Source organism: Paraburkholderia tropica (assembly GCF_900109265.1).
In the GTDB taxonomy this organism is placed as follows: Bacteria; Pseudomonadota; Gammaproteobacteria; order Burkholderiales; family Burkholderiaceae; genus Paraburkholderia; species Paraburkholderia tropica.
In genome coordinates this window covers 342,424-457,766 of record NZ_FNZM01000003.1, presented here as the reverse complement: position 1 = coordinate 457,766, position 115,343 = coordinate 342,424, and the positions used below count along the sequence as shown (strand labels likewise).

General features: G+C 65.7%; 107 protein-coding genes (2 of these 107 only partly in view). 55 read left to right on the top strand and 52 right to left on the bottom strand.

What is annotated here, in order from left to right:
- The 6 genes from BMY06_RS06560 to BMY06_RS06535 form a co-directional block, all read left to right on the top strand.
- Positions 1–213, top strand: partial view of an FUSC family protein gene (locus BMY06_RS06560; protein ID WP_074982124.1) — the 3' end only. The gene continues 2,016 nt to the left of window position 1, outside the view; 213 of the gene's 2,229 nt are visible here — the last part of the coding sequence; its start codon lies off the left edge, out of view; the stop codon is at positions 211–213.
- Positions 210–1,745, top strand: coding sequence for an efflux transporter outer membrane subunit (locus BMY06_RS06555; RefSeq protein ID WP_074982123.1), 1,536 nt, complete (start codon positions 210–212; stop codon positions 1,743–1,745). The genes BMY06_RS06560 and BMY06_RS06555 overlap by 4 nt, the downstream gene beginning before the upstream one ends.
- Entirely contained in the window at positions 1,729–1,929 is a 201-nt protein-coding gene (locus tag BMY06_RS06550; protein ID WP_065060751.1) for a DUF1656 domain-containing protein, read from the top strand. Before BMY06_RS06555 ends, BMY06_RS06550 begins: the two co-directional genes overlap by 17 nt.
- Positions 1,930–1,980: 51 nt before the next feature.
- Positions 1,981–2,940 carry an HlyD family secretion protein gene (locus BMY06_RS06545; protein ID WP_074982121.1) on the top strand — a complete coding sequence of 320 codons (960 nt, stop codon included), beginning with the start codon at positions 1,981–1,983 and terminating at the stop codon, positions 2,938–2,940.
- Between the two features lie 183 nt (positions 2,941–3,123).
- Positions 3,124–4,743: a cation:proton antiporter gene (locus BMY06_RS06540; protein ID WP_074982120.1), complete on the top strand. Its 1,620-nt coding sequence runs from the start codon at positions 3,124–3,126 to the stop codon at positions 4,741–4,743.
- Positions 4,744–4,907: 164 nt separating this feature from the next.
- Positions 4,908–6,041, top strand: a complete 1,134-nt coding sequence (locus tag BMY06_RS06535) for an NADH:flavin oxidoreductase/NADH oxidase (RefSeq protein ID WP_074982118.1) — start codon at positions 4,908–4,910, stop codon at positions 6,039–6,041.
- Positions 6,042–6,063: 22 nt separating this feature from the next.
- Here BMY06_RS06535 and BMY06_RS06530 read toward each other — a convergent pair whose 3' ends face one another.
- Entirely contained in the window at positions 6,064–7,110 is a 1,047-nt protein-coding gene (locus tag BMY06_RS06530) for a LacI family DNA-binding transcriptional regulator (protein ID WP_065060755.1), read from the bottom strand.
- 197 nt (positions 7,111–7,307) lie between these two features.
- On the opposite strand from BMY06_RS06530, the gene hisD reads away from it, so the two are divergent.
- Both hisD and BMY06_RS06520 read left to right on the top strand, forming a co-directional pair.
- Complete coding sequence (gene hisD / locus BMY06_RS06525; protein ID WP_074982117.1) at positions 7,308–8,621, top strand: histidinol dehydrogenase; 1,314 nt, start codon at positions 7,308–7,310, stop codon at positions 8,619–8,621.
- 239 nt (positions 8,622–8,860) lie between these two features.
- A complete protein-coding gene (locus BMY06_RS06520; protein WP_074982115.1) occupies positions 8,861–10,252 on the top strand; it encodes a GntP family permease in 1,392 nt (463 codons plus the stop codon).
- Positions 10,253–10,357: 105 nt separating this feature from the next.
- Here BMY06_RS06520 and flhC read toward each other — a convergent pair whose 3' ends face one another.
- Positions 10,358–10,981, bottom strand: coding sequence for a flagellar transcriptional regulator FlhC (gene flhC, locus BMY06_RS06515; RefSeq protein WP_390970464.1), 624 nt, complete (start codon positions 10,979–10,981; stop codon positions 10,358–10,360).
- A gap of 12 nt (positions 10,982–10,993) precedes the next feature.
- On the bottom strand, positions 10,994–11,311 hold the full coding sequence (flhD, locus tag BMY06_RS06510) for a flagellar transcriptional regulator FlhD (RefSeq protein WP_074982114.1): 318 nt from the start codon (positions 11,309–11,311) through the stop codon (positions 10,994–10,996).
- 438 nt (positions 11,312–11,749) lie between these two features.
- On the opposite strand from flhD, the gene BMY06_RS06505 reads away from it, so the two are divergent.
- Positions 11,750–12,277 (top strand): GNAT family N-acetyltransferase, encoded by a 528-nt coding sequence (locus tag BMY06_RS06505; RefSeq protein ID WP_080180808.1) that lies wholly within the window; start codon positions 11,750–11,752, stop codon positions 12,275–12,277.
- 8 nt (positions 12,278–12,285) lie between these two features.
- Here BMY06_RS06505 and BMY06_RS06500 read toward each other — a convergent pair whose 3' ends face one another.
- A complete protein-coding gene (locus BMY06_RS06500) occupies positions 12,286–13,101 on the bottom strand; it encodes an AraC family transcriptional regulator (RefSeq protein ID WP_080180807.1) in 816 nt (271 codons plus the stop codon).
- A gap of 255 nt (positions 13,102–13,356) precedes the next feature.
- Here BMY06_RS06500 and BMY06_RS06495 point away from each other — a divergent pair, with 255 nt between their 5' ends.
- From BMY06_RS06495 to BMY06_RS06465, 7 genes are all read left to right on the top strand, one after another.
- A complete protein-coding gene (locus tag BMY06_RS06495; protein ID WP_074982112.1) occupies positions 13,357–15,582 on the top strand; it encodes a TonB-dependent siderophore receptor in 2,226 nt (741 codons plus the stop codon).
- Positions 15,583–15,595: 13 nt separating this feature from the next.
- Positions 15,596–16,492 carry an ATP-binding cassette domain-containing protein gene (locus tag BMY06_RS06490; RefSeq protein WP_244144275.1) on the top strand — a complete coding sequence of 299 codons (897 nt, stop codon included), beginning with the start codon at positions 15,596–15,598 and terminating at the stop codon, positions 16,490–16,492.
- A gap of 1 nt (position 16,493) precedes the next feature.
- Positions 16,494–17,492 carry an ABC transporter substrate-binding protein gene (locus BMY06_RS06485; RefSeq protein ID WP_074982111.1) on the top strand — a complete coding sequence of 333 codons (999 nt, stop codon included), beginning with the start codon at positions 16,494–16,496 and terminating at the stop codon, positions 17,490–17,492.
- The gene (gene fhuB, locus BMY06_RS06480) at positions 17,489–19,537 is read left to right on the top strand and encodes a Fe(3+)-hydroxamate ABC transporter permease FhuB (protein ID WP_080180806.1); all 2,049 of its coding nucleotides are present in this window, start codon (positions 17,489–17,491) and stop codon (positions 19,535–19,537) included. Before BMY06_RS06485 ends, fhuB begins: the two co-directional genes overlap by 4 nt.
- Before the next feature lie 48 nt (positions 19,538–19,585).
- Positions 19,586–21,307, top strand: a complete 1,722-nt coding sequence (locus BMY06_RS06475; protein ID WP_074982109.1) for a cyclic peptide export ABC transporter — start codon at positions 19,586–19,588, stop codon at positions 21,305–21,307.
- Between the two features lie 48 nt (positions 21,308–21,355).
- Complete coding sequence (locus BMY06_RS06470) at positions 21,356–22,228, top strand: 4'-phosphopantetheinyl transferase family protein (RefSeq protein WP_074982107.1); 873 nt, start codon at positions 21,356–21,358, stop codon at positions 22,226–22,228.
- 283 nt (positions 22,229–22,511) lie between these two features.
- The gene (locus BMY06_RS06465; protein ID WP_065061006.1) at positions 22,512–22,805 is read left to right on the top strand and encodes a hypothetical protein; all 294 of its coding nucleotides are present in this window, start codon (positions 22,512–22,514) and stop codon (positions 22,803–22,805) included.
- Positions 22,806–22,904: 99 nt separating this feature from the next.
- On the opposite strand, the gene BMY06_RS06460 is transcribed toward BMY06_RS06465, so the two are convergent.
- From BMY06_RS06460 to BMY06_RS06450, 3 genes are all read right to left on the bottom strand, one after another.
- Positions 22,905–23,240 (bottom strand): ribbon-helix-helix domain-containing protein, encoded by a 336-nt coding sequence (locus tag BMY06_RS06460; protein ID WP_065060764.1) that lies wholly within the window; start codon positions 23,238–23,240, stop codon positions 22,905–22,907.
- Between the two features lie 133 nt (positions 23,241–23,373).
- Entirely contained in the window at positions 23,374–23,952 is a 579-nt protein-coding gene (locus tag BMY06_RS06455; RefSeq protein ID WP_074982106.1) for a DJ-1/PfpI family protein, read from the bottom strand.
- 176 nt (positions 23,953–24,128) lie between these two features.
- Complete coding sequence (locus BMY06_RS06450) at positions 24,129–24,629, bottom strand: HrpB1 family type III secretion system apparatus protein (RefSeq protein ID WP_074982104.1); 501 nt, start codon at positions 24,627–24,629, stop codon at positions 24,129–24,131.
- A gap of 245 nt (positions 24,630–24,874) precedes the next feature.
- Here BMY06_RS06450 and BMY06_RS06445 point away from each other — a divergent pair, with 245 nt between their 5' ends.
- The 3 genes from BMY06_RS06445 to BMY06_RS06435 all read left to right on the top strand — a co-directional run bounded on the left by BMY06_RS06445 (position 24,875) and on the right by BMY06_RS06435 (position 27,295).
- The gene (locus BMY06_RS06445; protein WP_074982103.1) at positions 24,875–25,486 is read left to right on the top strand and encodes a hypothetical protein; all 612 of its coding nucleotides are present in this window, start codon (positions 24,875–24,877) and stop codon (positions 25,484–25,486) included.
- Positions 25,487–25,666: 180 nt separating this feature from the next.
- Positions 25,667–26,194, top strand: a complete 528-nt coding sequence (locus BMY06_RS06440) for a DUF3455 domain-containing protein (RefSeq protein ID WP_161495604.1) — start codon at positions 25,667–25,669, stop codon at positions 26,192–26,194.
- Positions 26,195–26,203: 9 nt separating this feature from the next.
- The gene (locus BMY06_RS06435) at positions 26,204–27,295 is read left to right on the top strand and encodes an LLM class flavin-dependent oxidoreductase (RefSeq protein WP_074982101.1); all 1,092 of its coding nucleotides are present in this window, start codon (positions 26,204–26,206) and stop codon (positions 27,293–27,295) included.
- Between the two features lie 32 nt (positions 27,296–27,327).
- Here the strand turns inward: BMY06_RS06435 and BMY06_RS06430 are convergent, their stop codons facing one another.
- Genes BMY06_RS06430 through BMY06_RS06420 form a run of 3 tightly spaced genes read right to left on the bottom strand, consistent with a single transcriptional unit; the run spans position 27,328 to position 31,744 of the window.
- Entirely contained in the window at positions 27,328–28,719 is a 1,392-nt protein-coding gene (locus BMY06_RS06430) for a polysaccharide pyruvyl transferase family protein (protein WP_080180803.1), read from the bottom strand.
- Positions 28,716–30,638, bottom strand: coding sequence for a 2-succinyl-5-enolpyruvyl-6-hydroxy-3-cyclohexene-1-carboxylic-acid synthase (gene menD, locus BMY06_RS06425; protein WP_074982099.1), 1,923 nt, complete (start codon positions 30,636–30,638; stop codon positions 28,716–28,718). Before menD ends, BMY06_RS06430 begins: the two co-directional genes overlap by 4 nt.
- Positions 30,638–31,744, bottom strand: a complete 1,107-nt coding sequence (locus BMY06_RS06420; RefSeq protein ID WP_080180801.1) for an aromatic ring-hydroxylating oxygenase subunit alpha — start codon at positions 31,742–31,744, stop codon at positions 30,638–30,640. Before BMY06_RS06420 ends, menD begins: the two co-directional genes overlap by 1 nt.
- 605 nt (positions 31,745–32,349) lie before the next feature.
- Here BMY06_RS06420 and BMY06_RS06415 point away from each other — a divergent pair.
- Complete coding sequence (locus BMY06_RS06415; RefSeq protein ID WP_080180851.1) at positions 32,350–33,435, top strand: response regulator transcription factor; 1,086 nt, start codon at positions 32,350–32,352, stop codon at positions 33,433–33,435.
- A gap of 21 nt (positions 33,436–33,456) precedes the next feature.
- On the opposite strand, the gene sctC is transcribed toward BMY06_RS06415, so the two are convergent.
- From sctC to BMY06_RS06365, 10 genes are all read right to left on the bottom strand, one after another.
- Entirely contained in the window at positions 33,457–35,244 is a 1,788-nt protein-coding gene (gene sctC, locus BMY06_RS06410) for a type III secretion system outer membrane ring subunit SctC (protein WP_074982095.1), read from the bottom strand.
- Positions 35,245–35,304: 60 nt separating this feature from the next.
- Positions 35,305–36,756 (bottom strand): helix-turn-helix transcriptional regulator, encoded by a 1,452-nt coding sequence (locus tag BMY06_RS06405; protein ID WP_065060775.1) that lies wholly within the window; start codon positions 36,754–36,756, stop codon positions 35,305–35,307.
- An 80-nt stretch (positions 36,757–36,836) separates the two neighbouring features.
- Positions 36,837–37,760: a type III secretion system export apparatus subunit SctT gene (gene sctT, locus BMY06_RS06400; RefSeq protein ID WP_080180800.1), complete on the bottom strand. Its 924-nt coding sequence runs from the start codon at positions 37,758–37,760 to the stop codon at positions 36,837–36,839.
- Positions 37,757–38,320 (bottom strand): type III secretion protein SctO, encoded by a 564-nt coding sequence (locus BMY06_RS06395; protein WP_161495603.1) that lies wholly within the window; start codon positions 38,318–38,320, stop codon positions 37,757–37,759. Before BMY06_RS06395 ends, sctT begins: the two co-directional genes overlap by 4 nt.
- A gap of 8 nt (positions 38,321–38,328) precedes the next feature.
- On the bottom strand, positions 38,329–39,681 hold the full coding sequence (sctN, locus tag BMY06_RS06390) for a type III secretion system ATPase SctN (protein WP_074982093.1): 1,353 nt from the start codon (positions 39,679–39,681) through the stop codon (positions 38,329–38,331).
- The gene (gene sctL, locus BMY06_RS06385) at positions 39,678–40,508 is read right to left on the bottom strand and encodes a type III secretion system stator protein SctL (protein ID WP_065060778.1); all 831 of its coding nucleotides are present in this window, start codon (positions 40,506–40,508) and stop codon (positions 39,678–39,680) included. Before sctL ends, sctN begins: the two co-directional genes overlap by 4 nt.
- Positions 40,493–41,269, bottom strand: a complete 777-nt coding sequence (locus tag BMY06_RS06380) for a type III secretion protein HrpB4 (protein ID WP_074982092.1) — start codon at positions 41,267–41,269, stop codon at positions 40,493–40,495. The genes sctL and BMY06_RS06380 overlap by 16 nt, the downstream gene beginning before the upstream one ends.
- Positions 41,262–42,161: a type III secretion system inner membrane ring lipoprotein SctJ gene (sctJ, locus tag BMY06_RS06375; RefSeq protein WP_080180849.1), complete on the bottom strand. Its 900-nt coding sequence runs from the start codon at positions 42,159–42,161 to the stop codon at positions 41,262–41,264. Before sctJ ends, BMY06_RS06380 begins: the two co-directional genes overlap by 8 nt.
- 47 nt (positions 42,162–42,208) lie before the next feature.
- Positions 42,209–42,619: a type III secretion protein HrpB2 gene (locus BMY06_RS06370; protein WP_074982090.1), complete on the bottom strand. Its 411-nt coding sequence runs from the start codon at positions 42,617–42,619 to the stop codon at positions 42,209–42,211.
- Positions 42,620–42,660: 41 nt separating this feature from the next.
- The gene (locus BMY06_RS06365) at positions 42,661–43,263 is read right to left on the bottom strand and encodes an HrpB1 family type III secretion system apparatus protein (RefSeq protein WP_074982089.1); all 603 of its coding nucleotides are present in this window, start codon (positions 43,261–43,263) and stop codon (positions 42,661–42,663) included.
- Between the two features lie 350 nt (positions 43,264–43,613).
- On the opposite strand from BMY06_RS06365, the gene sctU reads away from it, so the two are divergent.
- From sctU to BMY06_RS06315, 11 genes are all read left to right on the top strand, one after another.
- Positions 43,614–44,702: a type III secretion system export apparatus subunit SctU gene (sctU, locus tag BMY06_RS06360; protein WP_074982087.1), complete on the top strand. Its 1,089-nt coding sequence runs from the start codon at positions 43,614–43,616 to the stop codon at positions 44,700–44,702.
- 50 nt (positions 44,703–44,752) lie between these two features.
- Positions 44,753–46,843 carry a type III secretion system export apparatus subunit SctV gene (sctV, locus tag BMY06_RS06355; RefSeq protein WP_065060783.1) on the top strand — a complete coding sequence of 697 codons (2,091 nt, stop codon included), beginning with the start codon at positions 44,753–44,755 and terminating at the stop codon, positions 46,841–46,843.
- A gap of 10 nt (positions 46,844–46,853) precedes the next feature.
- Complete coding sequence (sctP, locus tag BMY06_RS06350; protein ID WP_074982085.1) at positions 46,854–47,540, top strand: type III secretion system protein SctP; 687 nt, start codon at positions 46,854–46,856, stop codon at positions 47,538–47,540.
- A gap of 12 nt (positions 47,541–47,552) precedes the next feature.
- Positions 47,553–48,920 (top strand): type III secretion system cytoplasmic ring protein SctQ, encoded by a 1,368-nt coding sequence (sctQ, locus tag BMY06_RS06345; RefSeq protein ID WP_074982083.1) that lies wholly within the window; start codon positions 47,553–47,555, stop codon positions 48,918–48,920.
- On the top strand, positions 48,904–49,554 hold the full coding sequence (sctR, locus tag BMY06_RS06340; RefSeq protein WP_065060785.1) for a type III secretion system export apparatus subunit SctR: 651 nt from the start codon (positions 48,904–48,906) through the stop codon (positions 49,552–49,554). Before sctQ ends, sctR begins: the two co-directional genes overlap by 17 nt.
- Positions 49,555–49,583: 29 nt before the next feature.
- Complete coding sequence (sctS, locus tag BMY06_RS06335) at positions 49,584–49,847, top strand: type III secretion system export apparatus subunit SctS (RefSeq protein WP_065061009.1); 264 nt, start codon at positions 49,584–49,586, stop codon at positions 49,845–49,847.
- Positions 49,848–49,863: 16 nt separating this feature from the next.
- Positions 49,864–50,859: a hypothetical protein gene (locus BMY06_RS06330; protein WP_074982082.1), complete on the top strand. Its 996-nt coding sequence runs from the start codon at positions 49,864–49,866 to the stop codon at positions 50,857–50,859.
- Positions 50,860–51,002: 143 nt separating this feature from the next.
- Positions 51,003–52,256, top strand: coding sequence for an HrpD5 family protein (hrpD5, locus tag BMY06_RS06325; protein WP_074982080.1), 1,254 nt, complete (start codon positions 51,003–51,005; stop codon positions 52,254–52,256).
- A gap of 36 nt (positions 52,257–52,292) precedes the next feature.
- Entirely contained in the window at positions 52,293–52,541 is a 249-nt protein-coding gene (locus BMY06_RS06320; protein WP_065060788.1) for a type III secretion protein, read from the top strand.
- Between the two features lie 166 nt (positions 52,542–52,707).
- Positions 52,708–52,875, top strand: a complete 168-nt coding sequence (locus BMY06_RS39520; RefSeq protein WP_156773769.1) for a hypothetical protein — start codon at positions 52,708–52,710, stop codon at positions 52,873–52,875.
- A gap of 91 nt (positions 52,876–52,966) precedes the next feature.
- Positions 52,967–53,422, top strand: a complete 456-nt coding sequence (locus BMY06_RS06315; protein ID WP_065060789.1) for a CesT family type III secretion system chaperone — start codon at positions 52,967–52,969, stop codon at positions 53,420–53,422.
- A 105-nt stretch (positions 53,423–53,527) separates the two neighbouring features.
- On the opposite strand, the gene BMY06_RS06310 is transcribed toward BMY06_RS06315, so the two are convergent.
- Positions 53,528–54,070: a hypothetical protein gene (locus BMY06_RS06310; RefSeq protein ID WP_065060790.1), complete on the bottom strand. Its 543-nt coding sequence runs from the start codon at positions 54,068–54,070 to the stop codon at positions 53,528–53,530.
- A 498-nt stretch (positions 54,071–54,568) separates the two neighbouring features.
- Between BMY06_RS06310 and BMY06_RS06305 the strand changes: the two genes are divergently transcribed.
- The 3 genes from BMY06_RS06305 to BMY06_RS06295 all read left to right on the top strand — a co-directional run bounded on the left by BMY06_RS06305 (position 54,569) and on the right by BMY06_RS06295 (position 62,485).
- Positions 54,569–55,192 carry a GNAT family N-acetyltransferase gene (locus BMY06_RS06305; protein WP_074982079.1) on the top strand — a complete coding sequence of 208 codons (624 nt, stop codon included), beginning with the start codon at positions 54,569–54,571 and terminating at the stop codon, positions 55,190–55,192.
- 185 nt (positions 55,193–55,377) lie between these two features.
- Entirely contained in the window at positions 55,378–59,019 is a 3,642-nt protein-coding gene (locus BMY06_RS40095) for an ATP-binding protein (protein ID WP_074982078.1), read from the top strand.
- A 91-nt stretch (positions 59,020–59,110) separates the two neighbouring features.
- Entirely contained in the window at positions 59,111–62,485 is a 3,375-nt protein-coding gene (locus BMY06_RS06295) for a hypothetical protein (protein ID WP_074982076.1), read from the top strand.
- Positions 62,486–62,514: 29 nt separating this feature from the next.
- Here BMY06_RS06295 and BMY06_RS06290 read toward each other — a convergent pair whose 3' ends face one another.
- Together BMY06_RS06290 and BMY06_RS06285 are read right to left on the bottom strand one after the other, a co-directional pair.
- Positions 62,515–65,805, bottom strand: a complete 3,291-nt coding sequence (locus BMY06_RS06290; RefSeq protein WP_074982074.1) for a hypothetical protein — start codon at positions 65,803–65,805, stop codon at positions 62,515–62,517.
- A 178-nt stretch (positions 65,806–65,983) separates the two neighbouring features.
- Positions 65,984–66,442 (bottom strand): hypothetical protein, encoded by a 459-nt coding sequence (locus BMY06_RS06285; protein WP_124263116.1) that lies wholly within the window; start codon positions 66,440–66,442, stop codon positions 65,984–65,986.
- A gap of 192 nt (positions 66,443–66,634) precedes the next feature.
- On the opposite strand from BMY06_RS06285, the gene BMY06_RS06280 reads away from it, so the two are divergent.
- On the top strand, positions 66,635–67,375 hold the full coding sequence (locus BMY06_RS06280) for a hypothetical protein (protein WP_074982224.1): 741 nt from the start codon (positions 66,635–66,637) through the stop codon (positions 67,373–67,375).
- Between the two features lie 99 nt (positions 67,376–67,474).
- On the opposite strand, the gene BMY06_RS06275 is transcribed toward BMY06_RS06280, so the two are convergent.
- The gene (locus BMY06_RS06275; RefSeq protein WP_074982070.1) at positions 67,475–67,798 is read right to left on the bottom strand and encodes a hypothetical protein; all 324 of its coding nucleotides are present in this window, start codon (positions 67,796–67,798) and stop codon (positions 67,475–67,477) included.
- Positions 67,799–68,066: 268 nt separating this feature from the next.
- Here BMY06_RS06275 and BMY06_RS06270 point away from each other — a divergent pair, with 268 nt between their 5' ends.
- From BMY06_RS06270 to BMY06_RS06245, 6 genes are all read left to right on the top strand, one after another.
- Entirely contained in the window at positions 68,067–69,149 is a 1,083-nt protein-coding gene (locus BMY06_RS06270; RefSeq protein ID WP_065060799.1) for an ABC transporter ATP-binding protein, read from the top strand.
- Positions 69,139–70,065, top strand: coding sequence for a carbohydrate ABC transporter permease (locus BMY06_RS06265; RefSeq protein WP_074982069.1), 927 nt, complete (start codon positions 69,139–69,141; stop codon positions 70,063–70,065). The genes BMY06_RS06270 and BMY06_RS06265 overlap by 11 nt, the downstream gene beginning before the upstream one ends.
- Positions 70,062–70,925 carry a carbohydrate ABC transporter permease gene (locus BMY06_RS06260; RefSeq protein WP_065060801.1) on the top strand — a complete coding sequence of 288 codons (864 nt, stop codon included), beginning with the start codon at positions 70,062–70,064 and terminating at the stop codon, positions 70,923–70,925. Before BMY06_RS06265 ends, BMY06_RS06260 begins: the two co-directional genes overlap by 4 nt.
- A gap of 144 nt (positions 70,926–71,069) precedes the next feature.
- The gene (locus BMY06_RS06255) at positions 71,070–72,401 is read left to right on the top strand and encodes an extracellular solute-binding protein (RefSeq protein WP_074982067.1); all 1,332 of its coding nucleotides are present in this window, start codon (positions 71,070–71,072) and stop codon (positions 72,399–72,401) included.
- Between the two features lie 99 nt (positions 72,402–72,500).
- A complete protein-coding gene (gene arfA / locus BMY06_RS06250) occupies positions 72,501–74,012 on the top strand; it encodes an arabinosylfuranosidase ArfA (protein ID WP_065060803.1) in 1,512 nt (503 codons plus the stop codon).
- 17 nt (positions 74,013–74,029) lie between these two features.
- Positions 74,030–74,803, top strand: coding sequence for a FadR/GntR family transcriptional regulator (locus BMY06_RS06245; protein ID WP_231957588.1), 774 nt, complete (start codon positions 74,030–74,032; stop codon positions 74,801–74,803).
- Positions 74,804–74,914: 111 nt separating this feature from the next.
- Here the strand turns inward: BMY06_RS06245 and BMY06_RS06240 are convergent, their stop codons facing one another.
- Positions 74,915–75,097 (bottom strand): helix-turn-helix domain-containing protein, encoded by a 183-nt coding sequence (locus BMY06_RS06240; protein ID WP_065060805.1) that lies wholly within the window; start codon positions 75,095–75,097, stop codon positions 74,915–74,917.
- Positions 75,098–75,463: 366 nt separating this feature from the next.
- On the opposite strand from BMY06_RS06240, the gene BMY06_RS06235 reads away from it, so the two are divergent.
- A complete protein-coding gene (locus BMY06_RS06235; RefSeq protein WP_065060806.1) occupies positions 75,464–75,778 on the top strand; it encodes a DUF4148 domain-containing protein in 315 nt (104 codons plus the stop codon).
- Between the two features lie 49 nt (positions 75,779–75,827).
- Here BMY06_RS06235 and BMY06_RS06230 read toward each other — a convergent pair whose 3' ends face one another.
- Positions 75,828–77,513, bottom strand: coding sequence for an MFS transporter (locus BMY06_RS06230; protein ID WP_074982066.1), 1,686 nt, complete (start codon positions 77,511–77,513; stop codon positions 75,828–75,830).
- Between the two features lie 175 nt (positions 77,514–77,688).
- Here BMY06_RS06230 and BMY06_RS06225 point away from each other — a divergent pair, with 175 nt between their 5' ends.
- On the top strand, positions 77,689–78,120 hold the full coding sequence (locus tag BMY06_RS06225) for a hypothetical protein (RefSeq protein ID WP_074982222.1): 432 nt from the start codon (positions 77,689–77,691) through the stop codon (positions 78,118–78,120).
- Positions 78,062–78,478, top strand: a complete 417-nt coding sequence (locus BMY06_RS40630) for a GNAT family N-acetyltransferase (RefSeq protein WP_409372487.1) — start codon at positions 78,062–78,064, stop codon at positions 78,476–78,478. Before BMY06_RS06225 ends, BMY06_RS40630 begins: the two co-directional genes overlap by 59 nt.
- On the opposite strand, the gene BMY06_RS06215 is transcribed toward BMY06_RS40630, so the two are convergent.
- The gene (locus BMY06_RS06215) at positions 78,386–79,261 is read right to left on the bottom strand and encodes a LysR family transcriptional regulator (RefSeq protein ID WP_074982063.1); all 876 of its coding nucleotides are present in this window, start codon (positions 79,259–79,261) and stop codon (positions 78,386–78,388) included. The two genes, BMY06_RS40630 and BMY06_RS06215, sit on opposite strands and share 93 nt — an antisense overlap.
- A gap of 117 nt (positions 79,262–79,378) precedes the next feature.
- Here BMY06_RS06215 and BMY06_RS06210 point away from each other — a divergent pair, with 117 nt between their 5' ends.
- A complete protein-coding gene (locus tag BMY06_RS06210) occupies positions 79,379–79,990 on the top strand; it encodes an NIPSNAP family protein (RefSeq protein WP_065060810.1) in 612 nt (203 codons plus the stop codon).
- A gap of 5 nt (positions 79,991–79,995) precedes the next feature.
- Here the strand turns inward: BMY06_RS06210 and alaE are convergent, their stop codons facing one another.
- Together alaE and BMY06_RS06200 are read right to left on the bottom strand one after the other, a co-directional pair.
- A complete protein-coding gene (gene alaE / locus BMY06_RS06205; protein WP_065060811.1) occupies positions 79,996–80,460 on the bottom strand; it encodes an L-alanine exporter AlaE in 465 nt (154 codons plus the stop codon).
- A gap of 192 nt (positions 80,461–80,652) precedes the next feature.
- Entirely contained in the window at positions 80,653–81,117 is a 465-nt protein-coding gene (locus BMY06_RS06200; protein WP_065060812.1) for a GNAT family N-acetyltransferase, read from the bottom strand.
- A gap of 116 nt (positions 81,118–81,233) precedes the next feature.
- Between BMY06_RS06200 and BMY06_RS06195 the strand changes: the two genes are divergently transcribed.
- Positions 81,234–82,100: an MFS transporter gene (locus BMY06_RS06195; RefSeq protein WP_244144274.1), complete on the top strand. Its 867-nt coding sequence runs from the start codon at positions 81,234–81,236 to the stop codon at positions 82,098–82,100.
- 22 nt (positions 82,101–82,122) lie between these two features.
- Here the strand turns inward: BMY06_RS06195 and BMY06_RS06190 are convergent, their stop codons facing one another.
- On the bottom strand, positions 82,123–82,407 hold the full coding sequence (locus BMY06_RS06190) for a DUF1330 domain-containing protein (RefSeq protein WP_065060814.1): 285 nt from the start codon (positions 82,405–82,407) through the stop codon (positions 82,123–82,125).
- A gap of 185 nt (positions 82,408–82,592) precedes the next feature.
- Between BMY06_RS06190 and BMY06_RS06185 the strand changes: the two genes are divergently transcribed.
- From BMY06_RS06185 to BMY06_RS06150, 8 genes are all read left to right on the top strand, one after another.
- Positions 82,593–83,195 (top strand): amino acid synthesis family protein, encoded by a 603-nt coding sequence (locus tag BMY06_RS06185; RefSeq protein WP_065060815.1) that lies wholly within the window; start codon positions 82,593–82,595, stop codon positions 83,193–83,195.
- Entirely contained in the window at positions 83,164–83,982 is an 819-nt protein-coding gene (locus BMY06_RS06180) for an alpha/beta fold hydrolase (RefSeq protein ID WP_074982061.1), read from the top strand. Before BMY06_RS06185 ends, BMY06_RS06180 begins: the two co-directional genes overlap by 32 nt.
- 1 nt (position 83,983) lies before the next feature.
- On the top strand, positions 83,984–84,907 hold the full coding sequence (locus BMY06_RS06175) for a flavin reductase (RefSeq protein ID WP_074982060.1): 924 nt from the start codon (positions 83,984–83,986) through the stop codon (positions 84,905–84,907).
- Positions 84,908–84,918: 11 nt separating this feature from the next.
- Positions 84,919–85,956, top strand: coding sequence for an LLM class flavin-dependent oxidoreductase (locus BMY06_RS06170; protein ID WP_074982058.1), 1,038 nt, complete (start codon positions 84,919–84,921; stop codon positions 85,954–85,956).
- Between the two features lie 12 nt (positions 85,957–85,968).
- Positions 85,969–87,438, top strand: coding sequence for an aldehyde dehydrogenase (locus tag BMY06_RS06165; protein ID WP_074982056.1), 1,470 nt, complete (start codon positions 85,969–85,971; stop codon positions 87,436–87,438).
- Between the two features lie 112 nt (positions 87,439–87,550).
- Positions 87,551–88,966 carry a purine-cytosine permease family protein gene (locus BMY06_RS06160; RefSeq protein ID WP_231957591.1) on the top strand — a complete coding sequence of 472 codons (1,416 nt, stop codon included), beginning with the start codon at positions 87,551–87,553 and terminating at the stop codon, positions 88,964–88,966.
- Positions 88,967–89,275: 309 nt separating this feature from the next.
- On the top strand, positions 89,276–89,740 hold the full coding sequence (locus tag BMY06_RS38495) for a hypothetical protein (protein ID WP_065060819.1): 465 nt from the start codon (positions 89,276–89,278) through the stop codon (positions 89,738–89,740).
- Positions 89,737–90,591 (top strand): DUF2145 domain-containing protein, encoded by an 855-nt coding sequence (locus BMY06_RS06150; protein WP_074982055.1) that lies wholly within the window; start codon positions 89,737–89,739, stop codon positions 90,589–90,591. The genes BMY06_RS38495 and BMY06_RS06150 overlap by 4 nt, the downstream gene beginning before the upstream one ends.
- Before the next feature lie 72 nt (positions 90,592–90,663).
- Here BMY06_RS06150 and BMY06_RS06145 read toward each other — a convergent pair whose 3' ends face one another.
- The 9 genes from BMY06_RS06145 to BMY06_RS06105 form a co-directional block, all read right to left on the bottom strand.
- On the bottom strand, positions 90,664–91,824 hold the full coding sequence (locus BMY06_RS06145) for a porin (protein WP_074982053.1): 1,161 nt from the start codon (positions 91,822–91,824) through the stop codon (positions 90,664–90,666).
- Between the two features lie 157 nt (positions 91,825–91,981).
- Positions 91,982–92,689: a GntR family transcriptional regulator gene (locus tag BMY06_RS06140; RefSeq protein ID WP_074982051.1), complete on the bottom strand. Its 708-nt coding sequence runs from the start codon at positions 92,687–92,689 to the stop codon at positions 91,982–91,984.
- A 12-nt stretch (positions 92,690–92,701) separates the two neighbouring features.
- Complete coding sequence (locus BMY06_RS06135; protein WP_074982050.1) at positions 92,702–93,799, bottom strand: ABC transporter ATP-binding protein; 1,098 nt, start codon at positions 93,797–93,799, stop codon at positions 92,702–92,704.
- Positions 93,800–93,830: 31 nt separating this feature from the next.
- Entirely contained in the window at positions 93,831–94,625 is a 795-nt protein-coding gene (locus tag BMY06_RS06130; RefSeq protein WP_065060824.1) for an ABC transporter permease, read from the bottom strand.
- A gap of 1 nt (position 94,626) precedes the next feature.
- Positions 94,627–95,508 (bottom strand): ABC transporter permease, encoded by an 882-nt coding sequence (locus BMY06_RS06125; protein WP_074982048.1) that lies wholly within the window; start codon positions 95,506–95,508, stop codon positions 94,627–94,629.
- A 62-nt stretch (positions 95,509–95,570) separates the two neighbouring features.
- Complete coding sequence (locus tag BMY06_RS06120) at positions 95,571–96,602, bottom strand: ABC transporter substrate-binding protein (RefSeq protein WP_065061012.1); 1,032 nt, start codon at positions 96,600–96,602, stop codon at positions 95,571–95,573.
- Between the two features lie 183 nt (positions 96,603–96,785).
- Entirely contained in the window at positions 96,786–97,742 is a 957-nt protein-coding gene (locus tag BMY06_RS06115; RefSeq protein ID WP_074982046.1) for a flavin reductase family protein, read from the bottom strand.
- Between the two features lie 435 nt (positions 97,743–98,177).
- Positions 98,178–98,861 carry a GntR family transcriptional regulator gene (locus tag BMY06_RS06110; protein ID WP_065060826.1) on the bottom strand — a complete coding sequence of 228 codons (684 nt, stop codon included), beginning with the start codon at positions 98,859–98,861 and terminating at the stop codon, positions 98,178–98,180.
- A 436-nt stretch (positions 98,862–99,297) separates the two neighbouring features.
- Positions 99,298–100,539: an NAD(P)/FAD-dependent oxidoreductase gene (locus BMY06_RS06105; RefSeq protein WP_074982219.1), complete on the bottom strand. Its 1,242-nt coding sequence runs from the start codon at positions 100,537–100,539 to the stop codon at positions 99,298–99,300.
- A gap of 171 nt (positions 100,540–100,710) precedes the next feature.
- Between BMY06_RS06105 and BMY06_RS06100 the strand changes: the two genes are divergently transcribed.
- Positions 100,711–101,460, top strand: coding sequence for a class I SAM-dependent methyltransferase (locus BMY06_RS06100; protein ID WP_074982045.1), 750 nt, complete (start codon positions 100,711–100,713; stop codon positions 101,458–101,460).
- A gap of 75 nt (positions 101,461–101,535) precedes the next feature.
- Here BMY06_RS06100 and BMY06_RS06095 read toward each other — a convergent pair whose 3' ends face one another.
- The 13 genes in view from BMY06_RS06095 to BMY06_RS06035 are tightly spaced (at most 57 nt apart) and all read right to left on the bottom strand, a layout consistent with a single transcriptional unit that may run on beyond the window.
- Complete coding sequence (locus BMY06_RS06095; protein ID WP_074982043.1) at positions 101,536–101,976, bottom strand: excinuclease ABC subunit A; 441 nt, start codon at positions 101,974–101,976, stop codon at positions 101,536–101,538.
- A gap of 18 nt (positions 101,977–101,994) precedes the next feature.
- The gene (locus BMY06_RS06090; RefSeq protein WP_065061014.1) at positions 101,995–102,453 is read right to left on the bottom strand and encodes a signal peptidase; all 459 of its coding nucleotides are present in this window, start codon (positions 102,451–102,453) and stop codon (positions 101,995–101,997) included.
- 57 nt (positions 102,454–102,510) lie between these two features.
- Positions 102,511–103,755 (bottom strand): beta-ketoacyl synthase N-terminal-like domain-containing protein, encoded by a 1,245-nt coding sequence (locus tag BMY06_RS06085; RefSeq protein WP_074982041.1) that lies wholly within the window; start codon positions 103,753–103,755, stop codon positions 102,511–102,513.
- 2 nt (positions 103,756–103,757) lie between these two features.
- Positions 103,758–104,984, bottom strand: a complete 1,227-nt coding sequence (locus BMY06_RS06080) for a beta-ketoacyl-ACP synthase (RefSeq protein WP_065060830.1) — start codon at positions 104,982–104,984, stop codon at positions 103,758–103,760.
- On the bottom strand, positions 104,984–105,733 hold the full coding sequence (locus BMY06_RS06075) for a 3-ketoacyl-ACP reductase FabG2 (protein WP_065060831.1): 750 nt from the start codon (positions 105,731–105,733) through the stop codon (positions 104,984–104,986). The genes BMY06_RS06080 and BMY06_RS06075 overlap by 1 nt, the downstream gene beginning before the upstream one ends.
- Entirely contained in the window at positions 105,730–106,221 is a 492-nt protein-coding gene (locus tag BMY06_RS06070; RefSeq protein WP_074982039.1) for a hotdog family protein, read from the bottom strand. Before BMY06_RS06070 ends, BMY06_RS06075 begins: the two co-directional genes overlap by 4 nt.
- Positions 106,218–107,444: a beta-ketoacyl-[acyl-carrier-protein] synthase family protein gene (locus BMY06_RS06065; RefSeq protein ID WP_065060832.1), complete on the bottom strand. Its 1,227-nt coding sequence runs from the start codon at positions 107,442–107,444 to the stop codon at positions 106,218–106,220. Before BMY06_RS06065 ends, BMY06_RS06070 begins: the two co-directional genes overlap by 4 nt.
- The gene (locus BMY06_RS06060) at positions 107,444–109,882 is read right to left on the bottom strand and encodes an MMPL family transporter (RefSeq protein ID WP_074982037.1); all 2,439 of its coding nucleotides are present in this window, start codon (positions 109,880–109,882) and stop codon (positions 107,444–107,446) included. The genes BMY06_RS06065 and BMY06_RS06060 overlap by 1 nt, the downstream gene beginning before the upstream one ends.
- Positions 109,882–110,574 carry an outer membrane lipoprotein carrier protein LolA gene (locus BMY06_RS06055; RefSeq protein WP_074982035.1) on the bottom strand — a complete coding sequence of 231 codons (693 nt, stop codon included), beginning with the start codon at positions 110,572–110,574 and terminating at the stop codon, positions 109,882–109,884. The genes BMY06_RS06060 and BMY06_RS06055 overlap by 1 nt, the downstream gene beginning before the upstream one ends.
- Entirely contained in the window at positions 110,562–110,996 is a 435-nt protein-coding gene (locus BMY06_RS06050) for an acyl-CoA thioesterase (RefSeq protein ID WP_124263115.1), read from the bottom strand. Before BMY06_RS06050 ends, BMY06_RS06055 begins: the two co-directional genes overlap by 13 nt.
- The gene (locus BMY06_RS06045; protein WP_074982034.1) at positions 110,993–112,606 is read right to left on the bottom strand and encodes an HAL/PAL/TAL family ammonia-lyase; all 1,614 of its coding nucleotides are present in this window, start codon (positions 112,604–112,606) and stop codon (positions 110,993–110,995) included. The genes BMY06_RS06050 and BMY06_RS06045 overlap by 4 nt, the downstream gene beginning before the upstream one ends.
- Positions 112,593–114,335, bottom strand: coding sequence for a glycosyltransferase family 2 protein (locus BMY06_RS06040; RefSeq protein WP_074982032.1), 1,743 nt, complete (start codon positions 114,333–114,335; stop codon positions 112,593–112,595). Before BMY06_RS06040 ends, BMY06_RS06045 begins: the two co-directional genes overlap by 14 nt.
- Positions 114,332–115,343, bottom strand: partial view of an AMP-binding protein gene (locus BMY06_RS06035; RefSeq protein ID WP_074982217.1) — the 3' portion only. Its footprint extends 797 nt past the window's final position; only the last 1,012 of its 1,809 coding nucleotides appear in the window; its start codon lies beyond the right edge, outside the window — the gene reads right to left on this strand; the stop codon is at positions 114,332–114,334. The genes BMY06_RS06040 and BMY06_RS06035 overlap by 4 nt, the downstream gene beginning before the upstream one ends.

Below are 115,343 nucleotides of genomic sequence, written 5' to 3'. Positions count from 1 at the left end.
CTGTTCGATACGCCCACACCCGAACGCGCCGACCGCGCGCTGGCCGCCGCGCGCGCCGCGCTCGACGCGCTGCCGCCTGGCATCGAGCCCGCCGCCGACGCACCCGCCGGTCCCGACTCCCTCGTTCGCTGCCGCATGCACGCCCTGCTCCAGTTCACCGAACTCGCCCTGCGCGACGACCCGCTCGCGATCCGCACGGAGCGTGCAGCATGAGCGCGTACGTTCTTCGTCGACCGCAGCGAGCGCAGTGGGTTCGCATGTTGCCCGTGGTGGCCGCCATCGCAACCGCCTGCCTGCTGAGCGGCTGCATCGACAGCGGCGGCATCCACCGGCAAGCGTCGATGCTCGACGCCGCGTCGCTCGATCCAGGCGCGGCCTTGCGCGCGACGCAAGCCGACGCGCAATGGCCGCGCGGCGACTGGTGGCGACAATGGCACGACGCGCAGCTCGACCGCGTGGTCGCCGACGCCACGGCGGGCAATCCCGACCTCCAGGCCTTCGCGGCGCGCGTGGACGCCGCGCGCTTCCAGACCGAAATAGCGGGCGCGAGCGCGTTGCCGCAAGCGAGCGTCGACGGCGAATTCGAGCGCCGCCGCTACGCGCGCTACACCACGCCCGCGCCGCCCGGCGGCACGACGGTCTGGAGCAACAGCGTCGGCGCGACGCTCACTTACGACCTCGATCTGTGGGGCAAGCAGCGCGCGATCCGCACGGGCGCACTCGACAGCCTGCATGCGAGCGCCGCCGACGCGCGTTTCGCCGAAGTCGAATTGCAGACCGGCGTGGTGCGCGCCTACGTGCAACTCTCGCTCGATTACGCGCTCGCCGACGCCTACGCCGCGATCCAGCAGCAGCAGCGGCGCACCTTCGACATCGCCACGCAGCGCTGGCACGCGGGCATCGGCAGCCGTCTCGAAGCCGCTCAGGCGCAGACGCAGCTCTCGACCAGCGCGACGCGACTGCAACGCGCCCAGCAGCAGATCGCGCTCGATCGCCTCGCGATTGCCGCGCTCGCGGGCCAGGGCCCCGGTTACGGCGACGCGCTCGCGCGACCGACGCTCGCGCTGAGCGTGCCGCTCGCGCTGCCGCTCGCCTTGCCCGCGGAACTCGTCGGCCATCGCGCGGACGTGGTCGCGGCGCGCTGGCGCGTGCTCGCGGCGGAGCAAGGTATCGACGCCGCGCATGCCGACTTCTATCCCGACATCGACCTGCTCGCGACCGCCTCGCTCGGCTCGGCGGCGACCTTCGGCGGCTTCTTCAACTTCATCAACAGCGACGGCGTCGGGCATGGCGTGGGCGCGGCGATCTCGCTGCCGATCTTCGACGGTGGACGCCGACGCGGCCAGTACGGCGTGGCCGTTTCCTCGCGCGATGCCGCCGTGGACGCCTATAACCGCACGGTCGTCGACGCGATGCGCGACGTCGCCGTGCAGGCCGTTTCGCTGCGCGCGCTCGAGGCCCAGCAGGCCAGCACCGAAGCAACGCTCGACGCCGCGCGCACCGCCTGGCGGCTCGCCGACGAAGGCTATCGCGGCGGCATCAGCGAATTCCTCAACGTGCTGGCCGCGCAGAACGCGCAGTTGCTGCAGGAGCAGAACCTCGCGCAAGTGCAGGCGCAGCGGCTCGACGCCTGGGCGCAACTGATGCGCGCGCTCGGCGGCGGCTACGGCGCCGAATCGCCGGTAGCCGATGCGACATCCACGACATCCGCGAAACAGGGAGCGCCCGATGCCACGCGAAATTGAATGGTTTTCGCTGCTCGTGCCGGGTCTGCTGCCGATCCTCGCGGGCTGCGTGCTGCTGTTCGTGATCGTCGATCTCGCGTGCGCGCGCATCGGCGTCTATCGCCATGTCTGGCATCCGGGGCTCTTTCGCGTCGCGCTGTTCGCCGCGCTGTTCAGCGGCGTCGCGCTCCTGTTGCGGCAATGACCGCACGCATGAAAACGCCCCCCATCACCCCCATCCCATGACGACTTCCCGATGACAACGCGAACCCTCCTGCGCGCCGCCACCACCCTCGTGCTGCTGGCCGTGTCCATCGCGCTCGTGCGTGCGCTCTGGCTCGACTACATGGACTCGCCCTGGACGCGCGACGGCCGCGTGCGCGCCCAGGTCGTGCGCATCTCGACCGACGTGTCGGGCCTCGTCAGCGACGTGCGCGTGCGCGACAACCAGTACGTGCACAAGGGCGACGTGCTGTACGTGCTCGATCCGGCGCGCTTCCAGTACGCGATCGCGCAGGCCGACGCGGACCTCCTGCGCGCCCAGGCGCAACTCGCCGAAACGAAAGCGCGCATGACGGCGGCGCAAACCGAACTCGCGATGAAGCGCGCCCAGGCCGCGCGCCGCGCGCGTCTGGCCGGCGACGCGATCTCCGAGGAAAGCCGCACCGACGCCGACTCGCTCGCGCGTCAATCCGAAGCGACGTACGCAGGCGCGGTCGCGGCGTTCGCCTCGGCGCAGGCGCTGGTGAAAGCGGCGGAAGTCGCGCAGCGCACCGCCACGCTCAATCTCGCGCGCAGCGAAGCGCACGCACCCGCCGACGGCTACATCACCAATCTCGATCTCTATCCGGGCGACTTCGCGAGCGCGGGCGTCGCGCGCATGGCGCTCGTCGACGCGCATTCGTTCTGGGTCTACGGCTACTTCGAAGAGACAAAGCTGCCCGCCGTGCGCGTGGGCGATCGCGCGCGCGTGCGGCTGCTCTCGGGCGGCGAGCCGATCGAAGGCCATGTGGAGAGCCTCGCCAGCGGTATCGCCGATCGCGACAATCCGACCAGCAGCGGCGACCTGCTCGCCGACGTCAATCCGATCTTCACGTGGGTGCGGCTCGCGCAACGCGTGCCGGTGCGCATACACCTCGACCGCGTGCCCGCCGGCATCAAGCTCGCGATGGGCATGACCTGCACGGTGAGCCTCACGCCTTCCGCGCGCCCGTGATGGCCTGAAACATCGCGCGCGCCGGCGCTTAAGCGCATCGCGCGCAAAACCGCTTTATCCTTTCATCGTCCATTCAATTCGCCGACGCGCACCGGTACGCGCGGCGGCCCCGCAAGGAAACCCGATGATCGCGATTTCGCTTCCCTCCCGCGCCCGCGCGCCGCTCGTCGAGGCCGCGCGCGCATGAGCAACGTCGAGCTTTTTCATTACCTGCTGCTGTTGATCTGCGGCGCGGGCGCGCTCACCTGGCTCGCCGAACGCCTGACGATACCGCCCGCCGTCGTGCTGCTGTTCGGCGGCTGCGTGGTCGCGGTGGCAGGCAAGCGCGTGCCGGACATGGACCCCGACCTGCTGCTCGCGGCCGTGCTGCCGCCGCTGCTGATGTCGAGTTCGTTCTACACGGCGTGGAAGGAGTTTCGCGGCGAGCTGGGCACGATCGTCTCGCTCGTGCTCGGCGCGGTGACGTTCACGACCGTCGCGGTCGCCTTCGCCGTGCATGCGTTCAATCCCGCCTTGCCGTGGGCCGCGTGCTTCACGCTCGGCGCGATCGTCTCGCCGCCCGACGCGGTCGCCGCGAAAGCGATCCTGCAACGCAATCCGCTGCCCGCGCGCCTCGTCGCCGTGCTCGAAGGCGAGAGCCTCGTCAACGACGCCTCGGGCCTGCTGATCTACCAGATCGCGGTGTCGGCGGCGCTGGCCGCGACCACGATCACCGTCGCGCAGGGCGCGGGCCTGTTCTTCACGCTGATCCTGCTCGGCATCGCGGTCGGTCTCGTCTGCGGCCAGGCGATGTGCTGGGTGCTCGCGCGCCTCGTCGATCCGATGCTCGGCATCGTGCTGAGCTTCGCGATGGCGTGGGCGAGCTATGGCGTCGCCGAAGCCGTCGGCGGCTCGGGCGTGCTTTCGGTCGTCACCTGCGGACTCGTGCTCGGCATCCGCCAGCATCGCGTGTTCAGCGCCGACATGCGCATCAAGGCCAAGGCGACGTGGGAAGCGATCGTGTTCATGCTCGACGCGCTCGTGTTCGTGCTGATCGGCCTCGCGCTGCACGGCATTCTCGCGCGCGTGAATCACGAAAGCGCGGTCGTGATCGAAGGCCTGCGCGTGGCGCTGCCCGCAACCGCCGCCGCTATCGTCGCGCGGCTCGTGTGGGTGTTCGTTGCGATCTGGCTGCCGGGACGCTTGCGCGCATCCGGTGCAAACCACGCGCAAAACGCGAACGGCGCGGGCAACGTCAACCGCCGCGCCTGGTCCTTCGCCGAAGCCGCCGTGATGGGCTGGGCGGGCATGCGCGGCGTGGTCAGCCTCGCCGCGGCGCTGGCCTTGCCCGGCAATTTCCCGGGGCGCGACGTGATCGTGTTCAGCACCTTCCTGCTGATCATCGCCACGCTGGTCGTGCAAGGCGGCAGTCTCGCGCTGCTGATCCGTCTGCTGAAGCTGCGTCCGCCCGCGCGCCACACGATGTCCGAGCACGAAACGCGCGCGCGCACGTTCGGCGCGTCGCTCAAGGCGCTCGACGCAATCGGCCAGCGCGCCGACGCCATCGAGCCCGCGATGCTCGAACGCCTGCAGGCGGAGTACCGCGTGCGCGTCAGCGCGAACGAGAACGCGCACACCGCGGGCGAGGAGCGCATCGCGCATCGCGAGCGCTTCCTGCGCGTCGAACTCGAACTCGTGGGCGTGTCGCGCCAGACGCTGCTGGGCCTGCATCGCGCGGGCAAGGTCGACGACGCCGTGCTCCATCGCATCGAATCCGAACTCGATCTCGAAGAGTTGCGCCTGTTGCGCCTGCTGGAGCCGTGACGGATCGCACGACGATCCACGTCGGGCGCGCCATACGTTGCGTGACACGCAACGCCACGTTCCGCTTTGTGCCGATTCTCCGCGCGGCGCGCGCCGCGTAAAGTCTCGTCAACGGTTTCGCGACGGCGCGAAGCCGGGCACACCACTCACGCAAAGGGATCGTCATGTCCAGCCAGCTGTTCTCCCCCGTCGATATCGGCCCGGTTCGCCTGCGCAACCGCATCGCCATCGCGCCGATGTGCCAGTACAGCGCCGCGCACGGCCAGGCGAACAACTGGCACCTCATGAACCTCATGCAGTTCGGCATCGCCGACGCCGGCCTCGTCATGCTCGAAGCCACCGCCATCGAACCGCGCGCACGCATCACGCACGGCTGCCTCGGTCTCTACGACGACGACACCGAAGCCGCGCTGCGCCGTGTGATCGACGCGGCGCGCGCGGTCGCGCCGCAAGGCACGCGCTGGGGCATTCAACTCGGTCACGCCGGACGCAAGGCGTCGGCGCAGCGTCCGTGGGAAGGCCGCGGCGCGCTCGGCGCAAACGAAAATCCCTGGGATACCGAAGCACCGTCGGCGATGCCTTTCGCCGATGGCTGGCACACGCCGCGCGCCATGCAGGCCGACGATCTCGCCCGCGTGCGCGATCGTTTCGTCGAAGCGGCGCGGCGCGCCGTGCGCCTCGGTTTCGATGTCGTCGAAATTCACGCGGCGCACGGTTATCTGCTGCATCAGTTTCTTTCGCCGCTCGCGAACCGGCGCGACGACGCGTATGGCGGCAGCCTGGAAAACCGCATGCGCTTTCCGCTGGAGATTGCGGAAGCCGTCAAGGCGGCCCTGCCCGCGCACATCGCGCTCGGCTTTCGCATCACCGGCACGGACTGGCTGCCCGGCGGCATCACGGTCGAGGAAGCGGCGGCGTTCGCCACCGAATTGAAGGCGCGCGACGTGAACTACGTGTGCGTGACCACGGGCGGCGTGGCGCATGCGTCGATCAAGGCCGTGCCCGGTTATCAGGTCGCGCTCGCGGAGCACGTGAAGAAAGCCAGCGGCATCGTCACGCGCGCGGTCGGCATGATCGTCGAACCCGAGCACGCGGAAGCCATCATTGCGGACGGCCAGGCCGATCTCGTCGCGATCGGACGCGCGTTTCTCGACGACCCGCGCTGGGCCTGGCACGCGGCCGAGCGCCTCGGCGCGGTCGACGCGATTCAGTATCCGCCACAGTACGAACGCGCGGGCGCGCCGCACTGGCGCGGCGCGGCGTTGCTGCGCCCGCATGAAGCGGCGGCCGTGGCTTGACGCGACGGCCATCGCACGCCGCTCATTCCAGCGGCCCCGTCGACTCGCGCCTGAGCAGTTGAATCGGCAGCACGTCGCGCGTGGGCGCGCCCATGCCGCCCGCGCGAATGCGCTCGACGATGCGCCGCGCCGCCGTGCGCGCCATCGCTTCGACCGGCTGCCGGATCGACGTCAGGCCGACGAGCGGCGAACCCGCCATCGGCATGTCGTCGAAACCGATGATCGACAGTTGCTCCGGCACCGCGATGCCGCTGCGGCTTGCCGCTTCGAGCACGCCCAGCGCGATCGTGTCGTTGCCCGCGACGATCGCCGTCACCGGCTCGGCCTCGCCCAGCAGCGCCATCGTGCTCGAATAGCCCGCCTCGGTCGTGTAGTCGCCCCACACGATCGACAGCGCGTCCGCCTCCACGCCCGCGCCCTTGAGCCATTCGAGCGCGCCGCGCGCGCGGTCGCGGCTCGTGGACGTGTTCTTCGGCCCCATCACCAGACCGATGCGCCGATGCCCGAGCTGATACAGATGCTCGGCCGCGACCGCGCCCGCATGCACGTTGTCGATCTCGACGGTATCGACCGCCACGTCGTCCACCGAACGCACCACCAGCACGAGCGGAATGCCGCGCCGCTGCATTTCGGCGACGACGGGCGAATCGAGCGTTGCCGTCGCGAACACGAGGCCGTCGAGATATCCGTCGATCAACGGGCGGAACGCGAGCAGGTTTCCGGCGTCGTTCATCGGGTCGATCATCAGCGTGATCTGGTAGCCGAACTCCTGCAACGCGTCGTGCAGATGCGTGAGCAGCACGGTCATGAAGCGGTTGTGCAGCGCGCCGACCACCACGCCGATCAGCCGCGTCTCCGACTTGCGCGCGCGCCGCCCCTGCGTGGGAATGCGATAGCCGAGTTCGGCGGCGACGGCCTGCACGGCCTCGCGCGTCTGCGTGCTGATGGCGGGATGACCGGCGAGCGAGCGCGACACCGTCGACACCGACACGCCGAGCCGCGCGGCCACGTCGTCGAGCTTGACCTTCGCGGTTTTCGGCCTGCCGCTTTTGTTTGCATTTTTTTGCATGAGTTCGTCCTGAATCTTGCGGTCATGACAGCCTTGCATAAGGCTATCGCAGCGGACATCCCAGGGTAAGTCGGGACTATTTGCACTGCATTTGCATAAAGGCTTGCGCTAAATTTGCGTCCAATCGTAACGCAAAGCCGACGCAAAGAGCAGTGCAACGGCGGCGCGAACGGGTCCCCGCTCTCTCAGGAACAACCATGGCAATCCACTACTTGAAGCACGGCCGCACCGCCGAAGAATCGTCGCAAGACGCCGCCAAGGTCCGCGACACGGTCACGGGCATCCTCGCCGACGTCACCGCGCGCGGCGACGAAGCCGTGCGCGAGCTGTCCGCGAAATTCGACAACTGGTCGCCCGAGCGCTTCCGCCTGTCCGGCGACGAGATCGCCGCCGCCGTGCGTTCGCTCTCGCAAGGCCAGCTCGACGACATCAAGTTCGCTCAGGCGCAGGTGCGCAACTTCGCGCAGGCGCAGCGCGAATCGATCCGCGATATCGAAGTCGAAACACTGCCGGGCGTGGTGCTCGGCCACAAGAACATGCCGGTCGACAGCGTCGCGTGCTACGTGCCGGGCGGCAAGTTTCCGCTCGTCGCGTCGGCGCATATGGGCGTGGTGACGGCCAAGGTCGCGGGCGTGCCGCGCATCATCACGGCATCGCCGCCCGTGCAGGGCCGCCCGAATCCGGCCGTGGTCGCGGCCATGCATCTCGGCGGCGCGGACGAGATCTACACCTTCGGCGGCGTGCAGGCGATTGCCGCGATGGCGCTCGGCACGCAGAGCATCGATCCGGTCTCGATGGTCGTCGGTCCGGGCAATGCGTTCGTCGCCGAAGCGAAGCGCCAGTTGTTCGGCCGTATCGGCATCGACCTGATCGCCGGGCCGTCCGAAACCCTCGTGATCGCCGACGACAGCGTGGACGCCGAACTCTGCGCGACCGACCTGCTCGGCCAGGCCGAACACGGTTTCAACACGCCCGCGATCCTGCTGACGAACTCGATGCAGCTCGCGCAGGACACCATCGCCGAAGTCGAACGCATTCTCAAGATTCTGCCGACGGCCAACACGGCGGGCGTGTCGTGGCGCGATTACGGCGCGGTGATCGTCGCGGACAGCTACGAGGAAATGGTGCAGGAAGCCGACCGCATCGCCTCGGAACACGTGCAGGTGATGACGCGCGATCCGGACTACTTCCTCAACAACATGAAGAACTACGGCGCGCTGTTCCTCGGCGCGCGCACCAACGTCGCGTTCGGCGACAAGGTGATCGGCACGAATCACACGCTGCCGACGGGCAAGGCCGCGCGTTACACGGGCGGGCTGTGGGTCGGCAAGTTCATCAAGACCTGCACGTATCAGAAGGTGCTCACCGACGAGGCCAGCGCGCTGATCGGCTCGTACTGCTCGCGTCTGTGCGCGATCGAAGGGATGATCGCGCACGGCGAACAGGCGAACATTCGCGTGCGCCGTTACGGCCAGCAGGATGTGCCTTACGGCTCGGCTGTGCCGGCATAACACCGCGACGCATCGAAGCGTCGCAGCATCGCAGCGTTCGGCGGCGGGGCTTGCGCCTCGCCTTCAGGAGACCGCCGGTTTCATCGGCGCGGCCGCTGCGCCGCGCCGTGAACACGCACACCACGAAGGTCGAAACGGAAACGGGATCGCGCGATCCCGCGTTCCCGTGTTTCCGGGCGCGCGTCGATTTACACGCCGGCCACGCCACTCGACCGGCACGACAACAACAAGGAAATTCGATGAGCGTCATCATTGCGCTGGCCGCATTGTGCTTTCTCATGCTGGCAGCGTATCGCGGCTACAGCGTGATTCTGTTTGCCCCCGTCGCCGCGCTCGGCGCGGTGCTGCTGACCGATCCCGCCATGGTCGCGCCCGTGTTTACCGGCCTCTTCATGGACAAGATGGTCGGCTTCATCAAGCTCTACTTCCCCGTGTTTCTGCTCGGCGCGATCTTCGGCAAGCTGGTCGAACTGTCGGGCGCGTCGCGCTCGATCGTCGCCGCCGTGATCGGCCTGCTCGGACGCGACCGCGCGATTCCGGTCATCGTGATCGTCTGCGCGCTGCTCACGTATGGCGGCGTCTCGCTGTTCGTCGTGGTGTTCGCCGTCTATCCGTTCGCCGCCGAAATGTTCCGCCAGAGCGGCATTCCCAAGCGGCTGATGCCCGCGACCATCGCGCTCGGCGCCTTCACGTTCACGATGGACGCGATGCCCGGCACGCCGCAAATCCAGAACATCATTCCGACGACGTTCTTCAAGACCACCTCGTGGGCCGCGCCGTGGCTCGGCCTGATCGGCTCGGCGTTCATCTTCTTCGCGGGCGTCGTCTATCTCGAAGTGCAGAGCCGCCGCGCGCAACGCAAGGGCGAAGGCTACGGCACGAATCTGCGTAACGAGCCCGTCACCGCCGACGACGTGAAGCTGCCGCATCCGCTCGTCGCCATCCTGCCGCTCGTGATCGTCGGCGTGGTGAATCTGGTGCTGACGCGCCTGATTCCGCAGTGGTATCCGGCCACCTACACGTTCAGCCTGCCGGGCATGAACGCGCCGATCAGCATCGAGATCGCCAAGATCAACGCGATCTGGGCCGTGCTCGGCGCGCTGTGCAGCGGCATTTTCGTGGTGTTGCTGTCCGGCTTCGCGTCGATTCGCGGCACCTTCGCGGACGGCTCGAAAGCCGCCGTCGGCGGCGCGATGCTCGCGACCATGAACACCGCATCGGAATATGGTTTCGGCGCCGTGATCGCGGCGCTGCCGGGCTTTCTGGTGGTCGCGCACGCATTGCAGTCGATTTCGAATCCGCTCATCAACGAAGCGGTGACGATCAATCTGCTCTCCGGTATCACCGGCTCGTCGTCGGGCGGTATGAGCATTGCGCTCGCCGCGATGGCGGATCGCTTCATCGCCTCCGCGCATGCTTCGGGCATTCCGCTGGAAGTGCTGCATCGCGTGGCGTCGATGGCGGCGGGCGGCATGGACACGCTGCCGCATAACGGCGCGGTCATCACACTGCTCGCCGTCACGGGACTTACGCACCGCGAAGCCTATCGCGACATCTTCTTCATGACGGGCATTAAGGTCGCGGCGTCGTTTCTCGTGATCGCCGTGTTCCTCACCACCGGACTAGTTTAATACGCTGAATACGACGTCGATTCGCAAAGCCATAGCACAACGCCAGCGCATTTCGCGCTGGCGTTGTGCATTGCGGATGTCGATATCAAGCCCTATCAAGCGATATCAAGCCGCCACGGCTGCCGCCTCGTTCACGGCGACCACGCTCGTTTCTTCGTCGATCACCGCGGCGATCGCCTCTTCCACCGCACGCGCCGCCTTCCTCGTCTTGCCCGCGCGCGAAGGCGGCTGGCACGCGCCGCACACGACGCCCTTCTGCAAGTCGTGCTTGTGCGCCACGAACTTGCCGGTGCAGCGGCAACACGGCGTCAATTGCAGCATCTCGGCTTCGAAGAAACGTACCAGCGTCCACGCGCGCGTGAGATCGAGCACGGGTTCGCCTTCGGTGCGTTTGCAATGTTCGAGATAGAGCCGATACCCTTTTGTGAGCGCATCGAGATGCGAACAACTGGCCTCGCGCCTGAGAAACAGATAGGTGTTGAAGAACAGCGAAGCGTGAATATTCGGCAGCCACGGCATGTACCAGTCGGCCGAAAACGGCAGCATGCCTTTGGGCGGCGACACGCCCCGCACTTCGCGATACAGGCGGATCAGCCGGTCGCGCGACAGGCTCAGCTCGCTTTCCAGCACCTGCATGCGCGCGCCGAGTTCGATCAGCGCGACGGCACGAAAGACCTCTTGTGCGTCCTCGGTGACGCTCCGGCGGGATATCGTATTCGTGGTGGGCATGATGGGCAGCGCTTAGACCAGCAGTTCGACCGGGTGTCCGGCCATCAGAATCGCCGCGTGCGTCGAGACGATGTCGGCGTGCTTCGACGGCTGCACGAGCGCCGAGAGCAGCATCTGATCGTTGAAGCGGAACGCGCACAATAAATGATCCGACGTGGCGAGCTTCACGACCTGCGCGAGAGACAGTCCCGCCAGCAGATCGGCGACCTCCGCCGACAAGCCCAGCCGGAACATGCCCACCGCGCGGTCCTCGCGCAACATGCGCTGCGCCAGCACGAGATAGGAGAGATTGACGTCGCGAATGCTTTCCTGGATGTCGAGTGTATTCATGGTTTCTGGCCTCGATCATTGTCTATGAATGGCCACGCCAAACGCCTGAATGGCTTCATCGGAAAACTTCGCGTTGATGCGGTCTTATGCGGTCCGGATGCAGGCCGATGAATCAAGCGCGGTGAATGTTTGCATTTCCAGATTAGTCCGCGTCTTCAGGTGCGGTCAATATTCACACGAATGAATTTAATCAATCGCCCGTCATCGATTGGTGAAGAGTCGTTATCGCGCCGACGGTGATTCGGGCATGGAACTTTCTTCCTCGCTCGATGTGTCGGCATTTAAGTCTTCATGTGTTGAAGTGACCGGTCATTTGTACTGCGCTTTTGATTGCGAATGATGCGCCGCGCTAAGATGGCGCATCGACTGAACGCTTGAGCGCTATGCCGGACGACTCCGGCTAAAGAGACGCTACAGAGACCACCAAAGACCCGAGCCATGAAAACCCACCGGCCACCGATTCAAAACGCAATTCGCGCGAGCGACTCGCTGGTATTCGAATTGATTCGCATGCCCGAGGGTCCGCTTGACCGCGCCGCGTTATTCGCGCTTTATCAATCGGCGCTGCATGCACATATCGACCGGGCTTTCGGCTGGGACGACGCATTTCAGCAAGCGCGCTTCGATAGGTCGTATCACGATGCCGATATCGAATTGATCGTTCAGGGACAGGAAACTCAAGGGCGGGAAATCGCGGGCTATCTCGCGCTGACAAGCGATACAGACGCGCTTCATCTCTCGTTGCTGATCCTGAAGCCGGCGTTTCGCAATCGCGGCATTGGCGGCGCGATCATGCGAACCCTCATGTCACGGGCGACGCAATCGAATCGGCCATTGATGCTGTCGTGCTTCCTGTGCAATCACGCCGCCATGCGCTTTTACGAGGCGCTCGGTTTTCAGCCCGTGGAGCGCGACGCGCATTTCGTCACGTACCGCTTTGCCGCGAGTGACAGCGACGCTGCCTGAGCGGCCGCTCAGACCTTGCTCAAGCTCTGCCGGAACTGCTGCGGCGTGCTGCCGAACGCGCGCCGGAACATCACCGCGAACGTGCGCACATCGGCGTAACCGAGCGCCTGCGCAACATCGCCGGGCGCGTGGCCGACCGAGAGCCTCGACAGCGCGTCTTCCAGACGCAGCCGCTCGCGCCATTGCACGAAGCTCATCCCGGTTTCCTGGCGAAACAGCCGCGCGAGCGTGCGCACGCTCGCGCCGGTACGCTCGGCCCATTGTTCGAGCGTGTCGGCGTTCGCGGCATCGGCAATCAGGCTGTCGCAGATCGTGCGCAGTCGCGGGTTCTCCGGCAGCGCGAGGCGCACCTCGTCGTCGGCCGCGGTGGGCGCGCCCGCGAGGCGCTCCGCCAGCAGATGCAGGATCAGCGGCACGATCAGGGCCGCCCGCTGCTCGATGGCTTCCGCATCGCTGCCCTCACCCGTCGCGCACATCGACAGAATGCTCGCGCGCAGCAGATCGTCGAGCGCGATCATCCGGCAATCGCTGCCGAGCGGCGGCAGCGCCTCCGGGTCGATATAGAGCGTGCGCAGCGCGGTCTGGCCGACCATGTGCAATTCGTGCTCGATTTGCGTTCCGATCAGCAAGGCCATGCCCGGCTTGAGCGTCCACAATCCGCCCGGCGTGATGACGCGCACGATGCCGCCCGCCGCATAGATGAGCTGCGCGCGATGATGAATGTGGGCAATTTCGTGGGCGCCGTCTGCGTAGCCAATCGCTTGCGCGATCACCTTTTTGGCAGCGGCACTCTGTCCGAAGGTCTGGAGCCGAGGTACGGCCATGTCTTATTCGATGACAAATATGGGGCGTGAGACGTCTGATGCGCCAAAAATGTCCTTTTTGACGACAAAGTTGTCCTGACGTAAGTCAGTGCCTCCGATTATAGTGCGTCTGGGCCCGCTTTCGCGCCGCCTTGACCTGCCGTACTCCCCACGGTTTTGCCCATCGAGCGCCACCAAGAGCACGCATTATCGCCTTTCAGTTTGTAATTACGAATCACTCTCATTCACATTCATCCAACGCAGCGAGTCAATCACATGAAAACCGGGGTACGCGTTTCAAGCGCGTTGAGCAATGCCTTGCTGTTCTGCCTGTTGAGCGGCTTCCACGCCGCCCAGGCGCAAACCGCGACGACGACCAGCAGCACCACGAATAACAACACCACCACCACCGGAACGACCGGCACGGACGGGCAGTTGCCCACCGTCAAGGTGACGAGCAACCGCGGCAACCACGCCACCGGCACGGCGGACGGCTATGTGGCCGTCACCTCGGTATCGGCGACCAAGACCGATACGCCGCTGATCGAAACGCCGCAGTCGGTCTCGGTAGTGACGAGCGACCAGATGACCGCGCAAGGCGCGCAGACCGTGGCCGAAGCGCTGCGCTACACCGCCAGCGTGACCTCGGAGATTCGCGGCGCCTCGGCCTCGGGCGCGCCCTATCTCTTCAGCCGCGGCTTCTACCTCGAACAGTTCCTCGACGGCGCGCGCATTCCGAGCGACGTCAGCTTCGGCTACGCGATCCCCAACTTCGACCCGTACGGTCTCGAACGCATCGACGTGCTGCATGGTCCCGCCTCGGTGCTCTACGGCCAGGCCAACCCCGGCGGCGTGGCCAATCTCGTCAGCAAGCAGCCGACCACCACGCCGATCCACGAAGTGTTCTTCACGACCGGCAGCCACAATCGCGTGCAGGCGGGCTTCGACCTGGGCGGCGCGCTGACCTCGGACGGCAAGCTCTCGTATCGACTGACCGGCACCGGCCTCGACTCGACCACGCAGGTCAACGGCACGCGCCAGAAACGCATCTACATCGCGCCCGCCGTGACGTGGAAGCCCGACCAGAACACCACGCTCACGGTGCTCGCGAAGTATCAGCGCGATCCGGACGTGGGCTATTACAACTTCGTGCCCGCCGTCGGCACGGTGCTGTTCAATCCCGCCGGCAAGATTTCGTCGCATACCAATGTCGGCGATCCGGATTTCGATCATCACTCGCGCACGCAGCTCTCGCTGGGCTATCAGTTCGAGCATCGCTTCAACGAAACCTGGACGGTGCGCCAGAACACGCACTACACCTATGTGAAGGACGACTTCACCAACGTGTTCCCGTACGGCTACGCCTCGGGCTCGAACACGATGCTGAACCGCTACACGTTCTACAACCGCGAAAGCGCGAAGGTCTTCACGATCGACAACCAGGCGCAGGCGAAATTCTCGACCGGCCCGGTCTCGCATACGGTGCTGGCCGGCTTCGACTTCCAGCGCGTGGTTTACGGCGAAGACGTGGGCGCGAACTTCGCGGCGTCCTCGCTCGACGTGTTCGATCCGGTCTACGGCAACAACACGATGCCGTCCGAGACCTCGTACGATCACATCCGCCAGAAGCAGCTCGGCGTGTACGCGCAGGACCAGATGGCGTTCGGCAAGTGGCGTTTCCTGATCGGCGCGCGTGAAGACTGGGTCGACGCCGACGACAACAACCCCGTCACCGCGACCTACGAGGCGCAATCCGCGCGCGCGTTCACGTGGCGCACCGGTCTCGTCTATCTGTTCGACAACGGCATCGCGCCCTACGCGAGCTTCTCGAAGTCGTTCGATCCGCAGGTCGGCGAACTGTATGGCGGCGGCATGGCCAAGCCCACCACGGCGCAGCAATACGAAGTGGGCGTGAAGTATCAGCCGACGGGTTACAACAGCTTCGTCACCGCGTCGCTCTTCAACCTGACCGAGCACAACGTGCTGACCGCCGACCTCGATCACTCGGGCTACTACACGCAGGCGGGCGAAGTGCGCGCGCGCGGGCTCGAACTCGAAGGCCACGCGAGCCTCACGAACGATCTGAACCTGATTCTCTCGTACACGTATCTGAACGACGTGACGACCGAGTCCAACGACACGGCGACCACCATCAGCGGCACCACCACGTCGCTGCAAGGCAAGAGCGTGTGGGGCATTCCGCGCCATACGGCGTCGGCGTGGCTCGACTACACGCTGCACGGCGGCCCGCTGCGCGGCCTCGGCTTCGGCGGCGGCGTGCGCTACATGGGCGCGACCTACGACGAGAGCAACACGATCCACGTGGGCGCCGTCACCGTGTTCGATGCGACGGTTCACTACGACACCGGCAAGCACTGGCTGTTCTCGGTGAACGCGAAAAACCTGTTCAACCGCGAGTACGTGGCATCGTGCTTCAGCTCGACGACCTGCACCTACGCCGACGGCCTCGAAGTGCTCGCGTCCGCGCGTTATCGCTGGTAAGGCAAGGAGGCGCGTGTTGACCGACATGGCATCGACTGAATCGACTCAATCCTCCGAATCGTCCGACGCGCACGCAGCCCGCGACGCCCGCACCCACGCTCGCGCGGTGCGGGCGTCGGCGTCGGCGGCGTCGCCCGCGCCGCTGTTCGAACTCGAAGGCGCCGCCTTCGAGGCGGACGGGCGCGTCCTGCTGCACCCGCTCGACCTCGTTTTGCCCGCCGGCCGCATGACCGCGCTGATCGGTCATAACGGCTCGGGCAAGAGCACGCTGATCAAGCTGCTCGCGCGCCAGCAGGCGTGCACGCGCGGGACGCTGCGTCTGCGCGGCACGGCGCTGGGCGACTGGCCCGCGCGCGAATTCGCGCGGCAGGTCGCGTATCTGCCGCAGAATCCGCCCGCCGCGACCGACATGACCGTGCGCGAGCTGGTCGCGCTGGGCCGCTATCCGTGGCACGGCGCGCTCGGCCGCCTGAGCGCCGACGATCACGCGCATATCGACGCGGCGCTGCGCCTCACCGACACCGCGCGTTTCGCCTCGCAGCTCGCCGATCACCTCTCGGGCGGCGAGCGTCAGCGCGTCTGGCTCGCGATGCTGGTGGCGCAGGCCGCGCCCTGTCTGCTGCTCGACGAGCCGACTTCCGCGCTCGACATCGCGCATCAGATCGAGGTGCTGCGCCTGCTGCGCACGCTGACCGACGAGCGCGCGCTCACGGTCGTGATCGTGCTGCACGACGTCAATCTCGCGGCGCGTTTCTGCGACGACATGATCGCGCTGCACAGCGGCCGCCTGCTTCAGTGCGGCACGCCCGACGAAATGATGGACGCCCGCGTGCTCGAATCGATCTATGGCATTCCGATGGATATCTTGCCGCATCCTCATAGCGGAAGCCGGCTTGCGGTCGCGCGCTGACATGCAGCGACGCACCTTGCTGCGGCGCGCCGCGCTGCTTCCGCTTCTGTGCCTCGACATGCCGCGCGCGTTCGCGGCTTCCGGCGCTTCTGCTGCTTCTGGCGCTTCTGCTGCGTCATCGGTGCCCGCGCGCGCGCCGCGCGTCGTCGTGCTCGATTGGGGTCTCGTCGAAACGCTGCTCGCGATGGGCGTCATGCCCGCGGGCGTCGCCGAGATCGACAGCTACAACGCGAGCGTGGTCGCGCCCGCCGTGCCGCGCGGCGTGACCGACGTGGGCCTGCGCCTCGCGCCGAGCCTCGAACTGCTCCAGCAGATCGCGCCGGACCTCATCCTCATCAATTCGAGCCAGGAATCGCAGCGCGAGATGCTCGAACGCATCGCGCCCGTGCGCGCGTTCGCGGTCTATACCGATGCGGGCTCGCCGTATCACCGTTCGTGCGAGGTGACCTTGCAGCTCGGCAAGCTATGCAAGCGCGAAGCGGCGGCGCAGGCGCTGATCGACGGCACGCAGCACGCCATCGACACGGCGCGCGCTCGACTCGACCATGCGCGTACGAGCGCGCACGACGCACTCGGCCCCGCCGATCCGCTCTATCTGATTCGCTTCTTCGATGGCCGCCACGTGGGCGTCTACGGCGCACGCAGCCTGTTTCAGGACGTGATGGACGCGCTCGCGCTGCGCAACGCGTGGCGCGGCCCGACCGATTACTGGGGCATCGGCGTGGCCGGTCTCGAACAACTGGCCGGCGCGCCCGACGCGGGCCTGCTCTATTTCGACCCGCTGCCCGCGGGCGTGGACCGCCAGCTCGCGAGCAATCGCCTGTGGCGCGCCCTGCCGCCCGTCGCGGGGGGACGCGTGGCCGCGCTGCCGCCGTTCTGGGGCTTCGGCATGCTGCCCTCGGCGGCGCGCTTTGCCGATGCGCTCGCCGACGCACTTACCGCTGCACTCGCCACCGCGCCCCACGAACCGTCCGCCCTGCGCGACCCGCAACACACATGAATACTGCCCGTCTCGCTCCGCCGCGCCTGCTTCGCTGGCTTCCGCACGGCTGCCTCGCCGCCTTGCTGACGGCCGCGCTGCTGGCCACGGCGCTCGCGCTGAGCCTCGCGAATCTCGGCGCGCTGCTGCCCGCCGCGCAATGGGCGCACGCGCTGCGCGCGCCGCTCGGCATCCAGCAGATCGTCGTGCACGACAGCTGGCTGCCGCGTCTCGTCGTGAGCTGGCTGTGCGGCGCGATCCTCGGCCTCGCGGGCACGATCTTCCAGCAGGTGCTGCGCAATCCGCTCGCCGAACCGATGACGCTCGGCGTATCGGCAGGCGCGCAACTCGCGCTCACGATCGCGACGCTCGCCGCGCCCGCGCTCGCCGGCGCGGCCGGTTCGTGGATCGCGCTCGGCGGCGCGTTCGGCGCCGCGCTGCTGGTGTTCGGCCTCGCGTGGCGCAGCGGTCTCGCGCCCGTGCCGGTCGCCGTCGCGGGCATGGTCGTCACGCTCTATTGCGGCTCGATCGGCGTGGCGCTGCAAATGTTCTACGCGCCGTATCTGCGCGGCCTCTTCATCTGGGGCGGCGGCTCGCTCGTGCAGCAGGACTGGCGCGCGGCGACGATGCTCGCCACGCGTCTCGCGATCGGCGGCGCGGCCGCGTTCCTGCTGCTGCGTCCGATGACGCTGTTCGGTCTCGCCGATGCCAACGCGCACAGCCTCGGCCTGTCGCTGCGCCGCATGCGTCTGCTGGCGCTCGCGCTGGCCGTGATGCTGAGCGCGGCGGTGGTGAGCGCGGTGGGCGTGATCGGCTTCATCGGTCTGGCCGCGCCGCCGCTCGCGCGCATGGCGGGCGCCCGTCGGCTCGGGCAGCGTCTCGTGGCTGCTCCGCTGTGCGGCGCGCTGATTCTCTGGGTCGCCGATCAAGCGGTGCAGCGCTTTTCCGGCGTCATGGGCGACCTGCTGCCGACCGGCGCGGCGACCGCGCTCTACGGCGCGCCCGTCATGCTGATCCTGCTCGCGCGCATGCAGCGCGGCGCGCGGCTCGTCGCGCCGCCGTCGGCTTCGCTGGCCGGACACGGTCGGTCCGCTTCCGCTACCGCGCTGCGCTGGCGTTTCGCGGCGCTGATGCTGGCGCTGCTCGGCGCACTCGCGCTGAGCCTCGTCTTCGCGCGCGGGCCGCAAGGCTGGCACCTGAGCGGATGGAGCGAGCTGGCGCACGTCACGATCTGGCGCGCGCCGCGCGCGCTCGCAGCGCTGGCCGCCGGCGCGATGCTCGCCATCGCGGGCACGCTGATGCAGCGCCTGACCGGCAATCCGCTCGCCAGTCCCGAACTGCTCGGCGTGAGCGCGGGCGCGGCGCTCGGCCTCGTCGCGCTGGTGACGGGCCTGAGCGGCTTGAGCGGCTTTATCGCCGCGAATCACGCCACCCGCTTCGCGGCGACGAGCCTCGGCGCGCTGGCCGCGCTGCTCGCGATCCTCGCGTTCTCGCACCGCTCGCGCTACGCGCCCGAGCGCGTGATGCTCGCGGGCGTGGCGATCGGCGCGCTGTTTCAGGCCGTGGTGGCCGTGTCGATCGCCGGCGGCGGCGAGCAGGCGGCGGCGCTGCTGCAATGGCTTTCGGGTTCCACCTACACGATCACGCCCGCCGACGCCGCCCTCGCGCTCGCGCTGTGCGTGGCGCTCTGCGCGTGTCTGCCGTTCACGCAGCGCTGGCTGCAGATCCTGCCGCTCGGCGACGCGCCCGCGCGCGCACTCGGCGTGCCGATGCGCGGCGCGCGTCTCGCGCTGCTCGCCCTGATCGCGCTCCTGACGGCGGCGGCCACGCTGATCGTCGGGCCGCTGTCGTTCGCGGGGCTGATCGCGCCGCATCTCGCGCGCCTCTTCGGCGCGCGGCGTCCGCTCGCGCAACTGGCGCTCGCCGCGCCCACGGGCGCGCTGACGCTCGTGATCGCCGACTGGCTGGGCCGCACGCTGCTGATGCCGCGCGAACTGCCCGCCGGGCTGGTGGCGACGCTGATCGGCGCGCCGTATCTCATGGTGCTGCTCGGCCGCCGCCGCTGAACGACACGCGACTCGACACACGAATTACCGATATTTCTGGGGAACCCGATGTTTGTGCAACTGCTAAAACTGCTTCGCCGCCTGTGGCCGATCACCGTGCTGGCCACGCTGATGGGCGCGGCCAGCGGCGTCGCCACCGCCGCCCTGCTGGCCGTCACCAACCGCACGCTGCAAAGCGGCCATGCGCTGCCCGCGCTGCTCTGGAGCTTCGCGGGCCTGTGCGCAATTGCGCTGATCGGCGAAGTGGTGTCCGACATCGGCAACAACATCGTCGGGCAGCGCGTGATCGCGATGTTGCGCAAGGATCTCAGCGAGCGCATTCTCGCGGCGCCCATCGGCCAGATCGAGCAGTTCCGCAGCCATCGCCTCGTCACCGCGCTCAATCAGGACATCGATACGATCAGCGGCTTCTCGTTCCTGTTTTCGAGCCTCGCGATCGCAACCGCGACGATCATTGGCTGCCTCGGCTATCTGCTGGTGCTCTCGCCCGTCATGCTGCTGGTCGCGCTCGTCGCGATCGCGCTCGGCTCGGTCGTGCAGACGCTCGCGCGGCGCGCGGGCATCGCGCGCTTCGGTCTCGCGCGCGCCGCGGAAGACCGCTTGCAGAAGCACTATCGCTCGATCACCGAAGGCGCCAAGGAGCTGCGCCTGAACGGCCCGCGCCGCCGCTTCGTCTACGAGCACGAACTGAGCGGCACGATCGACGACATCCGGCGACTGCGCGTGCGCGCGGCAAATGTGTTCGTCTCCGCGAATGCGTTCGGCTCGCTGCTGTTCTTCATCGTGGTCGGCCTGATGCTCGCGTTTCAGAACGGCGTGGCGGGCGCGGATCGCGCGGTCACGACCGGCTTCGTGCTCGTGCTGCTCTACATGAAAGGGCCGATCCAGGAGATCGTCGGCGCGTTGCCGGTGATCGGCCGCGCGCAGGTCGCGTTCCAGCGTATCGCCGATTTGCAGGCGCGTTTTTCGACGCGCGAGCCCGCACTCGTGGCCGCGGAAAATACGCAAACGGCAGCGAAGGCGACGACGAGCACCATCGACTGGGAAAACTTCACGACGATCTCGCTCGATCACGTGCATTACCGCTTCGCCGCGCCTCCCGCCGCCGACAAGGACGTCGCCGGCAACGACGCGGCGAACCACGCCCCCGGCGGCTTCGAACTCGGTCCCGTCGATCTCACGATCGCGCGCGGCGAAACGCTCTTTATCGTCGGCGAAAACGGCTGCGGCAAGACCACGCTGATCAAGCTGCTGCTCGGCCTCTACCGGCCCGACGCGGGACGTTTGTGCGTGGACGGCCAGCCCGTCGACGACCGCGATCTCGACGCGTATCGCCAGCGCTTTTCCGCGCTGTTCTCCGACTACTACCTGTTCGACACGCTGATTCCCGGCGAAGCGCGCCTCGGCGCCGACGCGCAGCGTTACCTCGAACGTCTGGAGATCGCGCACAAGGTGCAGGTGCGCGACGGCGCGTTTACGACCACCGACCTCTCGACGGGCCAGCGCAAGCGCCTCGCGCTCGTGCATGCGTATCTCGAACAGCGCCCGGTGATGGTGCTCGACGAATGGGCCGCCGATCAGGACCCAACGTTCCGCCGCATCTTTTACACCGAGATCCTTCCGGACCTGAAGCGTCAGGGCAAGACGCTGATCGTGATCTCGCACGACGACCGCTACTTCGACGCCTCGGACCGCTATATCCGCATGGAGAACGGCCGCATCGTCGAGGAAGTGCGGCCGCAGCGCGCCGCGCGCACCGGCACGCTTTGAAGTTCGCGCCCAAGACCTGAACCGACCCTCGCGTGGAGGCCATACCGCATGTCAACCATCGTCACGCAACCGGATTCGACACGACGCTACGGCGCGCGCAGCACCCGCAACACCCGCGCCGCTTCGCTCACGCCGCTGTTCACGCCACATCGGCTCACGCGCAGTTTCCCCGCGCCGCTCGTTATGCCAGGCGCGGGCGTGCTGCATGTGTGGCGCTTTCGCGCGAGCTGGCTGCCCGTCGCGATTCACGAAAGCGAGCATTGGCTCTCGGACGCCGAGCGCAACCGCGCGCGCCTGCATCCGAACGCCGCGCAGCGCCATCGTTATGTCGCGAGCCGCATCATGCTGCGCTGGATCGGCGCGAATCTCTGCGGGCTCGCGCCGCGCGATGTTTCGATCGTCGACGAATACGGCGAGCATCGCGGCGCGCGGCTCAAGGTCGGCGATGAGCATCTGAATGTCGATATCGCGTTCGCGGGCATCTGGGTGCTGATAGCGATCGGGCAGGCCACGCTCGGACTCGGCGTCGCGATGCCGCGACCGGGCGGCGAAACGCAGCAGGCCGCGAGTCAGCATCCGCAGCGACGCGCGAGCGCAAACGTGTGGGACACGCTGCGCAACAGCGTACGGCGTACGCAGGACGAAGCACGTCAGCGCCATGCCGCGCGTTTCGCGAGTATGTCGGCGGCGATGCAGCGCACGGACATGGCGGCGTCCGGCGCGTCGCTGCGCATCGACAGATCGGACCCGCTCGATTCACTCGATGCACTCGACAAGCACGGCCCCGCCCTCTGGCTCGATCTCGACGATGCAGGGCGCTGGCATGTGATCGATCTGCCGATGCCCGGCGAGATTCACGGCGCGATTTCGCTGGCGCAGCGCATCGAGCAGATTCACGCGGTCGGCTGGTTCGGGCCGTAATTGAATGAAATTGAATGAGCGCGGCGCAATCGATCGATGCGCGCGCAAAGACCCTGTACGCAATAGTGCTTTCGATCGGTCATCAAAAATCGAAATTCACCATTGCGTACAACGTGCTTCATTATCAGCGGCGCCTTTCCTAAACTTGGCAAGACATGGCGCGGACTCGAATTCGCGCCGTCGATACACGACATGGCGTTTTATCTGCGCTACCGCGCATGACGAAAACCTCGTTTTGCGTCGTTTATGTCGAAAATTCAGTCCAATAATGGAGGAGCAAATCATGAAGCCCATTACCAGCACGCTGTTCGCAGCCGCTGCCGCCACTGCTTTGTTGATGTCGGGCGCGGCATTCGCGCAAAACAACACGCTCGCGACGCCGAGCGTGAAGTCGCCGGTCGCGCCGCCCGCAAGCGGCTATGGCACGCCGGGCCTCGCCAATTCCGATAGCGGCGCCGGTACGTCGAATGCGAATCAGGCGAATGGCGCGAATTCGAACGCGACGTCGATCGCGCCGGCTTACGGCACGAACAACACGCTCGCAACGCCTTCCACGAAGTCGCCTTCGGGTCAGTAAGCCGCGCAATCAATCGCAATGGATTGACGCCGTCGCCATATAAAAAACCGCTGCCTTCGCGGGCAGCGGTCTTTTTATTGCAAGCGGCTTCAGGCGACGCTAACCCGCGCGGACGACTTTCGGCTGAAACGCCTTGAGACGCGAGCCATCGCCCGCGGCTTCTTCGCGCGGCGCGAGCGTCGAAAGATAGCGCAGACAGCACACGCGCAGAAACGACGCGAAATTAAACGGCTCGTCGCCGCGCAGCGCGTGCAATTCGTCGTAAAGCTTGACGGCGAATTGACTCGTGGTGAGTTGCTCGCGATGCGCGATTTCCTGCAGCACATCCCAGAACAGATTTTCGAGTCGCACGGTGGTCACCACGCCGTGGATGCGTAGCGCGCGCGTGCGCGGTTCATAAAGAATGGGATCCGCGTTGATATAGATTTCGCACATTTGGACCGCTCCTGTTTCTGCTGTCGGGTTCGCGCCGGAGCACTGGCGCCCTGCGCACCACGCATTACATTGCGTAATAGTCTCAAATCCTGCACCGCCAGGCTAGCCATTCCTGCACGCGTGCGCCGCAACCTTAAAGCGTAATACGCGTGCCGAGCAGCGCGAGGAATTGCGCGAGCCAGTTTGCGTGCGAGGTCCACGCGGGCGCGGTCACGAAGTTGGCGTCGGTGATCGCGTCGGGCCAGTCGAGCGCCACATACTGGCCGCCCGCGAGCTTGACCTCGGGCGCGCAAGCCGGATACGCCGAAATCCGCCGCCCTTCGATCACGCCCGCCGCCGCGAACAGTTGCGCGCCGTGGCACACCGCGGCGATCGGCTTGTTCGTTTCGGCGAAATGACGAACCCAGGCAATCACGGTTTCGTTGAGCCGCAGATATTCGGGCGCACGGCCGCCGGGCACGAGCAAGGCATCGAATTTCGCCGGATCGATCGACGCGAAATCGGCATTCAGCGTGAAATTGTGGCCGCGCTTTTCCGTGTAGGTCTGATCGCCTTCGAAGTCGTGAATCGCCGTGCGGATGACGTCGCCCACGCGCTTGTCGGGCGCGACCACCGACACCGAATGACCGACCGCCGCGAGCGCCTGAAACGGCACCATCAATTCGTAATCTTCCACGAAGTCGCCGGCGAGAATGAGAATGCGCTTGGACATGTTCCGTTTCCTGTCTGTGATGCGGTGATGAGCGGGAATGCGGAAAACACTGTAGCAAGCGTGGAAGCGCGGCGGGTAATAGAGGGTTAAATGCGAGAGGGTTAAATGCGAGAGGGTGAAATGCGAGAGCGTTAAACGCGCGCGGACTTTTCGACGCAGGGCGGCGGCAGTCGTCGTTAATAGAGCGTCTTCGTGCCGGAGATCGGCAGGACCGTGCGTCCGCCCACCTGAGGCGCGCTGCCGGGGCGCGCGCCCACGCCCTGCACGGTCGCCGCGCCACGCACGAAGGTGAGGAGAATGGTCTCCGCGCGCGGGTTCGGCTCGCCGCGCGTCAAGGTTGCAGCGTAGCGCTGCCAGTCGGGGTCGTCGAGCTTGAAGAGGCAGCCCGCCATCAGCGCGAGCGAAGTCGGATTCAAGGTCTGCGCGGCTTCGAGCCGCTTGAGCAGACGCACCGCGCCAATCCAGTCGGCGTAGCGGATATGCAGACGCACCGCCGCGAGACACACCGGCGGCCATTCCTCACAGAGCACGTCGATGCACGCGAGCAGATCTTCCAGCTCATCGCGCGAGGCGCAGGACAAACCCAGGTCGAATATCTTCAGCAAGAGCGCGGTGACATGCGCCGGGCATCGCCGGTATGAGGCATCGGTAATATCGGCCGCAATCCGATCCAGCATGACGTTAAGGCACTCCGTCGAATTCATGGCAAAAAGCGCCGATCGTCGCGACGCAAACCGCTTGTGGATCGATTGTGAATCGATCCACAGCGCATCGGCACGCGAAACTTCGCAAACTCATACATCGATTCCGCTGCCGACCCGGCGTGCAAACCGGGGCCCTATATCGTCGGGAGAGTCAAGGCGGTGCCATTCCGCCTGCCTGCCCTGCATCGTCAGGCTCATTGCACTTTCGCGGAGGTCAGATGAACGATTTCACCGTGGGCACCACCGTGCCCCAAAGCACCGGACAAAGCACCGACAGCCTGATCAACTCGCAGTTGCAGACCACGCAGCAACTCGAACAGGAGATCGAGCAACTCCTCATGGAGATCACGCAGGAAGAGAACTCCGGTTCGGATTCAGGCTCGGGCAGCGGCACGAACACGGGCACCAACACGGGGACGAACACCGGCACGACCACGCCCACCACGCAGACCACGCAGACCACGCCCACGACCGACAATCTCACGCAGATGGGCAGCGCGGCGCAGCAGCAAGGCGCGCAAACTGGCATGCAGAATTTCCAGAAGAGCGACCCGACCGACTTCAACGCGTTCATGAGCGCGCTGCAATCGGGCGACGGCAACAAGGCCACGCACATCCTCGCGGACGCCGTGCGTTCCGGCAAGCTCGATCAGAGCGACGCCGCCGCCATCGGCAGCGATCTGCAGCAGACCGCGAACGAAAACGGCGGCGGCAAGATCAACGGCAGCGCACGCGACGATCTCGCCAATGCACTCGGTCAGGACGTGCTCGCGAAGGGCGAAACGCGCGATCAATACGCCATGCAGCAGATGATGGGCCTCAAGGCATAGCGCCGTCGAACGCCCGCCTTCATGGATCTGGACGCCTCTTTTCGACGCCCGATGAAAGTACCTCGCTCCTCCCTTCCGTCTCGTGGTGATCGCGCGCTACTGTCGGCCTGCGCGCTTCTCGCCCTTCTCGCGATGAGCGGCTGTGCGACGTCTGCGCAACCGCCTACCGCGAACGATTCGTTGCCCGCCGATCTGCGCGCCTCCCCGAACGAAGTCCTCAAGGAAGTGCTCACGGCGAACGGCGACCAGACCTATGTCTGCCGCCGCACGCCGTCGGCGGTAGCGGGCGGCTCGCAGTTGCTGTGGGCCGAGCAAGGCTCCGAAGCCACGCTGGTCGCCGCCGACAAGCAAAGCGCAGGCACCGTCGTGCCCGGCCCGCACTTCATCGCCTACGACGGCAGCTATGTGATCGGCACGCCGCTCGCCGAACATCAGATCGGCGCGAACACGCTCACGTGGGTGCGCTACAAGGCGAAGTTCGACGCCGCGCGCCGTCCAGGCGAAGGACGTTTCGCCGATGTCACGTCGATCCAGCGCATCGATACCAAAGGCGGTCTGCCGCCTCAGCCCGATTGCACGGTCGAAGGCGTGCGTCTGCTGGTGCCGTATGCGGCGACGTATATGATCTATCGCGAGCAAAGCGCCGCACCGCTGACCACTTCATCGGCCACTTCAACGGCCACTTCAACGGCCAACCCGGTCGACTAGGCGGCGCGCGTGCAAACCGGCCTCTTTCTCACCATGCCCGCACCGCAACCGCAGGCGGCGGCCACGCTCTACGCGCGCGCCATCGACATGGCGGAAGCTGCCGATCAACTCGGCTTCTCGCACTTCTGGCTCGCGGAGCATCACTTCACGAACTACTCGGCCTCGTCGCGGCCCTTGCAACTGCTCGCACATATCGCGGCCCGCACGCGCCGTCTGCGTCTGGGGCCCGCGATCATCCCCGTGCCGCTGCATCATCCGCTGATCGTGGCCGAAGAACTCGCCACGCTCGACGTGCTCTCGCAAGGACGCGCCGAAATCGGTCTCGGCTACGGCTACCAGGCCTATCAGTACGAGCGCTTCGGCGTCCGTCGCGAGCGCACCGCCGGGCGCGATGAAGAAGCGATCGACGTGTTGCTGCGCGCTCTGCGCGAGCCCGTATTCGATTTCGACGGCGAGCACTTCGCGATTCCCCGCACGCAACTGGTTCCGCAGCCGCTGCAGCCACGCATGCCCGCGTGGCTCGTCGTCAATTCGAGCCGCCGCGAATCGGTCGCGCGAGCGCTAGCGCGGGGCGCCAATCTCTTCACCGGCGTGCTCGAACCAATCTCGCGCCTCACCGACATGCGCACGCACTATCCCGATCTGTTCGCGCCGTGGCCTGCGACGCGCGTCGGCACGCAGCGGCCCGTCTATGTCGCACAAAGCGAGGCCGAAGCGAGCGAGGCCATCGAGCACGCACGCTGGAACGGGCGCGCGACGCTGCGTTTGCGTCATGGCGAAGGCAACGTGATCGACGGCGTCGTGCCCGATGCCGCGTTTCCCGACGAACCGACGGAGCGCGTGTTGCGCGACGACTTTCTGGTGATTGGCACGGCCGACGAATGCATCCACCAGCTGCGCCGCATTCGCCGCGGGCTCGGCTGCGATTACTTCAGCGCGAGCTTCTGGTTCGGCGCACTGCAACACGCGCAAGTCATAACGTCGATCCGCCGTTTCGCCGCCGACGTGCTGCCCGTGCTAGTGGAAGATACGCAACGCGAGCGCGCGGCCGCGCAAACGGCGGCGGAGCGCGATGCGTGGAAGCCCGCGCTCGCGTGGTGACGCCAAGGTGACGCCAGGGTTGCGTCAATCGATCAAACGCGCTGGCCGGCGGCCTCGACAATCGCCATGAGACGTCGGCCCATCGCATCCAGTTTCGCGCGCTGCTGCTGCGCGTAGTGCCTTTGCTTCGCGCGCAAACGCTCGCGCACGCCGGCATGCTCCAGTGAATCGATTGCGTCGATGCAGCGTTGCAGCGCGTCGTCGGCATCGCAGTGCGCCAGCCAGCTTTCGCAATCGGCTTCGGCCAGCAAGCGGTCGATACGCGTATCCATCGAAAGCCCGAACACCGGCACGCCGTGCGATAGCGCGAGCACGCTCGCGTGATAACGCGTCGTCACTACGCACTGCGCGTGCGCGACGGCACTCGCAACCTCATCCAGCACGCGCTCGCCGCGCACCACGCACGCTGCGTCGAACGGCAGACGCGCCGCCAGATCGAGACACGCCGCGCGATCCACCTGCTCCATCCCCACGATCACCGGCGTATAGCCACGCGCGCGCAACGCGGTGGCGACCGCAGCAAACCGCGCGAGATACGCCTCGTAGGCACGCTCCCGTTCACCATCCCACGTATGAAAATGCAGCAAGCCGTATCGATGCGGCGAGGTCTCGCCACGCGCGTCGAGCGCACGGGCACGCTCAGCATCCGCGCGAACGGGCCACCAGAACGGATTGGTCGGACACAACGCAGCGACGCGCGCGGAAGGCGAGGCGTGCGGTCCAGGCGAGGCAGCTGGCGCGCGCCACGTCCACGCGGTATCCGCGCCCGCGATCGTCTCGACGCCCAGCTCGCGCAACTGCACGCGGGCCTGCGCGTTACGGCAGATCACGTGTCCGGCGCGCGCGGCATGATGCGCGACGAAACGTGTGAGCGGCTCGCTCATCGCACCGCTATCGACGCCATACGACACGGCGGGCAAACCATACGCGTGCGCCAGTGCGATGCCGCCAATCAGAATCCCCGACAACGAATCCGAGAACTTCGACGTATAGGTCGAACCCTCCACATTGACGACGAGATCCGCTTCACGGATCGCCGCGTCCAGCGCGTCCGGCACATAGGGCAAGGTGGGCGCGAGACGGGGCGTTTGCGCCAGCACCGCATGATCGAACACATCGCCGAGCGCGAACAGCGTGAGCACAGGTTCGCGCGGCGCGAAGATCCGCCGCAACTGTGCGATCGTTTCGATGGTGCGCAAGTCCGCGCCGGTATTGCCCGCGCCGTGATAACCGAGCAACAGCACGCGCGGCCTGGCGGCGTTTGCAGCGGCACACGCGCGATCTGAACCAAGATAGCGCGCCGCGTCGATGCGCGCCTGCATGTCGTCGAGAAAGACCGTGTCGGGCGCGGCAGCGCTCGCGTAGCGATGCAACGCGCGATACGAATTGCGAACGGGGTCGTCGAATTGCGGCCAATCCATCATGCGCCTCCCACTGCACGAACCAGTTGCTGCATCTGCGCCGCGCCCGAATGGGCGTCGACGGCCAGCTCCACGAGCGTCACGCCCGCGTGCATGCGCGCGGCGTTCAACGCGGCGTCGAGCGCGTCCCGATTATCGACACGCCGATACGCGAGTCCAAAACCCTGCGCCAGCGCCGCGAATCGCAGCGCGTACGGATTGCGGATCGCGCGGCGAAAACCCGGCTCGCGCGCGACGGGCAGAAAATCGAAAATCGCCCCGCCGCCGTTATCGACGATACAGATACACCCTGGCGACTCAATGCGCTGCGCCAGAGCCAGCGCGCCAAGATCGTGAACGAAGGCCTGATCGCCAATAACTAGCAGACCCGCGTCGCGGCGCGCCAGCGCTTCGCCGAGAAACGTCGCAATCGTGCCGTCGATCCCGCTCACGCCACGATTCGTGTAGAACACCTGATTATTGTTTCGGACGTCGCAACCGATATCGGCGTGACGCACCGCCATCGAATTGCCCACGTGGACGAAGTCAAAACCCGGCGCATCGAGCACGCGATGCACGGCCGCGACTTCGCCCCACGCGAGCGAACGCACGCACGCGCGCCGCTCACGCGCCGAATATGCCGCCACGCTCGCCCAACGCTCGCGCCAGCGCCACGCGACGGCCTGGCCGGTGCGCGTCGTGGCCTGCGCCGCGTTCGACAACGCGCACGCGAGCGCTTCGAGCGTAGCGCGATTCGGCGCAACCAGCACGTCTCGCGGATCAAGACCCGGGTGCAGGTAATCGCAGGCAATGCGCGACGGCGCGACACGCAGCGTGGGCGCGTCGCCATGTTGCTCGAACCACGCATGCAACGCGGGAAGCACGGGCGCAAGGCCGAAGCGAATCACCAGATCGGGACGCGCATCGGCAAGACGCGCCGTGCCGAACACGTCGAAAGCGTTGACGATCAGCGCGCCGGGTTCGCCGCGCGCTGCCGCTTCAGGACTCAATGCGCCGGGTTGAGCGCGCAAACCACTCGCGGCATCGGCGACGACGGGAAAACCCGTCACGCTGGCAAGCGCGAGAATCGCGTCGAGCGGCACGGCGGGCTCCGCACCCACGACGATCAGGCCCGCCATTCCAGCGACTCCAGCAGGCGATTGCGAAGCATGGCGCTTGCGCGCTCGCGCCAACACGCGCGCTACGGCTGATTCGATTTCATGCGCGCCGTTATCGGCATCTTGTGCGAAGCCGCTGTCGTGCCACGGTTGCATGGCCACCGCCCACGTCTGCGTAGAAACGCCCGACACTTCCATCGCATCGTAGACGCCTGCGAGCGGCACGTTCAGATGCACGGGCCCACGCGTGCGGCGGTGCGGCGACGGCAACGCATCGGCGCGTGGCGTGTCGGTCGCATCATCGCCCTGCCCAAGCATCGCGCGCAACACCTGCGCCACGTTCGCGCGCATCGCGTGCACGGCTTCGGGCGTATCGCGCGGATCGTCGAGGTCGACCTGCGCGCGCACGAACGCGCGCGTCGCGCCGCAATGATCGGCCATCTGCCCGAACGATGCGCCACGCAAGCTACGCGGACGATCACAGGTGATCGCCACGAGCGCAATATCGCAGGCCTCGGCTTCGATCAGCGCGGGCAGTGCATTCGCAATTGCGGACCCCGACGTCGTCACCAGCGCAACGGGTTCGCCGCTCGCTTTCGCGAGACCCAGCGCGACGAACGCACCGCTGCGCTCATCGCTGCTCACCATCTCCACCGCGATGCGCGCGTGACGGTCGAGCGCGAGGCACATCGCGCTCGCGCGGCCGCCAGGGCACAGCACTGCGCGGCGCACGCCCGCCGCCTCCAGCGCGGCCACAATCGCGTCGACCCACGCGGCGTTGAGCGAGGGCTCGGGCGCGTGCTGCGTTTCAGGCACACTCGCCATCACGCCACCTCGAACGACGATCGGATCGCGATCGTGCGCGCACCGTCGTGGTGGTTCGCGTCGCGCGGATCGTGTCCCGCGCGCTCGGCCACGATCATCGACTCCATGACGCGGCGCGCGCGTATCGCGCCGCGATCGATCGGCAGCAAGGCGGGTTGCGCGGCCCAGAAATCCGCCTCGCCAATGCATGCCTGCTGCGCTTCGAGCATCGGCAAGTCCTCCAGTTCGAAGGGCTTCATCAAGCCCTCCACCGCATAGCGCACGAGCGCGCGGCCCTCGTCGCCCATCGCTTTCGGCAAACCGAACGCGAAGAAATAGTGCGTCGTACAGGCCGTTTCCGGCGTGAGCCAATGCGCCGATGGCGCGATGCGTCCGGCCTCGCGCGGCTGGCCCGCGCCGGTCACGCCCACCACGATCGTGAGCAGACCCGGCGGCGTCCATTTGACGTCCATCCAGCGATCCACGCAGGTCCCCGCCGCAATGCCGAATCCGTCCGCCACGAAGGGCTGCAGGATCTCCCCGAACACCGCGCGGCGCACCCACACGGTCTCGCCGAAACTGCCCGACTGCACGTCGCCGCTAGCGATCGCCTCGCTGCCCAGCGTATCGGGATGCAGAAACTGGAAATGGCTGAGGTCGAGCAGATTGTCGGCGCTGAGCTGATAATGCGCGCGCGTTTTCAGGTAGCCATGATGCGTGTGGTTCTGCGCGGGATCGACGAAATCGAACGCGGGCAGCAACGCGATATCGGCGCGCGCGGCTTCGCCAGGCCAGAACCAGACTGCGCCAAAGCGCTCCACGACCGGATACGCGCGGACGTGTGCCTGCGCGGGCACGCGGCCGTCGCCGTGCGGATTGTGCACGCAGCGCCCCGCGCCGTCGAAACGCAGACCGTGGTACGGACATTCGAGCACGCCGCCGACCACGCGTCCGCGCGACAGCGGCGCGAAGCGATGCGCGCAACGGTCGTCGAGCGCATGCGCCGCGCCCTCGCTATCGCGATACAACACAACGGGACGATCGAGCAGCGTGCGCGCCAGCGGCGTCGCTCCGTTCAATTCATCGCTGAATGCGGCCACATACCAGGCGTTTAATAGAAACGACATCAAAGCTCCCATCCACGGTCTATTGCAGGTCTTTGCGCGACATGGCGCAAAGCACAAAAAAAGCTTTAAAGGCCGCAGCCGGTCATTCAAACCGGCTTGCATCGCGGCTGAACGGCTTTTGCGAGGCGATGGCGCGACGTGCACGCGGCTTTTTGCCGATCGAGTGTAAAGCGCGTTTTTCGCAGCCAGTTTCAATAAAGCTCATTCGGGTGCGAAGCGGCCCCACGCGATGCGTAGACGCAACCCTCAAAAAGTCTGAACTTCCCTTTCCGATCTGAAAGATTCCGCTAAGCCTTATCCATCAATCCTTTATGCGCATCGCCCGTCAGGATTACCGCTCCATTCACGCAAAGGCGCAATAAATACCGACTTGTTCGATGAAAAGGATTTCATGTGCCGGCCCAAGCAATTAGCCACTTTCGCCAGGCAAACGTTTGATTGCCGTCCTGGACGGGGTTTTATTCCTCATCCGACGAGAAATTTCTGCGAAACAATTCCTTACAACCCTGATTTATGAACAACCGTAGTTTTCGCCATACGCGGTTCAAAGCCGCATCCATGAAATAACAAATGCGGCGCTTGAAGCCTCGCTATTGGAGAGCAAGTTGAAATTCGCTGTTTTGACTAACGACCGAAGGCTGTTCAATCTGATCTGCCTGTGCTTTCTCGACGAATTGATCGAATGCAGCTGCTTCAGCGACGACGTCGCGCTCACGCGCGCCATCTATCGCGAGGACTATCAGGCGATCATCGTGGATGCCGCCACCGGGGTCGATCCGAACCGCGCCGTGTTCGCGCGGCGGGCCTGCTACGACGATCGACGCGCCCCGCTGATCGTGGTCGGCGCGTTCGACGGGCGCGCGGACATCGAACAGGCCTTCGATGCGGGCGCCGACGACGTGGTGCGCTCGCCCATCGACCGCAGCGAACTGGCCGTGCGCACGCATCTCGCGCGCCGCCGTTTCGAAGCGGCTTCCAGCGCGCGCGCCGACGGCGAGATTCGCTTCGGACCGTACCGGCTCGACCGGCGCGCGGGCACCGTGCAACTCAACGGCCGCCCGATTCGCCTGACCGTGCGCGAATTCGCGATCGCGTGGCTGCTGTTCTCGCGCACCGGCGAATACGTGAGCCGCCGTACCATTGCGGGCGCGATCTGGAGCAGCACGGAAGACATCGTCGGGCGCACGCTCGAACAACACATTTACAAGCTGCGCAAAAAGCTCGAACTCAATGGCGAGGCCGGCGTGCAGTTGCGCACGATGTACGCGCACGGCTATCGCATCGAGATGGGCGACGAGCAGGAGGACTGCGTGCCCGCCGACGCGAAGCAGACGACGCCCACGCCGCCCGCGCCCGCCCTCTCTCTCACCTTGCCCGAGCACGACAACGCGCCCGTCGCGCGCCCGACGCGCGTGCTCGACGTCCATCACAGCAGCAGCGAAGCGGCCCGCCAGGCGCAACCGTGGGCCGTGGAAGCCACCGACTGCGCGCCGGGCTATCAGGCCAGTTTCAACGCCGATTTCACGGCAGGCTACAGTGCCACGCGCACGCCCGATTGCGTCATGCCATACAGCGGCACAGCGCGGACCGATAACCTCGCCGCCCACGCCGCGAACGAGCGCGAAGCGAACTGCGCGCCCGCGTTGCCGCCGCGCGCGGCACGGCTCGCCAATACACGGCGACGCAATTGAGCGAACTCGGCGCGCCATGCCTCAGAGATCCAGCACGCGCGGCGTGAGCAGGAACACGCGCTCCATGTGCGAATGCGTGTCGCTGTTGTTGCGGAACAGCGCACCGATGATCGGAATCTTCGACAGCCCCGGCACGCTCGTCACGCCGTTCGAGAGGTTGTCGGTGCTGTAGCCCGCGATCAGCAGACTCTCGCCCTGCCCGACCACGGCCTGCGTATTGATCTCGCTGCTCGTGATGACGGGAATGCTGTCGACCTGCTGCCCGGTAAGCTGACCGTCCTCGATATGGACGTTCATCTTGATGCGCACCTGGCCGTTCTCGTCCACGACCATCGGCAGCACGCGCAGCGAAACGCCCGTGGAAATGCTGTAAAGATCCGCCGACGTATAACCCGACACGCGCACGAAGAAGCGCGTCTTGTTGTCCATCACGGCTTCGACGTTGTCGAGCGTGGCGACCTTCGGCGTCGCGTCGATTTTCGCCTTCGAGTCCTCCGCCGACGCATTGATGCGCGCGAGCAGATACCGCCCCGCATCGCCGAGCACTGCGGTCAGCGACGCGCCCACGGGCGTCGCCTGCACGACGGTCGTGCCGTCTGCGAGCGTGGTCGTGCCGAAGTTCGGATTGATATTGCCGTCATAGCCGTTCTGCTGATAGGTGCCCGTGCCGGTCTGGAAATCCAGATGGCTGTTGTGCGCGCGCCAGTCGATGCCGATCTGTTGCAGCAGGTTGTCGTCGATCTCGACGATATGCGCCTCGATCTCGATCAGCTTGGGCCGCGTATCGAGTTGCCCGATCAGCGACGCGTACTGGTCGATGCGCTGCGGCAGATCGCGAATCAGCACAGTGTTGGTGGTCGGATCGGGTTGAATCACGGGCAAGGTCAGATCGCCGCCGCTCGGCGATGTCCCTTGTCCGCTGCTGCCTGGCGCATTGGCGTAGCCCACGTTGCCCGCTGCGCCCTGGCCCGGCGCAGGCGTGCCGCTGATGAGACCGCCGAGACTCGCATCCGCGCCTTGTGGCATGTTCTGCGGCAAGGGCGGATTGAGCGAGCCGCCGCCCGACGTGCCGCCGCCCACATCGGCCATTTGCGGCACGCGCTGCATGTTCGGCGACATCGCATTCTGCGAGCCGTTCGCGCCGCCGCCTTCCTTCTGCTTCGCGTGATACATGTTCGAGAGCACCGTGGCCACGCCGGGCACCGTGATAGTGTTGCCGTCGATCTGCACCTTGTGATCGGCGGCCCACGCATTTTTGAGCTTGAATACGCGGATCACCGAACCGGTGCGCCGTCCCGCACTATCGTCCAGACGTCGCGCCACTTCGGCCACCATCTGCACATATTGCGGCGGCCCGTTCACGATCGCCGTGTCGCCGGCTTCGTCGTAGACGACGGGAAAGCGCCGGTCCTCGATGCCGAGCGACTGCAGCGCGCCACGCAAATCGCCCGGCGCGGCGTGATCGAGTTTGATGACCTGATGCGTGACATCGTTTGCATTACTGATCGACAGTACGCTGCCGTCGTAGAACCACACAAAGCCGAACGTCGAAGCGAGCGTGTCGAGAAAGCGTTGCGGCGACATATCGAAGCGGCCCGTCACGGTGCCCGCGACGTTGTTGGCAATCGACGCCGCCACGCCCTGGCTCGCGGTGAAGTCGCGCAGCACGTCCTTGAGGTCCTTGCCTTCGACGGCGACATGGACCGTCGAACTGCGCCAGCGCACCGGCGCGGCGCTGGCCGTGTCGAATGGCGCGAGCGCCAGCGTCGCCGCGAGCCACGCGGCGCAAAACAGCGTTTTCGATTTCATGGAGTCGATCGTGATAATTGAACGAAGGTGCAAGCGAAGATGCGGATAAAACCGGCGGCGTCAGCGTTCGAGCGTTTCCGAAGGCGCTTCGTGAAACTGCTTGCGATAGCCGTTGACGAGCGTCGAGCGGTTCTGCACGCCCCATTTGTTCGCGGCCACCAGCACGCCGCGATCGGCGGCATACGCGCGCTCGGTCAGCTCGGCGCGAATGCGCTCCATACGTTGACGGCGGATCAGCTCGCTCGGCGAAAGACCGAGAAAATTCTTGAAGGCGCTTTGCAGCGCGCGTTCGGTCACGCCAATTTCCGCGGCGATCTCGCGCACCGAAAGGTCGGGCCGGTCCAGGTTGTCGAGCACATACGAATACGCGCGCCGATAACGCGCGGGCAAGCGCGCACCCACATCGTCGAGTTGCGGACCGGGCTTCGACATGCGGCTCGCGAGCGGCATTTGCAGACTCGCATCCTCGCGCAGACACTGCATCGCCACCAGCGCGTAACGGCTGTACAAGGTCAGCGACTCCTGCGCGCGACCCTGCGCCTGACGCGTTTTGGCCGCGCAATACAGGTATTCGATGTGACGATGGCCAATCGCGCCCGCACGCACGAGCGGATGCAGCGGCTCCAGCATCGCGTGCGCGTAATGCGGCTGCGCGCCCGCGAGCGCAGCCAGCGCAATCTCCAGCCTCAAGGTGCGCTGATAATCACCGACGCCCTGCTCGCGCGCCCAGTTCAAATGATGCTGCAGGCCGCCAATCGCATTGCGGTCGGCCAGCGCGGCCAGTTGCAAATGACGCAGATACTCGATGCGCGCGCGCAAAAGCGGCACCCGCACGGCACGCAAGACATCTTCCTGCGTGCGCGCCGTCACGCCCGCCGCACCCGATTGCCAATAAACGTGATCGCTCAATTCACTCGCGCAGCGCAGGGCCGTCTGCACTTCCAGATCGAAGCGCACCGTGGTGGCGAGATCGTGCCAATGGCCGTGCGGATCGTCGATATCTTCATCAAGACGATGGACGAACTCGTCGAGCGCCTGCAAGGCCTCGCCGGTTCGCCCCAACTCATGCAGCGCGCAGACGATGCCGAAGCGCGCCTCCGCCGCGCGCGCCGGCTCGATGCCGGGTTCGTCGACCACGCGCGCGAAACACGAAAGCGCGGTGCCGATCCGATGCCGGAACAGCGCCTGCCACGCCGCATTGCGGCACGACGAGGCGCGTATGTCACGCTTCGAACTCCGAATCAGTTTTAGCGAGCGCCGATAGGCTTCCTCGGCTTCCACTTCCACGCCCAACAGCAGTTGCAGATCCGCGTGCAACTGAAGGCCATGCAACGCCTGTTCGCCCATGCCGGCCGCATTCGTTTCGTCGATCCAGCGGCTTGTCAGATGCGAAGCGGCCAGCAGCTTGCCCTCGCGCAGCGCGAAGCCGAAACGTTCGGCCTGATTTCCCGACACGACCGGCTCCGGCGTGGCGAGTGAAGAAACCAGCGGGAAATACAGCATCGAAAACATAATCGACTCCTTGGTTGCACGGCACGCTGGCTGACACGGCGTGCATGAACTCAATGTACCGGAGCGATTTAGTCAGAACTTCAATTAATCTGATTTTCAGGTTCTATTTGAGAACTGTTGAGATTCGAAGCGGGATTTGTTGAGGATGCGCCCGAAGCGGGCGCGGCCTTTCGATTCACCGTTTTCCCGCTTTCCGCGTCGCCATTTGTCATCGTGCGCAAATCCTCGGCGAATCCGCGCAAGGTAATCTGCTCTTTCACCTGATCGACGAAAATGCCCGCAAAAAGCGCGAGCATCAGCACGGTGACGGCGCCCTTCACGGGCTGGCTCAACGTCATGAGATCGAGCTTCGACGCCGATTTCGCCGCAAAGCCAAAGGCAAAATCGATCAGCAGCAAAATGAACATCATCGGCGCGGCGAGCTTCGCGATCGTCTGCATCAGCGTATCGGTCTGGTGCAGCACGAACGATTCGAGAATATTGCCTGCCACCGGCGTCGACGACGTCAACGGCCACCAGTGATACGACTCATACAGCGTGCCGAGCAAAAACGTCATGCCGCCCAGCGCCCAGAACGACACCGATGCAATCTGCGCGAGCAGCGTGGCCGTGGGCGTCGATTGCTCCTGGCGCATCGGATTCGTAATCTGCACGTTGTTATAGCCGGTCAGATCGTCGATATAGGTGCCCGCGCCTTCGGCCACCCAGAACACGATCGACGCCGCGTAGCCGAGCACCACGCCGATCATCGCCTCGCGCAAGCCGATTTCGAACAGCTTCACGCCATGCAGTTCCTGAATGAACGAGACAGGCTGCCCATACGCCACCCACGAACTGAACAGCACGACCACGGCGTTGCGCACGACGCCCTGCATCACGCCGTCCGCGGTGGGCGGAAACATGAACATGATGATGAAAAGCCGCAGCGAACACACGCCCAGCAACGTGATATAGCCGACGATCAGCGTGCCGAGTTGCGGCAGCGCGGAAACAATATCGTTCATGCGGCCACGCCCCGCTCGCGAAAGCGCCGCGCGAGTGCGGCTTCCTCGGCCTCTTCGTCGGCGGCGTCGCTGGCCGCTTCGTCCTGCTTGCGGCGAATCTGCGTGATGCGCTCTCCACACAGGTCGATGCGGCCCAGGTTCTGCTCGATCTCGCGGCGCGTTTGCGTCATCGCGTCTTCGCTCTCACGCACCCGTTCTTGCGCTTGCGCGAGCGCGGCGTCGAGCACGCGCAGCTTGTCGGCGACCACGTCGATATAGCGGCGGCACGCGGTCAGCGCGTCGGGCGCGAACGCTTGCGCGCCCGTCATCATCGATTCGATGCGGTGTTCGTAGAAGCGCAACACCTCGGCTTCGCGCGCGACTTCCTGCGCCTTCGCCTCGCGCGCGCGTTCGCGTTCGGCCAGCGCGTTGCGATGCGCGGCGAGCGTTGCGCGCAAGGTGTCGTCCAGACGGCGGCGGCGTGCGAGCGAACGCTCCAGCGCCATCACGCGGCGGCCCGCGCCGCTTCTCGTGCTGCTACTCGTGCCGCTTCTCGTGCCGACGCTTGTCTTTGCGTTCATGCTTGCGCTCATCCGCCGGCCTCCGCGAGCGCATAGAGCTGCGCTTCGGTGTCGCCCGGCGGCGCGTATTCGTCGGTGCGCTGCGAGAGAAACGCCTTGATCGCAGGCGCTTTCGCGATGGCTTCGTCGGCGAGCGCATTGCCGCCCGGTTGATATTCGCCGATCTGCAACAGCATCTCCACCTCGCGATGCTGCGCCATCAATTCGCGGATGCGCGCCGATGCGCCCACGAACGAACCGGGCACCACTTGCGGCATCACGCGCGACAGACTCGCGAGCACGTCGATGGCGGGATACTGATTCTTCGCCGCAATCTCGCGCGAGAGAATCATGTGGCCGTCGAGAATGCCGCGCACTTCTTCGGCAATCGGATCGCTACCGCTTTCGTCTTCGGCGAGCACAGTGTAGAGCGCGGTGATCGAGCCCGTCGCGCCCATGCCCGCGCGTTCGAGCAGACGCGGCAGCTCCGCGAAGATCGACGGCGGAAAGCCGCGCCGCGCAGGCGGTTCGCCCGCCGCGAGTCCGATCTCGCGTCCGGCACGCGCGAAACGCGTGAGCGAATCCATCATCAGCAGCACGCGCTGGCCGCGGTCGCGAAAGTATTCGGCGATCGCGGTCGCCACATAGGCCGCTTTGGCGCGCTCCATCGACGAACGGTCCGACGTCGCGCACACGACCACCGAACGCGCCATGCCTTCGGGGCCGAGAATCAGTTCGACGAATTCGCGCACTTCGCGCCCGCGCTCGCCGATCAGCGCGATCACATTCACGTCGCACGACGCGCCGCGCGCGAACATGCCGAGCAGCGTGCTCTTGCCGACGCCGGCGGGCGCGAAGATGCCCATGCGCTGACCTTCGGCGAGCGTCATCATCGCGTCGACCACGCGCACGCCGGTGGGCAGCGGCGCGTCGATCATGCGGCGGCTCATGGGGTCGGGCGGCGACGCGAAGATCGGCCGCATTTCATCGGATTCGATGGGCGGACCGCCGTCCACGGGCTCGCCGAGACTGTCGATCACGCGCCCGAGCAGCATGTCGCCGACCTTCACGGCGAGCGGCCGCGCGAGCCCGATCACGCGCGTCGAGCGCGAGATGTGTTCGAGTCGCGCGAATGGCGAGAGCAGCGCCACGTCGCGCGTGAAGCCGATCACTTCCGCGTGCTGCAGCAGCTCGCCATTGGGCGCACGCAACTCGCACAGTTCGCCGAGCGAGAGGTCGAGGCCGCCGACCTTGATGAGCGTGCCAATCACTTCAAGCACCTTGCCCGTGCGCGCCACGGCGGGCGCGGCGAGAATCTCGCGCTCGATGTCGTCGGTCAGGCGTTCGAGGTCCACGCTGTGTGCCGTCCACGACGCGCTCATATGGCCTCCGTCGCGGACGCTTCGCCTGCGCTTGCGTTATCGAACGCGTCAGGTGCATCTTGCGCCTCGGCCGACGTATGCGCCGAGCGCTTGAGCGCGCGCGACACCGCGCTGCGCATCGCGCGCAACTGCATGTCGAGGCTTGCGTCGACGGTGCCGAAGTCGGTTTCGCAGACGCAACTGCCGGGGTCGAGCTGCTTGTCCGCAATCACCGACATCGGGATCGCCTGGCCCAGATCGCGCCAACGCGCAGCGAGCCGGTCGAAGGCCGCTTTCGCGCCGTCGAAATCGCCGGGACAGACGGCCACGCGCAGATACGTCGCGCCGTCGACGATACGATCGACGGTCGCGAGCGCGCGCTCGAACAGCGCTTCGTGCGACTCCACGCGCACGATCTGCTCGACCGCCGTGGCGACGATATTCGCGAGGCGTTCGCGCATGCTCGACTGCAACCGGTTCTGCGCGTCGGCGGCTTGTGCGAGGCGCTCCATCCAGTCCGCGAGCGCGCGCTCGCAGCCATCGCGATAGCCCTGCTCGCTCGCCTCGGCATAGTCGCGCTGCGCGTTCGCGACGATGTCGGCCGCTTCGTCCCGCGCGTGGTCGATCAGCGTTTGCGCCTGCGCGCGCGCCTCGTCGAGCAACGCGGCGCGTTCCTCGACGAGCGCGGCGCGCGCGGCGTCGAGCGAGAGCAGTTCGCCGAAGGTGTCGCGGCGCACGATGTCCGACGCCGCGCCGAGGCGCAGCGCAAGGTCGTTCGTCGTGCCGCCTGCGAGCGACGCGCCGGGTTCGAACACCGCGTCGCGCGCGCGCTTCAGCCAGATAGCCATGAGTACTCCGGTAACAGATCGGGAAGCCGCGCGAACAGACGCGCGCTGCCGGGCGCGTCGATGTCGGCGGGCGTCTGCGCGAGCCACGGCACCGGCGGCAACGCGCGCGGCAGCGCGAGACGCAGCAGCGTGAACGGCACGCAACGCGTCGGCGACACGGATGACGCGAGATCGCGCAACAGCAGCGCGCAGCCTTCGATCGCGAGCCTCGCCGCATCCAGCGCCGCGAGCGGCGGCATGCCCGCGCGCGCGATCAGTCGCGCGGTGTCGGGCGGCTCGCCCGCATGCGCGTCCTGCGTCAGACGATCGACGCTCACGCCCACCCAATCGGAAAGCTGCTGACGCGTGCGCTTGTCGATCAACCGGCGCACTTCCGCGCGGCGAAACAGCAGCGCGCGCATACGCAGCACCTGCACGCCGCGCTCGGCGGGCAGCGCGTCGAGCCAAGCCGCATTGGCGTGCGCACCGGCTTGGGCCGCGCCTTGCGTCAGGTCGGCAAAATCCGGCGGCACCACGCCCGCGGCACGCACCAGCGCGCGCGAACACGCCACGCGCGCCGCGATGCTGGCCGCCTGCATCGCCACGCGCACGTGTTCGAGTTGGTCCGCGTCGAGCTTGAGCAGCGCGGCGGTCCACGACGGATCGGCCCAGTCGATGGTCGTATCGACGTTGCGCTGCCAGGCGTTCAGCACCGTCGCCGCGCGCCGGAACGGCAGCGTCTGCGCGGCTGCGCCGGGCCGCTCGCGCGCGAGATCACGCACCGCGCGCCTGGCCCGGCTTGCGCACGCGGGCGAGCAGATTCCGCACGATGGCGCCCGGTTGCGTCGAGCTTGCACCACCGGTTTCGGCGGCCGCATCGCCATGAGCTTCGCCGCGCGTCTGCGCGCCGGTCAGCATGCGCCGCGCGAGCATCAGCAACAGGCCGGCGACGACGATCGCCACGCCCGCGAGCGCTCCCGGCAGCCAGCCCGGCATGCCCGAAGGCGACGCGGATTCGATCTGCACCGGATCGGCGGGGACCGCCGTCACGCTCACCTGGTCATACGTGAGCCCTTCGACGCTGTGCATCACGAGCGTCTTGATCTGCGGCACGAGCGCGCTGACATCGGAGTCGCGCCGATACTTGATGAACACCGCCGCCGACGACGGCTTGATCGTCTGTGCGAGCGGATCGTTGTTCGGCAGCACGATCTGCACGCGCGCGTCGATCACGCCGTCGATCTTCGAGAGCGTGGAGGACAGTTCCTGCGACATGCCGTAGATGAAGCGCACGCGCTCCTCGGTCGGCGTGGAAACGAGACCGTCCTTCTTGAAGAGATCGCCGAGATCGTCATAGCGCTTGTGCGGCAGGCCGCGCGCGCGCAGCACTTCCATCGCGCGCGCGAGCTGGCCGTCGTCGACGTCGAGCGACCAGGTCTTGCCGCCGTCGTTGCTGTCCTTGTGCGCATCGACGCCGCGTTCGAGCAGCGCCACGAGCATCTCGTTGACGTCCTGCTCGGACAGATTGCCGTACAGCTCCTTCTTGCAGCCCGCGAGCAGCGCGCACAGCGCGAACGCGCTCGCGAGCGCCGCTCGCCGGAGGCGCCGCGCATGGAGATTCGAGGTCACAGGGACTCCGTGAGGAGGGCCGCAAACGGCGGCGGATTGCGGCATGAAACGGGGTTTAACGCGGCGATCGGCGAGTAGCCAGCGCCTCGCGATCACTGATTCTTCATCAGCGTTTCGATGGCCGATTTCGACGAATCGACCACACCCATCTTCGCTTCGAGATCGAGCTGCGTGCTGGCGAGTTCGAGCGTCATGCGGATCGTGCCCGCGCTCATCTCGTTCATCGACAGCGTGGGCGCTTGCTGGGCGAGTTGCAGCGCGTCGTTGACGGTCTGCTGCAACTCGGCGTCCTGCGCGGCGACGAGCTTCGACGCCACCGCCGTGCCGTCGCTTTCCGGCGCGGCGGGCGCGCTCATGGGCGACTGCTGCATCATCGACTGGAACTTGTCGGCGAGCGCCTGCGGGGTGCCGCCCGCGCCGCCCGTTGACGACGCGCCGTCCGCCATCTGTTCGAGCGAGGCCTGCATGGCCTGACTAGCCTGACTGGTCGGATCTATGCTCATCTGCTGCTCCGTGGAACTGGGCTGCCGCGCACGCGGACGAATCAGGCGCGCAGGAAAGACGTTTCGAACGCGGGCGCTTGTGCGGATGTTTGCGACGCAGATTGCGATGTCGATTGCGACGCCGCTGCGTGCGCAGGCTCCGCATCGATTTCATCGCTGAACGTCGCGAGTTCGTCCACGGACGCGGGCGTGACGAACTGCCCGCCCGAGCGCTTCGTGCGAATCGCGTTGATGAGGTCGTCGCGCGCCTCCAGCGCACGCACCAGATGCTGCGTATCGCGCGAGGGATTCAGCGCCATCGCCTGCGCGGCTTCCTGCTTCCAGTCGGGATCGCCCTTCGCGGAGAGGCAGAACGCCAGCAGCGCGCGCGCATAACCGAAGCGCGGCGCGTTCTCGCCGACCTGACGCAGCACGTGAATCGCATCGTCCCAGTGACCGCGCACCATGTGCAGAATGCCTTCGAGCGTGTCGATTTCAGTGACGCGCGGACGCAGCACGCGCAGCGCGTCGAGCACGAGTTCGATGTCGTAGGGATCGGCCTGGACTTTCGGGAAGTCGCCGAGCAGCGCGGTCGAAACGGTTTCGATCAGGCCGCCGACCACGTCGGGGCTGCAGTTCAGATATTCCGGCGTGCTCGCGGACATGGCGTGTTGCTCCTGGTTGGGCGGGCGTGCCGTGAGGCGCGGCCCGGGTCGGGAAACATGGGCGCCGTGCGGCCGGCGCTCGATGTGGGCACATTAGCAACGGGTTGCGGGCAGGCCCGCGCGGCAGGCGAAGATGGGACCGGGGATGCGAAGCGGCTGGATGGCGGGGCGTGGCTGCTGCGATCAGCGGATCGACTTCGAGCGACATACCGCCATTCATCGTTGACGAAAACGGCGCGCCCGATTCGCACCACGCGCAACGCCTTCGCACCGCGTGCCGCGTCTGGCGAGCGCCAAGGCTATCGTCACCCCACCCGCGCCCTGGCGCCGAATCACGATCCTGCCGCCGTATGAGCGAAGAAAAGACCGAACAACCCACCGCGAAAAAACTCAAGGACGCGCGCAAGGAAGGCCAGGTCTCGCGCAGCAGCGACCTCACCGACGCCATTTCGATGGCGGCCGTCGTCGTGCTGCTCGCGGCCAGCGCGAGCCAGCTCAGCGACATCTTCCGCGCGGTGATGACGCTCGCGCTCGACTTCGTGCACGGCGATCACTCGATCGTGAACATGCAGACCCAGCTCTACACGATCGGCGGCCTCGCGCTCAAGGCGAGCGTGCCGATTGCGTGCGCGGCGGCACTGGCGGCGGTCGCGGCGGGCATCGGCCAGGTCGGCCTGCAGATCGCGACCAAGCCGGTCACGCCGAACCTCAACGCCGTCAGCCCGGGCTCGGGTCTCAAGCGCATCTTCTCGATCCGCACCGTGATCGAGTCCGTAAAAATGGTGGTGAAAGCGGCCATCATCTTCGCCGTGATGTGGATGACGATCAAGTGGCTCTTTCCGCTCATCGTCGGTTCGCTGTATCAACCGCTGCCGGGCCTCACGCGCATGTTCTGGGACATGCTGCTCAAGTTGCTGATGGTCGCGTCCGCCGTGTTCGTGCTGATCGGCGCCGCCGACGTCAAGCTTCAGCAATTCATGTTTCTCAAGAAGATGAAGATGTCGAAGGACGAGGTCAAACGCGAGCACAAGAATCAGGAAGGCGATCCGCGTATCAAGGGCGAGCGCCGACGCCTCGCGCGCGAGATTCTGAACTCGCCGCCGCCGACCGCGAAGGTCGGGCTCGCGAACATGATGGTCGTGAATCCCACGCACTACGCCGTGGCTGTGCGCTACGCGCCCGCCGAACATCCGCTGCCGCGCGTGATCGCCAAGGGCATGGACGACCAGGCCATGTTGCTGCGCCGCGCCGCGCATGAAAGCGGCGTGCCGATCGTCGGCAATCCGCCCGTCGCGCGCGCGCTCTACAAGATCGGCGTGGACGAGCCCATTCCCGAGGAACTGTTCGAAACCGTCGCCGCCATCCTGCGCTGGGTGGACGCCATCGGCGCGCGCAAGGACGCGCCCGCGTCCGATCGCGACGCCACGCCACTGCACTGATCCGCTGCACTGATCCCGAGTCAAAACGCCGCCCGGAGCCCGCCGCCATCATGTTCAAATCGCTCAGACTGCCCGCCGGTGGCGAAGTCGGCATCGTCGCGCTGATCGTCGCGATCATCTCGCTGATGATCCTGCCGCTGCCGCCCGCCGTGATCGACGTGCTGCTCGGCGTGAACATCACGATCAGCGTGACGCTGCTGATGGTGACGATCTATATTCCCGATGCGGTGTCGCTCTCCGCGTTTCCCTCGCTGCTGCTGTTCACCACGCTCTATCGTCTCTCGCTGAATATCGCGTCGACGAAATCGATTCTGCTGCACGCGGAAGCCGGTCATATCATCGAGAGCTTCGGCGAACTGGTGGTGGGCGGCAATCTGGTGGTCGGGCTCGTGGTGTTCGTCATCATCACGACGGTGCAGTTCATCGTGATCGCGAAGGGCTCGGAGCGCGTGGCGGAAGTGGGCGCGCGCTTCACGCTCGACGCGCTGCCCGGCAAGCAGATGAGCATCGACGCCGATCTGCGCGCGAACCTGCTGACCGCCGAAGAAGCGAAGCGCAAGCGCGCGACGCTCGCTGTCGAAAGCCAGTTGCACGGCGGCATGGACGGCGCGATGAAGTTCGTCAAGGGCGACGCCATCGCCGGGCTCATCATCACGATGATCAACATCGTCGCGGGCATTGCGGTGGGCGTCGCGTATCACGGCATGAGCGCGGGCGAAGCAGCGAACCGCTTTTCGGTACTCTCGGTCGGCGACGCAATGGTCTCGCAGATTCCTTCGCTGCTGCTCTCGGTCGCGGCCGGCGTGATGATCACGCGCGTGGCCGACGAGCGCCAGACGAAGCAAAGCTCGCTCGGCGACGAGATCGGGCGGCAGCTCGGTTCGAGTTCGCGCGCGCTCTATTTCGCCGCAGTGCTGCTGCTCGGCTTCGCCGCCGTGCCCGGTTTTCCCGCGGCGCTCTTCGTGCTGCTCGCGGGCACGCTCGCCTTCACGGCGTGGCGGCTCTCGCGCAAGGAGCCGCAAAAACAGGAGCACGAGCGCGAGGCGCTGCATGCGATGCAGCGTTCGGGTTCGAAGGTGGACGTGCCCGCCATCCTGTCGCGGCCGCCGCAATTCACCTGCCCGCTGGGCGTGCGTATCGCGCCCGATCTCGTCGCGCGGCTCGCCATGCCCGCGCTCGACAAATCGTTCGAAGCGGAACGCGCGCGCTTGCAGGAAGAACTGGGCTTGCCGTTTCCGGGCATCACGATGTGGTCGTATGCGGCGCTGCCCGCCTCCACCTGCGAGATCCTCGTGCACGACGTGCCGCAACTCACGCTGCAACTGCCCGCCGGACGCGTGATGCTGCCCGCGCTCGCCCAGCCCGCCGCCGATGCTTCGCCCGAAGACGCCAACGCCTGGGCCGCGCTCATCGAACGCTGCGAACCCGGCCCGCCGATCGACGCGAGCGGCACGCCCACGCACTGGCTCGAAGAGCGCGCCGTGCCCGCGAAGACGCCGGTATGGCGCGCGGAGCAAGTCATCGCACACGCGTCGGTTGCGCTGCTGCGCCGCCACGCGCCGCTTTTTCTGGGCATTCAGGAAGTGCAGTGGATGCTCGACCAGCTTGCCGCCGATTACCCCGGCCTCGTTTCCGAGGCGCAAAAAGCGCTGCCGCCGCAACGCATGGCCGACGTGTTGCGCCGTCTGCTCGAGGAACAGATCTCGATCCGCAATGTCCGCTCGATCATGGAAAGCCTCATCACCTGGGGGCCCAAAGAGAAGGACATGCTGATGTTGACCGAGTACGTGCGCGGCGATCTCTCGCGCTTCATCGCGCATCGCGCCACGCGCGGCGCGCGCACGCTCTGCGCGGTGCTGTTCGACATGCCGGTCGAGCAGCACATCCGCCAGGCGATCAAGCAAACGCCCACCGGCAATTTCCTCGCGCTGCCGCCCGACGAAGCCACGCTGCTGATCGACCGCATTCAGTCGTTCGTCGGCACCGCGCCGCGCGACGGCGTGGCGCTCGTCACGTCGATGGATATTCGCCGCTACGTGCGCCGCATGATCGAGGCGCGGCTCGGCTGGCTCGCCGTGTACTCGTATCAGGAACTCGGCGAGCACGTCGAATTGCAGCCGCTCGGCCGCGTGTCGATCTGAGGCGCGCGACGTGACGTATATCGGCTCGCGCCATCTGCGCATCATTCCGGGCTCGGCGGATTCCAGCGACGCTCCGCACGACGCGAGCGCCGACGACTTCGACTACGCCGCGCTGCTCAAAGGCCGCCGCGCGTGGCGGCGTCCCGCGCGCGAGGCGCGCATGCGCGAAGCGGCATCGCAAGACGACAGCGCCGACGCAACGCGAGCAGCGCACGACGATGACGAGGACAATAACGCCCCCGCCGCGCCCACGCCCTTCGCCCACGCCGACGACTCCGCGCCCCACGGCGACACGCCCGATCGCGACGCCGACGCCGGCCTGACGAAGCAACGCAACGCGCTCGGCTCGCACATCGCGCACGCGGCGGCGCCCGCCGTCTCCGCCGTGCTGGTGCGTCAGCAGCGCATGGTCGCGCTGCTCGCGGCGCTCGCGCGCCACATCGGCGCGTTCTGCGGCGACCCCGCGGTGGCCGAAGCGGGCAACTGGGAAGTCGAGTTGCCGATCGATCCCGCCGTGCTGCCGCACACCACGCTCTACCTCTCGCTTTCGCGTTTCCGGCTGCAGCTTCGTTTCGATACGCAGGCGCCGGAGTCCAGGCAATTACTCTTGGAGCACAGCGGTTTGCTCGAACGCGAACTGGACGCGATATTGCGCGCCTGGGGCGAACCCCGCGATATCGAACTCACATTCTGGTGACCTCACCGACGCATGAACGCGCCCTTCGCGGTACCCGCCACCGTCGATCTGACCGAAACCGGCTCGCCTCCGTCACGCACCCGTGCGTATGCACAGATCGAGGCGGCGCAGGTCGGCCCGCTGCCGTTGCCCGCGCTGAACCGCGCGGCCGCCCGCACCTCGCGCACGATCGGCGACGCGCGTTTCGCGCCGTTCGCGCGCGCGCAGCTCGGCGCGCAAACGATCGATGTGCGTGTGATCGATACCAATCGAACGCAGGCGCACGCGGCGGATTTCGCCGATCCCGCCATCGTCGAGATTGCATTGAGCGCGCGCGACAGCGCTGAATTCAAACCGGCTTCGTTGCGAATCGCACTGGATTTGCAGGCCTATCCTGCGCTCGCGATTGTTGCGGTTGTTGCGATTGATGCGGTTGTTGCGAACGGCGCGCGCGACGACACGCCAGGCGCACACGGCGATGCCGCCGAACACGCGCTACGCGACGCCGTGGCCGGCGTACTGCTCGAACCGATGCTCACCCGCATCGGCGAAGTGCTGGCGTGCGATGCCCGCCTCGTATCGGTACGGCGCGCAACGTTGCAGGCGGACGTGCAGATCGCCCTGTCCTTCACGACGCCGATCGACACCGCAACCCCCACGCTACACACGCTGCGCATCGCGGCGTGCTCGCGCGCGCTCGATCTGATCGACGCCCGCCTGCGCGCGCCGGACACCCACCCGACATCCGGCGCACCGATACCCGACTTTCCCGCGCTCGCCTTACCCGGCAGCCTGATCGTCGGCATGAAACCGCTCGACGTGCAGACGCTGCGCTCGCTCGACGTCGGCGACGTGCTGCTGCGCGCGCTGTTTCCCTCGTGGACGGCAGCCACACTCGCGGCACTCGCAGCATCCGACACGCCGCAGCAGCTCGAAAGCCAACTCTACGACGAAGACGATGCGCCCGACGCGCCGCCCGCATCCTCCGCGCGTCCGCGCGCGCTGGCCGCGTGGGGTACGCCGGGGCTCGCGCGCCTGATCGCCGAAATTGCATTCGACGGGCCAGCGCCCGTCATCCTCAAGGAGCCGAACATGTCCGAAGAGCTTGACCCGGCGAACGCCGACGCCGGTCTCGCCGTCGATCAACCCGACAATCCGATCCACATCGGCGAGCTCGAACTGCCGGTGCAATTCGAAATCGACACCGTCGCGCTGCCGCTCGCGCAGCTTTCCACGCTCGGTCCGGGCTATGTGGTCGAGTTGCCCGTGCCGGTCGCCGACGCGCGTCTGCGGCTCGTCGCGCACGGCCAGACCATCGGCTACGGCGAACTCGTCACTGTCGGCGAACACCTGGGAATCCGAATCATCCGCATGGCGCACCGGCATGGTCCAGTTCAGTGATATCACGGGGCTGCTGCTCGTCGTCGTCACGATCAGCCTGCTCCCGTTCGTGGCGATGGTGGTGACGTCCTACGCGAAGATCGTCGTGGTGCTCGGCCTGTTGCGCAACGCACTCGGCGTGCAGCAGGTGCCGCCGAACATGGTGCTCAACGGCATCGCCGTGCTCGTGTCGATCTACGTGATGGCGCCGATCGGCATGGAAGCGGCCAAATCGCTCGAAGGCCAGCAGCTCGCCTCGCAGCCCTCGCAGGCGCTGATCCAGGCGTTCGGCGCCGCGCGCGAACCGTTCCGCGCGTTTCTGATCAAGCACGCGAAGGAGCGCGAAAAGCGCTTCTTCCTGCGCTCGGCGAGCGTCGTGTGGCCCAGGGAAGAAGCGCAATCGCTCAAGGAAAACGACCTGATCGTGCTCGCGCCCGCCTTCACGCTGAGCGAGCTGACCGACGCGTTCAAGATCGGCTTTCTGCTTTACATCGCCTTCATCGTGGTCGATCTCATCATCGCCAACGTGCTGCTTGCGATGGGTCTGAACCAGGTCACGCCGACCAACGTGGCGATCCCGTTCAAGCTGCTGCTGTTCGTGGTGATGGACGGCTGGTCGACGCTCATACACGGCCTCGTGATGACTTATCGCTGATGCCGCGCACGCAGTTTGCCGGAGAGATTATGGATACCGATACGCTGGTTCGTTTCACCACGCAGGGCATGTTGCTGTGCCTGACCGTCTCGCTGCCGCCCGTGATTGTCGCGGCGGTCGTGGGGCTGGGCGTGTCGTTTCTGCAGGCGATCACGTCGATGCAGGATCAGACGCTGTCGCACGCGGTCAAGCTCATCGCGGTGACGGTCACGATCGTCGTGGCGGCGCCGCTCTCGTGCGCGGCCGTGCTGCATTTCGCCAACGAAATCCTGCAGGCCGCCGTGCCGCTCTGATCCGCATGGAGCCACGATGAGCCGCATCTCGCACAATCCCGCGCACGACGCGGCGAGCGCCGGCGCGCAACGCGCCACCGACGCGCAGCAGCGCAGCGCCAACGCCCAGAACGCGCGTAACAGCGCGCAGTTCGCCGCGCTCTATCGCGGCGAAACCACCTTCACGTACGGCAGCGCGCCGCAATCGGGGCCGACGGTGAGTTCGCAGCGCGCGCGGCGCATGGCCGACTCGCTCGCGCGCAAGCGTCGCGCAGAAAAGCGTCAGCAGCGCAATCTGCGGCGCGGCGGAGGCGATGACGAAGGCGCGGGCGAACGCGGCGGCGCGCATGGCGAACGGCTGCGCGTCACGCGTGACGGCGGCCAGCGCGGCGGCGGCGGCGGTCAATCGCAGGACGAGCGCGACGGCGATCACGACGCGTTGGCACTGCCTTCGGTCAAGCCGCGTCTCGCCGCGGCCATCCCGCCGCCCTCGGGACGGCTCGAAGCGATCGCCGCGCGTTTCGGTCCGGGCGAGGAAAGCGCACGCGCCGCCGCCGTGCGCGACGCGTGGGAAAGCGATCTGCTCGCGCTCCACAAACAGGTCGCGGCCAATCCGCAAACGGACGTCGGCGCGCTCGTGCATCAGCTCAAGATCGACTGGTTGCAGGTCGAGCAGCAGATCGGCGCGATGCCGCGCGGCGGCGGCATCGCGGCGCTGCGCGAGCGCGGTGGCACGCAGGCGGATCGTGCCGGACATTCCGCGGGCACGCGGCCGTTGCTGCCCGAACGCGCGCGCCATTTCAATCTGCTCGTCGGCCTGCTGTGGAAAGACACGGACCTGCCTCACACGCGCGCACGCGGGGCGCGCGCGCTCGGTGCGCTGAACGCGCTGCGCAACGGCGTGCTGGGGCGCGCGGCCGCGGCACACGAACCGCAGGAGACGGCGCAAAACGCAAGCACTGACACAAGCGGCAACACCGCGCTGCCCGGCGCGTCGTCGATCTCCGCGTTCACGCGCGGCAGGGCGCGATGAACGTCGCTTCGCATCGCACGCGGCGCCTTCGCGTCGCGTCGGTGAGAAAGCTTGCGGACCGCCTAAATTAGCAACGATCCGGCCCGTCTTGCGCAGCCCGCGCGGACGGGCGGCCATCCCTCGAATCAGACGGTGCAAGCACGATGAAACTCCTGCGCATACTGACGGGCGTGCATGCAGGTGCGCAGCTTCAGCTCGCGCCAGGCACGCACCGCATCGGCGCCGACGACGACGCCGATATCCAGTTGAGCGACTGGCGCGGCACGAGCGCGCTGCTGCATGTCGATGCAACGGGCGTCGTCAGCGCGCAGCGTGAAAGCGGCGCGAGCGTCAGCGAGGAATCCGCACGCGACGACGCCGAAGTGGAAGCCGTTAAAGCGGCAAGCGAAGCGCCGCCGGAAACGGTGCTGCTGGTCGATTTCGTACCGATGCAGTTCGACGAGATCGTGCTGTGCGTCGGCGCCGCCGACGCCGCGTGGCCCTCGGACCTCGACCTGCTTTCGATGTTGCTCACGCGGCCCGCCGAGGCGAAGTTCGCGGCCGCGCGCCGCAAGCAGCGCCGCTACATGGGCGCGGTCGCCGCCGTCTTCGTGCTGGGGCTCGTGGTGGCCGCCGCCTCGCTCGTCACGACCACGCAGATGAGCCGCGCCGCCGCGCCCGACAACGCCGGCGAGCGTGCGCAGCGCGTCAACGCGGCGCTGGCCTCCGCACAGGTGCGCGGACTCACGGCGCGCGCGCTCGGCAATACGGTGGTCGTGAGCGGCATGGTCGCGACTTCCGCCGACGACGACGCCGTGCGCGCGCTGCTCGATCGCGTCGCGCCAGGCGGTCTGTCGCGCAACTACGACGTGGCGCAGAACGACGCGCGCAGTATCGAGGACTCGCTCGGCATTGCGGGCGCGCATGTGCGTTACGACGGCGACGGCAATTTCGCCGTCACGGGCACGGTGACCAGCAAGTCGGATCTGAGTGCGGCGCTCGAACGCGTGCGTGCCGACCTCGATTCGAACGTGAAGCATATTGCCGTCGATGTGGCGGAGTCGGGCGGATTCGGTTCGAACGCATCGAGTACCGCGTCGTACTCCGAAATGATTTCTTCCGACGACGTGCGCTACGCGCAAACGCCGGATGGCGTGAAGCACATTTATGCCGTCGACGTCCCCGATGCGAGCGCGGCGGATGCAGCGGCAACGCCCGCTTCGTCGGCGACCGCAACGGCATCGGAACCAACCAGCACGCAGGCGGCGCGTCCGCAAACTTCGTCGGTCGATGTCGCCACGGCCAGCCGCAGCGCGGAACACGTCGCGCAGCAAGTGACGCCAGGCGCGCCGCAATACGTGGCGTTACCCGATCCGTCGACGTTGCCCGGCGCCGCCACGTCCGCGCAAGCCCACTGAATCACACGTCAACACACTGGCAAACAGGAGAGCGACATGTACCAGCACCTCGAACCCTATGGCAGCGAGTTCAACGATCTGCAAAAGACGCTCGCCGATCCGGCGGCCGCTCCGCGCGTGGACGCGATCCGCGCCGCGCTCGAAGCCACCGCGCAGCAGATCAGCGAGACCCAGGTCGTCAATGAAGTCGACCGCAACAATCTCGCCAAGCTCTATCGCGGCTTTATCGCCGCGTCGCGCGTGATCGCGCGTCTGCAGGAAAAGCAGGCGCTCGCGCGCGGCTGATATCGATACGCGTCATACGTCTATTGCCGGCGCGGCGCTCGCCGCCGCGCCGGTCACCGGGCCAGTTCGCAAGCAGGCGCGTTCGCGTGCGCGCTTGCGAGGCGGCAATATCAGGCAGGGCCACGCCCTTTTTCAAGTTGTTCAATCGCAGTCAACGGAGGTCGATATGTCCGTAGGTTCGGCAGGTTCCATGATGCAAGGTCTCACCCAGGAAATGGACCAGATGACCATGATGTCCGCCCAGATGCAGGTGGAACAGAGCATGTACGCATCCGTTTCGAACGTCGCCAAGAGCGGCGCGAGCAATGTGAAGGACGCATCGCGCGGCGGCTAAACGCCCTGCGTGTGGCGCGCTGCTCTGTCCACGCCTGCGTGGCGGGCGGCGCGCCCTTCGCCACGTCACCCTTCTTTTTCCCGCGAGGACGATGAGCAGCGAACGCTATGCCAGCCTGGTCGCGGACCTGTGCGCGACGGTCGGTCTCGCCGACGTCGATCAGGTGCTGCGCACGCGCACGATCGAGGTGGAAGGCTTCGACGTGCGGCTCGATTTTTTCGAGCGCGATCTCGACGCGATGTACGCGAATTTTCACTTCGGCACCGTGACGGCCGGGCGCACGCTCGTGGTGTTCCGGCTGATGCTCGAAGCCAATCTGCTGATTTACGCGCAGGACCAGGCGCAACTCGGCATCGACAGCGACACGGGCGGCATCGTGCTCGTGCTGCGTCTGCCATTTGAAACCGGCCTCGACGGCGAAGCGCTCGCCGACCTGCTCGCGCATTACGCCGATCATGGCCGCTACTGGCGGCAGAATATCGTCGAATCGAGCGATGAGATGTTCGAGGGCATCGCCTCGGGCGAGCTGTTCTGGCTCAGGGCGTAAGTGCGCGTCGTGCGCACTTCATCTGCGCACTTCATCTGCGCACTGCGAATCGAACAGGATACCGAATTAAACAAGCGCGCCGCGCCGCGCCGCGACGCGCTTCAATCAAACCGGACGCGACGCTTCTTCGACGTTGTGCGCGCCGTTCTTGATGGTTTCGGCGATCGCCATTTCCGCCGACTGGATCGCCTGCATCACGCCGCCCGCGATCTGCATGCCCGCGCCCAGCACACCCGCCCCGCCGCTGACCAGCGGCGCCGCATCCTGCAACAAACTCGACGCCTTGCCGAACGCCGACTGCTGCGGCGCGAACGCCGGCGGCTGGCCATGCTGCACCGGCGCGACGGGCGCGCCATGCTGTCCGTTGGCGGCGGTGGCTGTGGGCGTCTGCGTGTGCGACGAACTCGCGTTGCCGGTCTGCGCGGTGTCGGGCTTCGCGGCGAACGACGCGCGCTTGCCTTTGCCCGCCGCCGCCTGGCCGCCCGTTTGCGCGCCGCTATTGAGCGCGGACAGCGTGGCGAGTTTCCCGTCTTCGGTTTGCGGCTGGGGCGTGCCCGGAAGTTTCGCGGGCGCGCCCGCTTCGTGCGCGGGCGTGGTATCCGGCAGCGGCGTGGTGCCGTGCGTACGGCCGATGGTGGGTGCATTCATCGCTGGGCGTCCTCCTCGATGCGATCGGTCGCGGGGCGACACGGCTGCACGTCACGCGCGCGAGCAAGCGCGGCGAGGCCCGCAGCCGGACGGATACGCTCGACCTTACAACGCTCGCACGCGCATCGCTGGCTCGGCGCGAACGCGTGTCGCGCGATGCGAAGCGCGCGACGCAAAGCGCGCGAAGCAAAGCGCAGCGATGCGGGCGATCGGCGCGGATCACAAGGTGCTTTGCTGCGCGCGCCGCGACGCTCCGGATCGCCGGATCGCCGGATCGCCGGATCTTCGCCACTTCGCGCCGTCGCGCGCGGCTTCGCGGAGCGGTCGCGCGCGCTGCCGCGATGCGCTCACACTCGCCCGGTGACTGACACGCCATCGCACTTCGGCCCATCCGATAGAACACGCGACGGCGCCCGCTTAGTCCACGACGAATCCACGACGAATCCACGACAAATTCACGACAAACTCACGACAGACCGGCACCGGGAGGCCCGCACCATGCGTTTCATTCCACTCGACCGCATCAACGCGCCGACGCTGCTCGTGCGCCCACTCACGCGCGCCGACGCGCCCGCGCTCTTCGACCAGATGCTCGGCGACGCCGACACCATGCGCGATCTGCCGCTCGCGCGCCACACGCGTCTCGACGATACGGCGGCCTTCATCGACGAAGCCTTGCGCGGCTGGCAGGACGGCACGCTGATCCGCTACGTGCTCGAATGCCAGCAGACGCAGCGGCTCACGGCGCTCATCGAACTGAAGCCTGCGCTGCCGCGCGTGGAGATCGGCGTGATGATCAGCCGCGACGGCGGCGCGCGACGGCGGCGCGCGGGCGTGCTCGCGCTTCAGCAACTGATCGACTGGCTCATGGAGCAACCCGGCGTCTACCGCGTGTTTGCCTGCTGCGCCGTCGACGGGCTCGCGCACAGCGCGATGGAGCGCCTCGGCTTCGTGCGCGAAGCGACGCTCGCGAACTACGAACCGCGCCCGAATCGCGGACTGCTCGCCGCCGACAGCTATCTCTACGCGCTCACGCGCGCCGCGCCCGTGCCGCCGCCCGCGCCCAATTCGGGCGTGGAATGGCTGCGCTCGACCATGCGCTGGGAACTGGCGGAAGCGTGAGCGCGGCGCGCGCCATCCGGCATGCACGCACCGGCGCCGCCGGAATGAGCAAAATTGCACTCGCGAGGCATTTGTTCACAAATGCAGCGATAATGCAAACGTCTGACGAATAATGCAGCGTTTCAGCATGCGTTCCGCCATGGCGCAGCGCCACCGCGCTGCGAATTTTTCCCGAGACGCTTGCGATGTCCCTACCCCGGCTGACCGGTCAGGTCCTGGCCTTTTCCCGTTTCTGGCTCGCGCGCGACGCCGGTCTGCTGATCGCCGACGGCGCCGCGATCGACCTCGCCGCGCGCCCGTTCGCCGTGCTCGTGGCGCTGCTCGACGCCGATGGCCGCGTGGTGTCGGCGGCGGAACTGCGCGAGCTGGTCTGGAACGGCGCGCCCGTCGACGCCAACACCGTGCAGGCGCAGATTTCCGCGATCCGCCGCGCGCTCGACGAGGAGCGCGATCTGATCGTGACCGTGCCGGGGCGCGGCTATCGCTTCAGCGGCACGATCCGGCTGCTGGAGGCACGTGCGGCGGCTTCGGGTGGCGAGTCTCCGTCGGCATCGGCATCGGCCTTCACGCGTAGCGATGATGCTGCGCAAGGCAACGCGCCCACGGCATCGACCGGCGCGGCCAGCGAATCCCGCGACGACACCGGCCGCGCCAACCCCGACAGCCACGCCCCGGCCCCCCTCCCAGGTCATGAATTCGACCGGGCCTTCGCGCGCGCCGTCGAAGCCGACTTTGGCGCGCCGGGCGAGCGCATCGTCGATCAGACCGCACCGCGCGCCGCCGCGCCACGCGCCAAGCGGCTCTCGGCGACACGTCCCGCCGCGCCTGCCGTCGCCGCTACATCAGCCCACGCCGGCAGCCAACCGGGCGTCGCCCAGACGGCGTTGCCGGGCCACCACGAAGTGGATTTGCCCGCACCGTTGTCCGGGGCCGACACGGCCTCAGGGTCGGCATCGATGCCTGCATCGACGTCTGCGTTCGCCGCGTTCGGGCCGGCCGGCGTCGAGGCGGCGCTACGCGCCCAGTGCGGCGCGCCGCTCACGCCGTTCACGGGACGCCATGCGGAGCTATCCGAGTTGCTGGCCGTCGTGCCCGAGCGGCGCGTCGTCACGCTCACGGGCGCATCGGGAATCGGCAAGACGCGCCTCGCCGCCGAAGCGGCCAGCCGTCTGGGCTCGCATTTCCCCGATGGCGTGTTCTGGGCCGATCTCGCCTCGCTCTCGCAGCCCGAGCGCATCGCCCACGCGACCGGCGCGGCGCTCGGTCTCGCACCCGTGCCCGACTACGGTTCGCCCGCGGCGCTCGCAGCCCGCATCGGCGCGCGCCGCGTGCTGATTGTGATCGATCATTGCGACGGACTGGGCGAGGCCGCCGAGCTGACCATCGAAGCGCTGGTGGCCGGCGCGAGCGGACTGCACGTGCTCGTCACGGCGCAGACGCCGCTGTTCATCAGCGGGGAACTGCCGGTCGCCATCGCGCCGTTGCGCACGCCGCCTCATGGCACAGGCGTGCGCGAGACCGGCGCGGGCGCGCCGCTCGCCAGCCACGATGCGCTGCCCTTGCTGCTGGCGAAGCTCGGGCAACGGCTTGGTCAGTTGGCCGCTTATTCGCCAGTTCAATCGCGCACACAGCGCCCCACGCCTGCGATGCACGATCCGCAGACGCATCTGAGCGCGCTTCATGCCGCCGCTCAGGTGACGCAGACCGCATCGCCGAATGATTCGGTCTACCTGGCATTGATGGCGGCGACACGCGTGTGTCAGCGCGTCGACGGCTTGCCGCTCGCGCTCGAACTGGCCGCGTCGGCCATCGCCGCGCGCACGCACGCATGTGCCTGCACACCCGCCGTCAACACCGACCCAGACCCAGACGCCAGCGCCAGCGCCGATGCCGCGCCACCGCTCTACGCCACGCTCGCCGCCTGCGCGCACGAACTCGACGCGCTCGTGACGCGCCGCGCGGGCGCGAGCCGCATCGCCTTGCCTCACGCGGAGATCGTGCGCGTGGTGCTGGAATGGTCGAGCGCCGCGCTCGACGAAACGGCGTCTGTCGCGCTGCGGCGTCTCGCGATATTCGCGGGCGCTTTTTCGCGCGCGGCGGCGCTCGAGTTACTGGGCGCGTTCGCGCTCCCCGACAACGACAAGCTCAATCTCGACGAGAACGCCGAAAGCAAGCCCGCCACGCTCGAACACGCGCTGCGCACACTCGCCCATCTCGGTTTCATCAACGAAGCCGATGAAACCCCGGCGGCCAATTCCGTCGTCGCAACAGATTGCGCCCGCCTGCGCCTGCCGCCCGCGGTGCGGCGCTTCGCGCTCGAAGCGCTCGATCGTCATCGCGAAAGCCATGAGGCGAGCGCGCATCACGCGAACCATCTCGCCCGCATGCTCGCGCGGCGTGTGGCACTGCCCGTGCGCGAGCGAGGCAACGTGTCCGGCAACCCGTGCGGCAACCCCGGCGTCAACACGCAGATGCTGCGCCACGACATCGACAATCTGCGCGCCGCGCTCGACTGGGCGCTCGCGGCCAACAAGGTCGAACTGTGCGCGGAACTGCTCGATCAGGGCGCGCCGCTGTGGCCCGCGCTCGCGCTGACCGACGAGTACGTGGGCTGGATCCGCGCGGCGCTGGCGCGTGCCCAGGCCGCGCCCGTGCGTCTGATCCGCGACGAAATGCGCCTGCACGCCGCGCTCGCGCGCGCGTTGCCGCCCACTCACGCGAGCGCCGCCGAGATCGACGCGAACTGGTCCCGCGCCTACGCGCTCGCGACCGAATGCGCGGATACGCCGTATCGGCTCTACACGTTGTTCCGGCTCGTGATGAACGCGATCGATGCGGGCGACGTGACGCGCGCCGCGCCGCTCGTCACCGAATTCGGCGAGATCGCGGCGATTGCGCGGCATCCGGCGGCGCTCGTCAACGCGCACTGTCTCGAAGGCCTCGTGCACGCCTGGCACGGCGAATTCGAGTCCGCCATCGAGAAGCTCGCGCCGCTCGTCGATCATTACACGCCCGGCCGCCTCGCCTGCGCGGACGCCACGCCGGGGCAGGCGATCGCCGCGCTCAGCAAGCCCGCGTCGGGCGCGCTCACGCTCGCCGGGATCGACCACGAGACGCTGCTCGACGCCGAAGCGATGGCGCGCGGCTTCGGCCTCGCGCTGCCGCTGGTGGCGAGCGCCGTGCTCGCGGTCGCGCGCTGGTTCGTCGGCGTGCCGTTGAGCGGCGCGCTCGACGTCTCCGACGACGACCCCGACCTGGCCGCACGCGGCGCCGCGTTCGCCATCGCCTGCGCGCTCGCCGTGCTCGACGGCGACACCGCGCGCGCCCAGTCGTGCTCGGCCGCGCTAATCGCCTGCGCGCGCGCGGGCGGACCGCGCCGCTGGCTGCGCGCAGGCCTCGACGTGCAACTCTGGCTCGACGCGCTCGCGGGCGACCGCGACGCCGCGCGCAGGCTGCTCGACGGCGTCGCGCGGCGGCTGGGCCGCGACCGCGTCTATCTGATCGATATCGCGTTCGTCGCGTCGCTGTTGCCGCGTCCACCGCTCGCCGACGATGCAGCGCTGGCCACGGCGCTCGGCGCCGCCGTGCGCATGGCGCTGCTGCGCGCCGAACGCGTCGGCGAACTCTGGCACGCGGCGGAGATGCAACGGATCGAGGCGGCGCTGCGCCTCGCGGCCGGCGAGTCCACGCAAAGCGTGCGCGCGCGGCTCGACGCGGCGCTCGCGCAGGCGCGGCGCTGCCATGCGCAGCGGGTCGCGCTGCGCATCACGGTCGACATCGAAACGCTCGACGTGCCGCGCGCGAGCGAACAGGTTCGGATTCGCTGACGGCGCTTCGCGTCGTGCTTCGGGGTGTCACAGTCGGTGCCTAACGTGGGTTGCATCGCGTCCCGCCGCCTGCCCACCGCACGCCCGACTCATGTCCGATCTCCACGCCCTCCCGCCGCCCCAGACGAACGCGACGCACGAAGCCGCCGGGCACGAGACCGCCGCGCTGACCGAGGCGCAACGTCAGGCGCAACGTCAGGCCCAACAGCAGGCGCAGGCGGAGCCGCAAGCCCAGCCGCAAGCACTCACCGAAGACTCGACGCTGGGCCGCTTCGCTCATGCGCTGTCGCGCACCGGTCAGCGTCTGCGCGCGGCGAAATTCGATATCAGCACGGCCGCCCGGCAGCGCAGTTCGCACGGCAAGCCGTTCGCGCCGACCGATTTCAAGGCCGAGGGCCAGCGCCTGCCCGAGCGGCCGGTGACGGCCTCGACCGTCGCCGCCACGCCGCTCGAAAACGGCGCGAAGACGGGCCGCGCGGCGCTGGCGAAAACGGCGGCGTCGGGCGCGCAGGCGTCCGCGCAAACGGCCCACCCTGTCGCCGCCACCGCCGCCGACCAGGGCGCGGGCCACGCGCTCGCGGACGCGATGGACGGCGGCCATGCGCTGCTCAGCTACGTGGCGCAGCGTCTGCCCGGCCCGCGCGACGACGCCCAGGCCTCCGCGCGGCTTTCGCAGCGGCTGCACACGCTCGGCGCGCCCGCCGACGCCCCCGCCGCCACGCGCGGCGCGCTGCTCGCGCAGGCGCTGCACGGCGCGCACGTCGGCGACGCGCGGCAAGCGAACGACGTGCTCGACGCGCTCGGCGGACTCGACTTCACGCGCATGCAGTCGAGCGCGCCCGTCACGCCCGCGCAGAACCGCGCGTGGCATGTCGCAACGCTGCTCTCGCGCAGCGACGCGGGCTTCGAAGCGCTCGAACACTTGCGCGCGCAAGCGGGCGCCGCCGCGCCCGACGCTTCACAGGAAGCCGCGCAGCCGCCCACGCAGACAGCGTCGCAGCGCCTCGCCCAACGCATGATGCTGCAAACCGCCGACACGCTCGAACCCGCGATGAACGCCGCCACGCACGATGTCTCGCCCGCCGCCGTCGCCGCGCGCCACGCGCCCGCGCCCGGCGCATCGCTGAAGGACACGCCGCTCGCCTGGCGCGCGTACAACGCGGCATCGACGTTCTCGCGCTACGGCCGCCAGGCGCTCACCGACGACCAAAAAGGCGCGTTCTTCGCGTGGCGGCAGAACTTCCGCGAGGACGGTCCCGGCACCGAACTGTCGCGCGCCCGCGAGCGTCTGAACAAGTTCTCGGGCAAGACCATCGACCGCGCGGGCGACAGCCGCTGGAAAAGCTTTCTGCCGCGCCTGTTCGGCAAGCAGCGCTCGCCGCTCTCGGCGCTGCGTTACGGCACCCAGGGCGTGCCGCGCAAGACCGTCGCCGACGAGCGGAAGGCGCTCAAGGAAGCGATGCAAGGCGCGCTGCCGCCGCTCGTCGAGCGCCCCGAGATGCGCCCCGCCGCCGCGCTCGCGCACGCGCGGCCCGAACGTTCGATCGCCGAACTGGCGGCGCTGCACGTCTGGCTCGAAAGCGGCGGCTTCGCCAACGGCCGCCCGAACGCCGAGCAGCTCAGCGCCATCGCGCAACGCGCCGAAACCATGGCCACGGAACTGACGCCGCGCGACGTGCCCTCGCCCGCCACGCTCGCGCGCGTGCGCGACGTCGCCCACCGCTGGGCCGCCGCCACGCCGCACGAACTCGCCCGCAGCGCGCCGTTCAAATCGATCGCACGCGGCCCGTTCGATCTCGAACGCCTCGCGTCGTGGGGCAAGGTCGCGCAGGTGCCCGCCGACTCGCCGTTCTGGGCGCAACTCGACGACCTGAAGCAGAAAGCCACGCCCGACGTCTCGACCGCCACGCCCGCCGATCCCAGGAGCGCCGACGATCTGCGCCAGTCGCTCAAGGACGTCGCCAACGGGTTGCAGTCGAGTTCGCGTCTGCGTCTGACCGATGGCGCGCGCCTCGGCGTGAGCACGCGCGGCCTGAGCGCGAACATCGGCAAGGTGCTGCATGCGGGCGCGGTGCCCGTCGCGCCGCGCGTCGATCTGCGCGCGTCGAAATCCCGCGAGGCCGTGGTCGAACTGAGCCGCGGCACGCAGGGCGTCGAGATGTTCCTCGGCACCACGAAAACCTCGGTGCGCCATGCGGGCGCGGGCGTGCTGGTGGGTTATGACTTCGACGTCGGCCTCACGCAGATGCGCGCGGGCCTGACCACGCAAGCGGTGCTGCATTCGCGCGAACTCTCGGAGCCGAGCGGCGTTTCGCTGCGCGTGGCGCGGCGCGTGAAAGACGACGGCACCGGTTACGACGACAACGCGATGCGCGAGAAACTCAGCGGCATCATCGATCATGTGTTCGACGAAACCACGCACGCGCACGCACCGGATTCGGGCGGTTCGCAAGGCACCTGGAACCGGCTCGCGCAGCGTTATTTCGACGACCCCGATGTGTCGGTGAGCTGGACCGACACCGTCGCGCGCACGGTCAAGCGCGGCGCGTCCGCCGACGTCGGCGTATCGGTCAAGCTGCCCGGCCCGGCTTCGTTCGCGCGCGTGGGCGCGACGGCCGGCGTCGGCTACGAACGCACCGCGAAACAGACGCTCGACTCGAAGGAAACCAGCGGACGCATGCAGATCGAGCAGCATCGCGTGGGCGCGGGCTCGCGATTGCTGGGACGCTTCGGCGCGAGCGTGAGCGCCACCGAAAACGTCGGCAAGGTGGGCGTCGGCTTCGCGTCGCTCGACGCGCCCTCGGGCACGCTGACTTTCGCCGACGACAGCCATCTCGCGAAGATCCAGCTCGTGCGCGAAGACGGCAAGCTGATGCACCGCGCCTGTCTGTTCGACACCGAGTATTCGAGCGCGCACACCTACACGCAGGCGATCGACGCGAGCCGCGAGCAATGGATCGATCTGTTTGCCGAACAGATTGCCGATGAGCAGCACACGCGGCGTCAAGCCGATCCCGACGTGCAGCTACGACCGCCGCGCGAACTCGCGGCCGAACGGCTCGATCAGCATCTGGGCGACGTGAAGGCCAATCGCCGGCCCAATCAGACTTACTTCCACCGCTATCGTTTGCGTCGCGACGCCGCGTCCCGGCTCGATACGGTCGCGGCCGTCAAATTGCAGTTGCCCGCAGACGCGCACGCGGAGCACGCGCAACTCGACGCGAAGTCGGCACGCATTCTCCAGGACCCGGCATCATGGATGCCTGCCGAATTGAAGGTGAAAGAGCGCACCACCGTCACGCTCGGCCCCGGCCTGAATTTCATGGTGCAGATGAACACGCAGACGAGCGCGACCGGCGACCGCGAACTGTTCGCGCAGACCGTTCCGTTCGGCTTGCTCGAACGAGTCGATCAGCGCGCGCGGCCGGACCCGAACGCGCCCGCGAATCAAACAGGCAACGGATGACGCTGACGCACGCAACGGCGGCGTCCGCGTCACGCGCGCGCGGACAATGCACTCAGTTCGCGCTGGGCCGTGACCGAGCGCACCGTCTGCGCGGCGAACACGTACGACAGCCCCTTGGTGCGTTGCGCCTGATTCGACTCGTAGCTGTAGAGCACGTGATTGGTCCAGCTCGACGGCGCTTCGAGCACGCGCGCGATCTCGCCGCGAATGCGCAGCATCTCCTGCTGCTCGGACTGCGTCGGCTCGTGCCCGCGCTCCTCGTACATGCGCAGCGCGCCGCGATAGGCGTTGATCTCGCGCGCCGCGCCCGGCACCATGCGCTGGCGCTCGCCGTGATACTGGTTGCTGCGCGTGGCGTTGAGCTTCACGCGTGTCTGATACGTGCTCAGCTCGTTCTGGTTGCCCTCCATCGACGTAACCCACGCGTCGTTGCGGCTGTCGATGTATTGCAGATAATCGCCCACGCGCGTGAACTCCGTGTCGCGATAGGTGCGCTCGGGCACGATCTCGCCGTGCTCCTCGTAAAGACGCAACGTCGAGCCCTTGCCCGATTGCAGCACCGTGGTGCCGATGCCATAAACCGGCACGCTCGAAAACGACAGCGAGTTGAACGGCCCCGGTCCGGACACGGGCACGGGCGGCGGGCTCGCCACCACAGCGGCGCTCGCGTTCGCCGCGAAGTTAAGACTGTTCGACGACTTGTTGACGGTGCGCGCACCGCTCTCGTCGGTCGCGTGCGCGACGCTGCGATTGCCGGTCACTTCGCCGCTCACGAACGCGCCCACCTTCACGTTCGCCGAGGTCACGTAGCGCACGCCGCCCGTGCCGGAGAGCGAGGCGTAATCGGTATGCGCCTTGTTCTCGACCCAACCGATCGAGAGATCCGGGTCCGCGAAATATTCGTGCGCCATGCCGTTCCACATCTCGTCCTTGTTTTGCGGCATCGTGCCGCCGGGCCCCGAACCGCCGATCGTGCGCACGGCGTCGCCGAGCTTGCCGCGCCAGGCGTTGTCGTCATTCGGATGATTCGTCTGCGAGTACGGCGCGCGGATCACCACGCCGCGCGGGCTGCTCTTGTCGCGCCCGCCCACGAGCGAGGGCGCCACGCTCGCCAGCACCTTGCCGCCCGCGAGACTCCAACCGATGAATCCCGACGCGCCGAGGTGCGCGGACTTACGCGTATCGGTGCCGATGAACACTTCGCCGTGGTGCGAGGTCGAGCCCACTTCGAGCACCGCATGACGGCCTTTCAGATAACGCACGTCCGGCGCGACCGAGGCGCTCGGCGCACCGACGAGGCCCAGCGCCGTGGCGAGGTTTTCGGAAATATTCGCATCGAGCCCATAGACGCCGCCGCTCGACATCTGCACGCTCCACGTCTTCGGAATGGTGTCGATCAGATTGCACAGCGCGCCCACATTGCCTTGCGGCGTCTGCGGCGTTTCGATCGGGTCCTGGCGAATCGCCTTCATGCGGTCGAGGTTCTCGCGCAGCGAGCGTCCGCTGCCGGGGACCGCCGCGCCCATGTTCATGCCGGCGCCGGTCGCCCACTCATCGAGCGTCTGCGCGTTCAGTTTCTTCGCGCCGCGCATCTTCGAAAGCGACTGGAAAGTCGGATTGCTGCGCACCGTTTCCTTGTCGATATGCAGCGCCTGCGCGACGTCGCGCGCCATCTGAGCGCGCTGGAAGCGGCCGAGTTTCATGTCGTCGTGAAGCCAGCCCTTGGTGCCGATCGAATTCTTCCACTGGATCAATGCGGCGGCGCGGACCGCCTGCTCCAGCACGGGATCGTTCGGCTGCATGTTTTGCGTGGGCGCGGCGCTGGCGACATTCCCGTTCAGATGATTGACCACCGCATCGATCGAATGCAGCGTGCTGAAATCTTCCTCCGGATGATCCATCACGCCGCCCGCCGTGCCGAGACCGAGCGCGCCGATCGGATTTTTCTCGTGGCCGAACGCCTGCTTCACGCCCTGCTTGACGTCGTGCGTCATGGCCTGCTTGAAGCGCTGCGTCTGACGATTGAGCCAGGAGCCGGTGCGCGGCGCGGTGGTGTTGCGCTGCGCGTGTTTGACGAGCGAGTACATACGCCCCTGGATCTTGCCGACGTCGGCTTCGGCAATGCCGTTGCGATGCGCAAGATAGGCCGAGCGCAATGCGATGGGCGGTTGCGCGTGCGTGTCGTCGACGAGCGCGCGCGCGCAGAGAAACGCCTTGGCGTTCTGCGTCTGTCCGGCCAGTGCTTCGGATACCGTAGCATTGGCAACTGGTGCGTTCGGCAAATTCAGACGCTCGGCGGCGGGCAACATCGCATTGGCGGCGTGCCCAAGTTCGTCGAGCGAAGCGGGTGGCGCGGGCGGCGCTGCACCGTTTGCAGCGGCGTTACGCGGCCACGCGGCGAGCAGCGCATCGGCGGCGCGCCAGGTCTGCCAGTCGGCTTCGTCGTGAATCTTGTGGTCACGCGCATCGACGCCGCCCTGCCCCGGACCGTTGCGCGGATTGATCGCCGGTCCCTGATCGACATCGCGTAACGCGCCGAACGCCGCGTGCGAACGCGCCATCGCGCAGCGCGCCGCGAAGCCGTCCTGCTGCGCCTGCGGAGCGCCCGGCGTGCCTTGCAGATTCGCGAGCGCCGCGCGGGCGCGCGCGACGTCGCCGCCGCTCGCCTCGGCAAGCGCATGGCCCAGATAGCGCGCCTTCGCGAGCGGCGGCTCGCCGCGCGCGTTCTGCGGGATCGCGGCACGCACGTCCTGAATCAGTTGCGTGCGCTCCTGGCGCGCCTGCGCCGTGGCATGGGCGGGCAGCGGGAACAGCGTTTCGAGCTTGCGATCGAACGCATCGTCCTGCCGCAATTCCAGGTGCGCGCTCGATGCCGTCTCACGCGCGTTTTTGCCGAGCGCCGTGTTCACGTTGGTGGGGTGTTGCGACGCAACGCCAAGTGGCGTTTTGGCGTTCGGCTTCGGCGTGCGGATCTGGTCGGCCGCCACCTCGACTTGCGGCGCAGGCCGCGAGGCACTGACGCTGCTCGACGCCGCGAACGGCGTGAGGTTCTGTCGAATGCCGCCGCCGCTGAGATTCTTGCGCAACGCGGACGTGGGCGGCATCGCCTCGCCATTCGCGGGCGGCGTTGCATTCGGCAACTCGTTTTTCAGCGACTTCAGGCCGCCGAGCACGCTGTCCGGCGCACGCCGATCGGGCAGCGGATCGCTATTCGTCAGGGGCTGGCTCGCCTGCGGCGCCGGTGGCTGCGGGGCTTGCTGCTGGGCGGCGGAACCGCCGCCCAGCAATGATCGAATGTTGAAGTTGAACGGATTCCCCACAGGCGCTCTCCCGTCGATAGTCGGTTGTCGTCGATGGCTTTACGACGACGATCGTCCATCTTTGGCGGCGAAAAGCCGGGGCGCGCAGGCGAATGCGAACTCACGAAGCGTCACGCGAAGCAAGCCACGCCGGCTTGCTCACTTGTTGCGTTGTGCATGACGTGAATCGGCCGACGATTCACTGCACCGGCACGCGCGACTGCTGCCCTTCGCAATACGCGAGGTACTTCGTATAGGCGTCCTGCGGCGAGACTTTCGCATAGCGGCCATAAAGCCCGTCGACAAACTGGCTCATTTCCGCGAGTGCATATTGCTGACGCCCGATGGGCATGGCGCCCGCTACGCGATACGCCTTCTGCATTTCCTGCTCGCGCGTGATGCCCGCGTCGCGGTCTTGCGCGACGAGTTGCGCGTTATGCGCGCGTGCCTGGCAAATCGACGCGACGGGATTGGTCGTCGTTTGCGCGTGCGCGGCAGTAGACAACGTGCAAGCGATGAACGCGGCGGCGCTCAGCCGTGCCTTGAAACCGTGTGGGGAAGTCAATGTCGGCTCGTCGTGAATCGAGGCGCGCGCCGCAGCCCGCGCGAGGGTCGTCGGATTGAACGCCGAGCGCGGCAACATGCGCGGTCGACGCAAGAGCGCTCCATCATAGTCGAGTTTTTTCCGTCGCGATGCGCGAGTGGGAAATCGTGTTCGCGTATGCGAAGCGGTATGTCAATCCAACGCCCATGGCGAAAGGCGATGCATCGCGAATCGAATGCGCAGGGATCGGCGAATCCCGTAACGGATTCACGTATCATCGGGCGCTTTCCATCGCCTCCAACCACGATGAGCCTGTTCAGCACGCTCTTCCGCAAGAAACGTCCGGCTGACACTATCGACGCCACGTCGGCAGCCGCCAGGCAAGACATGCAGGACACGCCGAAGCAGGAAAGCGGCGGCGAGATCGCGCCCGAACTCGCGCATGCGTTGGCGGCGTTCAAGGCCGGTCGCTACGACGACGCCATCGCGTCAGCCACGCCACACACCGGGCGTTTCGCCGACGCGAGCCGCTTGTGCGCACTCAGTTATTCGCAATCGCACCGTTATCCGCAAGCGTTCTCACACTGGCTCGCGCTATTCGAGCACGAACCCACGGCGCACAACGCCGTGCAACTCGCGACGACCTCCGTCATGTGCGGCGAAGTCGAACGCGGAGAAGCGTGGCTGACGAAGTCGATGCAGGTGAATCAGGAAACGCACGAGCAGTCCGATGTGTCGGCGCGGACGAACTTTCTTTCGGCGCTGGTTCAGCGCCGCTATCTGAGCGAAGCGCTACCGCATATCACGTGGATGCGCGATGCCTACGCACATCTGCACATCACCGATTCCACGTTCCTGTACATGCGCGGCGTGCCGTTCTTCGAGACTTTTCTGGAAAAGAGTCTGCCCATTCTCGAAGGCAGTCTTTCGCGTGAAGACGTCGTGAACTGGTATCGCGAACTCAAGGGCAAACTCGACGAAAGCGGCGAAGCCCAGCTTGCTGACTGGATCGGAAAACTGCAAACCGAATTGCGCGCGAAACCGTAATTCGAGCGGAATGACGTGGGAAAATAAAAAGCCGCTAACCGAAAGGCTAGCGGCTTTTTTTACACAGACAGTTTTATCAATTCCAATGCGTCGTCTTAATTAATTTCCCACAGGCGACTTCACGCTCGGCGTAGCCAGCGTGTTGTTGGTCTTCGGCGCGGGGGTGGCGGTCGTGGCGCCGTTATTCATGCCCGGTTGCTGACCCATGTTCGAGCCAGGCGCGCTCATGCCGCTGTCCGAATTGGTCGCGCCCGGCATGCCGTAACCGCTCGTCGTGTCGTTCATCTGATTCGTTGCCGGATTGGCCGTCGCGCCATGACTCGACGAACCGCTGCTCATGCCGCCGCTCGTTTGTGCAAACGCGCCGCCGGACAGTGCCAGTGCCGCAACGGCTGCCAATAAAGTGCCAGTGCCCTTTTTCATGATCCGTTCCTCCGTGAGTTGGACAGGAAGATCGGCGCACGCAAACGCGCAGGCTCGATCATGACTTGCATTGCGCAATCACCGTGCCGCGCGATTTTTATTAGCGCTTCGAATTGAATATTCGTATCGCATCGAATGATTCTTTGCTCATTATTTGGGATTACGGATGATCAGTGTTTACACGAATGGGTCACGTACTCGTTCTTTTCATAATATCAACGCACTAAATCGACAAGCGACGATACGAGACAACCACCCAGGAGGCACCGTGACGGGCATCCGGCTGAGCGGCGTAACGAAGCGGTACGGAGACACCGAGGTCATTACCGGCCTCGACCTCGACATTCACTCCGGTGAATTCCTTGTTTTCCTCGGCCCGTCCGGCTGCGGGAAATCCACCTTGCTACGCATGATCGCCGGGCTCGAAACCGTGAGCGACGGTCAGATCAGCATTGGCGAGCGGCGCGTGAACGAGCAGCCGCCCGGCAAGCGCGGCGTGGCGATGGTGTTTCAGCATTACGCGCTCTATCCGCACATGACCGTCTACGACAATATGGCGTTCGGTCTGCGCAATACGGGCGTGAACGCGGGCGAGGTCGACAAGCGCATTAACGAAGCCGCCCGCATGCTCGAACTCGGCACCCTGCTGCAACGCCGTCCGGCGCAGCTGTCCGGCGGGCAGCGTCAGCGCGTTGCGATCGGCCGCGCAGTCGTTAAGGAACCCGAAGCGTTTCTGTTCGACGAACCGCTCTCGAATCTCGACGCCGCGCTGCGAAATCGCACCCGGCTCGAACTCGCGCGCATTCATCAACGTCTGCACGCCACGATGGTATTCGTCACGCACGATCAGGTCGAAGCGATGACGCTCGCCACTCGCATTGTGGTGATGAACCGCGGGCGTATCGAGCAGATCGGTGCGCCGCTCGACATCTACCGCCGCCCCGCTACGCGCTTCGTGGCGGGCTTTATCGGCGCACCGGCGATGAATTTCATCGACGTCGAACGCGCAGGCGAGAACGGCGGCAGGCTGACCGTTGCGCTGCCCTTCGACTCCGTGACCGTTCCCACCGCCGTCGCGACCGCCAGCCTGCCTGCGGGCAAGCTCACGCTGGGCGTGCGCGCCGAACATGTCGTGCTCGATCCGCAAGGGCCGATCACGGGCCGCGCCGAAGTCATCGAACGGCTCGGCGACCGCTCGCTCGCCCACGTGAGCCTGCCCAACGGCCAGTTGATCGTGGCCGAACTGCCGCGCGAGCGCGAACTCGAAACCGGCGACGAGGTCCGCCTGAGTCTGGACGCGGCGCACCTGCATCTGTTCGACGAGACGGGCGCGGCATATCATGGCCTCTGACCGCTCGCTCGCCATGCCGCTGCCGACCACCCGCGAGGACCGCCGCCGCAAGCTGCGCGCGCCGTGGTCCAACGCGCTGTTCGTGTTGCCTTTCGTGATCGTCTACGTGCTGCTGCTGATCGTGCCGCTCGCATTCGGCTGGTGGCTCAGTCTTCAACGCGTGGATCTGCTCGCGGGCACGAGCGACTTCATCGGTATCCGCAATTACCTCGACCTCGCGCTCGATCCGATCTTTCGCGGCGCGATGCGCAACACGTTCTATTTCGTCATTCTGACCGTTCCGGTTTTCGTGCTGCTCGGTCTCGCGCTCGCACTGGTGCTGAACCGCCCCGGCCGCTTCGGCGCCGCATTGCGCGCACTCTTTTTCGGTTCGTCGGTGTTGTCGGTCACCATCGTCACGCTGGTCTGGAAGCTCGTGATGATGCCCGGAAACGGTCTGCTCGCCGATGTGAGCCACGCACTCCATTGGCCCGAATTCCTGCCGCTGATGCACGAAGCCACGGCGCTGCCGGCCGTCGCCGTCGTCACGGTCTGGTGGATCGTGGGGCTGCCGATGATGCTCTTTCTCGCCGCGCTCCAGCAGATTCCGCAAGAGCTTTACGAAGCGGCGGCGCTCGACAACGCCACACGCTGGCGCGCCTTCACGAAGATCACCCTGCCTTCGATCTGGCGCACTGTCGCGCTTGTGGCGGTGATCGAAGCGGTGCTGCAATTTCAGGTGTTCGGCCAGGCGCAACTGCTCACCGACGGCGGCCCGAACAACTCCACGCGCCCGCTCGTGCAGTTCATCTACGAGACCGGTTTCCGCCAATGGTCGTTCGGTTATTCCGCCGCGGCGGCACAAGTTCTGTTCGCGTTGATGCTGATCGGCGTGGTCGCGCAAGCATGGCTGCTGCGTAAAAAGGAGAAGGCATGAGCACGCTCGCTTTCGAATCGCGGCCGCGCGGCGCGCTGGCCGGGCGTCTGGGCGATCGCCTGATGCTGGGCGCGGTCGTGGCGCTCGCCCTGCTGTGGATCACCCCGCTGGTCTGGGTGCTGTGTCTCTCGTTCAAGCCGAATGCGTTTCTCGAGCAGCACACCGACGTACTGTTTTCTCCGCCGTTCACGCTGCAAAACTACACGAACATTCTGCAGACCTCGGCGGTGGGCGGCTGGCTGGTGAACAGCCTGATCGTCTCGATCGGCCAGACGCTGCTCACGCTGATGATCGCGTCGCTCGCGGGTTATGGCTTTGCGCGCACGGAGTTTCCGGGCAAACGCTATGTCTACGTCATTTGCCTTTGCGGACTCGCCGTGCCCGAACAGGCGCTCGTGATTCCGCTGCATCATATCTTCGCGACGCTCGACTGGCACAACACCTACGGCGCACTGATCCTGCCGCGTCTTGCCTCGCCGTTCGGCGTCTATCTGATGACGCAGTATTTCAAGGCGGTACCGGTCGAGATCGAAGAAGCCGCGCTGCTCGACAATGCCTCGCGTTTCAAGGTGTTTTGGCGCGTCGTGCTGCCGCTTTCGCTGCCCGCGCAGGCCACGCTCGCGATCTTCACGTTTCTCAGCGCCTGGAACGATTATCTGTGGCCGCTGGTGTCCGCGTCGAAGCCCGAGATGTACACGTTGACCATCGGTCTCGCGTCCACGCAAGGCAATTTCGCGCAGTCCGAAGGCATCGGCTATCTGATGGCGCAGGCGATCTTCGCCGGGCTGCCCATCTTCGTGCTCTATCTGTTCTTCCAGAAGTACATCGTGGCGGCCGTGGCCGGCACGGCGGTTCGCTAGTCCCCGGCATCACTCGTCCGGCATGGCGTGCCGTTCCATGCACACATGCCTCCGATTTTTATTGATTCGTTATGCAAACAAAATAGCGTCCCGCGCGCGCCGTTCGATTCATTCGCGCCATCCGGACGTCCATAGGAGAGAGACATGAGAAGAACGTTGGTGCGCGGCGTGCTCACACTCGCGGCGCTCGGGCTCGCGGCAACCTTGACCGCGCCGGTGCAGGCCAGGACGGAAATCACGCTGTCGCGCTTTTTCGGCGCTTGCGACGCCGAGTACGGCAAGGTCAACGACGTGAGCAAGGCGTCGGGCGAGTGCGGCATCATCACGACGCTCGTGAATCAGTTCAACGCCACGAACAAGGAAGACATCGTCGTCAAGCCGCAAATCATCGAGTGGTCGCCGTATTACACGCAACTCGACGCGCGCATTCTGAGCCGCGATGTGCCGACCATTTCGGTCATGCACGAGGCCGTGCTCGGCGACTACGTGAAGCGCAATCTCGTCGAGCCGCTCGACGACGGTTTCAAGTCAGTCGGCATCGACAAAAACGATTTCACGCCGCATGCGCATCGCGGCGTCACGTTCGGCGACAAGACCTATGCGCTGCCGTTCGACACGCATTCGTGGCTCTGGCACATCAACGTGAATCTGTTCAAGAAGGCGGGCCTCGTGGATGCGAACGGCAAGCCCATCCTGCCGAAAACGCCCGACGAATTGCTCGCGCAGGCGAAGCAGTTCAAGGACAAGACCGGACTGCCCTACTTCGCGGTGCCGATCGCCAATGAATCGGCCGCGCAAACGCGTACGTTCTATACCTGGGTGTATCAGCAGAACGGCACGCTGTTCCCGAATGGGCCGACGAAGATCGACCTGCACACGCCCGCGGCTACCAATGCGCTCACGCTTTACGACAAGCTCATGAAGGCGGGCGACATTACGCCGGGGCTCGACTATGGCGCGGCGAACCAGGCATTTGAAAACGGCAAGGCCGGCGTGCTCATGTGCGGCACGTGGGTGATCGAGGACTTCACGAATCTCTCGATCAAGCCGGGCAGCGCGCTCGCAAACGGCTACGACGTGGTGCCGTTTCCGAACCTGTTCCAGAAGAAGGCCGTGTGGGCCGACGGTCATTCGTGGGTGATGCTCAAGGGCGGCGCGAAGGACGAAAAGACCCGCCACGCCGCGCTGGTGTTCCTGAAGTTCCTCTACGACCACGACGGCGACTGGGCTCGCACCGGCCATCTGCCCGCGCGTCAGTCGGTCATCACCAGCGCCGCGTTTAGCGCGCTGCCGCATCGCGACGCCATCAAGGAGATTTCCAGCACTGGCTATGCGCTGCCGAATACGGTGCCGCGCCAGTTCGCGATCCAGCAGATCGTGGGCGAGGAAATCAGCAATATGCTCTCGACCGGCAAGTCCGTCGCCGATGTGCAGAAGGAAGCGGAACAGCGCACGAACGCCCTGCTGGCGCGTTAAATCCGCCAGCGATTAGTTCGTCATACCAGGTAATCGAGGTAACGGCGCGCAGGCATTGCGCACCTTCCGATAACGCTCAAAGATGGATAGAGGAACACCATGATCGCTTCACGCCTCATTGTCGACCGCGACTTTGTCGTCTCCGATCTCGACCGGCGCGTGTTCGGCGCGTTCGTCGAACACATGGGCCGCTGCGTCTACACCGGCATTTTCGAACCTGGCCATCCGGAAGCCGACGAAAACGGTTTTCGTCAGGACGTCATGGCGCTCACGCGCGAACTCGGTCCGACGATCGTGCGCTATCCGGGCGGCAATTTTCTCTCGGGCTACAACTGGGAAGACGGCGTGGGCCCGCGCGAAAAACGTCCGCGCCGACTCGATCTGGCGTGGTACTCGACCGAAACGAATCAGTTCGGCACCAATGAATTCATCGAATGGTGCCGCAAGCTCGATATCGAGCCGATGTATGGCGTGAATCTCGGCACGCGCGGCCCCGACGAAGCGCGCCGTTTCGTGGAGTATTGCAATCACCCGGGCGGCACGGCGCTGTCCGATCTGCGCCACGAACACGGCCACGAAAAACCGCACGACATCAAGTTCTGGTGCCTCGGCAACGAGATGGACGGCCCTTGGCAAATCTGCCGCAAAACGGCCGAGGAATACGGGCGCGCCGCGCTCGAGACGGCCAAGCTGATGCGTTCGGTCGATCCCACGATCCAGCTTGCGGCCTGCGGTTCGTCCACGCATGAGATGCCTACGTATGGCGCGTGGGAAGACCGCGTGCTCGATCATTGTTTCGAGCAGGTCGATTTCATTTCGCTACATACTTACTTTGAAAACAAGCGCGATTCGACCGCCGAATTCTTCGGCAATATCGAAGTGATGGATCTTTTCATCAAGGAAATCGTGGCGGTGGCGGACAGCGTGGCGGCGCGCAAGCATTCGTCCAAACGCATCATGCTTTCGTTCGACGAATGGAATGTCTGGTACAAGGCGCGAACGATCAACGATTTGCGCAAGCCCGGCTGGCCCGAAGCGCCGCGTCTGATCGAAGAAGTTTATAACCACGAAGACGCACTCGTGGTGGGCGGCGCGCTGATCACGATGATGAACAATGCCGACCGCGTGAAGACCGCGTGTCTCGCGCAGCTCGTCAATGTGATCGGGCCGATCATGACCGAGCCGGGCGGCCGCGCATGGCGTCAAACGATTTTCCATCCGTTCTCGCAGGCCTCGAAATTCGCGCATGGCCGCGTGCTCAAACCGGTGGTCGAATCGGCCTCGTATGAAGCGGAAACGTTCCCTGAAATCCCGTATCTCTGCGCGGCGGTCGTGGACGATCGCGCGACCGGCACGACGGCGATTTTCGCGCTCAACCGGCATTTGAGCGAAGAGATGGAACTGAATATCGAATTGCGCGGACTCGGCAAGGAACGCACGCTCGATCACGCGCTCGAGTTGTATCATGCCAACATGAAAGCGGTGAACACGGTGGAGGCGCCGTCGACGGTGGCGCCGGCGATCAACGACGCCGTGTCGGTCGACGGGGAACGCGTGCGCGCGAAGCTCAAACCGGGCTCGTGGAACGTGATTGTGACGACCGCCCGATAGCACGGCGCGGACACGCCGTGCACGATGTCTACGAAGGGGAAGGGATGTTCGAGCGCGAACCGATCGTCGGCAATATCACGACGCAGATCGCCAAGATTATCGGCATGCGCGTGGTCTCGGGCGAGTTCGCGCCCGGCGACGCGCTGCCGGTCGAAAGCGAACTGTGCAGTGCGTATGGCGTGAGCCGCACCACCCTGCGCGAAGCCATCAAGCAACTGGCGGGCAAGCGTTTGATTGCCGTGTCGCCGAAAATCGGCACACGCGTGCTGCCTTTTTCCGACTGGAATCTGCTCGATCGCGACGTGCTCGCGTGGCGGCTCAATGCGCAATTCGACTCGAAGATCGTCGAGGACATTTTCGAAATGCGCATCTGTTTCGAGCCACGCGCGAGTTTTCTCGCAGCGCGTCACGGCAACGAGGACACCGTGCAGATCATCGAGCGGCGTTACCTCGAACTCGTGGCCGCCTACGATCAGTCGGCGCAGCATGGCGTGTCGGCGATTCGCGCGGCGGCGGACGCGAACCTGGAGTTTCACCTCGCGATCATCACGGCTTCGCAGAACGGCATGTTCATCACGATCGGCAATGCGATCAAGGCCGCGCTGCGCGTCTCCTCGGAGATGATGCAGCGCGAGGCCGCGCAGCCGAGCGAGGATCTCGTACTGCACGACGCCGTCCGCGGGCATATCGTGGCGCGCGAAGCGGACGCGGCGGCGGCGGCGATGACGCGTTTGCTGGAGACTTCACGCGACCGGATTCTGCGATACACGACGGCGCCGGTCGGGCCTTGAAGGGGTCGCGGAGGCGACGCGCCAATGCGCCCATCGGGGCGATCGACCGAAGGTTCGCGGGTTCGCGGTGCGCAGCACCCCGCGATCAACGAAGGCGATAACGGCACGCCCTCACGGCATCCGGTCGCGTATCGCCAGCAGCAGGTCGATGTGCCGCTCCACCAGCAGCGGAATCGCCGACTGGCCGTTGATCCATCGACCGATAGTGCGGCGGTCGTAGCCCGAATAGTCGGCGAACGTCACGTGAGTCCAGCCGAGGCGCGCGAGGGCGTAGGAGAGATCTGCGGGTTTCATGACTGTCTCGACGAAAACAACAAAAACGACAAAATGTCCCGCCTCATCGAGACTTAAAGCGACATTTTGTCATGATCGCGCCCGATTTGACACCCCGATTTGCGCGTAAAACGCCCGGCCGGAGACCGTCGAAAGTCATTCCGCGCGCGTTCGGGCGGTTGAACGCCCTCGCGCGACGGACTTTCGCCGCCCCCGCACCGCCCCACTCCGCTCAACGCCGCAAAGCACTTTCCGATCTTGCTGCCGGCTGCAAGAATCCCTTCGCCAGATCATGGTTAACCCCAGGGCGCGAAACTCCTAGACTCTGGTCATCGGTTGCGACAAATCAGCCCAACCGAAAACCAGAAAACCACGGAGGTAGTAATCATGAAGTCCCTGATCCAGGCCGTTGCAGTTGCCGTTGCTCTCGTTGTCCCGGTTGCTTCGTTCGCCCAGTCGAATGGCCCGCTGACCCGCGCCCAGGTTCGCGCCGAACTCGTCCAGCTCGAAAAGGCCGGCTATAGCCCGTCGCGCGGCAACGACCCGCACTACCCCGACGACATCCTCGCCGCCGAAGCCAAGGTTGCCGCGCAGAACAACGCCGTCGGCGGCGTGGCGAACGGTTCGGCCGCTTCGGGCGCGCCGGTCGCCGCAGTGCGCCCCGCCTACGACGGCATGAAGCCGGTCTACTTCGGCCAGTAATCCGCAGCATCGAAGCATCGCTTCAACGTTCACCGCCTCATCGATCCGCTCACTGATCTCCGTGATGCGCGATCTGGGGCGGTAGCGCCGAAGGTTTCAAGGGCCGGATAGTCGTCAGCGCGAGCCCTGCCGCCGCGAACGCGCACGCCGCCGAGACGAGCGCGACGGCGCGCAACGCGTCGGCGATCGCCTCGGCTTGCGCACGCGCGACCGGCGTCGCCAGCGGCACGGAAGCCGGGTTCGGGTTCGCATCCGCATGCGCCGCCGGTTCCAGCGACAACCCGGTCTGCCACGCCTCCCGCGGCACCTGAAGCGCATCGAGCCGCGCCGCGAGCGCCGCATCGTGCGCCCACACGAACACGATCCCCAGCACCGCAATCGCGAGCAGGCTCGCCACGCGCGCCACGGCGTTATTGATGCCGGACGCGACGCCCGTGCGATCGGCCGCCACTGCGCCCATCACGACCGTGGTCAGCGGCGCGACGGTGATCGTCAGCCCGATCCCGAGCACGACGAGCGCGGGAAAAAATCCACTCCAGTAGCCACCGCCGCGCGCCCACGGCGCCGCCAGCAGCGCGAAGCCGATTGCGGCGACGCCCGGCCCCGCCGTCAGCAACGCGCGCGCGCCGAAGCGGCTCGTCAGGCTGCCCGTGAAACGCGAGAGCAAGCCGATGATCACCGGCACCGGCAGCAGCGCCGCGCCCGCCTGCGTCGCGTGATAGCCGTACGCGCGGATCAGCGTGAACGGCAGGAAGAACAGCGCGCCGCCCAGCCCGAAATACAGCAGCAAGGTGACGAGATTCGCGCCGCTGAAGTCGCGCGAACGGAACACGTCGAGCGGCATCATCGGGTTCTCGCTACGCGCCTCGATCCACACGAAAACGCCGAGCAAAAGCACGCCCGCGCCGATCGAACCCAACACGCGCGCCTGCGCGAAGCCGTGTGCCGACGCCAGCGTCAGCCCGAACGTGAGCGCCGCGAGTCCCGCGGCCGCCGCCAGCGCGCCGGGCCAGTCGAGCCGCTCGGGCGCATCGGCCTTGTGGCTGTTCGGCACCGAAGCCAGCGCGAGCGCAGTCGTCAGCACGGCGAGCGGCACGTTCAGGAAGAAGATCGCGCGCCAGGACAGCGCGTCGACGAGCCAGCCGCCCGCCACCGGCCCCACCGCCGACGTGATCGCGCCCACGCCCGCCCAGGTGCCGATGGCGCGTCCGCGCGCGGCATCGTCGAACACCGCGCCGATGATCGCGAGGCTGCTGGGCACGAGCAAGGCCGCGCCGATCCCCTGCACCGCGCGCGCGGCGATCAGCGCTGCCGCGTTCGACGCGAATCCGCACGCGGCCGACGCGAGCGTGAACAACGCGATGCCCGCGATGAAAATCGTGCGGCGGCCGAGTTTGTCGCCCATCGAGCCGCCTACCAGCACGAGCGAGCCGAGAAACAGCAGATACGCGTTCACGACCCACTGCATGGCCGCGACGCTCGCGCCGAGTTCGGCCTGAATCGACGGCAGCGCCACGTTGACGACCGAGCCGTCGATAAAGGCCATACTCGAGCCGAGTATGGTGGCCGCGAGCGCGAGACGCTTGCGCCGGCACGGCCGGTCGACGGCCGTGGGCTGCGCGCGGATGACGAGTTCATCGCACGGGCTCGCCTGCGCGGCGACCGCGTGTGTGGACTTCGGTACGGATTTCGCGGCGGAAGTCGATTCGCGCTCGACGAGATCGGGATTGGCCACATTCGCTCCGTGTCGGCGTGGCGCTGGCTGGCGTCGCGATCGTCGCGAAGTTGCGCCGAATCACCCGCACGCCCGCGATAATCGACGGATCGCCAGAAATTGATGACAATGCCACGCTCAAGCGTAGGTGAATCAAGCGCCGCATTCAAATCCGGCGCGCAATCAGGAAGACAACATGAAACGACTGCTCCTCGCTGCGCTCGCGGCCGCCTCATTCGCCACGGGCGCACACGCGCAAAGCAACACGCCCGGCCCCGTGGCCACGCCGGCCGGCACCGTGCAATTCGTGCGCGACGACCGCGATTTCGTCGTCATGATCAACAACGAAATTTTCGATCGATTCGACGCCAAAACGCTCACCCATTTCGACGAAGTCGCGCGCGACAATCAAACCGTCACGCGCATGCTGGTCCAAACCGCGTTCGGCCCGCTGCTCTACGATTTCAGCCGCCGTCCGCCCCTCGTGCAACGCGCGAGCGCACGCCTGACCGTCAAGCGCGTCTTCTGGCAACCCGGCGAAGTCGTGATGCAAGGCCCCGACGGCTGGTATCGCATTCAGGACGGCAAGCTCACGAAACTGCAATCGACGAAATCGATCTATCACTGATCGATATGCCAGCCCCGAAATTGGCTGGATGATCGCGCGCCAGGCGCAACGGTTCGGTTATGCGTCGGAAGCGATTGCCGCCGCGCACGGTTGGGCGCATACGCGTTGGCCCGATACGGAAACCGTCTGCATCATTTCGCCCGAAAACACGGCTTCGCTGAAAGTCGCGAGTCGATTCGATTATCGGCGAGAGTTCGAAACGACCTATAAAAAACAAGGTTGTTTCGGTGTGCAGGCGGGCGTATTCAGTTTGATTCAACCACATTCAGCGACGTTTTCTCTCGGCGAAATGCGGCTCGTTCGACACGCACGCCGTAAGAAACGCCATTACCGTTTTGACCGCTTCGGTGCGGCGTAAATCCGGATACGTCACGAGCCAGAGCGGCGTCTCGGGCGGCGCCGATTTCGCATCGAGTCGGACGAGTGCGGGATCGCCGTCGCCAATCAAGGTCGGCAGCAAGGCCACGCCCATGCCATTGCGCGCCGACGCCTGCTGGCCCATCACATCGCTCGTTTCAAAAATAACAGGCCGCCCGTCGAGATAATCACACAGCCAGCGCTGATGGCTCACGTGATCGAGTGCGGCCTCATAAGCGATGAATTCCCATTGATTCGCGGGCCGCGCGGCGTAATCGCGGCTCGCATACAGTCCGAAGCGAATCGCACCGATGCGCCGCGTGACGAGACTCGCCTCTTTGGGCTCGACCATGCGAATGGCGATATCGGCGACGCCGCGATCCAGCGGCGCAATGCCCGCCGCGCCTTCCATCACGATCTTCACGTTCGGATTCGCTTCGCGAAACGCACGCATGTTGGGCGCGATGCAATGACTGCCGATCGTCGGCGGCACGCTGATGCGCACCGTGCCGGATAACGCAGCCGACGCCCGCAACGCATACGCCTCGACGGCCTGCGCGCTGTCGTGCATCGACGCGGCCAACGCGGTAATCGCCTCGCCTTCGTCGGTCAAACGCACGCTGCGCGGCAATCGATAAACGAGTTTCAGGCCCAGCGCCGTTTCGAGCGCCGCCACGCGCCGCCCGATGGTGGCGTGCTCGACCGCGAGCGCATTCGCGGCGCCGGAGAGCGTCCCCACGCGCGCGAGCACCAGAAAATAGCGCAAATCCTGCCAGTCGAACATAGCGACTTCCGCACAGAGTGTGTGAATAAACCGGGAATTCCCTTTGAATGCGCACCAGTCTAATCTGGTTTATCGAAGGGTGTGAAAAGCGCCATCCATGAACTCCGGAGATTCGCCATGATGTACGAACTCACCACTTTGTCGTCGCATATTCTGAAGCTTCCGCAAGTCATCGACCACGCGCAAAGGTGGCTCGATCAGGCGGACACGCCGGACCGTTTGCTCGGCATCTGGACATCGGAAAACGGCAGACTCGGCAGCGTGCGCTTGCTGCGAAGTTTCGCGAATGCCGATGCACTCGCGCAAGAGCGGATTCGCGAACTGCATCACGCCGATCCTTTTGGCGCGGCCAGCAGCGCATGCACATTCGAATCCGAAAGTTATGCCGCGTTTCCCTTTTTACCGGACGTGAAACCCGGTATTTTCGGGCGCTATTACGAGTTCCGCACTTACTGGCTGAATCCCGGCGGACTCCGGCCGACCATCGACGCATGGCAAGCCGCCATGCCCGAGCGCTCGAAACGCTCGCCGTTGACCGTGAATATGTTTGCGCTCGACGGCGCGCCGCGCATCACGCATATCTGGCCGTGGCAGAGTCTCGACGAACGCATTGCGATTCGCGCACAATCCTACGCCGATGGAATCTGGCCGCCTGTTGGCGGGCCGCAGCAGTTTTACGAAGCCACGTCCACGATCTGGATTCCGGCAGCGGATTCGCCGCTGCGCTGAGCGCGTCAGACGTTGCGGCTCATGGGGCGTGCGCCGCCAGGCGGCAGACCGAACAGCCGTCTGACCGCATTGAGAAACGCACCATAGGGCCGCCCCAGTGCGAGCATCATGATGGCCGCGCCCAGCACGCCGCGCCAGAATCCGCGACCCGATGCGCCGCTGATCGCGATGATCGCCGCGTAAATCGGCACCTGAAAACTCACGAGCGCCATGCTGTCCCAGAGCACGCGCGAGAGGTGGCCTCGTCCCGCAAAGCGCATCACATAGTCGCGCCAGATGCCATAGGGACGCGCGACGGGAATCATCAACGCCGCGCCCAGCAGACGCGCGTGCGCGACCTGATCCCACTGCATACCCGCAATGAATCGTTCGTTGATGATGCCCGTGGTGGTGAAGAACACGATGAGCGCGGTCGTGTCCGCGATAAAGGCGCGTCGGCGATCCACGTTGGCGGTGCACTGAATCGACATGTCGAAAACAATTGGACGGAGTGCGCAAGAATTCGCTGTTGCCGCACGAACCATACCCGCGCGTTGCTTAGACGATCTTTGTTGACAGCGCAGAGATCGCGTGCGCAAACGGATAAGATCCGGATCTGGTCGCATCCCGCTTGCGCGTCATGATTTCGTGAAGATTCACGTTTTTCAACGCCAATTTTCGGATCACGCGATCGTCAGCGTATAGCTATAGAAAATCTCGTCGCGCTTCCAGCCGAGCGATTCGTATAACGCTTGCGCTTTGAGATTGGTTTTTGCGGTGGTCAAATCCATGCGCACTTTTCTATCGCACTTCGCGTGCGCCGCTGCGGCCTGCAATAGACGCGTCGCGACGCCCGAACGTCGCGCGTGCTCCGCTACGAACAGGTCATACAGAACATAAATCGGCGCGGCTTCGACCGAGCAAAACGACGGGTAAAGTTGACAAAAACCGGCCAGCGCGTGATCACCGCCATCGCTGCCATCGCCACTATCGGCGACCAATATCACCGACTCGTTCGCCTGCGTTCTTTCAGCAATGAATTGCGTGGCGAGCGGCAGATTCGAAGGCTGCTCGTAGAACACGCGATAGTCGTTGAACAGACGCGCCACCGCGTCGAGATCTCGCGCCGCGTATTGCCTGATTTCCATATTCGCCTCGTCTATTCGCTCGAATGCGCGAGCGGATTATTCAGGAAACCGCGACTATACGAGAGCTGTTCTGAGCGCGAAAGAGCCACGCGACGCATTGCAGCTGGATCGAGGCCGTGGGCGCGGCATCCGGACTCGTGATCGGGCGCGCCATCATCGCGGATACCTGCAGCAAGCACGTGTCGGCGAAGGTCTACGCCGTGGTGTATCCGCTGGTGTCGTTGTCGCCGGCGCTCGCGCCCGCTATCGGCGGCCACCTGGCGGCGGCGTTCGGCTGGCATGCGGATTTTCTGTTCGTCGCGGCCTTCGCGGCCGTGGCGTTCGCGCTCGTCTGCGCGGTGCTGCCGGAAACGCATCCGCGCGCGTCGCGCAGCCGCGTGACGTCGCTTGAGGGGTTCGGCGCGGTGCTGCGCGACGGCGCGTTTCGACGCTACACCGTCGTCGTGTGCTGCATCTATGGCGCGTGGTTCGTCTATCTGACTCAATCGCCATTTCTGTTCGCGCGGCTCGGCCTCGGCGAAGCGCATCTCGGCTGGATGTATCTGCCGCTCACGGGCGGCATCATCGTCGCGAATCTGCTGGCGCGGCGCTGGCTCGATCGCTGGCCGTACGATCGCATCGTGACGATAGGCGTGGTCAGTTTCCTGCTGGGCGGCTCGGCGTTTCTCGTCGTGGCCGCGCTCGGCGTGACGACGATTCCCGCCGTCGTGTTGCCGATGTGTCTCGTCAGTCTCGCCAATGGCTCGGCGCTGTCGCTCGCGGTATCGGGTGCGATCGCCGCGCCGCACGGACGCGCGGCCAGCGCGTCGGGACTCGTGGGGTTCTGCCAGATCGGCAGCGCCGCCTTGCTGGCGAGCGGCGTCAGCGCCGTGTTCGGCACGAGCCTGACGGTGGTAGCGATTTCAGTTTCGGCACTCGGGCTGCTCGCGCTCGGTGCGTGCCTGAGCGGCCCGCGTGCCGCGGCCTTCGCCACTCGCGCCTGATTCGTCGCGTTTGCATGGTCGCTTACAACCCTTCGACGATCGCAATCTGCGCGACGCAATGCCCGTCGCGCTTCAGTTTCGCCGACTGATACTCCGGCGAGTTATAGCAGTCCAGCGCCGTGTCCATGTCCTTGAATTCGATCACCACATGGCGCTGGAACGTCTCGCCTTCGAGCGTGCGCGACTCGCCGCCACGCGCCAGAAACACCGCGCCGTACTTCTTGAACGCCACCGGCGCGATGTCCGTGTAGTCCTTGTATTTCACCGGGTCCAGCACGGTGACGTGCGCAATCCAGTAAGCCGCCATCTCTTCCTCCTGTTTCCAGATCAGTCTCTGGCGCTCGCGCGCCGGTTCGTCGAACCCTAACCCAACGGGCCGTTTTTTCCCACGATGCCGGGCCTGCGCCGGATCGATAGGGTTAACACGCATGGTACGCCGTACTATGGCATACCACAATGCCTTCCATCATCAACGGACCCAGGAACCTTGCTATGAGCCTGATTCGCAAATCCATTCTTCACGTCGAAACCGTCTATGTGGATGGCGACAAAGCCGCTGCGAAGCCGCTCAAAATGATCGGCGCGGCCGTGGTCATCAAGAACCCGTGGGCAGGCCGCGGCTATGTGGAAGACCTCTCGGCGGACATCCGCGCGATCGCGCCGCAACTGAGCGAGCACCTCACCAAGCTGATCATCGACGAAGCCGGTTCGGGCGATGCGGTGGAAGCCTTCGGCAAGAGCGCCATCGTCGGCACCTCGGGCGAACTGGAACACGCGTCGGCGCTGATCCACACGCTGCATTTCGGTAACACGTACCGCTCCGCGGTGGGCGCGAAGTCGTATCTGGCGTTCAACAACACGCGCGGTCCGGCGAATGCGCCGCTGCTGATTCCGATGATGGACAAGAACGACGAAGGCCGCCGTTCGCACTATCTGACGCTGCAATTTTCGATCCCCGACGCGCCCGCCGCGGACGAACTCGTGATCGCCATCGGCGGCGCGACCGGTGGCCGTCCGCATCACCGCATTGGCGACCGTTACCAGGACCTCGCAGAGCTCGGAAATGATCTCAAGAACCCTGCCGCTGTCAAATAATCGCGCCGCGCACTATCTGGAGCAGGGCGCGGGCGAGCCGCTGGTGCTGATTCACGGCGTCGGCATGCAGGCGCAGGCGTGGTATCCGCAGATCGAGGATCTATGGCGCGATTTCCGCGTGATTTCCGTCGATATGCCGGGCCACGGCGACAGCGATGCGCTCGATGCCAACGCAGGATTGCAGCAGTTCGTGGCCTGGGCGATCGAATTCATCGAGGCGCTGAACGCCGGTCCGGTCAATCTGGCCGGTCACTCGATGGGTTCGCTGATCGCGGCGGGCGTGGCCGTCACGCGGCCCGACCTCGTCAAACGCGTGGCAGTCCTGAACGGCGTGTATCGCCGCACGCAACAGGCGCGCGATGCCGTGCTGCAACGCGCCGCCGAACTGCGCTCGGGCACCATCGACATCGACACGCCGCTCAAGCGCTGGTTCAATGCCGACGAGGCCCAGCGTCTCGCGGCGCAAAAGGTCGAAACGTGGCTGAAGTCCGTAAATCTCGCGGGTTACGCCACCGCTTACACGGCCTTCGCGCGCGGCGACGAAGTCTATGCCGACGGCTGGCACACGATTGCCTGCCCGGCGCTCGTGCTCACGGGTTCGGACGATCCGAACTCCACGCCGGAGATGGCCCGCCAGATGGCCGCCGCGGCGCACCACGGCCAGGCCGTCGTGATCGATGACGAGCGCCACATGGTGAACCTGACGGCGCCCGAAGCCGTCAATCTCGCCCTGCGCGCCTGGTTGCAGACCGCGCCGGTTGCGGAACTCACGAAGTCGGAAGTGTGAAATGAGCCAAGAGACACTCAAAATCAACACCCGGGAATTGCGCGACGCCTTCGGCGCGTTCATGACGGGCGTGACGATCGTCACGACCGCGCGCGACGACGGCCAGCCGCTCGGCTTTACCGCGAACTCGTTTTCGTCGGTGTCGCTGGACCCCGCGTTGCTGCTCGTGAGCATCGCGAAGACGTCGAGCAATTATCAGACGTTTTCCACCACCGGGCACTTCGCGATCAACATCCTCGCGGAAAACCAGAAGGAACTGTCGAACACGTTCGCGCGTCCGAGCGACGATCGCTTCGCGAACGTGAACTGGCAATTGAGCGCCAACCGCAATCCGCTGATCGACGACGTGAGCGCCTGGTTCGACTGCACCACGCACGCGATCATCGACGCGGGCGATCACGCGCTGATCGTCGGCAAGGTGGAAGCGTTTCATTCGGCGGGTTATGCGGGCCTCGGCTATTACCGCGGCGGCTATTTCACGCCCGCCAAGGTCTCGGCGGAAGTGATCGCGGGCCCGAAGGTCATCGTCAACGCGATCATCGCGCGCGACGACAAGGTGCTGCTCACGCGCACTGCCGACAACAAATGGGGTCTGCCTTCGAAAGAGATCGGCAAGGAAGGCGCGGACAAAGCGCTCGCCGCCCTCTTCAGCCAGTACCAGCCGGATGCGTCGGCGAGCTTCATCTATTCGGCGTACAACAACACCGAAACCCATTACCAGTACATCTCGTTCCTTTGCAGCGCGCCCGATGAAGCGGCGGTGGCCGGCGATTTCGTCAGCCTCGACGACATCGCGCCGGACCAGTTCGCGGACAGCGCGCTGGCCAGCATGCTCCAGCGCTATCGCAAGGAGAGCCAGCTCAAAAGCTATGGCATGTACTACGGCGACCACAGCAACGGCACGGTCCGGCCGCTTCTTTCCTGAAAGGTAACCCCATGCGTTTTTCGCTTTTCGTTCACATGGAGCGCGTCTCCGACCAGACGAGCCAGAAGCAGCTCTACGAAGAAATGGTCGAGCTGTGCCAGATCGCGGATCGCGGCGGCATGCACGCCGTCTGGACCGGCGAGCACCACGGCATGAACTTCACGATCGCGCCGAATCCGTTCCTCAATCTCGTCGATCTCGCGAGCAAGACGAAGAACGTGCGTCTCGGCACGGGCACCGTGATCGCGCCGTTCTGGCACCCGATCAAGCTCGCAGGCGAAGCCGCGATGACCGACATCATCACGAACGGCCGTCTCGAACTGGGCATTGCGCGCGGCGCATATTCGTTCGAATATGAACGTCTGATGCCGGGCCTCGACGCATGGAACGCGGGTCAGCGCATGCGCGAACTGATTCCCGCCGTGAAGAAGCTCTGGCAAGGCGATTACGCGCACGAGGGCGAGTTCTGGAAATTCCCGTCGACCACGTCGTCGCCGCTGCCGCTGCAAGAACCGCATCCGCCGATCTGGGTCGCGGCGCGCGATCCGAACAGCCACGAATTCGCCGTGTCCAACGGTTGCAACGTGCAGGTCACGCCGCTGCATTTCGGCGACGACGAAGTCGAAAAACTCGTCGGCCATTTCAATGCCGCGTGCGAAAAATTCAGCGAGATGCCGCGTCCGCAAATCATGCTGCTGCGCCACACTTACGTGGCGAGCAGCGAAGACGACGCGCAGGTGGCCGCCGACGAAGTCAACGTGTTCTACAACTACTTCGGCGCGTGGTTCAGGAATGAGCGTCCGGTCAGCAAGGGCATGATCAAGACGCTGAGCCCGGAAGAAATTGCCGCGCATCCGTTCTACACGCCGGAAGCGATGCGCAAGAACAACGTGATCGGCACGCCGGAGGAAGTCATCGCGCGCCTGAAGGCCTACGAGAAACTCGGCTTCGACGAGTACTCGTTCTGGATCGATACGGGCATGAGTTTCGAGCGCAAGAAGGCGTCGCTCGAGCGGATGATCAACGACGTGATGCCTGCGTTCAAGTGAGGTCGTGATTCCATGAGTGTTCATTTTCAGCTGTATATCGACGGCCAGTTCGAATCCGGCGCCGCGACGTTCGGCAGCGTGAATCCGGCCACGGGCGACGTGTGGGCGCAAATGCCCGAAGCGCGCCGCGACGAAGTGAACCGCGCCGTGAACGCGGCGAGCCGCGCGCTCAACGACGCTGCATGGGCGGGACTCACGGCATCGGCGCGCGGCAAGCTGCTGCATAAACTCGCGGCGCTCGTCGAACAGGCCGCGCCGCGACTCGCTGAAATTGAAACCAACGATACCGGCAAGATCATTCGCGAGACGTCGAGCCAGATTGCGTACGTCGCGGAGTATTACCGCTATTACGCCGGTATCGCCGACAAGATCGAAGGCAGCCATATTCCCGTCGACAAACCGGACATGCAGGTCTGGCTCGAACGTCAGCCGGTGGGCGTGGTGGCCGCGATCGTGCCGTGGAATAGCCAGTTGTTTCTCTCCGCCGTGAAGCTCGGCCCGGCGCTCGCCGCGGGCTGCACGGTGGTGCTCAAGGCATCGGAAGAAGCGCCCGGTCCCCTGCTCGAATTCGCGCGACTCGTGCACGAAGCGGGCTTTCCGCCGGGCGTGGTGAACGTCATTACCGGCTTCGGCGCGGAATGCGGCGCGGTGCTCAGCAGTCATCCGAAGGTCGATAAAGTGGCCTTCACGGGCGGCCCGGAAACCGCGAAGCACATTGTGTCGAACACCGCGAACAACCTCGCCAAGGTCTCGCTCGAACTCGGCGGTAAATCGCCGTTCATCGTGTTCGCCGACAGCGATATTCAGAGCGCGGTGAATGCGCAGGTCGCGGCGATTTTCGCGGCGAGCGGTCAAAGCTGCGTGGCGGGCTCGCGTCTGTTGATCGAAGCGTCGGTGAAGGACGAGTTTCTCGCGCGGCTGGTCGAGCGCGTCTCGCGCATTCGCGTGGGTCTGCCCAACGACATGGCGACGGAATACGGACCGCTGTGCACCGAGCGTCAATTGCGCAACATCGAAGCGGTGGTCGAACGTTCCGTGAAGCAAGGCGCGAAAGTGCTCGCGGGCGGCAAGGCGCTCGATCGCGGCGGCTTCTATTACGCGCCGACGATTCTCGATTGCAGCAGCGTGCCCGACGCGGACAGCATCACGACCGAACTGTTCGGCCCGGTGCTTTCGGTCGACACGTTCAGCACCGAGCAGGAAGCGATCGAGAAAGCCAACAGCACGGCCTATGGTCTGGCTGCGGGCATATTCACCACCAATCTCACGCGCGCGCATCGTGTGTCGAAACGCGTGCGCTCGGGCATCGTGTGGATCAACACGTATCGCGCGGTGTCGCCGCTCGTGCCGTTCGGTGGCTTCGGTCTTTCGGGTCATGGACGCGAAGGCGGCTTCGCGGCGGCGCTCGAATATACGACGACCAAATCCGTATGGCTGCGCACATCGGACGAGCCGATCAGCGATCCGTTCGTGATGCGTTAGGCGCGCACAGCGGCTTCGTGCGGGCTGCCCGCCGCGAAGCCGCAACAAAGCATCAAGGCGGCTCGCGCCACACACGCTGATGGCAGCATAGCCAGGCAATAAAGATGGAGACATGATGACCAACACGACGAACGACAACAGCGTTCTGACCATCGAAAGCAATTCGATCGAATACGTTTCGCCTGAACATCGGCACGGCAAGCCTGTCGATCTGTTCACCTTGTGGTTTTGCACGAACGTCGCGCCGCTGGCGGTAATTTCCGGCGCCACGTCGGTTCTGATTTTTCACCTCGATCTTGTAAGCGCGATTCTCGCGATTGCGGCGGGGCAATTCTTCGGCGCGATTTTTCACGCGCTCACCTCCGCGCAGGGCCCGCTCGTGGGCGTGCCGCAAATGATTCAAAGCCGCGCGCAATTCGGCCGCTACGGCTCGCTGCTTGTGGTCGGTTTCACCACGCTGATCTATCTCGGCTTCTTCGTGTCGAACATCATTCTCGCGGGCAAGACGCTGCACGCTGCGGCGCCGCCCGTACCCATTCCGCTCGCGACGGTGCTCGGCGCCGTGTTCGCCACGCTCGTGGGTGTGATCGGCTATAACTTCATTCACCGCTTCAACAAGATCGGCGCGTGGTTCATGGGCGGCGCGCTCGTGATCGGCATGATTCTGATGGTGCCGAGCCTCAACGCCAGCGTGCTCCAGCAAGGTCATTTCAATCTCTCGGGCTGGTTCGCGATGTTCGGTCTGTGCGCCGTCTGGCAAATCAGTTTCGCGCCCTATACGTCCGATTATTCGCGCTATCTGCCGGAATCGACGGGTTTCGCCAAGACGTTTGCATTCACGTATTTCGGCACCTCGCTGGGCACGATCTTCGCCTTCGTATTCGGCGTCATCGCTGTGAGCACCGGACACGCCACTGACGCGATGCAGGCCATCCGCACGCAAACGGGCATGTTCGGCTATGTGCTGATTTTTCTTTTCCTCGTCAACATCATTGGCCACAACGGCATGAATCTGTATGGCGGCGTGCTGTCGTGCATTACCGCCGCGCAGACGTTCCGTCCCAGCTGGACGCCCGGCCGCAATGTGCGAATCGCCGTCTCGGCGATTTTGCTGGTGGCATGTACCGCGACCGCGCTGTGGGCATCGAGTAACTTCATCGCCATTTTCCTGACCGCGATCTTCGCCATGCGCATCGTGCTCGCACCGTGGATTGCGATTAACCTCGTCGACTTTTATCTGGTGAACAAGCGGCACTATCTGGTGTCGGAAATCGTCAGCAGCACGGGCGGCATGTATGGCGCGTTCAACGTGAAAGCGCTGGCGCTGTACGTTTTCGGTATCGTGATTCAGGTGCCGTTCATGGAAGAGAGCTTTTTCCACGGTCCGTGGGCTTCGCTGCTCGGCGGTGCGGATATCTCGTGGATGGTCGGCCTCGTCGCCACCGCCCTCGCCTATTATCTGCTGGCGCAGAATGGCGGTTCGCGTTCTCCGCGCCGTTCTACCGCAAGTGCAACGGCATCGGAATAAACGCTTCACCTCGATTTACCGCGCTGAAAAAGCCGGCTCGTTGATCAAACGAGCCGGCTTTTTTATTGGCATCTCAAATGACAGTCGCCGTTTTCATGCACGTATTGGTCGCGCTAAGACTACCCCAGCGTGGGGTTATAACAGCCCGCGCTTCATGGTTCATGAGTCGCACTGTCCTGGTTATGCCACCGTCTTGTCGCGCAACAAGGTCCCGCTCGTTTCGCGTTGCCACCCGGACAACGATACCGCACGATCCGCCGGCTCGCTGTGTTCGTCCGAGCACTTCGAATCACATGACCGGGAGGAGCCGTGAATTTCAAGAAGACTTTTCTTATTGCCTCGATGACCAGCCTCGTTGCGACGGGGTCCGCACCCGCGTTTTCGGAGAACGCATCGCAAACGAGTAGCGCCGGTGCGCTTTCAATAGCCGCCTCTCCGCTGATTTCCATCACGGGCCACCCATTTGAAGGCTCAGTAACGGGTGCCACAGGTTCCGGGCTCATTGTCTCCAGTATTGTCGAAGGCACGACCGACACACTTACAGTGGTATTCAAAGCTGTCGCAGACGGCAGCAAAGCAACGGTAGCGGTGTCTACCAATGCAGCCAGGAAAGCGGGCCTGTCGGTGGGCGCCGCCGTGAACGTCGTCTCGGAAGCTACCGGTTATGCGCTGATTGCTTCCGGCCAACTGCTAGCCTTCATTCCCAACGAAGCGGGCAAGGCATTACTGCACCACTCCCGTGTGGACGCCGAATCCGGGCTGGTATCCGAATGAAACGCATTGTGAAACGCGGCGTGTTGCCCTTTGCCGCCGCCCTGCTGCTTGCCAGCCCTGTCTGGGCCGGACAAGGCTGCAGTGATAAACCGCTCGAACCCGGCACCGTGCGCACCGCATTGCAAACCGCCGCGCAATTGCAACAGCAACTCGATCAGCGAGCCCCCAAGGTGGCGCTCATTGCCCGTGTAGGTCAGGATTTGTCGCAATATGGCCTGCGCTACTCCCATATGGCCTTTGTCGCACGAGGGGCTGCTGGCGAACCGTGGCGGATCAGCCATCTGCTCAACGATTGCGGGCAAGCGACATCAGCACTCTGGCGCGAGGGTTTGGGTAATTTCTTTCTCGACGACATGTTTTCGTTCGATTCGCTACTGATCGTTCCTGATGCGAAAATTCAGGATCGTCTGGAAAAGCTGCTGCGTAATCCAGCGGCGCTGGAGCAAATGCATTCGAGCAGCTACAGCATCGTCGCGTATCCGTTTTCCACGCTGCACCAGAATTCCAATCAATGGGTACTGGAGATCCTGAGCGAAGCGCTAAGTGGCCAGCAGTTCGTAAAGCGCGCCGACGCCCAAGCCTGGCTAAAGCGCTCTGCGTATCAACCCGATGCGTTGAAAATCAGCACGCTCAAGCGTCTTGGCGGCCGCATGTTCAAAGCAAATGTGGCATTCGACGATCACCCGATTGATCAACGCGTGACGGGCAATATCGAGACCATAACGGTGGACTCGACGGTTCGGTTTTTAGAAAGTGCCGCGCCGCAAACGCAGGTAATTCCGATCTCCGCACCGCAAATGGTTGAGTTGCCGTTGCGAAACGCTACCGCAAGTGCAACGGCATCGGAATAAACGCTTCACCTCGATTTCCCGCGCTGAGAAAGCCGGCTCGTTGATCAGACGAGCCGGCTCTTTTATTGCCGATCAGAACTGGTGATACATGCCGATGCGCACCATCGTCTGATGATTGTTCGACGATGCCGACGCCACCGAGCCGTCGAAGATATCGGCATTCGATGCGGCGCCCGCGGCCTTCTGCCAGACGCCCATCACGTAGACCGACGTGCGCTTCGACAAGGCATACGCCGTCGTCAGCCCAACCTGGTGGTAAATCGGAATCGCCTGGCTGTAGCCAATGTTGCCGTGCGTGTAGACGTATTGCGCGCCCACGTACCATGCGGACGTGAGGTTGTAACGGCCCCACGCTTCATAGTTCGTGAAGATGACCGTGCCCTGCGTGCCGTTCGCCTCGTTGAACTTGGTGTTCGTGTAGTCGAGGCCGAGCGTGGCCGAACCAAGCGCGTAGTTGATGGCCGCGCCGAAAATCTGTTCGTTGGCCGGGTTGCCCACGTAGCTGAACGGACCGCTCGCACCGATTTCCGCGCCCGTCGTGTTGCTCACGTAATTGCCGTCCGTGAGCAGCGCAGCTGGCTGCTTCGCAAACAGATACGCGCCCGCAATCGTGAAACCGCCAAACGCGTAGTTTGCGCCGATGCTCCACAAACCCGTCGTGCCGCGTCCCGCCGCATTGGTATTGGTAAAGGAATAGAGGCCGCCAAAAGTGAGGCCGCCAATCTTGGGGCTCGCGTATTTGATCGCATTATCGACGCGGAAGGAATTGTCGGTATTGTCGATATCGCCGGCGTGCACGAGCGGGCCGCCCAGTTGGCCCGGCGCGGTAAGCGGCTGGAGATAATCCACCACTGAGTCGTATTGCCGCCCGAGCGTAACCGTGCCGAAGCGCGTGTCCGACAGCCCCACATACGCCTGGCGTCCAAACAGGCGGCCGCCCTGACGCATCTGGCCATTCTCCGTGCTGAAACCCGATTCGAGCCTGAACAGCGCGCTCAAACCGCCACCGAGATCCTCGGTGCCTTTCAAACCCCAGCGGCTGCCGTACGCGCCGTCGTACGTGCCATCGCGCATGCGCCACAGCGAATGGCCGCCGCTATTGCTCACATAATCGATCCCTTCGTCGATCACGCCATAAAGCGTCACCGACGATTGAGCATGCGCATTCGCCGCGACCAATGCGCTAGCGCCCACGACGCACGCGACGGATAATCTGTTACCCCGATTTTCCATGCCTTCTTCACTCCTCGTTGAATGCGCGCGTACCCCGCCGCGAAACGGACGCACGCGCGGTTTTTGTGATAAGTGATGGATGATCTATTTGCAGTACAAATTAATCAGACGATGCGCGATGCGACTCCGTTAGCAGGAGTCGCACCGGTTCATACGATCAACTGGCGCGCCTCAACAAGACTTGCTCTTGTCCGCCTGCCAGCAGTTTTTCGGCGATTTCGGCAACACGGCGCACATGGGCGATAGCCGCGCCGCGCGCCGCTTCGATATCGGCCGTGCGGATCGCCGCGAGGATCTGATGCATTTCCTGCACCGCCTGATCGCCGCGATCGTCGGATGCAATCGTGAGCGCGCGCAGCCGGTTGATTCTCGCCGTGAGCGATTGCACGATCTCCCACGCCACAAGCTTGTGTCCGGCGACGAACATGCGCTCGTAGAACGCCGTCGTGAGCGCGCGCACCGCACGATGATCCTGCGCGTGAAAGGCTTGCTGAATCTCGCCGACGCGTGCAGAGAGTTCCGCAATGGTCGCGGCGTCGGCATAGTGCGCGCAGGCCGCAGCCGCTTCGCTTTCCAGCAGGCCGCGAATTTCGTAGATTTCGGCCGCCGTCGAGAGATCGAGCACGGCGACGATCGGCCCCTGGTTAGGCAGGATATCGACGAGCCCTTCCGTTTCCAGATGGCGCAGCACCTCCCGCACGACGGTGCGGCTCACGCCGAGTTCCTCGCAAAGCGCGCGCTCGACCAGCCGGTCGCCCGGCAGGAAACGCGCGTCGAAAATGGCGCTGCGCATTTTCTCGAGCGCGAGTTCCCGCAACGTGATGGTCCGGCGCTCGACCTTCAGGGACGCTGACGTGTCTTGCATCGCGACTCCCGATTAAGCCTGCGCGAACAATCGCACGTCGCGCGTGTCCCAATCGATCCACGCATGCGTGCCGATGACGATGCCGCTGTCGCGATGATCGCCCGCCGGCATACGCACCGACATATCCTGCTCCCACGGCGTGGTCACCGCGTAGTGCATCGCATCGCCGAGATAGGTGATGTCACGCACCGTTACCGGCAACCCGGCCGCTTGCGTCGCTCGATGCGCGGCTTCTGTGGCGCGAATGCGGATCTGCTCGGGGCGCACCATCAGCGTGCCGTCACCGCCCACGGGCAGCGGGATATCGCTGGCCGCCGCGACAGCGTGACCGCTAGGAAACACCGCGCTCGCCTGTTCCGCCGCGCGGCCCGTGATACGCACCGGCAGAAAATTCGAATTGCCGATGAAATTCGCCACGAAACGCGAAGCGGGATTCGCATACAGCTCCTCGCCGGTTCCGCATTGTTCGATGCATCCTTTATTGAAGACGGCAATGCGATCGGACAGCCGCAATGCCTCTTCCTGATCGTGCGTCACGTAGAGAATCGTCACGCCGGTTTCCTGATGGATGCGGCGCAATTCGAGTTGAATCTCTTCACGCAATTTTTTATCGAGCGCGGAAAGCGGTTCGTCCATCAGCAGCACCGGCGGGTCGTATGCGAGCGCGCGCGCAATGGCCACGCGTTGCTGCTGACCGCCCGAGAGTTGCGCGGGCATACGATCGCGAAACTCCGAAAGATGCACGAGCGCCAGCATCTGTTCGACTTTCTTTTTGATTTCCGCTTCGGGACGGCGGCGAACGCGCAGCGGAAACGCCACGTTTTGACCGACCGTCAAATGCGGAAACAGCGTATAACGCTGAAACACCATGCCGATATTGCGTTTATTCGGCGCGACCGACAGCAACGGTTTGCCGTCGAGCAGCACGCGGCCTTCGGTCGGCTCCTGAAAGCCCGCGACAATATAAAGCGTCGTGCTTTTTCCCGAGCCCGACGGCCCGAGGAAGGTCATGAATTCGCCCTTGCGCACATCGAGCGAAACCTGATCGATGGCGACAACGTCGTCGTAGGTCTTGCGCAAGCGCTGGATTTGCAGGAATGCGGAAGTCATGGCGGGTTACCTCTGTAATCGCGAGATCGGTTTAGCGCGCGCGGCGCAATACGGCGCCGGCCAGCATCAAAAGCGTCGTGAGTCCGACGAGCAGCGAAGACGCTGCCGCCACGACGGGTGTCAGGTCCTGGCGCAGCGTCGCCCAGATACGCACAGGCAGCGTCTGCAAGGTCGGGCTCGACATGAAAATGGACACCACCACTTCGTCCCACGAAGCGAGGAACGCGAAAATCGCCGCGGCGAAAAGACCGAGCCGGATGGCGGGCAAGGTCACGCGCAGTTTCACTTCGAGCGGCGACGCTCCGCAAATGAGCGCGGCATCTTCGAGCGCGGTGTCGAAACTCGACAGCGAATTGCTGATCGAGATAATCGAAAACGGCAGCGCGATAATCACGTGACCAATTACGAAACCGGTCATCGTGCCGTTCAGGCCAATGCGCAGAAAGAACGCGTAGAGCGCGACGGCCAGCACCACCACGGGCAACACCATCGGCGTGAGAAAGAACGCTTTGACAGCACTGCGTCCGCGAAATTTTCCGCGCACCAAGGCAAGCGAAGCGAGAAAACCGATCAGCACGGAAAGCACCGTGACGATCACCGCGAGCTTCGCGCTCGTCAGCAGCGAATCGAGCCAGCCCGGATCGGTGAACAACTGGCGATACCACTCCAGCGTCCAGCCCGGCGGCGGAAAAATCAGCCACTGCGAATCGCCGAACGACAACGCGACGATAAACACGATCGGCAACAACAGAAACAGGGCGACGGCAGCGCCGATCGCGAGCAACGCCCAACGCAGCGCGCCCAGACGGTCGAAATCGAGCAACATGTCAGAGCCCTCCGTTGACGCGCGCGCCGCCCGTGAACCGCAATTGCAGCGCGTACAGCGAGAGCGTGACGGCGAGCAGCACGAAAGCCGCGGCGCCGGCGAGTCCCCAGTTCAACAGTTCCTGCACGAGTTGCGCGACGAGTTCGGCGAGCATCATGTATTGCGCGCCGCCGAGCAGCGCCGGTGTGACGAAATAGCCGAGCGCCATCACGAACACCATCAGCGCGCCCGAGGCGATGCCGGGCATCGCCAACGGCACGAGAATGCGCCAGAACGCCTGCCAGCGACTCGCGCCGCACACGGCCGCCGCGCGCAAGGTGGACGGATCGATGCTGCGCAGCGTGGCGTGCAGCGGCATCACGAGAAACGGCAACATAATGTAGGTCATGCCGATTGTCACGCCGACGAGATTATTCACGAGCGCCAGCGGTTCGCTGATGAGTCCGGTCGCCATCAGCAGGCGATTGATCGGGCCCGTTGCCTGCAGCAGCACCATCCACGCAAATGTGCGGGCGAGCAGATTGGTCCACATCGAAAGCAGCAGAATCGAAAACAACAGCGAACTCAGTTTGCGCGGCGCAATGGCGAGCAGCCATGCAGTCGGAAAACCAATCACCACTGTCACCACCGTGACGACCGTCGCGACGAGGAAGGTATTGCCGAATACGCGCAAATACGTGGACGAGCCGAGCAACTGCTCGTAGTTATGCAAACCCGGCGTGGGCTCCAGCACGCTGCGCAACAGCAGCGACAGCACCGGCAGCATGAAAAAGATCACGAGGAGCACGATCCCCGGAATCAGAAGGCGGATGTTGCGCCAGTCGCGGCGCGCGCGCGGCGACCGCGCCGGCGGATGGGCGACGGTACTCAAAGCGTTCGGCATGATGTCTCCTGCGGTCTCCTGCAGCCATTCAATCGCGATACGGTGCGATCAGGCGCGTGTCGTTATTTCGATTGCCAGGCGTACCAGCGCTTCGCAATCGCGTCGCGATTGTCGGCCCAATACTTCATGTCGAGATCGATCTGCGACGTCTTGTACTGGTCCGGCAAGGTCTTCGCGACCGCTGCCGGCATCATCGCCGCCGACTTCACGTTGATCGGCGCATAGCCCGTGTCCTGCGCGAATTTCGCCTGCGCCTGCGGGCTCGTCGCCACAGCGAGAAACTTCATCGCTTCGGCCTTGTGCTTCGCGCCCTTGGGAATCACGAGCATGTCGGCGGCCGTCAGGTTCTGATTCCACGACACGCCCACCGGCACGCCCGTCTGTTCGAGCGCATGCAAGCGCCCATTCCAGAACATGCCGATAGGCGCTTCGCCCGAAGCCAGCAACTGCTGCGATTGCGCGCCGCCGCTCCACCAGACGATGCTGCTCTTGATGGTGTCGAGCTTCTTGAATGCGCGGTCGAGATCGAGCGGATAAAGCTTGTTGGGCGGCACGCCGTCGGCGAGCAAGGCGATTTCCAGCACGCCCGGTGCGGACCATTTATAGAACGTGCGCTTACCGGGGAATTTCTTCGTGTCGAACAGGTCGGCCCAGGTTTGCGGCTGCGCGCCCTTGAAATTCGATTTGTTGTAGCCGAGCACGAACGAATAATAAAAGCTGCCGACCGCGCTGCCGCTCGAAAAACGCGGATCGAGATCGGCCTTCTTGACAACGTTGTAGTCGATCGGCTCGATCAGCCCGGCCTTTTGCGCAGCGTAGGCGAAGTCGCCTTCCACGTCCACGACGTCCCAGTTCACGTTGCCGCTATCCACCATCGCCTTGAGCTTGCCGTAGTCGGTGGGACCGTCCATCAATACGTTGACGCTGCTGGATTGCGTAAAGGGCTGCGCCCAGTCCTTCTGCTGCGAAGACTGCGTGGTGCCACCCCAACTCGTGAAGACGACCGGGTCCGCAGCGAGCGCGGGCGTTGCGGTAAAGGCGGCCGCGCACAGTGCGATCAGCGGCGTCATCATGAGGGTGCGTGTGCTGTTCATATCCATGTCCTTGGGAATCGGTGGTGCTCAATCGTGTAACGGTCGGGCCGGCGTCGAACGTCGCGCGGGCTTCATTTTTTGCTTCATTTACTTTAATTCGTGATCCTGATTGTCATACCGGATTGCGATCCGATTTTCGGTCGCTTTTCAGCCGTGTTTTAGTCGCTCCACTGCCGCACGCGATCAGTGAGCCACGGCAAGTGCCTGAACCGTGCCAGCTTCGTTATCGCCGACATAAATACCGAAAGCGTCCTCGCTGCGTTCGCGCACATAGCGCTGCAACATCGCGCGCACGGCTTCGTCGCGAAGTTTGCTCCACGGAATCTGCGAGAGCGGAACGATATGAATCGCATTGTCCATCATCGCCGCAGCGCTACTGTTCACGCGGCCGCGGTAATACACCTGCACGCTCGACGACGGCCCTTGCCCCGATTCGAATACCGCAAACAGGAAGTCGAGATGCGCCGCGAGGCCGAGTTTCGCGAGCACGCCGCGCAGGCTTGCCGCGTCGCTTGCCGGTTCGAGTTTGACGCCTGTGGGCAACTGGAATCCGTCCGGCGTTTCCAGCAGGATCAGACCGTCACGATGTTCGAGGATCGCGCCGACCTGCGCGCGCGCACCGGTTGCCGCCAGCGCGTCCTGCGAGAGACTGAAATTGACGTAGGCGCCACGGCAATAACCGAGCGGCGAAGCATTCGTATGCACGAAATCCACCACGCGCCCAATGAGAATGATGTGATCGCCCGCATCGACGACTTCATGCGTGCGGCAATCGAATATTGCCGCCGCGCCGTCCATCACCGGCGCGCCGGTCGCGCGGGCGCGCCAGTCCACCTGATCGAATTTGTCGGCCGATTTCGACGCGAATACGCCGGACACGCCCTTCTGGCTTTCCGCAAGCACGCTGACCGCGAAGTGATCGGTGGCGCAGAACACACCGTGACTCGACGCCGTCTTCGCAATGCACACGAGAATCAACGGCGGATCGAGCGACACCGACGTGAACGAATTGGCCGTGAACCCACGCGGCGTACCGTCCGGCTGAATCGTGGTGACCACCGTCACGCCGGTGACGAATGCGCCCAGCGCGCGACGAAACTCGGCAACATCGAAAATCGGTTCGATATTCGGCTCAGACATGATGCTCTCCACGATTCCAGATATTCGCTAAACGGCTTTTATGGCGGTGCGGAAAAATCGTTCATTCGCATTAAACCGAATGACGAATCCATTCCTGTCTTTGCGAATGAAAAGCTTCGCTGCGATGCCTTGCGTACCGGCTTGCCCTGCCGCCGTCGCCCGCCCTCCCGTCGATTCGGAAGATTATGGTATGCCATACTATCGACTACCATGCAGCCTAAATATTATGGAATACCATAAGTAGGCGCAGCACGCGGCTGGCACGAATGCCGCCGACCGACGGCGAAGGAAAGGTGCGACGAATGGGGAAGCGCTGGCGATGGGAAGACAGGCGCCGCTACGCCAGAAAGCGCGCTGGCCGCGCCTGCTGACGTGCGAAGACAGGCCGCCGGACAGTCAGCCGGCAGCCAGAGGAGGTGGAGCGTTAGCGGGAAATCAGGCTTCGGGGGCTTCGCCGCGCGCAGCCAGGGCGGCCAGCGCGAGTTCGGCCGTCCGCTTGATGTGCGCGATCGAGGCCGCGAACGCCGCGTCGCCATCGCGTCGCTCGATTGCGTCGAGCATCTTGTTCATCTCGCGATTCGACTCGCCGCTGCGCCCAGGCGTGGCGATTGTCAGCGCCCGCAGCCGGTTGATGCGCGCATTGAGCGTCTTGACCACGGCGAGCGACACCGTCTTGTTCGCGCCTTCGAACAGCGCCTCGTAGAAGCGCTCGGTGTGCGCGAGCACGGTCGGCAGATCGCCGGACTTGAACGCGGCCTCGATCTCCTTGCGAATCTCGCGCAACGATTTAACGAGTTCGGGCGTGGATTGTTCGGCGCAGGCGCGCGCGGCGTTCGCCTCGAGCAGGCCGCGCAACTCGTAAATCTCGCTGACCTGAGCGGGATTGAGCTGCGCGACGACCGGCCCCTGACGCGCGATCACTTCCACGAGCCCTTCCGTTTCCAGGTGCCGCAGAACCTCGCGCACGATGGTGCGGCTCACGCCCAGTTCATCGCACAGCGTGCGTTCGACAAGACGCGCGCCCGGCTTGAAATAGCCTTGCACAATGGCGTCGCGCAGCTTATCCAGCGTCAGTTCCCGAAGGGTTTTGGTTTCGCGGACGATTTTTAGATCTGACATAGGGCGCGTAAGGTGAACGGAGAGAAATAGCCGGACGACGACCATTCGCCGACTTGGGATGCCATATTATCCCTCATACGGAAAGAGCGCCAGTTTTGTAAGCTATTTTCAATGTTCCGCGTCGGGCAGCCCTTGACCTGCAAAACCACTGCGCGGTGGCTTTTGAAGGGTGGTGTTGAGCGCGGTTGACCGTTAGTTGCAACGTTGGGCGGATAGAACGAACCGGCAATACGTTGATCTCCCCGCCCGGCCATCGCACCTTAACAACCTTGCTGAAGCCGGGAACATGAAAACGAGCTATTTAATTCGCAATGCCTGTTATTAAAATTTGCATCGGCATCGGCTCGTTGCGCAAATCAGATTCTTCGCGCGCGTGGACATGAAGCGGCCCAACTGCCGCATCAAACCCTGACCTCCCCGCACCTTCCCCGCCACCTCACATCCGCAAACACGCCTCATGCAGCGTATTGAGCCGGCGCACCGGTTCCGCCACATACGGATTGCTCTCGTCCCACGCATAACCCGCCAGCACGGAGCTGATCATGCGGCGAATCAGCGGCGTTTGACGTGGATAATAAATAATGTCCTGCAATTCGCCCGTGTACCAACGCTCGACGAAAGCACGGAACGTGTCGATGCCCTTGCGCAGCGGCACATCGTATTCGGCGTGCCAATCCACGGTTTCGCCGTTCAGCACGCGATCCACCACTTTCGCGGCCATATGCGCGGAACGCAGCGCGATCGTCACGCCCGAAGAAAACACAGGATCGAGGAACTCGCCCGCATTACCGAGCAGCGCATAACCCGCGCCGTGCAAACGCTCGACATTCGCCGAATACCCGCCGATCTGGCGCACCGGCATGAGGAACGGCGCATCGCCGATCAAACGATTGAGCGTCGGTTCCTCGCGAATCAGCGTACGCAGGCGCGCTTCGCGCTCGGCTTCCGGCAGATCGAAGAACGCGGCTTCCGCCACGCAACCCACCGACGAGCGCCCGCCCGCCAGCGGAATCATCCAGAACCACACATCGCGATGCACCGGATGCGTCGCGACGCAAATCTTGTTGCGATCGAAATCGTCGAGCGCGAGGCCATCGCGCACGTGGCTGAAAATCGCCGCGCGCGTCGGCAAACCGGTCGGCGCTTCGAGATTCAGCAAACGCGGCAGCACGCGGCCAAAACCGCTCGCGTCGAGCACATAACGCGCGTGCACTTCATAGCGCGTTTCGTTCTCGTCGATGACTGCGAGCACCGGCGCATCGCCCGGATGCATCGCCAGCACGGTGTGACCGAATCGCACTTCCGCGCCCTGTTTTGCCGCACACTGGATCAGCAGTTCGTCGAACTTCGCGCGCTCCACCTGAAACGTCGTGCCCCAACCCGGCGAATGTTTATCGCGAAAGTCGTACGCCGTCGCCTGATCGCGCCACACGAACTGCGCGCCGTTCTTGTACTGGAAACCGGCTTCGACCACTGCCTGCAACATGCCCGCTTCTTCGAGGTATTCCATGCTCTGCGGCAGCAGGCTCTCGCCGATCGAAAAACGCGGAAAATGCTGACGTTCGAGCACCAGCACCGAACGCCCGCGTTTGCGCAGCAGTGCAGCCGCCACCGCACCCGAAGGACCGGCGCCGATGATCGCCACATCGACGCGCTCGCTACGGCCCGAGCCTTCCAATTGACTGTTCACTGCCGCTTCGCGGCGCTGTTCCCGGCTCTGTTCCATGCGTCCCTTCCTGTGCCTGGTTTGCGCGATGCGGATTCGTTGGCGAGTTCATCGCCTCGCACACCACGCTTGCTATTACAATGCCCGTTCTTGTTCACGACCGAATATGCATCGGGGAAAAATATGTCGGTTTCCGAATCAAATGTTGTGCCGTTCGTGCCGGAAACGGCCTTCGGCATCTGGTTTCTCCGCACCCACACGTGGGAGCATCATGTCCTGCGCGTGGCGATCAACGACCTCAAGCGCCTGATCGATCAACCGCTGCCGCACGCGCCCACGATCGTCGACGTCGGCTGCGGCCAGGGCAAATCATTCCGTTTGCTGGCCGAGGCGTTTCGCCCGCGCCGCATCGTCGGGATCGACTTTCACGAAGCGTCGCTCGATCTCGCTCAACAAGCGGCACACGCGGTTCAGCAGCGAGCGGCATCACCGTCGCAAGCGCACATCGAATTCGACGTGCTGCACGGCGACTGCGCGAATCTGCCGCTGCCGTCGGGCAGCGCGGACATCGTGTTCTGTCATCAGACGTTTCATCATCTGGTCGAACAGGAACGCGCGCTCGCGGAATTCCATCGCGTGCTCAAGCCCGGCGGCGTGCTGCTGTTCGCCGAATCCACCGAAGCCTATATTCGCTCGTGGGTCATTCGTCTGCTTTTCCGCCATCCGATGCAGGTGCAAAAGAGCGCCGACGGTTACCTTGCCATGATACGCCACGCAGGTTTCCGCTTCGCCGAGCACAATGTCTCGCTCCCTTATTTGTGGTGGAGCCGCGCGGCGGACTTCGGCCTGTTCGAGCGCCTTGGGCTGCACCATCCGAAGCCTGGCAAGCGTCGCGAAACGCTCGTCAACGTGGCGGCGGTGAAGGCGCAGTAATCCGCTCGACTCGGTGCGGCGCGCGCATTATCACGCGCAGTCACGCGCCGCCGCCCGAAAAAAACTAAAAAATAATTACTTCGCGCCCTTCAACGCCACCACGTCGCCCACCAGCGCCACGCCCGCGATCATCGCGCCCGCGCCGCACGTGAAGTCCGTCGGGCTTTCGGTCAGGTTGTTACGGTAATTGCTCTTGATGTTGATGACCGCGTTGCCGCCCTGCTGGCGCGCGCGCTCCTGAAGCTCGCGCACCGCCGAAAGAAACACGTGCTGACACGCTTCTTCATCGCTCTTGTTGAATGCGTTCGTCTTCTTGTTGGTCGCGATCGTACCCATCGTCTTTTTCACGGCCGGATGCTTCTGGCCCGCGAAGTACAGCGCAATATCGTCGCCCACTTTGCCCGGTTCACTTTGCAGCGCTTGCGCCACCGGATACGTGTCCACCGTATCGCGCGCCCAGGCGTGCGTCGTCACCAAAGCCGCGCAAAGCGCGGTCGTCATCCACAGCTTGTTCATTGTGACTCTCTAGTTGGATCAATGGGCCTGCAGCACCACGAGGTCGCCCTTCACGGCAATCGCCGCCGCGCTCGGGCTCACGCCGCAGGTGAAGTCGGTCGACGAATTCGATTCGTTCTCGTGAAAGCGCGTCGTCACGTCGATAACGGCGTTCGCGCCCTTCGCACGCGCGTCATCGCGCAGCTTGTCGATCGCGCTGGCGAGCGCCTTGTTGCACGACACGTCGGCGCCATCGGCGGAACGCGCGATACGCACGGAATGCGACGCTTCGCCCACGCGCCGCGCGACATCCGCGTGCGCCTCTTTGCCGAAGTAGACCGCGACTTTCGCGCGCTCCGCCGCTGCCGTACTAAATGCATCAGTCGGCGCCGCGGACAGTGCCGGCTGAATCGGCAGCGTCTTCAACTGCGTACCGCAAGCAGCCAGCGCGAGGCTGGCGAACGTGGCGGCGGTGAGCGTAAGGCGTGGTGTTCTCATAGTTTTCCTCGTGGTTTTCAGGAGCGCCTGCAACGTCATGACGCGTTCAAGATGCGCTCATGACAAATTCAGCGTGCGAAACATCAGGCTGGCGCAACTGCCGCCAAACCCGAACGACACCGACATCGCCGATTCGATCCGCGCCTCGCGCGTGACGCGCACGAGCGGCATGCTCGCGGCCAGCGGATCGAGTTCGTCGATCCCCACTGAGCCCGCGAGATGACCGTCGCGCATCATCAGCAAGGTGTAGATCGCTTCGTGCGCGCCGCACGCGCCGAGCGGATGACCGCTGAGCGCTTTCGTCGACGAAAATGCGGGCACGTCCGCGCCGAATACGTCACGCAGCGCGAGCAGTTCCTCGACATCGCCCGAAGGCGTGGAAGGCGCATGCGTGTTGATGTAGTCGGGACGGCACGCGGACTCCGCGAGCGCCGCGCGCATCGCGCGCGCGATGCCGCCCGCTTGCGGCGCGACCATCTGCGCGCCATCCGTGCAATGGCCGAAACCCGTCAGCTCCGCGTGGATGCGCGCGCCGCGCGAGCGCGCATGTTCGAGCGATTCGAGCACCAGCACGCCCGCGCCCGAGCCGATCACGAAGCCGTCGCGCTGCGTGTCGTACGGCCGCGACGCGCGTTCGGGCGTGTCGTTGAAGCCGCGCGAGAGCGCGCCCATCGCGTCGAACATCAGCGTCATGTTGTCGTGCAGCGCTTCGCTGCCGCCCGCGAGCACGATGTCCTGGCGGCCGGTCTGGATCAGTTGCATCGCCTGGCCGATCGCGAGCGCGGACGTCGTGCACGCCGACGACGGCGAGTACGTCACGCCTTCCATGCCGAACACGTGCGCGAGATTCGCCGACGCCGTGCTGCTCATCGCCTGCGGCACCGTATAGGGTGGCACGCGATCCACGCCGCGCGCATTCGCGCACGCCATCGCCGCGTCGTAGGCCGACATCGTGCCGACGCCCGAACCCACCACCGCACCCACGCGCGGCTGCCGCAACACGGCTTCGTCGAGCCCTGCGTCGTCGATGGCGCTGCGCGCCGCGTGACACGCAAAGCGCGCCGTGTCGCCCATGAAGCGCTCGGCCTTGCGCGCGAACGGCGTCTCGTCGTCCACCGACGCGACCGCCGCCACCTGGCTTCCGAAGCCGCGCTCTCGCCACGCCGCCATGCGCGTGATGCCGCCGCGTCCTTCGCGCAACCGCGCGGACACGCCGTCGAGCGTGTTGCCGAGGCACGAGACGATGCCCATGCCCGTCACGACCACGCGCTGCAATCCATTCGACGCCGACGTTGCGTGCATGCTCACCGGACGCGCTTGAAGATCAACGACGTGTTCACGCCGCCGAACGCGAAGTTATTGCTCATCACGTAATCGGCGTCGATCTCGCGCGGCGCGCCCATGATGTAGTCGAGCGGCGCGCAGGCCGGATCGACTTCGTGCAGATTCAGCGTGGGCGCGTAGCGATTGCGCTTCATCATTTCGATCGTCCACCACGCTTCGATCGCGCCGCACGCGCCGAGCGTATGGCCGATATAGCTCTTGAGCGAACTGATCGGCATGCGCGCGCCGAACGTCTCCGCGGTCGCGTGGCTTTCCGCGATGTCGCCGCGATCGGTCGAGGTGCCGTGCGCGTTCACGTAGGCAATTGCGTCGGGCGCGAGTTGCGCGTCGGCGAGCGCCTGGCGCATCGCCACCGCCATCGTCGCCGCCGTGGGCTGCGTGATGTGCGCGCCATCCGAGTTGCAGCCGAAGCCCACGACTTCCGCGTGAATGCGCGCGCCGCGCGCCACCGCGTGCTCGTATTCTTCGAGCACGAGCGTGGCCGCGCCTTCACCGACCACGAGGCCGTCGCGCGCGGCGTCGAACGGACGCGGCGTGGTGTGCGGATCGTCGTTGCGGGTGCTCGTGGCGTAGAGCATATCGAACACGGCTACGCCCGGCCCCGAGAGTTCCTCGGCGCCGCCCGCGAGCATCAGCATCTGCTTGCCGTTCGCGATCATTTCGTAGGCATAGCCGATCGCCTGGCTGCCCGAGGCGCACGCGCACGACGTCGGCACAATGCGGCCTTTCAGGTCCCAGAAGAGGCTCACGTTGACCGCCGTGGTGTGCGGCATCATCTGCACGTAGCTGTTCGACGTGACGTCGCTCATCGAGCCGGTTTCGAGCATCTTGCCGAACGCGCGCACGGGTTCCACCGAGCCCGCGGACGAACCGTACGCCACGCCCATGCGGCCGTCCTTGATCGACGCATCGTCGAGCAGGCCTGCGTCCGCCAGCGCGTATTCGCTCGCGCGCACCGCGTAGAGCGAGACCGGCCCCATCGAGCGCGTCTTCTTGCGCGGATAGTAGTCGGGCGTTTCGAACGCCGGCAGCGGCGAGGCGAGACGCGTGTGCAGCGCCTCGATGTAATCCCAGTCGTGCACGCGCCGCACCGCATTCACGCCGCGCTCGAGCGCGGCCTCGACCTGCTCCCAACGATCGCCGAGCGCGGTCACGCCGCCCATGCCCGTCACCACGACGCGCTTCATCAGACCATCCCTCCGTTCACGCCGATGACCTGGCGCGTGACGTAGGACGCCGCGTCCGACATCAGGAAGCCGACCACCGCGGCCACTTCGGCGGGCTGGCCCACGCGGTTCATCGGCACGGCCTTGAGCGCGTGATCGAGCGGCACCTCGTCGAGCATGCCGGTATCGACGAGACCGGGCGCGACGCTGTTGACGGTGATGTTGCGCGTGGCCAGCTCGACGGCGAGCGCCTTGGTCGCGCCGATCAGGCCCGCCTTCGCGGCGCTGTAGTTGACCTGCCCGCGATTGCCCGTGACGCCCGACACCGACGCCACCGTGACGATGCGGCCGCCCTTGCGCGCGCGCACCATCGGCATGACGAGCGGATGCACGACGTTGTAGAAGGCGTCGAGGCCGGTTTCCAGCACGATGTCCCAGTCTTCGTCGGTCAGTGCGGGGAAGGCGGCGTCGCGCGTCACGCCCGCGCAGCAGACGATGCCGTAGTACGCGCCGTGCGCGGCCACATCGGCTTCGAGCGCGGCGCGGCAGGCGGCGCGATCGCGCACGTCGAATTGCAGCACGCCGGCCGAACCGCCCTGCGCGGCGATGCCGGCGGTCACCGCCTGCGCTTCTTTCAGGCCCGTGCGGCAATGCACGGTGACGGCGAAGCCGTCGGCGGCCAGTTGATAGGCGATCGCGCGGCCAATGCCGCGGCTCGCGCCGGTCACGAGTACACGCCGGATCGTGGTCGGGCTCGGAGTCTGGCTCATGCTCGGGAGTTTTCCTCGATGAAAGTCTGAAAATCGTGCGGCTGATACACCTTGATCGTGGCCTCGGCGCACAGCACGCCATCCTGTTCGATGGTGCAGCCGTAGGCGCCGTGGCCTTCGTCGCTGCGCAGCAGTTCGTTCACGCTCACGCGCAGCGGCGCGCCGGCCGCGAACGCGTCGCGCAGCGCCGTGAAGCGGCGCGTGCCGAGCAGCACGCCGGGGCGCGCCGCCTCGCCCGCGCGCATCGACAGCAGGCCCACGTGGGCCGCGATCGCCTGCGCCATCAGTTCGATGCCGATCCACGCGGGCATCGCGCCCTGCGCATCGGCGTACCATGCGTCGGCGCGCACGCTGGCTTCGGCGCTCAGCGATTCGTCGCTGCACGCGCACACGGCATCGAGCAGCAGCATCGTGCCGCGATGCGGAATGATCGCGTCGATCGGCGGAAAGATCTCGACGCCCGGCGCGGCGTTCAGGGAGTCGGTCATCGTGCGAGCACCAGGGAAACGTTGCTGCCGCCGAACGCGAACGAATTGCTCATCACGTATTGGCTTTGCGCGCCCGCGCCGCGCGGCAGATAACGCGCGGACTCGACGAAATCGAGCGGCGGCAGCGTCGCGTCGGCCTGGCCGTCCCACCGATGACGCGGCAGCGCGACGTCGTCGCGAGCGAGCGTCAGCCACGCAAGACCCGCTTCGGTCGCGCCCGCCGCGCCGAGCGTGTGGCCCGTGAACGGTTTGGTGCCGCTCACGGCCACGCCGTCGGGAAACACGCGCGCCATCAGGTGCGCTTCCATCTGATCGTTCTTGAGCGTCGCGGTGGCGTGCAGGTTGACGTAGCCGATCGCGCGCGCGTCGATGCCCGCGTCCGCCAGCGCCGCGCGCAACGCGATCTCGCCGCCCGCACCTTGCGGATCGGGCGCGGAGATGTGATGCGCATCGCTCGACTCGCCCGCGCCGGCGAAGCGCACCGGGCCTTCTTCGCGGCTCATCAGAAACACCGCCGCGCCTTCGCCGATATTGATGCCGCGCCGGTTTGCGCTCATCGGATTGGTGCGTACGGCGCTCGTCGATTCGAGCGAGGCGAAGCCTTGCAGCGTGAGTTCGCAGAGCGTGTCGACGCCGCCAACCACCACCGCGTCGCACAACTGCGCGCGCAGCAGACGGCGCGCGGCTGCGAAGGCCTTCGCGCTGGACGTGCAGGCCGTGGAGATCGTGAACGCCGGGCCGCCGAGGCCGAGCGCGGCGGCGGCAAACGGCGCGACCGTGCCGATTTCCATCTGGCGGTAGTCGAAGGACTTCGTGTTCTTTGCCTCGGCGTCGGCGAAAGTGGCTTCGACCGCACCGATGCCCGACGTGCTCGTGCCCAGCACCACGCCGACGCGACCCGCGCCGAAGCGCTCGCAGGCCGCGTCGATGGCGGGCCGGATCTGCGCCAGCGCCGCCAGCAGCAGACGATTGTTGCGGCAGTCGTAGTGCGCGAGCGCGGCGGGCGGCGCGAACGCGGCCTGATCGAGCGATGCGAGCACGCGGCCTGCAAAGGCCTCGCCGATGCGCGTGCGGATCGGGCCCATGCCGGGCGCTTCGCCGCGTGCGAGCGCGGCGGCGATGGCGCTCACGTCGTCGCCGAGCGCGTTGACCATGCCGAGCGCGTGCAGATACACCGGCTGCGAAGTTGGCCGATGCGCTGCCTGAAAAGCGGCTTGCGCCATCAATTCGTTCTCCGTGAATTCGAAGGCATGCCGACCGGCGCGAGCAGGACCGACACCATGATGCCGAGCGACAGCGTCGCGCCGAAGCTCTTGAGCGCGGGCATCGAGGTCATCGCGAGCATGCCGAACGACAGCAGCGTCGTGGCGGCGGACAGCAGCACGCCGGTCCAGACCGCGCCGGTGTCGGCGTTCGCGCGCATCGCGCCTTCGCGCAGAAACACTGCGTAGTTCGCGCCGACGCCGAGCACGAGCATCAGCGCCAGCATATGAAAGAGGTTGATGCGCACGTGCGCATAGCCGAACACGGCCAGCGTCACGCCGATCGCGAGCCACACCGGCAACGCGACCGCGAACGCCGCGCGCCAGCCGTAACGCAGTGTCAGCAGCGCGAGCACCAGCACGAGCGCGCCCGCGAGCCACAGCGCGCCGTCCTCGCGGTAGACGCCGAACAGATGCGAGACGCTCGCCGCCTTGTCGACGAAACTCACGCCCGGCAGCGTCGGGGCGAGCGCGCGCAAGGCGGGTTCGTTCGCGCTCGACACGCCTTGCGGAATCACGACCGCCGCGAACGCGCCCGGCGTGCTCGCGGAACGGCCGAGCCACAGATGGCGGAACGGTTGCGACCACGGCTCGGCGAGCCATGCGTCCACGCTCAGCGTTTTGCCATCGGATTGCGCCCACGCGCGCGGCCATGCCTGCACGATCTCGTCGCGGAAACCCGCCGCGTTCAGCATCGCGCGCAACGCGGCCGGATCGTCGAAAGCGTGCGCGGCCAGCACGGCGCGATCGGCGCGCTGCTGTTTGGCGGACGGCACGAACGACGTGACCGACTGCCAGCCGCTCACGGCGGACGCGCCCGTGAGCGTGCCCAGCTTCGCGCACAGCGCTTCGGCGCGTTCGAGCACGTCTTCCGGCGACGCGCCGCGCACGACGAAGAACTGCGCGCTGTTGTCGACGCCGACCGCGCGGCTCACCACGCGTTCCTGCGCGACCAGCGAAGCATCGCGCTGAATCAGCAGATGGATGTCGTCGTCGCTGCGCAGTTGCAGCCAGCCTGGCGCGGCCACGATCGCCAGCGCGAGCGCGACGAACCATGCGCGACGGCCGCCGATCAGCGCCTGCCATCGCGCGAGCGCGGCGGCGGCCGCGGCGAACAGCGTGCGCGGACTGCGGCGCGCGGGTCGCGTCATCAGGCTCGGCAGCAAGCCGATCACCGAAGCAAAGGCCGTAAAAATGCCGACGATCGCGAAGCACGCGATCTGCTTGAGCGCCGGGAACGGCGCGAAGGTCAGGATCGCGTAGCCGAGCAGACTCGTGCCGAACGCGACCGCCAGCGCGGGCATCACCTCGCGCGCGCCGCGCCGCGCGTTCCACTGCTCGCGCGCGCCCAGATAGATGACGAAATACTGAATCGAATAATCGACGGCCTCGCCGATCAGACTCGCGCCGAACACCAGCGTGAGCAGATGCAGCTTGCCGAAGATCAGCAGGGTCGCCGCGAGCGCGCACAGAATGCCCAGTCCCGTCGACACGAAACCCAGCGCGATGAGACGCGGCGAGCGGAAGATCCAGAGCATCAGCAACGCAATGCCAACGGCCGAGACGATGCCGATCACGTGCACGTCGCGCTCCGAGGCGCGCCGCGCCGACTCGGCGTAGAACACCGCGCCCGTGCGCGCGACGCTGACGTCGGGCCACGCCGACTTGAGCGCGTTTTCGCCTTGCGCCACGGCGCGCAGCACGTTTTGCTGCACCGACGATTCATACGCCGATCCCGTCAGCGTGCCGACCACCAGCACGCTCGTGGTCGCGCCGCGATGCGCGACCAGCAAGCCGTCCTCGACGGTCAGATTCGACGCCGCGAGCGGCAAGCCCGACAGCCAGTGCTGGAGCCAGCCGAACGGATCGTCGGCGAGCGAGGTCGAAAGGCCCGCGCCCGGCAGGCCGTAGAGGCGCTCGGTCAGCGCGTTGAGCAACGCGGCCTGACCGCCCGTGGCGTTCGTCAAGCTCGCGCGATCGTCGGGCGTGAGCAGGCCGAAGCGGTACGGCATGTAGAAGCGCGCGATGCGTCCGAGGTCGAACGGCGGAATGCGCGCGGTCACCGAAGCGAAGGCGTGGCTCGCGCTCAGCGACGCGCCCAGTTGCAGCGCCGCCGCTTTCGCGTGCGCGTCGTCGTCGCTGGAAACCAGCAGCACCGCGCGATTGCCGAGCACGTTCGCGAGTTGATCGACGGCTTCTTCGGCAACGGGATCGGCTTCGGTCGCAGGCAGCAGCGCGAGCAGATTCGTCTGCAACGGCGACGGCCCCGCGAAACGCCAGCCGCAATAGAGCGCGGCGACCACGGCAAGCAACAGCCAGGCGGCGCGCAGCGCCCACTGCCGGCGCGCGGTGCGAGCGGTGCGTTCGACGGGTGCGGTGTGAAGCTCGGGCGATGTCACTACGGCGTTCCGAACAGTTTCTGGTCGGCGGGCGCGAGTTCGCTCACGGGCGCGCTGCCGCTGAACGCGTACTGCGTGACGTCGCCGTTCGCGAGCGTGATGCGCAAGCCTTGCAGGAACTCCCCGCCGTCCATTTCGATGCCGCGCAGCGCCTGCGCGATCTGCGGCTGGCGCGGCACGAGGCGCATCTGCCAGCGCGCGGGCGTGCCGCGCGCCTGGACGTCGAATTGCGTGTAGAGCCCGCTGAGGTCGCCGCCGAGCATCGCGCGCATCATCTTCGCGATTTCGGCCGCGCCGCGCGCACTCTGCGCGCTGTTGTTCGCCACGCGCTGACCGGTCGCGTCGATCGCGATCATGCCCGCGTCGCTCATCACCCAGGTCTTTTTATAGGGCGTGTCGATTTGCCAGATCACGCCGCGATCGCGGAAAAACAGCAGCGATCCCGTGCTGACGAGCGGCGTTTTCAGCGCAGCAAGCGTCTGCGTTTGCGTGAAATGCGCGCGCACGCCTTTCGCTTGCGCGAGGCGCGCGGCGATCTGCGAAACGAGCGCCGCGTCAGCGTCGTTCGATGCGTTTGAAACCGACGATGCCGATGGCGCCGATGTTGCCGATGCCGCCGCATACGCAGGCAGACACGCGGCCTGAATCGCCATCAATGCCGCAAGCGTCGCACGGCAGATCAACGTGCCCATGCGCGCTCCAGTTTCTCCTGCACGCACGGCGGTGAAACGAACTGCAATTCCTGCGTCGCGGCGTTCACCGCAACCTGAATCGTGTAGCCCTTGGTAAGCCGCGCGCGCGTGACGCAATCGAAGATTTCGTAGCCTATTTTCAGGCGATTTTCGTGTTCGAGCAGATGTGCGCAGACCTCGATCTGCTGCCCGTAAATGGCCGGACGCACGTACTTCAAATGCGCCTCGACCACGGGCCACACATAGCCTGAGGCCTGCATCTCGCGATAGTCGTAATCGAACTTGCGCAGCAGCGCCGCGCGGCCGAATTCGAAGTACTTCAGATAGTGGCCGTGCCAGCAGACGTTCATTGCATCGACGTCGTGGAACGGCACTTCAACCGTTGCGCTCGCGCTCAATACCGCTTTGTCCGCCATGCTCATGCTGCGTCTCCTTCACGCTTGCCGCCCTCAACGCCGATGAAATCGCCCGCGGCGATTTTCGCCGTCATCGCGCGCAGTTCGTGTTCGAGCGCGCGGTCTTCGTCGACGAACGGCGACACCGTCGCCACGTCCGTCATGAACGCGCGCAGCGGCGCGGGAATCACGGTGGCGGCGTTGCCGCGCAGACGCAATTGCGCGGCCTGCACGGTGGCGAGCGCGTGCGCCGCCGCGACCTGCTCGGTCAGTTGCAGCACGCGCAGACAGTCGCGCGCCGCAATCGTGCCCATGCTCACCTTGTCCTGGTTGTGCGCTTCGGTCGAACGCGAAAACACGCTCGCGGGCATCGTGTGCTTGAGCGCTTCCGCCGTCCACGCCGACGACGAAATCTGCACGGCCTTGAAGCCGTGATTGATCGGCGCGCGCGCGGCGCTCGCGCCCGTGAGGTTGCGCGGCAGGCCGTTGTTGAATTTGTCGTCGACGAGCAGCGCGAGCTGGCGATCCATCAGATCGGCGAGATTCGCGACGGCGTTCTTCAGGCCGTCCATCGCGAACGCGATATGGCCGCCGTAGAAGTTGCCGCCGTGCAGCACGCGCTCGCCGTCGGGATCGATCAGCGGATTGTCGTTGGCGCTGTTCAGTTCGTTTTCGATGTCGCGGCGCATCCACGTCAGCGCGTCGCCGAGCACACCGATCACGTGCGGCGCGCAGCGGATCGAATAGCGGTCCTGCAGGCGATGGCCCGGCGTGTCCGGACGCCCGGCGAGATCGGCGCGAATCCACGCGGCCGCCTCGCCCTGCCCGGCATGCGGCTTGGCTTCGAAGATCAGCGGATCGAAATGCGCGGCGCGACCGTCGAGCGCCACCGTCGCGAGCGCGGTGAGGCGCGCGCTCAGGCGCGCGAGCTGCGCCGCGCGCGCGAACGCGAGACATGCGAGACCGGTCATGACGGCCGTGCCGTTCATCAGCGCGAGCCCTTCCTTGGGCGCGAGCGTAAGCGGCGCGTGGCCGAGCGTCTGCCAGGCGTCGCGCGCGCTGCACGACGCGCCGCGAAACTGCACCTCGCGCTCGCCCGCCAGCGCCGCCGCCACGTACGACAGCGGCGTGAGATCGCCGCTCGCGCCCACCGAACCTTCGGCGGGAATGCGCGGCAGCACGCGATGATTGATGAGATCGGCGAGACGTTCGAGCAGCACCGGACGCACGCCCGAGAGCCCGTACGCGAGCGAATTCAGACGCGCGGCGATCACGGCGAGCGCGGACGCATCGTCGAGATACTCGCCCATGCCGCAGCCGTGATAACGCGTGAGTTGCAGCGGCAGCGCCTCGACGAGCGCCATCGGCACGTCGACCACGCAGGCGTCGCCGTAACCCGTGTTGACGCCGTAGACCGTTGCGCCCGCATCGAGATGACGACGCAGGAACTCCGCGCCGCGCGCGATGCGCGCGCGCCAGGCAGCGTCGCCGCTGAGTTGCACGGCGGCGCCTTCGCGCGCGACCGCCACCACGTCCTCGATCGTCAGACGGCGGCCGCCGATCACCACGGCGGCGGTCGCGACGCGGTCGTGGCGCATGTCTTGGCTCATGTCGGCGCTCAGGTCATGTTCGGCCATTCGTCTTCCCACTGGGGCGCGCCCAGAAATCGTAAAAGTTGAACCATTGATAAGGCGCCTTGCGGCAATGGTGTTCGAGGCGGCTCGCGAAGCGCTGCGCCCAGTCCGCGATATGTTCCGCGCGGCCGCGTCGCGGCAGCTCGATGCGCTCCGCGAACGGCTCGAAATAGAGCCGGTAGCCGCTGCGCTCCTTCAGGCAGAACAGCAGATAGACGGGACACGCGAGCGCATGCGCGAGCACGTACGGCCCTTGCGCGAACGGCGCGGTCGCGCCGAGGAACTGCGCTTCGGTCAGACGTCCGCTTTCGTGCGCGGGCGTGCGGTCGCCGACGATCACCAGCAGCTCGCCGCGTTCGATGCGCTCCTGCATCATCAGCGCGGTCTGCGGCCCGAAGTCGCTCACCGGCACCAGATGCTGCGTGAAATCGCGGTTCGCGCCCGCCAGCACGCTGTTGAAGCGCTTCGCGTGCTCGGTGTAGACGATGGCGGTCACCCTCGTCTGCGCGCCGCGCACGGCGAGCGCGCGCGCCATTTCCAGATTGCCGAGATGCGAGCCGATCACGAGCGCGCCGCGTCCGCTCGCGAGCAGCGCATCGAGCGCGCGGGCGTCGTCGATTTCGACGTCGGAAAAGTCCACGCGGCCGGTCCATGCGGCGAGCTTGTCGAAGCCCGATTGCGCGAACGCGAGCATGTGCCGGTACGAACTGAGCCAGCCGGGGCGCGGCGTGCCGGACTGCGGCGCGGCGTGCGCGAGCTGCACGAAATAGCGCTGCGACGCCTCGCGCGCCGGACGGCCCGTGAGCAGAAAATACGCGACGATCGGATGCAGCCAGAGCGCCGTGAAGCGCCGCCCGAACAGGCGGCAGCTCAGCGCGAGCAGGCTCATGCCGAGACGGCTGCCGCGCTCGGCGCGCCGCCACCAGGGCGCGGTGCTCGCGTTTGCGTCTGCTGCTGTGTCTGTGTTTTCGTTTTCCCTTTCGCGACGGCGCGGCAAGACCTTGTGCGCGAGCAGCAGTGGCAGACGCGCGAGCATGCCCGCGACGAGCCGCGTGTGGCTGCGGCTGATCCGCACGTTGTCCCAGAGCACGTCGAAATGCGAGACGCCATCGCTCGCGTACGTCACGGCCGTGGGAATCGACACGAACTGAACGCGACGCCAGTACAGCCGCACCAGAATTTCGATGTCGAAGTCCATGCGCTCGGGCAGCTTCACGCTGTCGATCAGCGCGCAGGCGAGATCGAGCGGATAAAGCCGGAAGCCGCACATCGAATCGCGGATCGTGAACGACAGCGTTTCGATCCACACCCACACGTGCGTCAGATAGCGGCCGTAGAGGCGCGCCTTCGGCACGCTCTCGTCGTAGACGGGCTGGCCGAGCACGACCGCGCGCGGATGCGCGGCGGCGGCGGCGAGAAAGCGCGGCACGTCGGCGGCGTCGTGCTGGCCGTCGGCGTCGATCTGCAAGGCGTGCGTGTAGCCCGCGTCGCGCGCGGCGCGCAGCCCCGCCATCACCGCCGCGCCCTTGCCGCCGTTCACGGGCAGACGCAACAGCGTGAGCCGGTCCGCGTGGCGCTGCGCGAGATCGGCGAGCACCTGTTGCGTGGCCGCGTCGCTGCCATCGTCGACGACGAACAGCGGCAGGCCGTGCACGACCAGATTCGCCACCGTGCCGCCAATCGCGTCCTTGTGGTTGTAAATCGGAATGACGATGCAGGCCGCGAGGTTCATGCGGGCTCCCGGTACACGATGACGCCCGAGGCGCAGTCTCGCTCGCCGAAGCGCCACGCGAACGCGATGCGGCGGCGCGGCGCGTCGTGCCTGAGCACGAGCTTGAGCACAACGCCCGGCGGCACCGGCGCCATGAATTTCAGCTGCTCGATCGTGGCGAGCGCGCGTGCGCCCGGCACCCATTCGTCGGCGAAACGCAGCGACCAGTCCACCTGCACCACGCCCGGCAGGATCGGCAAGCCGGGAAAGTGGCCTGCAAAATGTTCGAGCGTCAGCGGCACGCGCATTTCGAAGACACGGGCGGGCAAAGCAGGCGGTTGATCGGCTTGATGGGTGGGGGCGGTCTCGTCCCATTCCGCGAGCAGTTCGAAGCCTTCTTCGCGCGCGGCGAACGCCTGCGCCACGGCGCGCGCCTGAATCTTGCCGCGCGCATCGACCGGCAGCGCACGACGGATGCGCCAGTGACGCGGCAGCACGACCGCATCGAAATACGCGGCGAGATGACGACGCAACGCCTTCACGAGCGCCACGCGACCTTCGCGGCGCAAGATCTCGCGGCCTTGCACGGACAGCACGACGAGCGCGCCGATCCGCTGACGCGTCGCGCCCGCAAGCGGCGCGGTCCGCACCTCGGCAATCGCCGGATGCAGCAGCAGACGACTCTCCAGTTCGCCGAGCGAGACGCGTTTGCCGTCGAGCTTGAGCACGCGGTCGAGCCGGCCGCGCAGACGGAAGCGGCCCGCTTCGTCGAACGCGGCCTGGTCGTCGGTGCGATGCCAGTCGTCGTGGCCCAGATGCGGCGAGCGGACTTCGAGCGCGCCGCCGTGGATCGCATCGTTTACCTCATTGCTTTCGCTGAATTCGCCGGATTCCTGCGCCACGCCCGCGCGCACGGCGATGCCGTGCATGGGCGTCCAGGCGTCGGTTTCGCTTTGTCGGCGCCACGCAATGCCGCCCGTCTCCGTGCTGCCGTAGATTTCCAGCGGCGCGTCGCCGAACGTCGCGGCG

Coding starts and splice junctions, on each gene's coding strand:
- BMY06_RS06555 (WP_074982123.1), top strand. CDS start 210: ATGAGCGCGTACGTTCTTCGTCGACCGCAGCGAGCGCAGTGGGTTCGC.
- BMY06_RS06550 (WP_065060751.1), top strand. CDS start 1,729: ATGCCACGCGAAATTGAATGGTTTTCGCTGCTCGTGCCGGGTCTGCTG.
- BMY06_RS06545 (WP_074982121.1), top strand. CDS start 1,981: ATGACAACGCGAACCCTCCTGCGCGCCGCCACCACCCTCGTGCTGCTG.
- BMY06_RS06540 (WP_074982120.1), top strand. CDS start 3,124: ATGAGCAACGTCGAGCTTTTTCATTACCTGCTGCTGTTGATCTGCGGC.
- BMY06_RS06535 (WP_074982118.1), top strand. CDS start 4,908: ATGTCCAGCCAGCTGTTCTCCCCCGTCGATATCGGCCCGGTTCGCCTG.
- BMY06_RS06530 (WP_065060755.1), bottom strand. CDS start 7,110: ATGCAAAAAAATGCAAACAAAAGCGGCAGGCCGAAAACCGCGAAGGTC.
- hisD (WP_074982117.1), top strand. CDS start 7,308: ATGGCAATCCACTACTTGAAGCACGGCCGCACCGCCGAAGAATCGTCG.
- BMY06_RS06520 (WP_074982115.1), top strand. CDS start 8,861: ATGAGCGTCATCATTGCGCTGGCCGCATTGTGCTTTCTCATGCTGGCA.
- flhC (WP_390970464.1), bottom strand. CDS start 10,981: ATGCCCACCACGAATACGATATCCCGCCGGAGCGTCACCGAGGACGCA.
- flhD (WP_074982114.1), bottom strand. CDS start 11,311: ATGAATACACTCGACATCCAGGAAAGCATTCGCGACGTCAATCTCTCC.
- BMY06_RS06505 (WP_080180808.1), top strand. CDS start 11,750: ATGAAAACCCACCGGCCACCGATTCAAAACGCAATTCGCGCGAGCGAC.
- BMY06_RS06500 (WP_080180807.1), bottom strand. CDS start 13,101: ATGGCCGTACCTCGGCTCCAGACCTTCGGACAGAGTGCCGCTGCCAAA.
- BMY06_RS06495 (WP_074982112.1), top strand. CDS start 13,357: ATGAAAACCGGGGTACGCGTTTCAAGCGCGTTGAGCAATGCCTTGCTG.
- BMY06_RS06485 (WP_074982111.1), top strand. CDS start 16,494: ATGCAGCGACGCACCTTGCTGCGGCGCGCCGCGCTGCTTCCGCTTCTG.
- fhuB (WP_080180806.1), top strand. CDS start 17,489: ATGAATACTGCCCGTCTCGCTCCGCCGCGCCTGCTTCGCTGGCTTCCG.
- BMY06_RS06475 (WP_074982109.1), top strand. CDS start 19,586: ATGTTTGTGCAACTGCTAAAACTGCTTCGCCGCCTGTGGCCGATCACC.
- BMY06_RS06470 (WP_074982107.1), top strand. CDS start 21,356: ATGTCAACCATCGTCACGCAACCGGATTCGACACGACGCTACGGCGCG.
- BMY06_RS06465 (WP_065061006.1), top strand. CDS start 22,512: ATGAAGCCCATTACCAGCACGCTGTTCGCAGCCGCTGCCGCCACTGCT.
- BMY06_RS06460 (WP_065060764.1), bottom strand. CDS start 23,240: ATGTGCGAAATCTATATCAACGCGGATCCCATTCTTTATGAACCGCGC.
- BMY06_RS06455 (WP_074982106.1), bottom strand. CDS start 23,952: ATGTCCAAGCGCATTCTCATTCTCGCCGGCGACTTCGTGGAAGATTAC.
- BMY06_RS06450 (WP_074982104.1), bottom strand. CDS start 24,629: ATGCTGGATCGGATTGCGGCCGATATTACCGATGCCTCATACCGGCGA.
- BMY06_RS06445 (WP_074982103.1), top strand. CDS start 24,875: ATGAACGATTTCACCGTGGGCACCACCGTGCCCCAAAGCACCGGACAA.
- BMY06_RS06430 (WP_080180803.1), bottom strand. CDS start 28,719: ATGATGGATTGGCCGCAATTCGACGACCCCGTTCGCAATTCGTATCGC.
- menD (WP_074982099.1), bottom strand. CDS start 30,638: ATGGCGAGTGTGCCTGAAACGCAGCACGCGCCCGAGCCCTCGCTCAAC.
- BMY06_RS06420 (WP_080180801.1), bottom strand. CDS start 31,744: ATGTCGTTTCTATTAAACGCCTGGTATGTGGCCGCATTCAGCGATGAA.
- sctC (WP_074982095.1), bottom strand. CDS start 35,244: ATGAAATCGAAAACGCTGTTTTGCGCCGCGTGGCTCGCGGCGACGCTG.
- BMY06_RS06405 (WP_065060775.1), bottom strand. CDS start 36,756: ATGTTTTCGATGCTGTATTTCCCGCTGGTTTCTTCACTCGCCACGCCG.
- sctT (WP_080180800.1), bottom strand. CDS start 37,760: ATGAACGATATTGTTTCCGCGCTGCCGCAACTCGGCACGCTGATCGTC.
- BMY06_RS06395 (WP_161495603.1), bottom strand. CDS start 38,320: ATGAACGCAAAGACAAGCGTCGGCACGAGAAGCGGCACGAGTAGCAGC.
- sctN (WP_074982093.1), bottom strand. CDS start 39,681: ATGAGCGCGTCGTGGACGGCACACAGCGTGGACCTCGAACGCCTGACC.
- sctL (WP_065060778.1), bottom strand. CDS start 40,508: ATGGCTATCTGGCTGAAGCGCGCGCGCGACGCGGTGTTCGAACCCGGC.
- sctJ (WP_080180849.1), bottom strand. CDS start 42,161: ATGCCGCAATCCGCCGCCGTTTGCGGCCCTCCTCACGGAGTCCCTGTG.
- BMY06_RS06370 (WP_074982090.1), bottom strand. CDS start 42,619: ATGAGCATAGATCCGACCAGTCAGGCTAGTCAGGCCATGCAGGCCTCG.
- BMY06_RS06365 (WP_074982089.1), bottom strand. CDS start 43,263: ATGTCCGCGAGCACGCCGGAATATCTGAACTGCAGCCCCGACGTGGTC.
- sctU (WP_074982087.1), top strand. CDS start 43,614: ATGAGCGAAGAAAAGACCGAACAACCCACCGCGAAAAAACTCAAGGAC.
- sctV (WP_065060783.1), top strand. CDS start 44,753: ATGTTCAAATCGCTCAGACTGCCCGCCGGTGGCGAAGTCGGCATCGTC.
- sctQ (WP_074982083.1), top strand. CDS start 47,553: ATGAACGCGCCCTTCGCGGTACCCGCCACCGTCGATCTGACCGAAACC.
- sctR (WP_065060785.1), top strand. CDS start 48,904: ATGGTCCAGTTCAGTGATATCACGGGGCTGCTGCTCGTCGTCGTCACG.
- sctS (WP_065061009.1), top strand. CDS start 49,584: ATGGATACCGATACGCTGGTTCGTTTCACCACGCAGGGCATGTTGCTG.
- BMY06_RS06330 (WP_074982082.1), top strand. CDS start 49,864: ATGAGCCGCATCTCGCACAATCCCGCGCACGACGCGGCGAGCGCCGGC.
- hrpD5 (WP_074982080.1), top strand. CDS start 51,003: ATGAAACTCCTGCGCATACTGACGGGCGTGCATGCAGGTGCGCAGCTT.
- BMY06_RS06320 (WP_065060788.1), top strand. CDS start 52,293: ATGTACCAGCACCTCGAACCCTATGGCAGCGAGTTCAACGATCTGCAA.
- BMY06_RS39520 (WP_156773769.1), top strand. CDS start 52,708: ATGTCCGTAGGTTCGGCAGGTTCCATGATGCAAGGTCTCACCCAGGAA.
- BMY06_RS06315 (WP_065060789.1), top strand. CDS start 52,967: ATGAGCAGCGAACGCTATGCCAGCCTGGTCGCGGACCTGTGCGCGACG.
- BMY06_RS06310 (WP_065060790.1), bottom strand. CDS start 54,070: ATGAATGCACCCACCATCGGCCGTACGCACGGCACCACGCCGCTGCCG.
- BMY06_RS06305 (WP_074982079.1), top strand. CDS start 54,569: ATGCGTTTCATTCCACTCGACCGCATCAACGCGCCGACGCTGCTCGTG.
- BMY06_RS40095 (WP_074982078.1), top strand. CDS start 55,378: ATGTCCCTACCCCGGCTGACCGGTCAGGTCCTGGCCTTTTCCCGTTTC.
- BMY06_RS06295 (WP_074982076.1), top strand. CDS start 59,111: ATGTCCGATCTCCACGCCCTCCCGCCGCCCCAGACGAACGCGACGCAC.
- BMY06_RS06280 (WP_074982224.1), top strand. CDS start 66,635: ATGAGCCTGTTCAGCACGCTCTTCCGCAAGAAACGTCCGGCTGACACT.
- BMY06_RS06275 (WP_074982070.1), bottom strand. CDS start 67,798: ATGAAAAAGGGCACTGGCACTTTATTGGCAGCCGTTGCGGCACTGGCA.
- BMY06_RS06265 (WP_074982069.1), top strand. CDS start 69,139: ATGGCCTCTGACCGCTCGCTCGCCATGCCGCTGCCGACCACCCGCGAG.
- BMY06_RS06260 (WP_065060801.1), top strand. CDS start 70,062: ATGAGCACGCTCGCTTTCGAATCGCGGCCGCGCGGCGCGCTGGCCGGG.
- BMY06_RS06255 (WP_074982067.1), top strand. CDS start 71,070: ATGAGAAGAACGTTGGTGCGCGGCGTGCTCACACTCGCGGCGCTCGGG.
- arfA (WP_065060803.1), top strand. CDS start 72,501: ATGATCGCTTCACGCCTCATTGTCGACCGCGACTTTGTCGTCTCCGAT.
- BMY06_RS06240 (WP_065060805.1), bottom strand. CDS start 75,097: ATGAAACCCGCAGATCTCTCCTACGCCCTCGCGCGCCTCGGCTGGACT.
- BMY06_RS06235 (WP_065060806.1), top strand. CDS start 75,464: ATGAAGTCCCTGATCCAGGCCGTTGCAGTTGCCGTTGCTCTCGTTGTC.
- BMY06_RS06225 (WP_074982222.1), top strand. CDS start 77,689: ATGAAACGACTGCTCCTCGCTGCGCTCGCGGCCGCCTCATTCGCCACG.
- BMY06_RS06215 (WP_074982063.1), bottom strand. CDS start 79,261: ATGTTCGACTGGCAGGATTTGCGCTATTTTCTGGTGCTCGCGCGCGTG.
- BMY06_RS06210 (WP_065060810.1), top strand. CDS start 79,379: ATGATGTACGAACTCACCACTTTGTCGTCGCATATTCTGAAGCTTCCG.
- alaE (WP_065060811.1), bottom strand. CDS start 80,460: ATGTCGATTCAGTGCACCGCCAACGTGGATCGCCGACGCGCCTTTATC.
- BMY06_RS06200 (WP_065060812.1), bottom strand. CDS start 81,117: ATGGAAATCAGGCAATACGCGGCGCGAGATCTCGACGCGGTGGCGCGT.
- BMY06_RS06190 (WP_065060814.1), bottom strand. CDS start 82,407: ATGGCGGCTTACTGGATTGCGCACGTCACCGTGCTGGACCCGGTGAAA.
- BMY06_RS06185 (WP_065060815.1), top strand. CDS start 82,593: ATGAGCCTGATTCGCAAATCCATTCTTCACGTCGAAACCGTCTATGTG.
- BMY06_RS06180 (WP_074982061.1), top strand. CDS start 83,164: ATGATCTCAAGAACCCTGCCGCTGTCAAATAATCGCGCCGCGCACTAT.
- BMY06_RS06175 (WP_074982060.1), top strand. CDS start 83,984: ATGAGCCAAGAGACACTCAAAATCAACACCCGGGAATTGCGCGACGCC.
- BMY06_RS06170 (WP_074982058.1), top strand. CDS start 84,919: ATGCGTTTTTCGCTTTTCGTTCACATGGAGCGCGTCTCCGACCAGACG.
- BMY06_RS06165 (WP_074982056.1), top strand. CDS start 85,969: ATGAGTGTTCATTTTCAGCTGTATATCGACGGCCAGTTCGAATCCGGC.
- BMY06_RS06160 (WP_231957591.1), top strand. CDS start 87,551: ATGATGACCAACACGACGAACGACAACAGCGTTCTGACCATCGAAAGC.
- BMY06_RS06150 (WP_074982055.1), top strand. CDS start 89,737: ATGAAACGCATTGTGAAACGCGGCGTGTTGCCCTTTGCCGCCGCCCTG.
- BMY06_RS06145 (WP_074982053.1), bottom strand. CDS start 91,824: ATGGAAAATCGGGGTAACAGATTATCCGTCGCGTGCGTCGTGGGCGCT.
- BMY06_RS06140 (WP_074982051.1), bottom strand. CDS start 92,689: ATGCAAGACACGTCAGCGTCCCTGAAGGTCGAGCGCCGGACCATCACG.
- BMY06_RS06135 (WP_074982050.1), bottom strand. CDS start 93,799: ATGACTTCCGCATTCCTGCAAATCCAGCGCTTGCGCAAGACCTACGAC.
- BMY06_RS06130 (WP_065060824.1), bottom strand. CDS start 94,625: ATGTTGCTCGATTTCGACCGTCTGGGCGCGCTGCGTTGGGCGTTGCTC.
- BMY06_RS06125 (WP_074982048.1), bottom strand. CDS start 95,508: ATGCCGAACGCTTTGAGTACCGTCGCCCATCCGCCGGCGCGGTCGCCG.
- BMY06_RS06120 (WP_065061012.1), bottom strand. CDS start 96,602: ATGAACAGCACACGCACCCTCATGATGACGCCGCTGATCGCACTGTGC.
- BMY06_RS06115 (WP_074982046.1), bottom strand. CDS start 97,742: ATGTCTGAGCCGAATATCGAACCGATTTTCGATGTTGCCGAGTTTCGT.
- BMY06_RS06110 (WP_065060826.1), bottom strand. CDS start 98,861: ATGTCAGATCTAAAAATCGTCCGCGAAACCAAAACCCTTCGGGAACTG.
- BMY06_RS06100 (WP_074982045.1), top strand. CDS start 100,711: ATGTCGGTTTCCGAATCAAATGTTGTGCCGTTCGTGCCGGAAACGGCC.
- BMY06_RS06095 (WP_074982043.1), bottom strand. CDS start 101,976: ATGAACAAGCTGTGGATGACGACCGCGCTTTGCGCGGCTTTGGTGACG.
- BMY06_RS06090 (WP_065061014.1), bottom strand. CDS start 102,453: ATGAGAACACCACGCCTTACGCTCACCGCCGCCACGTTCGCCAGCCTC.
- BMY06_RS06085 (WP_074982041.1), bottom strand. CDS start 103,755: ATGCACGCAACGTCGGCGTCGAATGGATTGCAGCGCGTGGTCGTGACG.
- BMY06_RS06080 (WP_065060830.1), bottom strand. CDS start 104,984: ATGAAGCGCGTCGTGGTGACGGGCATGGGCGGCGTGACCGCGCTCGGC.
- BMY06_RS06075 (WP_065060831.1), bottom strand. CDS start 105,733: ATGAGCCAGACTCCGAGCCCGACCACGATCCGGCGTGTACTCGTGACC.
- BMY06_RS06070 (WP_074982039.1), bottom strand. CDS start 106,221: ATGACCGACTCCCTGAACGCCGCGCCGGGCGTCGAGATCTTTCCGCCG.
- BMY06_RS06065 (WP_065060832.1), bottom strand. CDS start 107,444: ATGGCGCAAGCCGCTTTTCAGGCAGCGCATCGGCCAACTTCGCAGCCG.
- BMY06_RS06055 (WP_074982035.1), bottom strand. CDS start 110,574: ATGGGCACGTTGATCTGCCGTGCGACGCTTGCGGCATTGATGGCGATT.
- BMY06_RS06050 (WP_124263115.1), bottom strand. CDS start 110,996: ATGAGCATGGCGGACAAAGCGGTATTGAGCGCGAGCGCAACGGTTGAA.
- BMY06_RS06045 (WP_074982034.1), bottom strand. CDS start 112,606: ATGGCCGAACATGACCTGAGCGCCGACATGAGCCAAGACATGCGCCAC.
- BMY06_RS06040 (WP_074982032.1), bottom strand. CDS start 114,335: ATGAACCTCGCGGCCTGCATCGTCATTCCGATTTACAACCACAAGGAC.